The sequence below is a fragment of the Flagellimonas allohymeniacidonis genome (assembly GCF_004296335.1).
GTDB classification, from domain to species: domain Bacteria; phylum Bacteroidota; class Bacteroidia; order Flavobacteriales; family Flavobacteriaceae; genus Flagellimonas; species Flagellimonas allohymeniacidonis.
In genome coordinates, this window is the sequence record NZ_SGIU01000002.1 from 532,924 (window position 1) to 648,266 (window position 115,343).

Sequence of the window (115,343 nt, forward strand, 5' to 3'; positions counted from 1 at the left end):
GCTAACACACGCAACCAACGAAATGGACATGGCCAAAACCATTAAAATGGCTACTCTAGATTTTTTAAACATTAAGACAGGTTTAATATTTTTGTAAATATTATCTTACATTTTTGGAAAGAAAACTATTTGTTGTAAAGCATTGAAAACCTGTTGTCAATGCCCATTCTATTTGGATGAATCCCTTTTAAAACCTTGGGTGTGGCTTATTCAGGCTGCCTTGTGAACTAGATTCCACGATATGGCTTTCCAAAGGGCCTTAAAGTGTTCGAACTCTCGTCGAATCAAAAATTTCAAACTATTTTTTGGGATGGAAACACAGCACTGAAAGATCAAACTCACCAGAAGCTCCAATGCTTTAAAGTTTCGGCGCGCGAAAAGAATTCGATTTCGTGAGATATAATATGTTTTCAGGGGACTGAATTTTCCAGTGGATACAGATTCCTTGTGAAGTATAAATGACTTTGGTTGATAGTAAATTTTATACCCTGCCCTTTTGATCATTTCGGCCCAATCATGCTCTTCATAGTACAAGAAGTATATCTCCGTCATCATGCCAACCTCCTGCACCACTCTTGTTGGAACCATCATGGCCGCACCGTGTATGGATTGGGTTTCCTTTGGGGTATCGAAATCTCCATTATCCTTTTGATGATATCCAATGCTGTTGTTTCGTATGGTCCATTTGTTCATCGCCGTATAGCCCGCATATTGAATTAAAGTAGAGTCCCAATGAAATTTAATTTTAGGGCTTACCATGCCGATACTTTCATCCTTCTCCAAAGTTTTTACCAAGGGTTCAACAAAGTCTTTTGGTACAATTGTGTCGTTATTGATAAAAAGTAAGTACCCTCCTTTGGCTTGTTTGACCCCAAGGTTGTTTCCACCTGCAAAGCCCAGGTTCTTGGGGCTCTTGATTAGCTTGACCTCGGGAAATCTTTCTTTGATACAATCTGGATTATCATTAGGGGAGGCATTATCAACAACAATGACCTCAATATTAGGGTAGCTCAATTCACGAATTGATTCCAAAAGTTCCAAAGTGACTTGGGATTCGTTGTAGTTTACGGTGATAATGGACACCAACGGTTTTGCCATGGTATGATTTTTATGAGATCAGTTCCGTACTGAAATCTGCTTCAGTTTCTTGTCTTTCTTTCAGTATTTGTTTATCCAATTTTGGGGCAATGAACATAAAGACCATGCCCGCGTACATTAAAATGCAAGTGGGAAATTGCCCAAAAACTCCATTTCCGTAGGACGCGGCCATGATTCCGAACATACCACAGACCAAGGCAGTAATCTGTCCTTTTAGCCAACCATCCCTTATTTTGAACATCACATTGTACGCTCCTGTTATCAGCGTAAAAAACAAAATGAACAGATGGAGGTATAGACCCACAATTCCTGTATCGGCCCAAACGGCCACAAACCAACTATCCGTGGCGGTGTTTGCCAAAAAAGTATTGGGTGAAAACCGTTTGCCCCAATTTCCGGTGGAACCAATTCCCCCGCCAAAAGGTCTGGATGCCAAATAGCCCGATAATTTAGCTTGATTTTCCAAGCGAACTTGCAACGAAGCGTCATTGGGGTCGAATGCCGTTCGCATTCTACGAATTTGGTCGTTGTCATTCCCAATTGTAGTGTACTTGAAGAAGACGAATACGCCTATCCCAAGAAGTGCACCGAGTACGATACTTGGAATGTGTTTTCGAACAATAAGGAACATCACCCCGGCTGCTGCAGGTACAGCTATGGCACCGCGAGTTCCTGAGATCATCATACCCAATAGCCCGGCCACAGCAACTATGGCATACAAAACCTGCACCTTTCTATTCTTTGCAAAAAGGGCCAAAATTCCGAATACCACCCCAGCGTGACCTTGTGCTGCCCCAAATTGTCCCGCATCTGAATAAAATGAGAATATCCTCAACTTTCCAAAGAGTACGTGCGTAATGGCACCACCAGCATCCAACCAGGCTTGTTCGTATGAATCAACTCCGAAAATAAGTTGCTGCATGCCCTTAAGGGTGGCCAAAAAGGAAAGAGCTCCCCAGATCACAAAAAATAACTGTAAATCTTTGGGTTTGTTAAATAGGATAAAAACCAAAGGAATAAACATCCACATGTAAAGGGAAAGTCCGCGCATGGCGTAAAACCAGGCGGCAATACTAACCGCCTCAGGGTTTACAATTTGAAATATGGCATATCCAAACCAAACAGAAGCCAATAGGGTGAGCTGCGACTTCGCTAGATCCCACGGTACTTTTAGTCGAAAGGCCTTGAAAAAAAGGGCAAGATACATGAGCACCATAAGGCCATCCATAAGGAGGCCCCAGGTCATTGGTATATACCGCCCAATCCCCAAAACAAAAAAATTGAAAACAAGCACAGTCACCACCCCAATTCTCGGATTCACAAAGAGTGCTCCCAAATACAGAAAAATAAAGGGAAACATCATGATGGCCATACCAGCCACCAAACCACGGGTAGCAGTTAAATGCCCCGCTGTCAAAGCGACAGATAAAATAATGAGAATCGGTAAAGGTTTTCTCATATATTCAGCCCCATGTGTTGTTTCAAAAGGACTCATTAGCCTAAATGGATTTTGAGGTTTCTTAAAAACAACACGCTTTCTGAAAATATGTCCCGTCCCCTTATCTGAATTTCTCTTTTGAGGTAATAGAATCCCATAAAAATTCCCATCACGGTAAATAAAACTGTACCTACTGCGACGGCAACTAGGCTTTCAAAAACAAAAACCGCCAATACGTTAAGCACAATATTGGCTGAAGTCATTACCAAAACCTTGTATAAATTCAATTTTGGTTTATTGATGCTATCCAATAGAACCCCGGTAAAGCGATCAATCGGCAGAAGCATGATATAGAAAGTAAACACCCTAAAAATGAGCGTGAGAAGTGGGAGTGCGTCTTTGTATTCGTTGCCTCCCAAGAATAAGACCATAGGCTCAGCAAAAACAAAACCTGCAAAAGCCACTGGAAAGAACAACAAGGTGACTATCCCCACATAGGAATAAAATATTTTTTTAGTGCCCATGATATCCCCTTGGATGGATTTTTTGGACATTCTAGGATAGGCTGTCATAGCAAAACTATGGAGAGGAATGCCCAAAAGATCAGTCAATTTCAGTGGGATGGCGTACATGGCAATTCCTGCCGAGCCCAAGATGGGGCTCATTCCTATGATAAACGTATCTGAACTCTTCAGCAGGCTTGAGCTAATCAAGGTGCCCATAGAGTATTTACCAAAGTTTATCAGTTCCTTTTGGACGTTTCTTTTCGCTTGGGATATAAATAAAAGTCCGTCCCAGTTTTTCAAGGAACACCAAAGACCCGAAATAGCATTCACCACAATGTTCACCCAAATGATCTCAACCAAACCAAGACCTAGCAACGCATAATTGATTACTAAAAAAACGCAGAATAGGCCGACATTAGAAAGCCGAACGAACATCATTCTCTTGAAGTTTTGTTCAGCTTGAAAGAGGGACATCGCATTATTCCAACTCAAATTGGAAAGTGCCAGAAAGGGGTAATACATCAAAAAAAGAAGATACCCATTGTTGATTTCGAAACCACCTGCAACTACTAAGCCGTACAGCATCCAGCAAGCTAAGGTTAGAACAACAAGTAATACCAAATTGATGCGAAAGGAAGTACCCAAAACAACCTTTACATTTTCTTTGTCCGCACCGGACAAAAGCCTGACGGAAGAAGTCCTGGTCAATCCAAAACGCAAAAGGTCGACAAAGGTGGCCAAAGTGATAAACAGCACCCATTCTCCAAAAAGTTCTTTGCTCAATTGTCGGGTAAGCAACATAAAACTCACTAGGCCCAAAAAGGCCACACTCACGTTGGCCATCAATGACGAAAGATTCTTTTCCTTACCAATATTTTTGAGCTTTCCCAACATTAAGCAACAGAGGTTTTTGTGAAAAATCTGAACTGAACCGCTTTCTTTACCCATTTTCTTACTATGGATCGCTTTTTGGGAAGGTCTCCCACGACAGTTTCCATTTCAAGAACTTTCACCCCATTTAAAATGATGGTCGGTTCTGGACCTGTGGTGGCCTCTTTAAAAAGTTCCAGTGCATTTTTATCTGCTTCCCCCCAAGCCCTATTGGCCCTTGTGACCAAAAAGGTATAGTCCATGGTAGCAGCTAACTTAACTGGAAATGGATTCTTGATTATGCTGGGCATCTCCAAAATGACAAAATCGAAAAGCTTGAAATCTGAAATGGAATTGGCTTCATCAAACTCCTTAACGTTGGAAATCTTGTATAGTTTATCGCTTATCGGATAAACCAGTCTTTGATAACATTGGCTGGGGAGTTGCAAATCTTCCTCATCATAAGTGATGTGAAGTATGTTGTAATCCAGTTCACAAAGCTTTGCGATCAGGTGTTTGCATATAAAGGTTTTACCTTCAGTTTCCTGTGTGGAAAACAGCATGTTGACCAAAGGCTCTCTTTCTTTCTCTTTTTTGAATTGGTTGAGAATAATGTTTCTTGAGATCGCGTTCACCGCCTTGTTTTTTAGATACTCATAATCCATTTTTTTGCTGGATGAGCTAATCACCGGAAAGATTGACGATACTTTCAAACCAATTTTGTCCTCTGCCCTTTTTGCGGTATTGATATTTCCGTCCAAAAGTTCAAGAACCAAAATGGTGGCCGCAACCAAGACGAAACCTGCCATGAAGGCAACTATGACCACTAACATTCGCTTGCTGGGTTTCGGACTAATGGGGTAAAAGGGGACCTCTGTAAGTTTGATATTGGACTTCAGTTCTACGTTTTGTTGGCGCAACTTGGCCAAGCCCAAACTGTGCAATAGACTCAAATATTCTCTTTCAGCAATGTCGATTTTACGTTCCAAACGTTTCATGGTGGCTCCCAAAGGGGAAAATTCTTGATACAGTTCTTTGAACTCCTCCCGTTTTTGGTCCATCACTTTCAACTGGGCATCAAAACCTTCATATTCGATTGTTTTTTGCAACCAATCTGAAAGAATACTTGTTGATGCCACGCTTTTGGTATCATAATCTGTTGTGTAGAGCGTATCCACATGGGAAGCCAATTGTTCCTCAAGTTCTTTAATCCGCGACATCTTTTTTGATACTTCTTTTGCATCCTTTTCGATTTGGACCGAGTCTTTTTCAAGGCCCAAAGTTTTCATGGAAACCTCAAAGTTCAACCTTGAAAGTTCCTTCCGTAAACTCATAATACTTTGACTCGAAACGCGTTTTAACTGATGGCTTTCCAATTTGGATTCCAAGGTTTCCAATACCGCTTTCGCCGCATGAAACTTCCGTAACACCTCGAAATATTTGATTTCAAATTCCTCTTTTTCCGCAGCGATATGCTTGGTTTGCTCGTAATAGTTGATGATGTTATTGGTTCTATTAAAGTTCAATAACTCATCTTCAGCGCCTCTGAGATCAGTGGTGGATTCATTCAACTGTCCCTCAAAATATCGTACAACAGCATCAGATTGATTGGCCTTGATATCAGCATTTAACCTTACAAAGGTTTCACATATAATCAGCAAGGTATTTTGACAAATGGCGGGATCTTCGGATTCAAATTCGATATCCACAAAATCACTATTGGAAATTCTTCGCAACCCTACTCTTCCCAGAATCTTTTCAATACTGTAGTCGGGATGATCAAGATTGATGAGTTTGTAAATAAAGTTAGTGTGGTCCGATTCTTTTAGCCTTGAGAAATTCGCATAGGTCTTTTCCAAATCACCTTTGACCACCAGTTGCTTTACCTCCTCAGGGACAGCTTCCATCAACTCACGATATTTTTTATGTGAGATGATCTTAACATCAGCGCTGTCCAAAACCATGTGTTGGGCAAAAAGTTTTAGTCCCACAATTTCAATGGTGGTCCTTGCCTTAATGAGGTTCAGTAAGTTATCGTAAGCCGTATTTGTGGCTCTAAAATCTATTTTGGTATTCTCCAGTTCAATGTTCGACCCTGTTGCAATTCCCGTATAAATACGTGCCTTGGAATTGAATACCTTGGGTTCATTTCGGGTGAGGTAAAATACCATGGATGCCAAAATGATAGGGACAGCCACCAGAAGTCCAGCATGCCGCAGAAGGAGACGAACAAAATATAAGAGATTAAACTTCATTTATTAAATATTCAGATTAGCACCAATGATGTTCTGTAAAGCCATAACGGATGAAACAAACTCCGACCGTTGTAGTTCAAAATTCATGGTTGCTTGGTTCATCATTTGTTGCAATCGGGTATATTCCGTGACATTGATAACCCCATTGGAAAAATCTTTCTCCGCTCTTAAGGACTGGACCCTAAAATTATCCACTATGGATCCCGAGATGAAGAACATACGATGGTGTTTCAATACGTCGTTATACAGTTCTGCCACCTTTTGTTCGAGTTCCACTTCGGCCACTTCGGTTTCAAAACGGGCTTTTTCCGCTTCGCCTTTGGCACTTAATATTCTAGCTCTCCTGTTGATGATTGCAGAGAGAGGTAAACGGATAGAAACACCTACATTGTAACGGCTTTGTTCAGTGGAGAAAAGCTGCTGGCTTTGGGGATCACCTGCAATTTGAGAATTGCTCAGGTTATCAAAAATTCCATAGTTGTAGCCCGCCTCAAGGTTAATGTACTGCAACCAGGCTCGTTGCTCAAAAGAAACAACACCATCACGGTATTGCTGTTCAGAAATAGTTACTTTGATAAAGGGGGAATACTCTTTGGCCATCGCTACCAAAGTATCCAGCGGTGGTAGTTTTTTGCTAATATCGTTTTCCTGCAGTCCCTTTTCAATAAATGCATTGATAGACTGCGACCTTACGGTATTCAGCGATAAAAAAATCAATAAGATGCCCCAGTATTTTGTCATTACACGTTTTCTTTTTGAAAGACCGCTTTGAAGGTTCGAAGCACAATCCACATATCTATCAGAAATGCGTATTTGCTATTCGCGTATTTTACGTATTTGATGTCCAATTGTTTTCGTTCTTCGGGAGACATTTTGGAGGTTCTACCCCTTGCTTCCACTTGCCATAAACCTGTGATGCCCGCCGGCCCATTAAATCGGTCGGTCCATTCATCGGTGGTGAGCACCTCGGCTTCGTACAACGGCAATGGTCTATTCCCCACAATCGACATATCTCCTTTTAACACATTGATCAATTGAGGAAGTTCGTCGATGCTCAATTTTCGTATGATTTTGCCCACTTTGGTGATTCGAGGATCATTGTCAAACTTTACAAAAGCACTTTTTGCGCTTTCACGTCGCTTGGTGTTGTGCTGCAGTTCGTCCACTTGGGTATCGTCACCAATAAGCACAGTTCCGGAGGACATGGACTCTTCTTGATGCAAATCCTCCTCTCCTTTACCCTCATCAGCATCTGCATATTGATTGAGGTGTTGAAATTCCTTCAGCCGCTTGTCGGCATCGGGGTACATGGAGCGCAGCTTATAAAAATCAAAAATCTTATAACCTGTGCCGACCCTTTTTGAAATGTAATACACTTTTCCTTTGGATTCGAGCCGGATGGCCAATATGACCAAGAGCAAAAACGGAGAGGCCAATAGCAACGCCAAGCCCGACACCGCAATGTCGAAGCTGCGTTTCCAAAAGCCTATTTTATATTCTTTTAGTGCTCCCTTGGGAGGTGCGATTTTTTCCCTTTTCAGATTTGCCTTTAGTTCTTTCAAAAACTGAACTCTATCCAGAATATTGGAGATGGAAAGCGGTTGTACATAAAAATCGTCTATTCCACTTTTTACGGCATCCGACAGGTCTTCTTTGTTCCTTTCCTTAGCAATCAAAATGAAGGGAATGGCATGATCGTTGGCGAATCGTTTTCGCAAAACTCTATGGAACTCGATACCCGTTTGACCAGGAATTTGTTTTTCACACAGAATAGCGTCCACGCCTTTGTTTTCTTCCAACCATTTGATGGCCAAAACAGAATTTTTGACTTGATGAAAGTCAACTTTTTTGGAACAGTTTTGAAATTGCTCTTCAACACCCCTGTTCTCCCCTACATAAAGAAGACAGATTTTTTTGTCTGATAAAATTTCCATGGTTTCTATGTGCGGACCAACAGTTTTTCTACTCGAATCAATAGCTCCTCAGGATTGAACGGTTTGACCAAGTAGTCGTCCGCGCCAAGTTTTAAGCATTGAATACGGTCAGCGCTACTATCCCGACAGCTCAGAACAATAATTGGGACATTGGCAAAATATCCGCTTTCCTTGACCTTTTTAATCAACTCAAAGCCATCCATATTAGGCATTTCCAAATCGGTGATGATAAGGTCGGGAATGTTCCCATCCTGCATCCAAGACAAGGCTGAAAGGCCGTCTTCCATGGTGGTCACGTTATAGGATTGCCCTAAAAATTGACTTACCAATTCACTAAGTGACTGTTTGTCGTCAACAACTAAAATTTTCATGGTACTTACTATTTTGGGGTTGTAGTATTTAATACTTGTGAAAAGTAGGATTTATATTACTTTTTTGTAATTCTATGTTGTAAAACCAAGGCATCCTGTTGTAAGGCCAGAATTATCGGAGGTGTTGGTTTTTAAAGGTTGAACTCAGAGTTAGTGCAGAAAATCAGTCGGGCTATTGACCAATCTTCTCGATTTCCAAACTGTGATAGGTATCTTCCAAAGGAGTATTGGTATTTATGAACCTTTCATTGCAAAATGGGAAAGGTTTTCCTGGCTCTCTTTTAGGAGGAAGGGCGGTGTATACATCCACCGGAACATATTGAAATATGCCCTTAGTATGAAGATGCATGGCCAACATTCCATCATCACAACCTGACACGGCCCTCAAATCGGTTTCGTATCCAATAGGCAACAAGGCGTCTTTTTTGATGGCCATACAAACGGCCCGAATATGTTTTATCCTCGAGGTAAAACCTTTGGCCATCTTCATTCTGAAATACATTTCCTTCAGTTTATTTCTGAGCTTCATTTTCCTCGAAAGCTGAAAATCAGCATCATAACTTTTTGAAACGGAATACGTCAATACCAAATCCTCTTCTTCAAAAAAGGGAAGCACCATATGATCTATATAGTAGGGATCATAAATGGTATCGGGGTCCATCGAACAAATAATCTGGCCCCTTGCCACTTCAAGTCCTTTTTGGCGAGCATGGGTGATACCTTGCTCGGGTTGACTTACCACCTTGGCTCCAAGTTGCTGTAAAATGGAGAGGCTTTCTGTATCTGCATTGTTTTCAACAAAGATCACCTCATACGGAATTATGGTCTTCAAATTCGCCAGTGAACAGATATGGCCCACCAAGGTTTCTTTGGCCCGGTACACCGGGGTAACCAAGCTCACCACGGGCTTCTCCACAGAGTCCAAGAGCTGGAAATAGGTCGTTAGACGATTAAAATCCTCGTCGTTCAACTGTTTGGGTGATATCCCAAAGAAAGGCTGGTATGAGGTGATTTTCATATCTAAATTTTAATGGAAACTATACCCTATCTGCGCTTAGGATGTAGTTGGTCTTTGTAGTATTCATAGTTTCCAAAACAGTTTCGTTTTGGCGACCAATAAGGAAAACCGCTTTGTTGCGCTGTGCGGATTTTTGATATAATTTTTCAAAGAAATGTGCGGCAGCGGCGTCCAGCGAAGTGACCTTTTCCAGACTCACCACGAAGGTATCATGGCTCTCAAGAATCGAATCAAAATAAACCCCTAAAGAGTTGATATGCTGGGTTGATACTTTTCCCATAACCTCAAAGACTCCTCGATTTTCTCTTATTTCCAAAGACATATGTTAAAACAGTTTAGTTAATAATCCCAATTGTGCTTTAACATTTTCATATAGTGGTTAACTAACTAACGGATAAATCTGAGTTTATTGTAGTATTTTTCTTTCTTTATTATAATAAATTGAGCCGCTGCATTAACTCGGGCCTATTGGATCTGCTTATGGGGATAACATTTCGTTCGATGAGCACACTGTTGTCCTGAATATCTACAATTTGGGTAAAGTTGATAATGAACGATCGATGAATCTGAAAAAAGCTGGAGTCTGGCAATTTTTCCTTGATTTTCTTCAAAGTCGAATGAACACGGTACCGCTTTCCCAAAGTCTGTATTTCTATATAATCTCCCTTGGCCTCAATCAATAAAATATCGTTGAACTTCAACTTAATAAGTCGTCGGTCTATATTAATATATAGGTCTTCATCTTCGTCCTGAACGCTTTTGTTTGACTTGGAACCCAATCCATCCTGTCCGAAAGCATTCTCGAGTCTTCGCATGCACTTTTCAAACCGCTCTGTGGTGATCGGCTTTACCAAATAATCCACAATGAAAGGGTATTCATAAGCTTCAATGGCAAAATTCTTATCTGAAGTGGTAAGTACTATCTTGGGAGGATTCTGAACAGTCTCAATCAAATCGAAACCGGTTAATTTGGGCATATGGATATCCAAAAAAATCAAGTCAACTTGATTGTCCTTCAAAAATTTCATGGCTTCCAAGGCATTGGGAAATTCGGCTCGAACTTCCATCCCAGGAATTTTTTTGCAGAGCTCCTTTACGATGGCCCTGGCGCTTGCCTCATCGTCAACAATTATGCTTCTCATCTTATGCTATTTTTAAAATGAACTCCTCCACCGTATGCAAGACCTCGTGAAAATCTGATTTCAAGTTTGTGTTTCCATACTTTAGGTCCTCTTCATATTTAATGGCCAATCTGTAGCCCTGCTGCAACCCAAGAATGCCTAATTTATGTTTTATTTTATGAACAATCTTCGCAGATTCCTCCAGGTCTTCCCGTTCCAAATTTTCCAAATACTCGTTCTTTTCCTTGGGAAACTCGTTTTGGATGATAGAGAGGAATTTCTTTTCAAAATCTTCGTTTCCTCCCGAAATTTCTTTGATATAATCAAGATTTGGTAATTCCATTGCTTAAAGCTCTTTTTTGATGGTGAAAAAGAAAGTGGTTCCGCGTTCCTCTGAAGAGGAAAGCCAAATGTCTCCTTTGTAGTAGTTGATAATTTTTTTGACCAGAGCCAATCCAATCCCGGTGGCGCTAGAGTTATTTTCTAATTTTTTGAACATATCAAAGATTCCAACTTGAAGATGCTTTGGAATCCCTTTGCCATTGTCTGTGACGGTGAACAACCAACCATCTTTTTCCTTTTGCACATCAATCCCCACGCATCCATCAGTTTTATCACCACAGGCGGTAATGGCATTGGTGATCAAATTTTTGAAGAGTTGTTCCATCCGATATTTCCCCGTAAACAGTTTTGGCAGGTTCTTGCTTTTTTTGATGGTGATATTCTCTGGAACATATATGGTCTGTTCAATTTCATCCAACAAATCATACAAATCCAAAACAACAGGTTGTTCCTGTAGAGAATCGATACTGGAATGCCTTAATATTCCGTCAATCAAACTGTCCATTTTAGTAAGGTTTTGAAAAATGAGGTCAATATTTTGATTGCTCTGCTCGTTGAAATTTTCTTTGCCGTCCTCAAACACCCAACTCACCAAGGAGTGTACATTTCGAATGGGGGATTTCAGATCATGGGACACCATGTGGGCATAGTTGTTCAATGATTCATTCTGTTGTTCCAAATTTTTAAGGAGAATGTCTTTTTCCTCGGTAATTTCAACAAGGCGATGTGCCTGTTTCTCAATATCCTCGACCAATTTTTGATGATCCAATTTAAACTCCCCATTTTCCCGGTTCCCGCCTTCATGCTGCATAGATGCAACAGCTCTGCTGAGAGCCTTCAACACCTTGCGTTGGCTTTCCGTTTCTTGGTTCAACCTTAAATTGGCCTCGTAGAGTTCCTCTGAACTCAACACTGTGGCTCTTTGAATCATTTTCAGCTTCTCATCAAAATCAGAATATGATTTGCTAATGGCAGCAAAAAAAGATTCGAGAACCTGTCCGTTGACCAGTTCTTCGGGAAGGTGTTTTTTGATTTGTCGTTTAAGCAACGAATGCATTTATTCACTCAATAAGGTTAATGTCATGGTTTGATTGTGCAGTTGGCACTCGTTCTTTCCGGCAAATGGTGCCATTTCACCGTAGGAATAAAATCCTGTAATCGCGGCTTGGTCTCCAATGATATCAGCTACCTCCTCAATCTCATCTTCAGTTCTTTGATCTAAAACCAATTTCCTTCCCACACAACTGATCAAGATGGCCAGTTCTGGTTTGTTCTTTCTCCCCCTCATGGCGAGTTCTGCTGCTTTGGAGGCACCTTCGGCTATGTCGTCCACAGTGGACATCATTAACTGCACCTTAGAATCTACCGGTACATCCCCAGCAAGAATCATCGAACTGTTTTCTTCATCGATGGTAAGTATGGTGCGAACCAAAGGTTCTTTTTTATCGTGTTGTTGTACAGTAAGCGGATATAGCAAAGCCGCCTGGGGTAATTCTTCTGCCCTTTCGCCTAGGTATTTTTTGTATAGGTCGAGAGCAGGTTTGCCATCAATCTCAAAAAGGACATTGTTCTTGGACTTGGTGATAGTGCGCACCGGACCAAAAGCGGTCCAACCACCATAGTTGGCATAGGATACTTCCAATTCATCACCATAAAACCCGATGGCGATCACCTCACCTTGCTTTGGGTTTTCATTGTAAGAGGCCAATGTCTTTTCAAAACGGGCACCATCCCCACATAGCCCCCCGGTTATGGAGGCTTGAAAACTTGAATCGGATTCCAGACCTTGAATGAGACCGCTTCCGTTCACAAAACTCCCATCGGAAACAACAAAGAGATGATCTAAATTCTCTTTGTCAAAGCTTTTAGAGATTGCCTCGCCCATTTCTTCAATACTGGCATAGTCAGAGACATTTTTGTTTTCAATTTTGAAACGGGTCTTTTCAAACTCTATGGCGGTCAGGGTAATGCTTCCGTCATAGACATTGGTATCCATAATCTCCCCCGATGTAGATCCAAAAACAAGATGCCCGTCGGGATACATTTCTTGAATTTCCCCAAAAAGCTTGTTATCCTCCAGGAGGTATCTATCTCCAAATACCAATACCAGGGGTTCTTTTAAGGTTTCTTCTTGTTGGAATTCCCAATTTTCATTACCAATTCGTTTTGCCTGTACTATCTTCATTTTATTAATTTTTATGGTTTTTGATTAAGGTGAAGAAAAAGGTGGTTCCTTCGCCTATTTCACTTTCCAGCCATACTTTTCCTTTGTACCGATCAATGATTTTTTTCACGATGGAAAGCCCAATCCCCGTTGAGCGTTCGTTGTTGCCGATGGATTGAAATATTTCAAATATCTTTTTGTGGTATTCCTCAGGAATTCCAACACCATTGTCCTTTATACTGAATTCCCAGTGGGTGTCTTGGTCTTTATAATCAATTTCCACAAGGCCCTCAGGTTTTTCAATATTTACCACGGCATTGCTGAGGAAGTTCTGGAACAATTGGTGCACCATGGTTCTATCCGCCTTGATTACCGGTAGCTTCTGAATGATTTTAATGGCAACATTATCCGGTATGTAGATGATTTCCTTTATCTCTTTGATGACCTCATCAACATTGACCTCCTTGTTTTCCAAAGCATCACTGTTCACCGTGGAATACTTCAAAATGCCTGATATCAATTTGTCCATACCTTCAATCTTCTCTTGAATCATTTGAAGATTGTAGCGACCTGTTTCGTCCAATTGATCTTTGTAATCGTCATATAGCCATGAGGCTAGCGCACTAACACTACGCAAGGGTGATTTTAAATCATGCGATACGATATGTGCATATTCTTGAAGCCCCTTGTTACTGGCTTCCAATTCGATTAAAAGGTTTTCCTTTTGTAGCTCCAGATTTTTTTGTTCGGTTATGTCCAAGTGGATTCCGATAGAGCCAATAATGTTTCCAATTTCATCATACCGAGGTGCGCCACTAATCAACCAAAATCGCTGATCTCCTTTTCGGGTTTTTACGGCTACCTCATAAGAATCTGATATGCCCCGAAGTCTTTTTGTGGTATGTTTCCTGATTTTTTCTTTGTCCTTCTCCACAATTTGAATGACCTCTTTGGCATTATTGCCAATGAGCTCAATGGAAGAATAGCCAATCATGTCACAAAAGCTTTGATTGACCATTAAAATGTTTTCTTCCGTGTCCACCTCAACAAGACCGAGGTTCATATTGGCAATAATGCTGCCGTACTTTTCCTTTTGGATTTCAAGGTTCTTTCGGTAGTTCTTTTTTAAGGTCACATCGTTATAGCTCCAAAGATGACCTTGATATTCGCCGTTATTGAATAAAGGAATGTAGTCCCTTTCGAAGGTTCGTCCATCCACTAGCTCCATTTCATCGGCAGCAACAGCTTCCTTCTGTTCCAAAACGTGTTCCATTCTCCGCACTACGGAATCTTGTTCCAAAAACAGATGTTTGTACTTGTGAATGGATTGCGCGCTGTTCACACCTTTTAAAGTCTCTGGTGAAACAGGAATTCCAAAAAGATCACAGAACTTTTGATTGGCCAAAACAATCTTGCGGTCCTGGTCTTCCAGCAAAATTCCCATCTGTAGATTTTTGATGAGCGTACCCATTCGTTCTTCAGAAGCCTTTAGTTTTTCTTCGGAAATCTTTTCTTGGGTAATGTCCTCAATTAGGGCTACACTATAGGATACCTCTCCTTTTTCATCCAATGAAGAACTGATGGAAGTTTTTCCATGCAATGTTTCCCCACTCTTTTTAAAGAACTTGCGTACAATTGTGAAGCTTTTGTCCTCTTCGATACTCTTCCTTACCAAAGTTTCGTACAGATCATTGTCTTCCAAAGTGGAAATGTCATCAAGAGATAGTTTAGACAGTTCAACCTCCGTATATCCCAAAAGCTCAATGAACGATTTGTTGGCTCGAACAATCTTATCTTTTACAATCAAAAGAATACCCAAAGGGGAGTTCTCTACAATAATATCTTGCTGCTTTTTTTGATTTTCAAGGAGTTTCTTTATTTCAATTTCTTGGGTGATGTCGCGTATAACGCCTTGGGCCGCTATGGGAATCCCTTCTTTGTTATAAATAAGGCTTGCATTGATATTGACATGCTTTTCAACCTTGCCTTTGGTGAAAATTTTTGCGGAATAATTTTTTAGAATCCCAACTTGCAGTAAGCTCTGAAACGATTCTGCAGTATATTCAATATAGTCGGGATGTACCAAGCCAGAAAGATAGATGTCGTCTTGGGTGTGATCATATCCCAAAAACTCTTTCGCCGAAGTATTCATGTTGACCACTTTTGTATTGAGGTCCATGACCACATAAGGATCAATGATATTGATAAAGGCAGAGTCCAATGGAGTGCCCTGCTTAGTGAGCAGATTTTCCAAACGACCGTTTGCCTCTCTTAAATGCAAGCTAGCATCGTAGAGTTCTTTGGATTTATGCTCCAAAAGATTTTCTGCCACTTTTCTGGCCTTCTTCTCACGAAGCAAGGCCCGTTTTAGTATGGCAACTTCGCCGTTATCCATTTTGGACGAGCGTAAACTTGACTTCCGTTCCGTTTTCATTCAAGAGTTTATAATCTACTTTTACCATTTTTCCAAAGTGCTCAAACGTCTTCACGATCAACCCGTGGGCCAAAGCATAAAGTCCTCTTGAAGAGCTATAGATCATTTCAAGGGTTCGCTCTGTTTTGGATAGTATTTTAAATTCGGGCAGTTCGGCATCAGGATATAGTTTCTTCACATGCACGTGAATGTGATCCTCGATACAGTTGAGCAATGCTATGGGCGACTTATAACTGGCAACCACCTCAGGGTGTGCCTTGGTCAGACTTCCAAAAAGGAAATGCCCAAAAGAATAGAGTAAGTTTTCTTGGGTAATACCGGTCTCACTATTGAGCTCCGTTAGCAAACTTACCATCTCATTAAAATCATAAGTGCCCACGGAGGTATACACCCCTTCTGAAGGAAGGTTGGCGTTCTGGATTATGGTATCCACGGTTTGAAAACCAAAAGTAGCTTCGACCATTTCCAGAAACTCGGTAAATACAATTCCTTTCATAATAAGAATATTATGATTTAAAAGTAGGAATTGTACTACCTATGCTAAAAAGAATGTTGTGAAATGCCGTTTTTTGTTAGGCTTTGATCAATTCGCTGATTTCCCAGTAGTCAAAAACCTTTTTTAACTTGGATTCATAATCCTCATATTTCAGAGGTTTGATAATGTAACCTGCTATCCCTATTTCGAAACACCTTAGAAGGTCTACCCGATTTTCAGATGTGGTCAAAATAATGGTAGGGAGATATTTTAGCCTATCATCGGCCTTTAGCTTGGTCAAGAATTCCGTACCGCTCATTCTTGGCATATTCAAATCCAATAGAATGATATCGGGCAAATTGCCTTGCCTCAAAATTTCCAAGGCTTCTTCTCCATTTTTTGCCTCGGTAATTTTGTGTCTGCTGTCAAACTTTGAAATCGCTCGTTGCAATTTCATGGTTTCGATCATATCGTCCTCGATAAACAGAACATTCATGATAGTATATATTTAGGATACAAAAGTGAAAAATATCCTTCAGAAAAAGACTACAAGTTGGCTAAATCCTGAAAAACTGTCGGTGAGTGGTAGAGTTCGTTCGTTGAATTAGGAAGTGATCAAGGCAATAATTTGAGTTCTTCCCTGAGGGCTTTGGGCATTTTTGCCACTACCAAATCATAGGAATGGTCTACCAACTCCATGATGAGTTCTGGCGAAAGTCTTTCCAAATACATAGTATTCCAATGCTTTTTGCTCATGTGATAGCCTGGAATGATATCCCCATCGTATTCTTCCCGAAGCTCTAGAGCTCTATCGGGATCGCATTTTAGATTGCATTGAGAGGGAACGCGTTCCAAGGGAATGAGGGCGAACATTTTTCCCATCACCTTGAACACCAATGTTTCCTCATCAAACGGAAATTCTTCGGTTACTCCTTTTTTTTGCAGGCAATACTCCCGCAGTGCTTCTACGTTCATTCCTCTAGTCCTAAAGCATCATAAACCAAAACTTTTTCCCAGAGCTCCTTGCATTCCTCAATGAAAATCAGATGTGCCTCTTCTTTTTGATATCCATCTTGGGCTTCTGCGGATTCAAAGGTCACGATTAAGGAATAGGTATAGGAGTCGTCCACGACATCGCGCGTTGCTTTAGGAGGAACACCAATGAAGTTGGTCTTGGCAAACTTTGAATTCCTTAAAAACTTTTTGAGCGATGTTTCAAATTGTTCCCGAACATTTGGATTATTAGGTTCCTTCAACCATACATATACGGAATGGGAAAACGCTGGGTCGAAGTCCAATACTTCTTTTTCGGTTTGGGAAATACCTTTAATGGTCAATAGCCCAAAAATTAAGATGGCAATATGTTTTGTTTTCATTATATAGGGTGGAAATATATTTCTTAAAGATACTGTAACAAACAAAAATTACCCAACTCTATTAAATGCCATTGAATGGCATTTTATACTTAGCCATTGGCTTCCTAAAAAATTTAGACCAACCATGTATAAGTCTCTAGCCGTTTCGCTCATCTTGTTATTCTCCTTCGGGTGTTCCAATTCTCATACTAAACAACCTGATTCCAAAGACCAATTTTCAAACGAGTTATCGGAATTGAAAGAATACTTTCAAATACCAGGGTTAAGTGTATTGGTCACAAAAGGCGAGCAGATAATCTTTGAAGATTACCTTGGTTTTGCGGATATCGATTTAGAGATTCCCATGGATTCGGTCACGACCATTCAAATGGCATCGCTGACCAAGATGTTTTCGGCAATCGCTGTTATGCAGTTGGTAGAAGAGGGAAAGATAACATTGGATGAACCCGTCAATACTTATGTTAATGGCCGAGGTTTGGGTGATTCCATACAAATAAAGCATATCCTCTCACATACCTCCCAAGGTATTCCTGGAAAGCACTTTTACTATAACAATAACCGATTCATGATGCTTGGAGATATCATAGAAAAAGCGTCAGGAAAGGACTTTAAAACAAATATCTATGAAAGAATCATCACTCCTCTCAAGCTTCAAAACACCTACTTGTTGAAAGACTCAATGCAAGTAGTATTGGAGAAAAGAAAAATTGCGCAGCCATACTTTTTAGGTGGGCAGCCAATAAAGGGGTATATGGAACGGAAACCTCAACCGGGATTCATAGATTATGGATTTTCCGCTGCAGCCGGAGTTTCTTCAACAGTTCGCGATTTATCAAAATTAAGCACTGCCTTGGACAATAACACCTTACTTAATGATTCTTCCAAAAAAACGATGTTCACTTCATTTGACATTGGAATTCCCTACGGTCTTGGGGTTTTCACACAAGAGTTTATGAATGAGCAACTCGTATGGGGATATGGGCAATACGACTGCTATTCTAGTTTATTCCTAAAAGTGCCCAATAAAGATTTGACCTTTATAATAGCGGCCAACAACAATTTGATGAGTGATCCTGCCAGGTTGATAGCTGGTGATGTTACCTATTCATTGTTCGCACTTAGCTTTTTGAAGAATTATGTTTTTGAATTTGATGCTATTCCCCTTTTCGAAAATCAGATAACACTACCGACCTTAAAAGATAGGTTGACCGAAGACAACTTGGAATTTTACAGAAAAAAACTGTTGGCGCAGTCCTTGGCTGCAACTTTCATGTATCGCTACGCCGATGAAGAAGGCGGATTGAGCAAACAAATACTGAACCTAACATTTGATCAATTTTTGGATTATGAGGAATACGGCGACCTAATTCTTATGAGAAATTTATTCATGCTCAAGTCGATGGGTTCATTTCGCGGTGAAGAAGAATTCAAAGATTTTGATCAACAATTCGAGGCATTGGGACAAAAACTCCTGAATATTGATAAGGAAAATCCCTATGCCAATTATTATATGGCAAACTATTTTCATATGAAACAGCAGCAAGACAGTAGTTTGGTTCACTACAAAAAAATTGTAGAGGCGCAAAACTTCTCACCCTGGTGGTACACATGGGAGGCCCAAAAGTGGATTGATGAAAACTATACTGACCAATGATGTTCAATTGCCATAACTAAGAATCCAGAAATTTTTTATCAATATCAGAAATTTCCAATGCTGAATAATCAAGTGTCCATCCAATGGTTTCCACAATTTTTTCTACTAAAAGAACGGCTTGCAGGGCTTCCTTTTTTGCAGATTCCATCAATCCGCTTTCAGGAATTTTCTGTTTTATGTGTTCTTTGGCCTCCGCATTCAATTGGGTCATATCCTTTGGGGAAAAGCTATTGAACAATCCGTTTTTGATGTCGTAAAATTGCAGCTCTGGCTCAATGGACAGAATTTCAGGCTCTGGGAAATTCTTTAGTATAATTTTCTTCCTATCCTTATCCGCGCTTAAGTTTAAGCGCTTAAGATCATACCCTATTTGAGCCTTGGCTTTGATCACAATAAGAGCCTTCTTCTTACTACTGAACAAGCTCATGAAGCTCTCCTTGGTGTTTTCATAATGGTAAATTTCAGCAAAATCCCCTTCTACTGACACCAGCTTGGCGACGCTTCTAATCTTGTCCAACAATACCGTGGACTGTTGTTCGGTGAGTTCTTTTTTACGCTTTTTACGAAACAACGAAAAGAGCCAATACATGAGTATCGCCCCTAAAAGGAGTCCCAGAAGTACGTCCAATACATTATCCATCTTTTTTACCTATTTCCCCAAGATGGGTGAACTTAAATCCCTTTTCATACTTTAATCCATATCCCATAGCTCGGTCCATAGCCGAATGGGAAAATAAAATAATACCCCCGAGCTGCATCACTGGCAACTCAAAATAAATACCTAATAAATATAGTGCAATAGCCAAACCCTTGTGGTGGAATATATTGTATAGCACAGCGCCCACTTTGTTACCGAAAAGATATCCCAGCATCCCAATATCTGGTGTGAGTATCAAAATCAAAAACCAAAACCATCGATAGTCCAAGATGCTGAACAGATAGATTCCCAAAATGAACATCAACACTTCTTCAAGTTGAATTATGTTCTTCATGGGTCTTCAATTTTGTAAAGAACTGGACGACTTGGAGCAGCATCGTTTTCAAAAGGGGCAACCTGTAGGTTCAAAATATAGGTTCCATCCGCAATTGAATTAGGAACAAAGATTAATTCCGTGATGGTCGCATTCATCCTTGGATCTTTCTCCAGTCCCCAAAAAGCTTTGTGCCCTGCTAATCGTCCTTCATCCCGTTCCCTATCCACCGAAGGCAAATCCACCAAAAGATGCTCAATCCCATGCTCCACCAAAAAATCCATTGCCGTTTCCAGTAGGTATGGTGGATTCGTATTGGAATAGTCCATGGACTTTTTGCTTTGTACGTTCGGAAGGGTTCGAATCACCAAGGCCTCCGGCCTATGATTTCCCAATGCATAGTTTAGTTGCTTTTCAGATATGATGAAGTCCCCATTGCTCTCCTCTGGAGCGACAGTAATCAGCTCAGCCCAAAAGAAGAAGCTCCTTAACTGTTTATTTATGGAATAAAATCCCTCTGTGATATGCCCCAAACATTCGGTATGCGTCACATGGGAATGTGGGTTAAACTGAATGTCATTAAAGTTGACCGCACCACCTTGTGACACTTGCCCAACAAAGCCTTTTTCGCTATGCGGTTCGATTACCGGGGGTTTTAAATACCATGCGTTGACATTTTTTTCTCCACCGATGAGAGGCAGTGAAATATCAATAGGTTTCGAGAAATCTATTCGATAACTCTTAGATCCATGTTTAACCGCGGCGATCATTTTACCAAGTTAACCATAAAAAGGTCCGAAGCAATTCCGTCCACTAAAAACTTTCCCTTTTTTGTGGCCAAAAGACGGTCTTCATCCACAAATAATAAATGTTCTTTGATGTACTTTTCCGACTGCCCTTTTAAATAGGACTCATACGGTTCGCCAAATTCCGTCCGAACCTTTTTAAAGGACACACCCCAAATGGTACGCAGCCCGGTCATTACATATTCGTTGTACCTATCCCTAACAGACAAGGCCTCTCGTTCCAAGGGCAATTCTCCTAGTTCCAGTGCTTTGATGTATTTGATGTTGTTTCTGATATTCCAACTGCGCACCTCACCATCAAAAGAGTGGGCCGAAGGACCAATTCCCAGATATTTCTTTCCTTGCCAATACGAAGTATTGTTTTTCGAAAAAAAGCCTTCTTTTCCAAAATTTGATATCTCGTAATTCACAAAGCCTTCATTTTCTAGCATGTCCAATAGCATATGAAACTGCTCTTGGGCTTGTTCGTCGTCCATTTCTGGAACCAGACCTTTTTCAATGAATTTTTTCAATGCGGTTCGAGGTTCAACAGTCAATGCATAACTCGAAATGTGTGGCACCTGCAATGCAAGTGCCTTTTCAATGTTAGCTTTCCATCTATCGTTATCCGCTCCGGGAATACCATAAATCAAGTCGATGGAAATGTTCTCAAAATATTCTTGTGCCTTTTTAACGCATTCTTCAGCCTCTCGGGCATTGTGCGCCCGGTTCATCAGTTGTAAATCCGCATCAAAAAAAGATTGAATGCCAATACTTAGACGGTTGATTGGACTTTTTGATAACTCTATTATCCTGTTATTGGATAAGTCATCTGGATTGGCCTCCAAGGTAACCTCAGCATCCTGGATTACATGATAATGCCTTTGAACCGCTGCTATTAAGGCCTCAATTTCTGAAACTTCGAGAACCGAGGGAGTTCCTCCTCCAAAATAAATGGTCTCTATCGCCTCCCCTTCCAATTCATCTTTTCGAAGTTTCAGCTCTCTTTGCAGCGCCTTTAGCATAGCCTCTTTGGTTCGCATTTGGGTGGAGAAATGGAAATCGCAATAATGGCACGCTTGCTTGCAAAAAGGAATGTGAAGGTATATGCCAGCCATCAGCCCAGCTTTTGAGGATTCTTTTTCACAAAGGCCTCCCAACCTGTATAGCTGGTTCCTACATCGATTCTGCCCTCATTATAAAAATGACAGACCGCAGCGGCCAGTCCGTCGGTGCTGTCCAAATTATTGGGCAAGGTTTTTAATTGTAGCACACTTTGAAGCATTTTGGCTACTTGCTCCTTGCTGGCATTTCCATTCCCTGTAATGGCCATTTTAATTTTTTTGGGCATGTATTCCGTAATGGGTATCTGCCGAGACAACCCAGCTGCCATGGCCACACCTTGTGCTCTTCCCAATTTTAACATGGACTGTACATTTTTTCCATAAAAGGGAGCCTCGATCGCAATTTCATCGGGGTGATAAGTATCAATCAGTTCCAGGGTACGTTCAAAAATCAATTTAAGTTTGAGATAGTGGTCTGGGTATTTTTTGAGCAAGAGTTCATTCATTTGAACAAAGTGCATCTGCTTTTTCACCACCTTTATGATGCCAAAACCCATAACCGTAGTCCCTGGGTCAATACCTAAAATAATTTTCTCTTTCACCAGGGCTTCAATTTGTGTTCAAAATTATGGGAAGGCGAAATCGTATGCTCACCGGCACCCCCCTTTTTAAGGCCGGAGCCACCGTGGTCAGGTCATTTAAGCGCCGAGAAACCTCGGTGTTGAAGTTAGCGATTTCATTCAGCACGGACTCTTTTTCCTCCACATTCTGCACAGCAATGAATCCGTGCTCATCGATTAAAAAATCCACATAAATGGTGTCATTCATGTCCTTGTTCACTTGAAAACTCAATCCTTCCAAAGATTCGGAAAAATAGCCCAACATGGCACTTTCAAAACAACTGCGCTGCGCTATCTTATCAAGGTCTTCTTCACAACCCTCAAATAACGGATATTGGTCCACATCGTTCCAGTTGATTTCCAGTAATTCTTGGTTCACCATATTTTTGGTGGTTTCCTCTTGGGAAACAAACAAGTTACAGGAGGTTGATAAACCTAAAATCAATATCCCAAAAAGCTTCCGCATACCGCCTCTGTTATTCGGCTGAAATTACGACTTTTTGCACACATATTTTTTCATTCCCACAACACAGCTCTTGTAACAATTCGCCCTTATATTTGTCTAACACCATAAACCAATGCTAATGGATATCGCCTTACTTGTTATAGGATTTCTTTTGATGCTTGTGGGCATTTTAGGCAGTTTCCTCCCAGTATTGCCCGGACCGCCTATTAGCTGGGTGGGATTGTTGTTGTTGTATTTAACCAAAGCCGTACCCGATAATTGGTGGATTTTAGGGGGTACTTTAATTCTTGCTTTAGGCGTCACAGTATTGGACTACATTATCCCTGCAGCTGGCACAAAAAAGTTTGGAGGCAGTAAAGCCGGTATGTGGGGGACAATTGTGGGATTACTAGTAGCTATCCTTTTCCCTGTTTTTGGTCCTTTCGGGATAATTATATGGCCTTTTGTTGGTGCTTTAGTAGGAGAGCTCATCAATAAAGCAGACCAAAAAACCGCTATGAAAGCTGCTTTTGGTTCCTTTATTGGTTTTTTAACCGGAACCTTTATGAAGTTTGTACTTACGGCGGGCTACTTGGTTTTTTTCATAATAGTGACTGTAAAGTACGCCTCTGAACTTTTCTCATTCTAGCCACTCCACCTTTTCTGAAATGGGCCTCCTTGGTGATTCCGGGATTTCCTCATCATAATGCCCCATGTAGAAAAAACCAAGACATTTTTCCCCTTCCTTCAAATCAAGAAACTCATCCATATACTTGATAAGTCCCGGTGAACTCCAATAACATCCAATGTCCAACTCCGTACAGCAAAGCCACATATTTTGAACAGCCATGGCCGTGGCGGCCAATTCCTCCCATTCAGGAAGACTTTCATTGGGATCCCTTTGCATGCAAATAGCAATGACCGCTCCCGAACGTGCAGGGTTGTCCTGTAATTTTTTGATTTTGACTTGTTTGGGTTTTGAGTCTACTTCTTGATACTTTTGGGAAAGAAACACCCCAAGTTTTTCCTTCATTTCTCCCTGAAGCACCTTAAAACGCCAAGGCTCGGTCTTTTTATGGGTTGGCGCCCAATTGGCGGCTTCCAATATTTTTTCTATATCTGCTTTTTCAATAGGTTGTTCGGTATACTGGGCGGGAAACACCGAACGTCTCCGCTTAATAAGCTCAAAGATCATGGGCTATGTATATTTTCATTTGGATTTTGTACTCGTTTATATCAAACTTAATGAATACTTTTAGCTCTACGAAATCGATTTCATAATGCAACCTAAACCTGAAACTTTCTCGTACGGCGAAGGCTATTTGACCGCTGGATTGGCCCTTTCCATCTCTCGTGGATTTACAAAGGGATTTCTCTCCAAAGAGACCATTGAGCGGGTGAAAAAAAGTAGTTTGGTCGTAAAAAATATAGTAGAAAAGGAAAAACCTGTCTACGGTATCAATACCGGATTTGGTCCCCTTTGCACTACAAGTATTTCAAAAGAGGAGACCAAAATTCTGCAAACCAACATTTTGCAAAGCCACAGTGTTGGTGTTGGTGACCCCATTTCCAACACCTTGGCCAAACTGATGCTCATTTTAAAAGTGCATGCACTGGCCAAAGGCTTTTCCGGTATTCGAATAGAAACTTTGGAACGTATTATCTGGCATATTGAAAATAATGCCATCCCCGTGGTGCCAAGGCAAGGTTCTGTCGGTGCGTCCGGCGACTTGGCCCCACTTTCCCATTTGTTTTTACCTCTGATTGGTTTGGGGAAAGTTGATTATGAAGGAGAAACCATTTCTACGAAACAGCTCTTCTCAAAAACAGGAATGGACACACTTGAACTTGGTCCAAAAGAAGGCTTGGCTTTGATCAATGGAACCCAATTTATCGCAGCACATTCCGTAGTGATTTTGGAAAAGCTACAGCATTGCCTCAAACATGCCGATATTATTGGAGCAATGATGCTCGAGGGACTCCAAGGTTCCCTAAAACCTTTTTTTGAAGAATTGCATCAACTCCGTCCCTTTAAAGGAAATCAGCATGTGGCCAAACGCATAAGAACCTTGCTAAAAGGTTCTGAAATTCTTGAAGACCATATTGATTGCGAACGTGTACAGGATCCATATTCTTTGAGATGCATTCCACAAGTGCATGGTGCTTCCCGAAATGCCTGGCTCCATTTAAAGGAACTCTTGGAGGTAGAATTAAATTCAGTAACCGACAACCCGGTTATTATCGATGAGGAGCTTACGATCAGTGGTGGTAATTTTCACGGGCAACCCTTGGCCATGGCTTTGGATTATGCAGCTTTGGCCGCTTCCGAACTAGGCAATATTTCGGACCGAAGAATTTATTTGGCCCTTGAGGGCAATAGCACCGGAGTCCCCAAATTGTTGATGGAAGACACGGGAATCAACTCAGGTTATATGATTCTGCAATACACCTCAGCTGCTCTGGTCAGTGAAAACAAAAGTTTCTGTTTCCCAGCAAGTGCCGATAGCATACCCACCTCTTTGGGTCAAGAAGACCATGTGAGCATGGGGTCGATAAGTGGTCGAAAAGCACTTCATATCATAGAGAATGTAGAGAAAATTTTAGCCATTGAGCTCCTCACGGCAGCTCAGGCATTTGAGTACCGTAAACCGCTGAAATCAGGAGTGGTTTTGGATGAAATCCACAAGTTTATTAGAACCAAAGTTGCTTTCGCGGAAAAAGACCGGGTATTTGCGGAGGATATTGAAAAAGGAGTCGAAATCTTGCAAAATGCTGAAATTTTAAAGCTCGTTGAGCGTATCATGAAAGCCCACAATTTGGATTGGGAGACACCCCATTTTGAAGAATTTGAAACCTATTAAAATGAGTGACCATACACTTATTGGACCTTTTACGCAATTACTTCCCATGACGGACCTTCCGTTGAAGGGGGCGCTCAGGGATGAGCAATTGGTCATCATTGAAAATGGTGGGATATTGGTTTCAGAAGGCAACATAGTGGCAGTTGATGCCTTTGATGTATTAAAATCGAAGGCTACAATAATTCATAAAATTGAAGGGGAAGCAGTTTGCCTCCCTGGATTTATTGATGCCCATACCCATATTTGTTTTGGAGGTTCTCGCGCACGGGATTATGCCCTTCGCAATTCGGGAAAAACCTATTTGGAAATTGCGAAAGCAGGGGGAGGCATTTGGGACACGGTGACCCAAACTCGAATGGCTTCCTTGGAAGAGTTGGCTGAAGGAGTCGTTTCAAGAAGTCAAATCCATTTGATGAATGGAGTCACGACCCTTGAGGTCAAAAGCGGCTACGGCTTGTCCGTGGAGGAAGAGTTAAAAATGCTTCGGGCGATAAAAAAGGCCAACTCAAAAAGAGCTCTGGACTTGGTTTCTACCTGTTTGGCAGCACACATGCGTCCTAAGGATTGGGATAGTGACACCCCCTATCTAGAGGAAATGGCCAACACTTTGTTTCCCATTCTCAAGTCTGAAAAATTGGCAAATCGTATAGATGCCTTCATAGAGGAAAGTGCTTTTTCTTCTAAAGAAATAGCCCCCTACTTTCAGAAAGCAAAAGATTTAGGCTTTGACATCACTGTGCATGCGGACCAATTTACCACAGGTGGAAGCGAAGTTGCCGTGCAGTTTGGAGCGATAAGTGCCGACCATTTAGAGGCAAGTACCGAGAAGGAAATTCAACTTTTGGCACAAAGCGATACCATCGCGATGGCCTTACCTGGTGCTTCACTGGGGTTGGGATGTGATTTCACACCTGCCCGAAAAATATTGGATGCCGGAGGGGCTTTGGCCATCGCCAGCGACCATAATCCCGGTTCGGCACCCATGGGCGACTTGTTGACCCAAGCCAGTATCTTGGGCGCCTTTGAAAAACTGTCCAACGCGGAAGTTATTGCTGGAATTACCTCAAGGGCAGCAGCGGCCCTAAATGTATCCGATAGAGGAAGGCTTGCACCTAACACTATCGCAGATTTTGTGGTTTTTCCTGTCGATAACTATCAAGAAATCACCTATCATCAAGGACAAGTAAAGCCTATTTCCGTTTGGAAAAAGGGTGAAAGCATCTATCAAATGCATTGAAATGAACACAACTGCCAATCTTCACGCACAGATACTCCAAGGAATCCCTAAAAAGCTTCCTTCCAGGAGGGAATATCCCCAAGGTGGAAATCCAGCGCCAAAGCGAAAGGACATTCTTTCCGCATCTGAAAAAAAACTGAGCGTTCAAAATGCACTCAGATATTTTCCCAAGGATTGGCATCAAGAATTGGCCATAGAGTTTGCCGAAGAATTAAAAACCTATGGACGTATTTATATGCATCGGTTTAAGCCGGATTACGAAATGTACGCCCGTCCGGTTTCAGAATATCCGGCCAAGACCCAACATGCCGCAGCCATTATGTTGATGATTCAAAACAATCTCGATCCGGCCGTTGCACAGCATCCTGAAGAACTCATTACTTACGGAGGCAATGGTGCGGTATTTCAAAACTGGGCGCAATACCTATTGACGATGAAGTATTTGGCCGAAATGACAGACGAACAAACCCTGCATATGTATTCGGGCCATCCCATGGGATTGTTCCCTTCATCAAAAGATGCTCCGAGAGTGGTAGTCACCAACGGGATGATGATACCCAATTATTCCAAACCGGACGATTGGGAAAAATACAATGCATTGGGCGTGACCCAATACGGGCAGATGACGGCAGGTTCCTATATGTATATTGGTCCACAAGGCATTGTACACGGAACAGCTATTACCGTAATGAACGCCTTCCGAAAGGTTTTGAAAGAAGGGGGTTCCCCAAAGGGGAAAGTGTTCTTGACAGCAGGTTTGGGGGGTATGAGCGGTGCACAACCAAAGGCCGGGAATATTGCCAGTTGTATCACGGTATGTGCCGAGGTTAATCCCGAAGCAGCAAAAAAAAGACACGATCAGGGTTGGGTCGATGAGCTTTACACCCATTTGGATGATTTAGTTCAACGAACCCAAAAGGCCATCAATGATAATGAGGTTGTTTCCCTAGCATATATCGGTAATGTAGTGGATGTTTGGGAACGGTTTTATACAGAAAATATCTTTGTGCATCTGGGCTCTGACCAAACTTCTTTGCACAATCCATGGGCAGGTGGTTATTATCCGGTTGGATTGAGTTTTGAAGAGTCCAACCTGCTTATGGTTGAAAATCCTTCGGCCTTTAAGGAAAAAGTACAAGAATCCCTTCGGAGACAAATCAATACTATCAACGAACATGCTGCAAGAGGCACTTATTTTTTCGATTATGGAAATGCCTTCTTGCTCGAAGTGTCTCGTGCGGGTGGAGAGGTTTTTGCTGAAGATGGCATACGTTTCCGCTATCCTTCCTACGTTCAAGATATTTTGGGACCTATGTGCTTCGACTACGGATTTGGTCCTTTTCGATGGGTTTGCACTTCCGGAAATCCCAAGGATTTGCAGAAAACCGATGCCCTGGCTTTGGAGGTGATGCAAGACATCAAGTCTAAGGCCCCGTCGGAAATTCAGCAACAGATGCAGGACAATATTAAATGGATTCAAGAAGCCGAGCAAAACCAATTGGTTGTGGGTTCCCAGGCCAGAATTCTTTATGCCGATGCGGAAGGGCGCACAAAGATTGCAGAAGCCTTTAACCAAGCCATTGCAAGTGGTGAAATTGGGGCACCTATTGTTTTGGGAAGGGACCATCACGATGTCAGTGGTACCGACTCTCCCTTTAGGGAGACCAGCAACATTTATGATGGAAGCCAATTTACGGCCGACATGGCCATTCACAATGTGATAGGGGATAGTTTTCGAGGGGCGACCTGGGTCTCCATTCACAATGGTGGTGGTGTAGGTTGGGGAGAAGTCATCAATGGCGGGTTTGGCATGGTACTCGATGGTTCTGATGAGGCATCCGCCCGATTAAAGAATATGCTCTTCTATGATGTCAACAATGGCATATCTCGAAGAAGTTGGGCTCGAAACGAAGAGGCCTTGTTTGCCATTAAACGTGAAATGGAACGAACCCCCAATCTAAATGTAACTTTACCCCATCTTGTGGATAGTGAAATTCTTGATAATCTTTTTGACTCAGAATGAAAAATTACGCTTCTCCCAATGCAAAAATTTGGACCGGAAGAACCTCCGATGAACAACTCTACCTGCATGAAAAAATACAATGCATCCCGCTTGATGAGATTACGTGGACCCCGCAAAAGTCCATTGCCCTTTTAGGATATGCCTGTGACGAAGGGGTACGCCGCAATCAGGGTCGGGTCGGAACTGTAAATGGCCCCAAAAGCATTAAAAGCTCTTTTGGTAAACTCCCCAATCATCTTTCGGAAAATGTGCTTTTATATGATATTGGCGATATTGTTTGTGTCGATGGGGACATGGAATCAGCACAAGATACCCTAGCCCAAGCCATTACTTCGCTCTTACAGAAAAAACAGTTTCCCATAATTTTGGGAGGAAGTCATGATGTAGCTTATGGCCATTATCAGGGCATACATAATTATGTAAGCTCAAAAAATAAAAAGCATACCATTGGCATCATAAATTTTGATGCTCACTTCGACCTTCGAAAAAACATGGGCAAAGGAAATTCTGGGACACCTTTTTATCAAATTGCCATGCAGTGCAAGGAGGAAAATAGAAGATTTGAATATCTGTGTCTCGGTATCCGGAAAGATGCCAATGACCGCCTTCTTTTTCAAGCCGCAAAGGATTTGGAGGCCAACTATGTACTCTCTGAAACCTTTCAAATGCCATTTTTGAATGAAATCAATACCTGGATCAATGCATTCATTCAAAATGTGGACCATGTATATGTTACTATTGATTTAGATGGCTTCTCCTCTGCCTATGCTCCTGGGGTAAGTGCTCCCTCGCCCGTGGGCTTTACTCCCTATATCGTGCAAGAATGTTTGAAAACTATCATCAATTCTAGAAAATTGATCAGCATGGACGTTGCGGAAATGAATCCGAAGTACGATATCGACAACCAAACCTCAAAATTAGCAGCTTCACTGGTCCATCACGTGATTCATACCATGTTTCAAGTGTAGTCCAACAAAAAAAGCCTTCCAAATGGAAAGCCTTTCATTGGTTCGCACCTTTGGTGCTCAACCTGATTTCAATTCATCATAAATTGAAATCCAACACAACGGTTCAAAGATATAAAGGTTTTTTTGATAAATAACAGATAACTCTCATTGTGTTTCTTTTTATGGATTTAATCCATTTTTTAGGAATTATTCCATAAATTAGCCTTCCCTCTCAACTAAACAATGAAAAAGACCATTCTACATCTAGATTTGGATACATTTTATGTTTCTGTGGAACGGATCATCAACACAGAACTTAAGAGCAAACCCCTATTGGTTGGGGGCACGAGCGATCGTGGCGTAGTAGCTGCTTGTAGTTATGAAACCCGTGGTTTTGGGGTACATTCGGGCATGCCCATGAAAATGGCCAAGGAACTTTGCCCTGAGGCAGTAGTGATTCGGGGCAATGCAGGGACATATAGCAAATATTCCGATGTGGTCACCGAAATCATCAAAGAACATGTACCTCTGTTCGAAAAATCAAGTATTGATGAATTCTATGCCGATCTATCGGGAATGGACCGCTTTTTTGGCTGCTATCGGTATGCCTCCGAAATGCGGCGAAAGATTATCCGGGAGACAGGGCTACCCATTTCTTTTGGGCTATCAGTCAACAAGGTAGTATCCAAAGTGGCCACAAATGAGGCCAAACCCAACAATCAGCTCAAAATAGATTTCGGACAGGAAAAACCTTTTTTGGCTCCATTGTCCATCAAAAAAATTCCCATGGTGGGCGATAAAACCTATCAAATCCTTAGAAATCTGGGTATACGAAAAGTACAGACCATACAGGAAATGCCCATCGACATCATGCAGCGGGTATTGGGGGCCAATGGCACAATGATTTGGAAACGGGCCAATGGCATTGACAATACCCCGGTAATCCCCTTCCATGACCGAAAATCGATATCAACGGAACGCACCTTTGACCGCGATACCATAGATGTGAACAAACTCAAAGGCATCCTCATCGCCATGACCGAAAATCTGGCATACCAACTGCGGCGGGGTGATAAACTTACAGCCTGTATTGCAGTAAAAATTCGGTACTCCGATTTCAATACCTATTCCAAACAATTGCGGATTCCCTACACTAGTGCCGACCATATATTGATTCCCAAAATTTTGGAGCTCTTCCGGGGGTTGTACAGCAAACGGATGCTGGTGCGATTAGTGGGCATTCGTTTCAGTCATTTGGTGTCGGGCAATTATCAGATAAATCTATTTGAAGATACCGAGGAGACCTTGAACCTTTACAGTGCCATGGACAGGGTTCGCAACCGTTTTGGAGACCGTAGTATTTTTCGAGCTTCGGCCATGGGAGCCAAGACGATTGGCAGAATGCACAACCCCTTCAACCGGCAGCCTCCTGTGGTTTTGGCACATCGAAAACAATAAATAGATATGAGACCGCTATACTGCCAGATATCCGACGAACGTGAAATACGGTTAGTATACAATTGACAAACACCTTAAACCAATGACATCTAACCTCTAACATCTAGCTTCTACTATCTATCTGAATTGTCACACATATTATAGCATGCGCTTCGGAACCTTTTCCGAAAAGGAGCTGTTGCAATTGGCCCAGCAGAACCATGTGACCCAATTGGTCTTGACGGACATCAACAACACCTCGGCCTGTCTCAATTTTGTTCGGAAAGCTCCCGAATACAATGTTCGGCCCATACTTGGCATTGATTTCCGAAATGGAGTCCAACCTCGATTTTTAAGCATTGCAAAAAACAACGAAGGGTATTTGGAACTCAATGATTTTTTATCACACCATCTCCACCAAGAACTTGAAATTCCCAAACAAGCCCCTCATTTTCAAAATGCTTTTGTGGTCTATCCCTTCGAACAAGTCCTCTTAAACGAGCACCAAGCTTTTCAGGAAAATGAATTCATTGGCATTTCCATAAACGAGCTCCGGAGACTTCCTTTTTCGGGATTGATGAAATTGCGCGACAAATTGGTGGTACAACAACCGGTCACTTTTAGGAACAAACAAGATTTTAACGCACATCGATTGCTCAGGGCAATCGACAACAATGTACTCTTGAGCAAACTTCCCAACGAAGAGGAAGCCAACGAGGATGAAAAAATGTATCCCGTACATAATTTGGCAGCCGCTTTTTCAGAATACCCCTTTATTCTGGAAAACACAGAGAGGCTCCTGAACCAATGTAGTATCCATTTTGATTTTTCAAGGGGCAGAAAGCCCCAAAACCTGAAAAGCTATTTGGGAAGTGTTGAAGAAGATGAAAAATTAATTGAAAAATTGTGCTATGAAGGGCTTCCATACCGCTATGAAAAAATTGATGCTTCCATCAAAAATCGATTGGACAAAGAGTTAAAGCTCATTAAAAAGATGGGGTTTGTTTCCTATTTTTTAATCAATTGGGACATTGTTTCCGAAGCACACCGAAGAGGTTTTTATTATGTAGGTCGAGGTAGTGGCGCCAATAGCATTGTGGCCTATCTGCTTCGTATCACCGATGTAGACCCCATGGAACTAGACCTCTATTTTGAACGTTTCATTAATCTGTATCGGGCCAACCCTCCTGACTTTGATATTGATTTTTCATGGAAGGATCGCCCTGCCATGACCCAGTATATTTTTGAGCGCTTTGAGCATGTAGCGCTTTTGGGAACTTATGTGACCTTTAAAGAGCGTGGCGTGATTCGGGAATTGGGCAAAGTTTTTGGACTTCCTCCCCAAGAAATTGACTTTCTGACCAAAGGCCGATACCATCCCGATCAATTGGACGGTATGTCGAAACTTGTCCTTAAATATGGGAAGCTCCTTAAGGACAAACCCAATTACTTGAGCATTCATGCGGGGGGTATTTTGATCAGTGAAAAACCGCTGCATTGGTTTTCTGCCACCCACCTTCCCCCAAAGGGATTCCCCACCACGCAATATGACATGGTGATTGCCGAGGATGTCGGGCTATACAAGTTTGACATTCTAGGTCAACGAGGATTGGGAAAAATAAAAGAGGCCTTGGAAATTCTTGCCTACAATCAACCTGAAAGGTTTAAAGAGGTTGATATTCATGACATCAAAGGTTTTAAAGAGGATATCACCATCAACAACCTCATCAAAACCGCACAATGTATGGGGTGTTTTTATGTGGAGTCACCTGCCATGCGAATGTTGCTCAAAAAATTGGAGGTCGACACTTATTTGGGGTTGGTCGCTGCAAGTTCTATCATTCGTCCAGGCGTGGCCAAAAGCGGCATGATGCGAGAATATATTTTAAGACATAGGAACCAAGGTCGTGCAGAGGAAAAAGCACATCCTGTTATGTTGGACATTATGCCCGACACCTATGGGGTGATGGTGTATCAGGAAGATGTAATCAAAGTAGCCCACCATTTTGCCGATCTTGATTTAGGTGAAGCCGATGTACTTCGAAGAGGAATGAGTGGTAAATTCAGGTCGCGGGAAGAATTTCAGAAGGTAAAGGACAAGTTTATTTCCAATTGCCGAAAAAAGGGGTATGCCGATGTCTTGATTTTTGAAATTTGGAACCAAGTAGCCAGTTTTGCTGGTTATGCCTTTGCCAAGGGACACTCTGCCTCTTACGCTGTGGAGAGCTATCAAAGTTTGTTTTTGCGAGCCTATTTCCCGTTGGAATATATGGTGGCCGTGCTCAATAACGGGGGTGGTTTTTACCGTTCAGAATTTTATATTCATGATGCCCGAATGATGGGAGCCACCATACACCCTCCCTGCATCAACAATAGCGTTATTGTCAACTGCATCCGAGGCAAACACATTTTTTTAGGAATGATGTACCTACGAGATCTTGAAAACAGGGTCATGGAACGGATTGTAACGGAGCGGTTGAAGAATGGCGATTTCATTTCCTTAGAAGATTTTTTGGACCGTGTTCTTATTTCAGTGGAGCAACTTTCCATTTTGATCCGTATCGATGCATTTCGATTTACGGGCATCAATAAGCACGAACTACTTTGGAAAACCCATTTAATGCTATCTAAAAATGACCGCTTGGAACATCCGAAGCTATTTCCGCCGAGATATCGAAAATTCCAGATTCCCGAATTGCATACCACAGCTTTGGAAACTGCTTTTGAAGAATTGGAGCTTTTGGGGTTTTGTTTGTACAGTCCTTTTGAACTGCTGGCCGAAGCTCCTAAAAATTCCAATGGCCAACGGGATCTACAGCGTTATCTGAACAAACACATTGATATTTACGGTTATCTGGTAACTGTAAAAAATACAAGTACACATACTGGTAAGCGTATGCACTTTGCCACATTGGTCGACCAACATGGAGAGGTTTTCGATACGGTATTGTTTCCTCCCGTGGCTGCCAAATACTACTTCCGTGGCAAAGGCATTTATCGATTTTATGGAAAGGTGGTGGAAGAATTTGGTTTTTTGAGTATTGAGGTCATAAAAATGCAGAAGGAAGACTATATCCCAGACCCCCGGTACGCTGATATGAAAACAAGCAAAAGACTTTTGAAGGTGAAGGAAAGCAAAAAATCAAACGCAGACGTCCAAAATTAAAAAGAGCCCTATCTGTGAGGAAAGGACCCTTTTACGAGAACACTATATGAAAATGAAAAAAATTACTTTCTGATTTATTACATAGTAAAAGTACCTGTTTGACCTTCCGCACGAAAAGAAATGATGTGTAAGCAGAAAAAACTGTGGTCAACTTCCCTAATCTTGTTTTTCATTGTAACTTATATGCTCATTATCCCCAAGACATGAAAATACGCATCAAAGATAATTTTGTTCGATACCGACTTACGCAATCTGAAGTAAAGCAGTTTTGCGAAACCGGAAAGGTAGTGGCCCATACGCGTTTTCCCGAAAACGAATTGCTGTATCAGGTTATCCAACATGATGACATTAAGGCCCTGTCTGCCGGTTTTGAAAATGGCAATATCACCTTGAAGGTTCCCTCCCATCTTGCTAGAGACTGGTATACCAACGAGCTTGTGGGCTTCCAGAATGAAATAACACTTGAAGACGGCACCGTACTTTCTCTTTTGTTGGAAAAAGATTTTGTGTGTCTTGATGACACTATGGAAGACCAATCTGATAATTACCCCAATCCGAAAGCAGCAATTTAATCAAGAATAGAAGTAAAATGTCAAAAGCAGTAAAACGAAACATATCCATCACTGGGCCGCAGACATTTTCTGAAAATGTGGAGATCAAAGAACCTATGGCTTACGCCGGAGGTTCTCCCTCCGTACAACAAGCCCTAAGACATACTTTTAAAGAAATGGGGGCTGTAAAAGGCTTAAAGGGGCTGTTAAAAATGAACCAAAAGAATGGATTTGATTGCCCAAGCTGTGCATGGCCAGACCCAGAAAAACCAAAACCTGGAGCAGAATATTGTGAGAATGGGGCCAAAGCATTGGCCGATGAAGCTACCACCGAAAATGTTGGCGCTGATTTTTTTAAGAAACATTCTGTGGAGGAACTCTCCCTTCTTTCCGATTACGAGCTAAATAAACATGGCAGGCTGACGGAACCTCTTGTGCTGAATGTGGAAAGCAAGCACTATGAGACTATTTCGTGGGACAACGCCTATCAACTGATTGCCTCCGAGCTCAGAAAAATAAATTCGCCTGATGAAGCTATCTTTTATACATCAGGCCGGTCCAGCAATGAAGCAGCTTTTCTGTATGGCATGTTTGCAAGGGCATTGGGCACCAACAATATGCCCGATTGCTCAAATATGTGCCATGAAAGTAGTGGTGTAGCCCTAAGCGAAACTCTGGGAATTGGTAAAGGTTCTGTGAAATTGGAGGACTTCTATGATGCCGAAGTAGTGATTATTGCTGGGCAGAACCCTGGGACCAACCATCCCAGGATGCTATCCGCTTTAGAGAAATGTAAAAAGAATGGGGGAAAGATCATTAGCATTAATCCCTTAAAGGAAGCAGGTCTTGTTTCCTTTAAAAACCCCCAAAAGGTAAAGGGCTGGTTGGGTAATGCAGTAGCCCTTGCTGACATTCATTTACAAGTGAATATCAATCAAGATATTGCCTTGGTGAAGCTGTTGTTAAAAAAATTATTGCGCTTAGACGAAGAAAGTAATGGAGGTGTTTTTGATCATCGTTTTATAGAGCAATATACCGAAGGCTACCAAAAGCTTGCGGCCGATTTGGAACAATATGATGAAGAACAATTGCTCGAACAAAGCGGGGTCGATGAAAGTCTTGTCAAAACTACCACCGCCTTATTGGCCAAAAAATCCAAAATCATTATTTGTTGGGCCATGGGGCTTACCCAACATAAAAACGGTGTGGAGAATATCCGCGAATTTGTAAACCTACTCTTGTTAAAGGGTGCTATTGGAAAACCCAATGCAGGCACCTGCCCTGTTCGCGGACACAGCAATGTTCAAGGGGACCGTAGTGTGGGCATACACCACTATGTGAACAACACCTTAAATGAGAAGATTGAAGCGCATTTTGGTTTTAAGGCTCCCACAAAACAAGGTTACGATACTGTGGAATCCATCCATGCCATGCATGAGGGCAATGCCAAAGTTTTTATTTGTTTGGGCGGTAATTTCTTAATGGCAGCCTCTGATACTGAATATACCGCCGAAGCGATTCAAAATTGTGAATTGACCGTTCAAATAAGCACGAAGTTGAACCGGTCCCATCTGGTCACAGGAAAAACTGCATTGATTCTTCCGACCCTTGGTCGGTCGGAAAAAGACCAACAAAATGGAAAGGAACAGTTTATTACTACTGAAAACAGTATGGGAAAGGTGCGATGGTCCAAAGGATTTCTGAAGCCAACTTATGGAAACTTGAAAAGTGAACCTGAAATTATCGCTGAAATTGCCAATACCTATTTTAATGGCAATCATTCTGTACCCTGGGAAAAACTGGGTTCGGATTATTCAATGATTCGAGAATACATCGATAAGATTGCCAAAGGTTTCGATGAGACCGAAAAACGGTCAAAAGGAACGGGCTACTACCTTCCCAACAATGCAAGGGAACTGGATTTTAGCAACTTGCCCAATGGAAAGGCCCAGATTACCATTAATCAACTTCCCGAGCACGATTTAAAGTCGGATGAACTCATGTTGATGACGATTCGCTCCCATGATCAATTCAATACCACAATTTATGGAATGGACGACCGGTATCGCGGTGTTTATAACGAGCGAAGAGTACTATTTATGAATGAGATGGACATGAAGTCCAAGGGGTTGGATAAAATGGACGTGGTACATATTCGAAGTAACTATGACAATATAGAACGGAAAGCATTTAATTTTTTGGTCATTCCCTATGACATTCCAAAAGGCAATATGGCTGCTTATTATCCGGAAACCAATGTGTTGGTGCCTTACAATCACTTTGCGGACCGAAGCCAAACTCCTATCAGCAAATCAATAAAGGTCAGTATTGAAAAGGTTGAAGTCTAATTCTTTTTCTATTTAAAAGCTGGATGCCCAGTAATATCGGCCCCGGTAATCAGCAGGTGGATGTCATGGGTGCCCTCGTAGGTAATCACACTTTCCAGATTCATCATGTGGCGCATGATGCTGTAATCTCCAGTAATTCCCATTCCACCCAATATCTGACGTGCTTCGCGGGCAATTTTGATTGCAATTTCCACATTGTTTCGTTTAGCCATGGAGATTTGAGCGGTGGTAGCCTTACCTTCATTTTTTAACTGCCCCAAACGGAAAGCCAACAATTGGGCCTTGGTGATTTCGGTAATCATTTCGGCCAATTTCTTTTGTTGTAATTGAAAAGCAGCAATGGGTTTGCCAAACTGAATACGCTCCTTGGCATAACGCAGTGCGGTGTCATAGCAATCCATGGCAGCACCAACGGCACCCCAAGCTATCCCATAGCGGGCAGAATCCAAACAACCTAATGGTGCTCCTAACCCAGATTTATTCGGCAACAAATTATCCTTTGGCACTTTTACATTGTCAAAGATCAGTTCTCCCGTCGCAGAAGCACGAAGAGACCATTTGTTGTGGGTCTCCGGGGTAGAAAAACCTTCCATTCCCCTTTCCACAATCAGTCCATGGATGCGACCTTCCTCATTTTTTGCCCAGACCACGGCAACATCTGCAAAGGGCGAGTTTGAAATCCAGAGTTTGGCTCCATTCAACAAGTAGTGGTCCCCCATATCCTTGTATTTGGTTTCCATTCCCCCAGGATTGGAACCATGATTGGGCTCGGTCAATCCAAAGCAGCCCATCCATTCGCCAGTGGCTAATTTGGGCAAGTATTTTTTTCGTTGTTCTTCTGTGCCGTAGGCGAAAATGGGATACATCACTAAGGAAGATTGGACAGAGGCTGTGGAACGTACACCACTATCCCCTCGTTCAATTTCCTGCATGATCAAACCATAGCTGATCTGATCTAGTCCAGCTCCACCATATTCTTCAGGAATATAGGGTCCAAAAGCCCCAATCTCTGCCAAACCACCGATGATTTGCTTTGGAAATTCCGCTTTTTGGGCGTATTCCTCAATTATGGGAGAAATGTCACGCTTCACCCATTGTCGGGCAGCATCTCTTACCAATTTATGTTCCTCGGAAAGTAAATCATCCAAATTGTAATAATCGGGGGCTTCAAACAAATCGGGCTTCATCGGGCAAACTGTTTTGACCAAAGGTAGCAAGGAAATATAACAATACAAGAAGCCATTGTTACATTTTTAAATAGAAATCTCGGGTAAGTGCTACGTATTGTTCCGTGTATTGATGTCGCTCCTTTTCTATGGTCAATTTATCTTCCTTTACTGTGGATTTTTCAAAGCAGAATTCCATTAAAACTCGTTTGATCTCACTTTTTGAATTCCCCTTTACTCGGGTTATCCTTTTCAAATGGAGCATATGTTCCTGAGCCGATATAACAAATCCCTCCTCTTCCTTAAAAGGAATAATAACCGTGAACCTGCCATTGGGAGAAAGTAAGTTCGAAACCCCTTCTAAAAGTTCATCAAAAGGCAAGGCACTGCTTTGACGAGCTTTATCCCTTGAAACATCTCCACTCGATACTTCTTCGCTATAGAAGGGCGGGTTGGATACAATCAAATCGTATTTTTCTTCCAGCTCCTCCACAAATTCGTCGAGACCAGCATGGTAGCAAAAAAGCCTATCGGACCAAAGTGAAGCTTCAAAATTTTCAACGCATTGCTCGTAAGCATCTTCCTCAATTTCAATGGCATCTATAACCTCAGCACCTGATCTTTGCGCCATTTGCAAAGCAATCAACCCGGTACCAGCTCCTATATCCAAAATGCTGTTGGGGTTGTGCTCCAAAGAGGTCCATGCACCCAACAAAACCCCGTCAGTGCCAATCTTCATGGCACATCGGTCTTGGTGAATGGTAAATTGTTTGAAATGAAATGGTTTTGACATCAGTCCCTAAGGTATAGGTCCACAAGACCTTCAGGGGTCTGTACATGGATTTCCTTCTTTTTGCGATCCACAGTTTTGATAATATCATCCGAAATGGGAATCAAAAGTTGTTTGCCCTCTTTTTCCACTTCGAAAAGTTCTTGGGAAGTATGGTCGTTCACAGACTGGATTACCCCGATATTTCCGTGGACCACATCTATCATAGTAAAGCCGATGACCTCATGAAAATAGAATCTATCCCCTGATAAGGCTGGAAGTAAGTCAAGCGGCAGGTAAAGTTCCGCGCCAATCAGTTTATCCGCGGAGGCTTCATCTTTTACTTCTTCAAAATCAATTCGGAGCAATGCAGATTTATGAAGGCGGCATTTATCAATAAAAAAAGGAATCAGATTGTTTCCAATTGAAACAAATACTGATTCCATATTCTCGTAAATCTCAGGCTCATCAGTGTCGAGCTTTACCAACACCTCACCCTTAAAACTATATTTTGAAACTACTTTGCCCAGGTAGAAACATTCTTCCTTGCGCATAGTGTCGTATTTATTCTTCTTCAGCGGAAGCTTCCGTCGCAGGAGCCTCCTCTGCTGGGGCAGCTTCTTCCACAGCAGTTTCCTCGGTCGTTACTTCTGCTGTTTCTTCAGCTTCAGCGGTTGCTTCTGTAGCTTCCTCAACAGCCTCCTCCTCTACTTCTGGAAGTGCAGCTGCGGCACGCTTGTCACTGATTTCCTTTTCAGCTTCCAACGCTTTTGCTTTGGCATCTGCCTTGGCTTTGTCCAAACCGTCAACTTTTGCTTGGATGCCTTTTTCTTTGTCAGCCAACCATGTGCTGAACTTTTTTTCCACCTGCTCTTCGGTCAAAGCTCCTTTTCTTACTCCTCCCAACAAGTGGTGCTTGAGCATTACTCCTTTGTACGAAAGGATAGCTCTGGCGGTATCGGTAGGCTGTGCTCCGTTTTGCAACCATTTTACAGAACCATCCACATCAAGATTGATAGTAGCTGGATTGGTATTGGGATTGTAGGTTCCCAACTTTTCCAAAAATTTCCCGTCTCTTTTTGATCTTGAATCGGCGGCAACAACCCAATAGAAAGGTTTACCTTTTTTACCGTGTCTTTGAAGTCTAATCTTTACTGGCATATCACATTAATTTGTAGGGTGCCCGACCCTGATTATTAATTCTTTCAGAAAACGCTTTTGTTCAAAGCGGGTGCAAATATAATTCAATTCCATCAATACCCAATGTTTATGGCATTTTTTATTCGTTAATAAATCGTGACAACTCCTTTTTTTCAGAAAGTTGGTTTTGGGTATTTTTATCCATTACATTTTCTGATAGAAAACAACTCATGTACCTAATCTTTGATACCGAAACCACCGGACTTCCCAAACGCTGGGATGCTCCAATAACAGATACCGACAACTGGCCCAGATGTGTTCAGATTGCTTGGCAGCTGCATGATGATCTGGGTAATTTGGTGGAGCATCAAGATTTTCTGGTGCAGCCTGAAGGCTTTAACATTCCTTACGAGTCAGAACAGGTACATGGCATTTCCACTGCATTGGCAGAAGAAAAAGGGGTGCCGCTAAAAAATGTTTTGGAAGACTTTGAACAAGCCCTGGCCAAGGCAAAATTTGTTGTTGGGCAAAATGTTGATTTTGATATCAACATTATGGGATGCGAATTCCACCGGATGACCATGGAAAGTCAGTTGACTGAACTTCCTATTTTGGACACCTGTACCGAGGCCACGGCCGAACTTTGCAAAATACCTGGAGGAAGGGGCGGAAAGTTCAAATTGCCCACATTGACCGAACTCCACGAATTTTTGTTTGGAGAACCCTTTGCAGAAGCCCATAACGCCACGGCCGATGTTGAGGCCACCACCCGATGTTTCTTGGAATTGGTGAGGAAAAAACATTTTTCCTTCGATGAACTGGACGTACAGCCAGACTATTTTGAGCATTTTTCTGAGGCCAATCCCAAAGAAATTCAGCTCATTGGGCTTAAACACATCAATCTTAAAAAAGCTTCCAAAGAAATTGCCGATGCCCTTTGGGATGAGGCTACTTCCGAAATTTCCGAAGAGGAGATCAACAGCAATGTCGAGAGCCTCTCCGATGCACCATTTGCCCACCTGCACAACCATTCCCAATTTTCTGTCCTACAGTCGACCATCAACATCAAAGATTTGGTCAAAGCAACCGCCAAACATGGCATGCCAGCTGTGGCGTTGACGGATCATGCCAATATGATGGGGGCCTTTCACTTTGTGAAAGAGGTGACGAACCATAACAAAAATGTCAAAGAGGAGAACAAACAGCTCGAGGAACAGGGCGAGCAGCCTACAAAAAAGGAAATAACCCCTATCGTCGGTTGCGAATTCTACGTTTGCGAAAATCATACGGATAAAAACAGAAAGGATTATGGCTACCAGATAGTGCTTTTGGCCAAGAACAAGCGTGGTTACCTCAATTTGGCCAAAATGTCATCCATTGCCTATACGGATGGATTTTATTATGTCCCTAGAATTGACAAAAAGATCATAGAGCAATATAAAGAGGATGTTATTGCATTGACCGGTAACCTGTATGGGGAAGTTCCGAACAAGATTCTGAATATTGGCGAAAAACAGGCAGAAGAATCTCTGCTATGGTGGAAATCCCAGTTTGGTGATGATCTTTACGTTGAAATCATGAGGCACGGCCAGGAGGATGAAGATCGTGTCAACCAGGTTTTGGTGCAATTGGCCCAAAAGCATCAGGTAAAAATGGTGGCCACCAACAATACCTATTATTGTGATCAGAAGGATGCCGAGGCACATGACATTTTGTTGTGCGTAAAGGATGGTGAAAAACAAGCTACCCCTATTGGTCGGGGACGTGGTTATCGATATGGTCTACCCAATCAGGAATACTACTTCAAGTCCACATCGGATATGAAGGAATTGTTCAAAGATCTGCCCAGTGCCATTTTGAACATTCAAGAAATCATTGATAAAGTTGAGCCGTATGAACTGGCCCGAGATGTTCTTTTGCCAAAATTTGAAATTCCTGAAGATTTCAAAGAGCAAGAAGATAGTGAAGATGGTGGCAAGCGTGGGGAGAATGCCTATTTAAAACATATCACCTATGAAGGTGCCCAGAAAAGATATGCGGAAATCACTGAAGAAATCACGGAGCGTATCGACTTTGAGTTGAAGACCATTGAAAATTCAGGGTATCCCGGATATTTTCTTATTGTGGAAGATTTTATTCGTGAGGCACGAAACATGGGGGTTTCCGTTGGTCCGGGTCGGGGTTCCGCTGCAGGGTCTGTAGTGGCCTATTGTTTGGGTATCACCAATATCGACCCCCTTAAGTATGATTTGCTTTTTGAGCGATTCCTAAACCCCGATAGGGTTTCCATGCCCGATATCGATATTGATTTTGATGATGAGGGCCGGGGAAAGGTCATGGATTATGTGATTAACAAGTATGGTTCCAATCAGGTAGCCCAGATTATTACGTATGGCACCATGGCCGCCAAATCTTCCATTAGGGACACAGCTCGGGTTTTGGACTTGCCCTTAAATGACGCCGACCGAATCGCCAAGTTGATTCCGAATATGTCTAAACTGAACAAGATTTTTGGTACGGAAGAAGCCGAGTTGAAGAAAAAATTCCGTTCTGATGATCTTGAGAAAGTTCATGAGCTCTTAAATATTTCCGAAGGGGACGATTTGGAAGGGCAAACCGTAAAAATGGCCCGTGTTCTTGAAGGTTCCCTGCGCAACACGGGAATACATGCCTGCGGGGTCATCATTACCCCTGACGATATTACAAACTTTGTACCCGTCGCCACGGCCAAAGACTCTGATCTTTATGTGACCCAATTCGACAACTCGGTCGTTGAGAGTGCAGGGCTACTAAAAATGGATTTTCTTGGGCTAAAGACCCTAACTCTTATCAAGGACACCGTTAAAATTGTGAAGGCCAGAACCGGTGTTGAACTGGTGCCTGATGAATTTCCGCTGGATGATGAAAAGACCTATGAGCTTTTTCAGCGCGGTGATACGGTGGGAATATTCCAATACGAATCCCCTGGGATGCAAAAGCACATGAAAAACCTCAAGCCCACGGTTTTTGATGACCTCATTGCCATGAATGCACTCTATCGTCCAGGTCCGATGGAGTATATTCCTAGTTTTATTGGCCGTAAACATGGGGAGGAAGAGATTACCTACGACCTTCCGGAAATGGAAGAATACCTCAAGGAAACCTATGGGATTACGGTATATCAAGAGCAGGTGATGTTGCTCTCCCAAAAATTGGCCGGTTTCTCAAAGGGTGAAGCGGATGTGCTTCGAAAGGCCATGGGGAAAAAGATATTTGCCTTACTTCAAAAATTGAAGCCCCAATTTCTTAACGGGGGTGAAAAAAATGGACATCCCCGCGACATTCTTGAAAAAATCTGGAAAGATTGGGAAGCTTTTGCTTCCTACGCCTTTAACAAAAGTCATTCTACCTGTTATGCTTACATCGCATACCAGACCGCCTATTTAAAGGCTCATTATCCCGCAGAATACATGGCCGCGGTATTATCGAACAATATGAACGATATTAAGCAGGTCACTTTTTTTATGGAGGAATGCCGACGTATGGGATTGGAGGTTTTGGGACCAGACGTTAACGAATCCTATTACAAATTTGCGGTAAACAAAAACAATGCGGTTCGTTTTGGTATGGGCGCTATTAAAGGTGTGGGGCGCTCTGCTGTGGAGACCATTGTGGAAAACAGGAAACAAGACGGTCCTTATAAATCAGTCTTTGACTTGGCCAAACGTGTAGATTTGCGTTCGGCCAACAAAAAATCTTTTGAGAATCTTGCCCTGGCGGGCGGATTCGATTCTTTTTCGGAAACCCATCGAGCCCAATACTTTCATGATGATGGCGATAGCATTACCTTTTTGGAAAAGGCCATTAAGTACGGGGCGAAGTTTCAGGAAAATGAGAATTCATCACAAGTAAGTCTGTTTGGTGAGTCCAGCGAGGTACAGATTCCAGAACCCGTTGTCCCTCCCTGCGAGGATTGGGGTACCATGGAAAAGTTACGTCGTGAGAAAGAAGTAGTGGGCATCTATATTTCAGGACATCCTTTGGACGATTTCAAAAAGGAAATCAATGCGTTTTGTAATTGCAATGTTTCTGTTTTCAACGAACTTGAAGATTATGTCAATAGAGAATTGACCGTTGCCGGAGTCATCACCGACGTGCAACACCGTATTTCAAAAAATGGAAAGGGATGGGGAGCTTTTACATTGGAGGACTACACCGATTCACATGAGTTCAGGATTTTTGGAGAGGATTATCTCAAATTCCGACATTTTTTGATGATCAATTCCTTTGTTCATATAAAGACCTTTGTCCGGGAAGGCTGGGTAAATCGCGAAACCGGAAAAAAAGGAGAACCACGACTCCAATTCAATGATTTTAAACTGCTTCAGGATGTTATGGCTGCTTATGCCAAAAAGTTGACCATTAAATTGGATATTGATCGATTACAAGAAAAGCGCATTTTGGCCCTTAAAGACACTTTGCGTTCACACAAGGGAGATCACCCTCTAAATTTTGTGGTTTACGAAATGCAGGATGAAATCAAACTGAACCTATCAAGTAGAAAACAAAAGGTGAAGATCGACAGCGAATTGTTAAACCTTCTTGAGGAGGATGAAATATATTACAAACTGAACTGATTATCCATAACTTGCGCTGATGGTACGATAATGAAAACGAATACCCATCCCGTAAGGTACATGGGCATTATTTGACTAACTTTGCGAACAATAAATAAGATATAATGGCACTAGAAATAACAGATGCAACTTTTGAAGACGTAGTTCTAAAAAGTGATAAACCTGTAGTCGTGGATTTTTGGGCAGCATGGTGCGGTCCTTGTCGAATGGTTGGTCCGATCATTGACGAAGTAAGTAGCGAATACGAAGGAAAAGCGGTTGTTGGTAAGGTTGATGTTGATGCCAACCAACAATTTGCAGCAAAGTACGGAGTTCGTAACATTCCTACGGTTTTGGTCTTTAAAGATGGGGAAATCGTCAACAGACAAGTCGGTGTTTCTCCAAAAAAGGTATACACCGACGCTATTGAAGCGGTATTGTAATTCGTATTACAAAAACGACAATCTTTAAGAAAGGTTTGGCGATGGCCAAACCTTTTTTGTTTTATATTGAAACCGTATCAAGCTATGGACGTACGGTCAGAATTATCGAAATCTCAACTTTTCCAAAACTTGGAATTGTTGGCCAAGCAGATTGTGGAAGGTTTTATCAGTGGTATTCACAAAAGCCCGTTCCATGGATTTTCGGCGGAGTTTGCCGAACACAAAATTTACAACCCAGGCGAAAGCACCAAGCATATTGATTGGAAGCTATTTGCAAAGACCGATAGACTCTATACCAAGCGTTACGAGGATGAGACCAACCTACGGTGCCATATGATTCTGGACAACTCCGCTTCGATGTATTATCCGGAGGTGTCCAAATTGACCCTGCAGAATTTAAATAAAATAGGCTTTGGGGTCTTGGCCATTGCCGCTTTGATGCAAATACTGAAACAACAACGTGATGCTGTCGGATTGAGCATTTATTCTGACACCTATGATTTTTATTCTACCGAAAAAAGTAGCGAGCGTCATTTTCAAATGCTATACTCCAAATTGAACCAAGTTGCTTCTGTAGTTAAAAAATCCAGCACAACTCGAACCTATACTTTCTTGCATCAAATCGCGGAAAAAATACATAGACGTAGTCTTATCTTTTTGTTTTCAGATATGTTTCAAACCGAAACGGAAGAAGCTCAACTTTTTGAAGCCCTGAGACATCTAAAATATAATAAGCACGAAGTGGTCCTCTTTCATTTGTTGGATGAAAAACTGGAGAGGGCGTTTGACTTTGAAAATACACCGAAACGTTTTGTTGATGTAGAGACCGGCGAGCATATTGATTTATACGCCGACAATATCAAGGATGCCTATCAACAAAAAGTCACCCAATATCAGAATGAGCTTAAGCTTAGATGCGCACAGTATAAAATAAAGTATGTAGGAGCTGATGTGGGTTCCGATTTTTCGCAGGTATTGAACACCTTTATGATCGAGCGGCAGAAGTTCGCGTAGGGTTCTGGTTTATTTTCAAGAAAATGTTTTGTTCAATACGAAGGAGAATGTATATTTGCAGGCGCTTTGTAAAAGCAATCTAACAAGATTTGAACCTAGCTGTAGCTAGGGTCTTTTTAAAAAGATAAAATCATTGGTCTGGTAGTTCAGTTGGTTAGAATACCTGCCTGTCACGCAGGGGGTCGCGGGTTCGAGTCCCGTCCAGACCGCAGAATAATGCCCCTCATGAAAGTGAGGGGTTTTTTATTTCCCAAGACTCTTATCGAATAATTACTGTTGCGTCTGTCAGCTTAAACAAAATTGTTTCTATCTGACACTTCCTAAAAGTGTTACAATTTGAAACATTTCTGTTAGTGGTAATCTGTGCTATTATTAATATTTGCACCCGCCATTCTACTTAAAATTAAATACCTTTAAGAGCATAACCTTTTGAAGATGAAATATTTATATCTTCTTCTTTTTTTCTTATCCGTATCCTCGGTGCATTCACAATCTAAAACCGATAGTCTGCAACAAGAATATGCCAAGGCCCGCGAGGATACAATCAAAATAAAGATTCTTCATCAGCTTTTCAGTGAATATTCTGGTAACTCTTCAAACATGGCCCAAGAAGCCATTTTGGAAGCAATGTTACTTTCCGAAAAAACCGATGTCAATCGTCTTAAAGTAACAACCTATAACCACTACGCAGATTATTTAAGGTCTCAATCACTGGAAGATTCGGCGTTGGCGATGTCCAAGAATGGTTTCTCGCTTGCCAAAAAGATAAATTATCGAGAGGGAGTTTCCGAGGCTTTAATCGGACTGGGAGCAAGTTATTGGAGAAAAGGAAATTTCGAAAAAGCAAGTGAATACCTCGAAGAGAATATTGAACTGGCGAAGCAATTGAAGGATTCATCTCGTTTGGCAAAAACATATAATGGTCTTGCTTCCATTTATACCCAAAAAATTGAGTATTCAAAAGCGATGCAATACTTCACATTGGCCTCAACCCTACACAAAGCAACTGGGAATTTGAGAGAATACTCAAAGTCGCTAGGCAATATTGGTTTTGTTCAGAGAAGTATAGGAAACTATGAAAATGCGAAAAATTACTTGAATGCATCGGACCAGATAGCTGAACAAACCAACTTTTTGCAACAAAGGGCCTTTAGCGCCTATAACCTATCCATTGTTTATAGAAAGATGGGGGAATTGGATAGTGCCATATTATTGAACAAAAGGGCAATTTCAATATATAGTGAGCTAGGCAATAAAAAACGGGTGGGTTTTGGTGAATTTACTATGGGAAAAATTTACTGGGAGAAAAAGGATTTCGGGCAAGCGCTGAATTATTATAAAAAATCCCTGGAAATTTCGAGGCAGGTTGACGATTCGGTCAATATTGGCCACTCGTACGAAGAAATTGCAAAATGTTATCGCCAGCTTAAAAACAACAATGAAGCGAAACGCTATTCACTAGAGGCTATTAAGGTAGCGGAAGGCATTAAACTTAAGGTTTTGGCCATGAATGCCCATGAGATACTTACAGCTGTTTTTGCTGAAGAAGGTAATTATGAAAAAGCGTATGAATCTTTAAACCAGTATACTTTGCTTCGGGAAAGTATTTATACCAAGGAAAAAGTAGACCTAGCATCCGAAATTGAGGCCAAATATCAGAACGAGCAGAAAACCCAGGAAATTGAGCTGCTGGAATCTGAAAAAGAGCTACAGAACCTACAACTAAGCAAGCGCGAGAACGAACGCAACGCCATTGTAGCTTTTGCTATTATTTTGTTATTACTGGGAAGCTTGCTGTACAATCAGTACCGGTTAAAGAAAAAAACAAATAACGAGCTACGGGAATTGGATAAAATAAAATCCAATTTTTTTGCCAATATCTCCCACGAGTTTCGAACACCACTTACCCTAATAAAAGGACCCATTGAGCAATTGGAACAAAACCCCGATGAAGGTTTGCCCAAGGAGAGTATTAAAATGGTCAGACGAAATACCAATCGGGTACTTCAACTGGTCAACCAATTATTGGATTTATCAAAGATTGATCAAGGTAAACTTCAGCTTGAACAATCGGAGGGGGAGGTATATAAATGCTTAAGGGGAGCGGCGTCTTCTTTTAATTCGCATGCAGCCCAAAGAAAAATAGATTATAGAGTTCAAATTCCACATGAAGCGTATTGGGCCTCCTTCGACCGAGACAAATTGGAAAAAATCCTATATAATCTTTTGGGCAATGCCTTTAAATTCTGTGATGATGGAGCAATAATATCTATTGTTGCTACTGCTGAACAAGATGGATTGCGAATTACCATATCAGATACAGGCCCAGGGATCTCCGAAGAAAAACTTCCTTTCATTTTTGATCGATTTTACCAAGTTCAACAAGAGTCCACCAGAGAACATGAGGGTTCTGGAATTGGGCTTTCACTTTCCAAAGAATTAGTAGAACTAATGGACGGGACAATTACCGCATCAAGTGAAGTGGGCAAAGGCACAATTTTTACGGTTGTGATTCCGATTCAAAAAATTAAAACGGGAATCCAAACACCTGAAAAAGTATTGGTGCCAGATAACAAAGAGGTCCAAAAAACGAGACCTTATTCCTTTGAAACCCCAGATTCCAGAAACTTACCTGTTGTGCTATTGGTCGAGGACAATCCGGACATGTCGCATTTCATTAAAGAACAGCTCCAAAAGCTTTATAGGATACACGAAGCAAAAAATGGGAAAATAGGATTGGAGATGGCCAGAAGCAAATCTCCAAATTTAATAGTAACGGATGTTATGATGCCAGAAATGGATGGTGTGGAATTGTGCAAACGTCTAAAATCCAATCTCGAAACCAGTCATATTCCCATTGTTATGCTCACTGCCAAAGCTGGCATTCAAAACAAAATTGAAGGTTTGGAAACCGGGGCGGATGATTATCTTACCAAACCCTTTGAATCTCAAGAATTGTTGGCAAGAGTCAAGAACCTTATCGAACAAAGAAAAAGACTCAGAGAACGTTACTCGAAAAAACAATCCTTGATTGATCCCAAAGAGATCACCGTAAACTCCCTTGATCAAAATTTCTTGGAACAACTATTGGACGTATTGGAAAAATCATTCTCCGATCCCGATTTTGGAACTCATCAGATGCAAGAGGCGCTCGCAATGAGCAAGACGCAACTGCACCGAAAGACGAAAGCCTTGACCAATGAGACCCCGGGAGAATTACTTCGCAATTTCCGATTAAAGCGAGCAGCCCAATTGCTTGCAAAAAAAGCCGATACAGTAACACAAATTGCATATGCTGTGGGATTTAACAACCTCTCGTATTTTGCAAAGTGCTTTAAAGAGCTCTACGGGGTCACTCCTTCTTCCTATTAATTGACACTCCTTTCATCAGCGACCTCCCAATAATCCACGTTTGGAACCCCCATATCAGTATTTGGAACTGTGCTTATAGCGCATTCCTATAGGGTCAAATAGCTTTGTTTTAAAAGTTCCCAATGCATTTCAGGAGAAATTAATTTAAAAAATGACTGTATGAATTTTGTAAAAACAAACAGGGAACCGTATCGATTCCCAATGTTGAGAACCATCGAAATTGGACTAATCCTTTTCTTACTTACTGTGGGTTGCAGCAATAGCGATAGTGACTCCACTGATGATATTCCGGATCAACAAATTCCCGGCACAATTGTAGGTGTCGTTTCAGATCCGGATGGTAACGTTTATCCCGGAGCAAGTATAACTGCTTCCAAAGGAAAGGAAGAATCTACCAGGGTCACCAATCCCTTGGGTGAGTTTAAGATAACCACAAAATCCATTGGACCGCATAATGTTGTGCTTGAACTACCCCTGTCCACTGAGGCCCTTTCGAGCACTGAAATTTCAATAAATGTGAAAGAAGATCAAGATGCAAGGGTAGATTTTGTAATTCAACCAAAATCGGTAAAAGCACATTTGAATTTTGGGGACGTTCAGATTTTGGAGGAAATAGTGGATAAAGACGGGAATACCCCTACCTCGCCCAGTGAACCTCTTTATGCTGCCAATATTTTTGACCCTCCACTGGGGCTTCTTACCGCAATTAAAGCACCCGATGGGCATCAGATTACCTTGGAGGAGTTTGAAAAAGCGGAAGGCAAGCTCGATGTTCACTGCAATGGGGATAAATCCTATATCAACGTTGCCCTTGAAGGCATGATTCCAAATGGCACCTATACTTTCTGGTTGGCTTATCTGAACAAGACAAGAAAAGTAGGGGAAGCCATAGATTTTGCGAATGATTTTGTATTTCGAACAAACCCGCCTGTAGGAGCCTCAAATGGAACAGAAAACATAGCTGTTGCGGATGAAAATGGCACAATTAGCCTCGTTTTTGAGCATGCTTCCTGTATCCTAACCGATGAAGTGGCCTTGGTCATCCCCATTTTGTATCACATCAATGGAAAGACTTTTGGTGGCGGACATGTACCTGATACGGAAGAAATGGTACATATGCTCGCTTATTTTCAGTAGTTAATTTACGTACAATCCCTTAAGATTTTAAAAATGAGAACATCAATAAATATTTACTTTTTAATGGGCATCCTACTTCTTGCAGTAGGTTGTAGCAAAGATGATGATGGGTCTGAATCATCCATAAATGCAAGTAGCCAGACCTTCGAGTTGAATGGAGTCAATAATTGCAATACCTCCCTAGGTACCGGTAGTACCTTTGTAATGACCATTCCCTATAGTTCTTCGGACGGTATCTCCATTCAAAGATTGCGAATAAGCACTAAAGTTTCTGATGGTGGTTCAGAAAGTAGCACAAACTCCCAGTTTACCGACAATGGTACTAGCATCGTATGGGCCTCTTGTTTTCGGTTTGGCACACAAGATTGGGTAGAGTATGAGGTAAGGTTGGAAGGTGACAATGGTATCACCAGCAATCCATCCATTGTTCGCATAAACAAACCCACTGGCGCGGAATGATGGTCCCTCGAAGATTCGCCCAACGCCCAAGACAGGGATAGAAGTGATGAAAACGGGTCAGATTAAGGGTAGCGCCTTTTCATGGGCCCGTTTCTCTTTTGTTTTCTGTTCATAAAACAACCCCTTCATATAAAGAAGACCTCCAATCAGTCCTATTCTGCATGTGATACATATGAGAAAACATCACATTCTTTTCCGCATCTGATTCCTCATTTTAGGCTGTACCTCCTCTTTGTATTTTTTCATTTGTTCTGCGGTGAGCACAAGTTCAAGTTCGGCGTTCTTTTCCTTGGCAATTTTTTTCATATCGCCCATCTTACTGAACATAGATCCTTTTTGATTTAACAAGATTGCCTGCCTTTCAGAGTATTTAAGATTCAGCTCTGCCACTTGCTCCTCTTGTTCTTCACTCAGAATCAAAGCTTCTGTCATCATCTGAGTTTGATTGTCTGCCATTTTTTTGGGGTCCATTTGCTGTGCTGCAGCCCATTGTCCCATAAATAGCACAATTAGTGTGGTACCCAGTTTTGCTAAATTTATCATTGCACTTGTATTTTATATTGTTAGACGCTCTAATTAATTTTTCGTTTAATGAACCATATGTCCTTTAGGCTCAAGTTGATGTTTATTGAACTTATCCGTTCTTCTACCAAAATTCCGCCTGTGTTACCACGGTTATTGCTCGAAAAGGACAGGTTAAGCATGGATTTCGAGCGTCTCCCCAGTGGCAGTCCAAGGCCTAGTGTGTACCCTGTCGTTTCGATGCGCTCACCTGCAATGGTGAGGTAGCCAGAATCATGAAAAAAACCGGCCCTCATTTCTATATGCTGCCAATATTTCAACCCGTTTTTGTCAAAAAAATATTCCCCACCCAAGGAGAAAACATTTTGATCCACAAAGTCTCCAACATTGTCTTGCTGTGATGTCGACTCCCAAAGTTTCCAGCTGTAATCAACGTTAAGAAAGAGGTTATTCCAAGGATTGAAAACCAGACCGCCATTGAACTCAAATGGAAAGTCAAAAGAATCAAGCTCAATGTTGGTTTCATTTTCCACTGGACTGAGTGTGAAATCCAAAGTCTTATCCACGATTCGGTCTTGGGTACCCGACAATGTTGTTGGGAAATTTACACTGGCACCAACGGAAAACTTTTTGTAGAGGTCATATTGAAGTCCAAGGCCAAAACGGATACCACGGTAGCTGCTGGTTTCCTGGACAGTCAATCCACTGAGGTCAGCTTGAATGACCTCGGTTTCTTCAATGCTTCCAAACAGATAGGACACGTTTCCGCCCAGTCGAAGGTTTTTGAACAGGGTACGCCCATAACTCAGATTGAAATTGTTGAGCGCACCTGTGCCAAAAATATTGCTGGTGAATTGATCAAAAGATCCTTCAATCGTACTTTGAATGCCGATAAGTGAGTAGCCCACATCCGTCAATGGGGTCACTGAAACCCCAAATGTAGACTTGGGGTCAATGCTCGTTGCAAAACCTAAGCTCGAAAAGTTGCTGGCAAAACGTTCCTCTTGCGTAAAATTGTTTTCCAAAGAACTTAGTTCCCCCAAAAAACCAACATCAAGAATAAAGCTATTAGTGGTTTCGGTCCCATAAGAAGCTGGATTGTAATTGTTAATGAAGTTCGCCCCATGTAGAGCATAACCTCCCCTGCCCAACCCATTGTTCTTCCCCATATTGGAACTTGTACTTACCCCCAAACCAAAGAGCGAGTATGGCGATCCGGTGAGTCGATTGGTCTGCGCCCTCATACCTTCTGCGCTGATTAAAAGCAATACAAGCACCCATAGTTCCCGTTTACTCCTCATATATGGCATAGGTTAGAATTAAAGTGGCGCTAAATTCTTCGCTTTTCTCACCCTCTATGACGATACGATCCACACTTTGGCCATAATCGGGTGGAAAGACGACAAAGGCGTCGTCCACAATATTGGTTTCATTCAATTCTCGGTCTATGTATACTCCAATAGGGATTTCATAGACCAGTTCGTCAAACTCCCTTCTTTCACGGTCAATAATTCCAAAAACAGGCTGCCCGCCAAAGAATAATTGCTCGGTTATCACATTGTTTTGATCAATTAGGTTAATGGACAAAGAATCTCGAATGGGAACATTATCATCGTAGGTATTTGGGGGCGGCTTTATTTGTAAGGTTGCATTCAATATGGTTCCGGTCCCAGGTATGTCAAAGAGTTTTTTGATGGTTGGGAATTGAATGCGAGTCGCATAGCCGGTTCCCGATTGTATAAAACTCCGATTGTTTGATCGGGTAGACGGCAAGTTGATTTCTTGATCCGTAAGCGTATCCAAAACTGTCCCTGAAATATCACTTTGAATATTATTGAACACCTTGGGGCCTTCAAATTCTTGAATGAAAAGGTCAAAAGTTTCCTCTACATCATCAAACTCATCAGGAATTCGATAGAAAAATCGCAGGTAGGTGCTTTCTAAATTGGAGGAGAAACCAATGACGCTTGAATTGTCATCCCGACCTGGTTGAATGGTGAAGCCTTCAAATATCTCCCTCAGGTCTTCAGTAGAATTGATGGTATTATCAAGAATGCCATCAAATATAACTTCACCAAAATCAAAAGGGAGTGGAATATACAAGGAATCCTCATCTATTGGCTCTGGGGTAAAAGTTATGGTCTGAAGAGGAATGCTATCAAAAGCAATAGTACTGGTGTTATAAAAAAAATCATCCCTGATTCGTACTTCATCATTCAATAGGTGAACGTTGATTTCAGACAATGCCAGCGTATCGTTGTAGAAATAGGTATTGTAGCCCAACACAAGTCCAATACTATCCAATTCTGCATCGTCGGGGAGGTTGTAATCACTGGTCGACAGCTCAAAAAAGCTTGATGAGCGCACCTTTCCAAAAAAACTATCCTGGTATTGCCCCACAAGAACCCTGTCGGTACCGGAGGTGATTATGCTATCAAATCGGAAGGTAGATACTTCCACCGTGAAGGTATCAATTGACACCAATCTTACATTTGAATCGGCAAAATCTTGTCCTACCTCCAAGGTAGGGATGTCTGAAGTATCTGTAGAACACGCCAAAACAAAAACAAACAGCAGTATTGCCCAAAATATCGATCGCATACCGTCTTTTTCGTCAAAATAAATGGCTCATCCGCGATAGGTAAATTATTTTATACAAATCCTTCTAATTAACACATATACAGATATATAAACCTAACAAATCCACCATTTCGATTTCATCGGAACAATTGCAGGTTTGGTATAAGAATATTTTACGTCGGTCTATTTTTTTTTCCTTAGCAGCTCCTTGAAAATAGTTTTGGACAAAAATTGATTTGACTTCAAGAATCTATTTGGTTTTTTCGTTTATGATAAGTTCTACTCTGCAGGCACAAATACCAAGGGAAATTGCATCGTTTGACTATTCCTTGTTACCAAACATCAACAACACGGATATCTCGGAAACAAGTATACGGTTGAACCATCAATTCAATTGGGCAAACACCACTTTGCAATTACATGGAACCTACCTTCAAAGACAGTATCAATTTTATGGGAATACGGCTCTTATCAATTTTGGGAATTTTGAAACCACACATTTTCTTCAATTCAAAGGGACGGTAAACCGGTCTTTGGGGAAAAACTGGAAGCTACAATCCGAAATTGCTCCTAGCCTTGCCTCCAATTTGGAAAATGGTCTTAGCACCAGGGATTGGGTTTTAAATCAATCCGTTGGTCTGGTAAAAGAATGGAATGGCCCAAATAGAAAGGTCTCCTTAAAATTTGGTGCTGGCCGGGGCACTTTTTTTGGAAAACCACAGTTTGTTCCCATATTGAAATATGGGATATCGCATGGAAACAAATGGTCCCTGAATTTAGGTTTCCCCAAAAGTGATTACATCCAAGTAATTAATGAACGAAATAGTATTGCGTCGTTCATTGCAGTTAATGGGACCTATACCAATCTGTCCGGTAACATATCCATAGATGATCTAGGGACCTTTGAACATGCTAAACTGGTTCAAAACGGAATCGATTTTGGACTCGAATACCTGTTTAGAATCCAACCGAATTTCACAACCTCCCTTAAATCGGGATATTCCATGGTCAATTCCTTGGAGATACAAGATGAAAATGAAAACATCCTTTACGACTTTGACCCCAATGGGTCAGTGTACATTTCTATTGGATTAAAATATAACATAAAATAATGTGTATGAAAACTTTAGGCTTTGCTAGATTCATTTGGAGACCTTTATCTATTATGCTGTTCCCCTCCCTTTTAATACTGGTTTCCTGTTCATCGGATGACGAGGTGGATGAATTGGGCAATTGGGTCGAACGATCTGTGCTGGATGGTACACCAAGGAGTAGTGCCGCGGCTTTCACCTTGGGCGATAGAGGTTTTATGGGCACAGGCTATGATGGTGATGACTACCTGAATGATTTTTGGATTTACGATATAGAAGGTAATTTTTGGTCTCAAGGAGCATCATTTCCCGGTATAGCCCGCAGCGCTGCCACTAGTTTTACCATCAACGGTGTCGGTTATGTGGGCTTGGGATTTGATGGAGATAACGAGTTGGGGGATTTCTACAGCTACAATGCTGATAACAATACCTGGACACAAATTGCCGATTTTGGGGGATCTTCCCGTAGAGGGGCCGTAGGCTTTGGGTCTTCCACCAACGGTTATGTGGGCACTGGCTTTGACGGCGATAATGACCGTAAAGATTTTTGGAAATACGACCCTGTCACCGATCAATGGTCGGAGCTTATTGGTTTTGGAGGAACTAAAAGGCGCGATGCCGCCGCTTTTACCATAAATGGCCTTGTTTACTTTGGCACCGGAACTTCAAATGGGAGAAACCAGACCGATTTTTGGGTTTTCGATTCCAATTCCGAAACATGGACCCCACTACTCGATATAGATGACGACGATGATTACACCATTGTACGAAGCAATGCCGTTGGTTTTTCTATTGGGGACAAGGGGTATTTTGCCTGCGGAAATGGTGGGGCCGGCCCGATAGTCAGCGTTTGGGAATATGATCCCACCACCGATCTGTGGGAAGAAAAAACAGCCTACGAAGGTATTGCACGTGAGGGTTCAATTGCTTTCTATAATGGTACTCGTGCTTTTTTGGCATTGGGTAGAAGTGGCAACCTCTATTTAGATGATAATCGCGAATTCTTCCCGTTTGAGGAAGAAGACGAGGATGATTGATCTCAAAGAGAAATATAAGATGGAAAAGACGCAAAAAGTTATACTTTCAATGGGGATTGCATTATGCCTTACCGTCGGTATTCTACTGTTTTTGCACATGACTCGCCATGCTCCTTATGAGGACGGCCTGCGTTTGGAGGTAAAGGGCAGTTACAACACCGGATGGCAGTATGTGATTTATCATCATAAAAAAGTTCTTATCTATCAAAAAAGTATTCCTGTAGTTGCGGGAAGTGGTGCATTTGTCACTAAAGAAGATGCACAAAACATTGGCAACTTGGTATTGGCTAAAATTCGAAAAAACGAACTTCCGGTCATTCAAAAAACTGACTTGGAACGTTTTAATGTCCAGATTCCAGAAAAGGATTCTGTATTTTTAAGAGCCAAAGCTCAATTATAAGTGGTGCGCGTAAAGGAAGTTTGGATTCATATTTTTGTTTGGCTATGCCTTTTTGCGTTCCCAATTGCTATAAGTCTTACGCAAATAGGAACAATTCCCAAGAATTTTGTGCCTCGCATGTTGCTAAATCCGGTTTTGGCATATTTGAATTATTTGGTTTTGGTCCCATTTTTTCTCTTAAAGAAAAAGGTGTGGCAGTATGTGGTTTTATCTCTGGCAGTCTTGGTTTCGTTCAACTACATTGCCAACCATCTATTTTTTCCCACACCTCCCGAAAGACTTCAACAGCTAATTGGTTCTCAAAATATGGAGCCGTTTAAGAACATCACTTATGCCATGGGAGGAATTGTTTCCTTCTCTTTCTTCTTACTAGGTGGTTTATTACGGCTTACCAAGGATGTTTACAAAAGGGAAAAAATGCACAGCGTAAAGGAGGTCCGAAGACAGGAAACCGAGCTTCAATTTCTACGTGCGCAATTGAATCCGCATTTTTTATTCAATTCCTTGAACAGTATTTATTCTCTGGTCAGGGACAAATCGAGTGAAGCTCCAGAAGCTGTAATAACTCTTGCCGAGCTCATGCGCTATATGATCTATGAAGCAAAGAAGGAATTGGTTCCCTTATCAAAAGAAATAGATTACATAAAGAACTTTGTACAGCTTCAGGTCTTACGACTTTCCCATAGCGAAAATGTTAAACTCAAAATAACTGGGGATTACAATGATAAGTTGATTGCTCCTTTATTACTGATTCCCTTTGTGGAGAATGCTTTCAAATATGGGACAGATTTTAAGGGAAATACACATGTGGAAATTTTGATGAAAGTGGTGTCCGATGATTTGTTCTTCTCAATAAACAACAAAATAGGAGGTTACAAAAGAGATCAGGAAAATTCAGGAATAGGTCTTGAGAACATAAAAAACAGATTGGAGCTGCTCTACCCGGACCAACACTCACTTCTTATTAGGAAGAAGAATGGAAACTATCTTGTAAATCTAGAATTGCATCTTTCATGATGAACTGTATAATAATCGATGACGAACCCTTGGCCATTGGGGTACTGACTTCCTACTGCGAGGATTTGGGTGGAATCAATATCAAAGGAACTTTTACAAATCCATTTGATGCCCTTGGCATATTGTCCAAAGAGAACATCAATCTTGTTTTTTTAGATATTGAGATGCCTCAAATCAATGGCATAGATTTCCTTAAGACCATTGACCATAAACCTCTTTTTGTTTTTACCACGGCATACCCGCAATACGCCATTGAGGGATTTGAACTGAATGCTGTGGATTATTTGGTAAAGCCCATTCCGTTCATGCGCTTTGTAAAGGCCATCAACAGGGCAAAGGAAATCTTGGAATTGAGAACCCAGAATTCTAAGTCGGCGGATAACCTAACTTCCTCATCGGGAGGTTCTGGCAGTATCGACCAATTTATTTTTGTGAAATCTGACTACGACAACGTCAAAGTTAAACTTGAGGCAATTAAATACATACAAGGCTTGAAGGATTACTTAAAAATTCACACCAATTCCAGCAAGCCAGTAATTACCTTGATGAGCTTCAAAAATATGCAAGCCAAGTTGCCCAGCAGCATGTTTATAAGGGTGCACCGATCATTTATTGTAAACATAAATCAGATAAACTCCATTCAACGCAGTAGAATTGTTATTGACGATATGCGAATACCCATTGGGGACATCTATCGTGATGAATTTATGCGAAGAATTGGGCTCGGGTAGATTCTCAACAAGTTAGAAATTCCAATGCCCAATTCAACATAGGCATTGGTTAAACGAAAAGGGCCATCCGTAAAACAACATCCGATTTCTCTACAAATCCTACATACCTTGGTAACGCAGTTAGTCTGATTCTTTGCTTAATTGTTAAGCACGGATGAAAACTAGTAGTTAGTATGCACTTTTGATTGTTCGGTCAAAAAGTGTTTAGTTTAGTTGAGGTTTCTATTACTCCAAGGGATTTTTGAATCCCTTGGTAGTAATGGTTTTTTTGGCAGCCAATATTACCTCTTTTGTTTTGCATAATTCTTGAAATACACCCAACCCTTTCCATATGAATTTTAATACAACCCAAATTGATAATCCTTTGCCCGAAACTGACATTCTGTTCAATTTCCTATGGTTATATTGAATTCCGTATTTGGTAGCCTGAATTCTAGTTGAATGGAGATTGCGAAACCACTAAGAATAATTTCTTGGTGGTTTTTTTGTTGTTCGGATGCCTACGTGTTAACAAGATTTTTCTTCCAATTTCAAAAAACTTATTTGCCCATTTGGGGCTTTTATCAATTGTAATTGCCCATCGATGAATTACTGATAAAAGTATCAACCATTTATCCCTTATTTTATTGTTGCACCTATTCCATTATGTTCTAAAACAAAGGCCTAACCTGCTTCAAAATGATATCATTTTTACTCCCAAATCCGATGGTCTCTTCACTTGTAAAAAAGAAGCGATTTCTATTTTTTTTTAAAACAACTTCCATCTCATATATAAGATTCATTCCATTGGTGTTATTCATTTGTTTTCTGAATCCTGTCCAGAGTCAAACGCAATTGGATACATGGTTTAGGGCCGGAAAAGCAGTTAACGCACCTACAGCCGGCATATCATTATATCTACCAAATCCGGGCGTACCTGGCACCTTTGGAAATCCAGGTGGAGATGGAACTCTTGTGGACACTTGGTACGACATAGTCTACTTTGTGGAACAAAATGCGCTTCCCCACCCTCTACCATTTAACTATCCCGTTGAATTTAACCATCCTTTTGGCTTTCCAGCCTTTTTAACACCTGTGGGTATAACACCCGGGCAACCAGTTTTTCGAAGAAACAATACCAGTAATATCAACTTTAACCCGGTCATTGAGTTTGATGGAAGCGGTAGTGGACAAGCTCTCTATTTCGATTCCGATACAACGGAAGATGTGACCATTTTTGTTGTATTCAGAGCTACAGGAGCCGGTAATTCACAAGAAACACAACGATTACTTTATGGGGGAGATGTTGACACGCACCATACCTCATTTAACCCTAATAGTATCCGAACCAATCTTTCTTTAGGCGTATCTGATGGCAATCGTTTTTCAATAGGGCGTTCGTGGGATGGTGATGGAGGCGGGTATTTTCAAAGTGGTGGAATCGACTTGTTGGGTGAACCCTCTATTGGGGTTTTTACACGTCAAAGAGGTATAGATTTAGAAACCTTGAATACTTATGTAAATGGCTTAGACGATGTTATTGCTGTTAGAAATCACCCTTTAGCAGACAATCAATTATACTGGTACAACAGTATTGGGAAACATTTCAACAGCAATGACCCCAATCGTAATTTAACCGGTGAAGTTGCAGAATTACTACTTGTTGACAATGTTCTTTCCAACAACCACAGGCAGCGTATCGAGAGCTATTTGGCCCTTAAATATGGAATAACTTTAAGTAGCAACATGGCAGGGCAATTAGGAAGTGTCGTTGGCAACGGATCTTATGATTATTTAGCTGCAGATGGAACCGTAATATGGCAAACCGATCCCACCTATAAATTTGATATTGCCGGAATTGGTGTTGACAGATTTCGTGCCGCCGGGGGAATCAGCCTTCGTTACAACATCGATCAACGAATCTCGAAAAGTGTGAACTCCAATTCTATGGTAACAGTTTCCACAAATTCTGATTTCAGTACTGACAATTTGGATTTGACAAGGCCTCCCGTCGATGGTTCTCCGTTTTCATATGACCATAATTACCTAATATGGAGTAATGACCGAGGCAACATCAACGGAACCAATGTTGAACTCCCAACTAGTATCGTATCACGCATAGAACGTGAATGGAAAGTGCAAACCACCCGTTCTGGAGGAGTCAACCCAATTTCTGGAGTCAGTATCCGTGTGGATCTTTCAAGTTCAGATCTTCTCAATAATGGTAATTGTGGCATCAAATTATTAATTGATACAGATGGCGATGGCGATTTCACTACAGGAGCGATTACCCAAATAGATGCGACTCTCATTGATGGTACCGATCACGCCTTCTTTGATGGAATCGATTTTCAAGATGGTGAAGTTTTCACTGTTGGATATGGTGACAATGTTGATCCAACAGGAAGTAATCCAGCTCCTATAATAGTTTGCGATACCGTTCCCTTGCCAGACATTAATGTCGTAAATGATGAAGCTGATAATTGTGGAGTTCCAACAGTATCTTTTATCAGTGATATAAGCAATGGGAGTACAAATCCTGAAACCATTACACGTACCTACAGAATTATGGACGCTGTAGGTAACTCTATTGATGTTCAGCAAACGATAACTCTATACATATCCCCAAATGTGAATGCTGGAAGTGATGGAGAAGTCTGTGAAGGAAATGACTATGATTTATCAACTTCGACAATAACACCATCTGCTAATGATTTCAGTTCCTTGACGTGGAGCGGAGGTGATGGGTCTTTCAATGACATATCGCTACTTTTACCTACTTACACTCCTGGTCCCAACGACATATTAACCGGTAATGTTGTGCTCACCTTAACTGCACATAGCTATGGGTCATGCATTGATTTCATAGATTCTATGACTTTGACCATAAACAACACCCCGATCGCAGACGCCCCCGCGGACGTGGAGAGCTGTGACTCCTACATCCTGCCCGCACTGGCCAACGGCAACTATTTCGACGCCCCCAACGGAGGGGGCAACGCCCACTTCGCCAACGATGCCATAACCGCCACGACCACACTCTACGTCTTCAGCCCCGGAACCGGGTCGTGCCCCGACGTGGAGAACTCCTTCACCGTGACCATAAACAACACCCCGATCGCAGACGCCCCCGCGGACGTGGAGAGCTGTGACTCCTACATCCTGCCCGCACTGGCCAACGGCAACTATTTCGACGCCCCCAACGGAGGGGGCAACGCCCACTTCGCCAACGATGCCATAACCGCCACGACCACACTCTACGTCTTCAGCCCCGGAACCGGGTCGTGCCCCGACGTGGAGAACTCCTTCACCGTGACGGTCAACAAATTGGGAATTTCCAATACCATAGAGAATGAATCCTGTCAAGGAGCTGAGGATGGTCTAATTCGAATAGCAATTAGCGGAGGTGAAGGACCCTATAGACTATCAATAAACTCGATGTCCGAAATGATTTTTACCGATAGCTCATTCACCATTGACGAGCTGGCCCCTGGAGATTATTCCATAACCATAACAGATCAAAACCAATGTCAAGTAAATGATTTCGTTGAAGTATTTAGTGATGGCGTTAACTTAAATGCCACAATAGAACCCATTTATGACTGCGATTTGGGTGCTCCGGCCAATCGATTGAATGTTACTCTAGAAAATGCTTCAATATCATCCGAGGTATTGTACGCTTTGGATTCGACGAATCCCAACGATTTTACGACTGATTCAAATTTTACCAATATTGCCCCAGGAAATCACTTTCTATCAATCCTACATAATAATGGATGTCTTGAAACCATTCCTTTTGTAATTGAAGATTTTGCTCCGCTTACCCTTGATTTAGTCAATACAAACATCAATGAAATTACATCATCTGTATCCGGTGGGTCACCACCTTACACCTATTTCTTTGAAAATCAAACTGGAACCTCTAACAACGTTTTCTTGATTGAAGGTACTGGAACTTATTTTATAAAAGTAGTAGATAGCAAGGGCTGTGAAATTATAGACTCTATCACGCTCAACTTTCTGGATATTGAAATCCCCAACTTCTTTACTCCAAATAATGACGGACAAAATGACTTATGGATGCCAAAAAACATTGAAAAGTATTCAAACGTTACAACATTCATTTTTGATAGATATGGAAGGAAAATAAAAACCATGGGAAATATGGACTATGGTTGGGACGGTTATTATGAATCCAACCCACTGCCGTCAGGTGATTATTGGTATGTAATAAAACTAAATGATGAAAGCGGACGAGAGTATATGGGGCACTTTACATTATACAGATAAAACGAAATAGAATTCCTGTGAAACGCTTATTGAACATATTATTTCTCATCGTGGCACTTCAAATAAATAGTCAAGAACTAACAGCGCCCCAATTGTCTCAATATTTATCAGACAATCCATTCTTAATGTCTTCTTCCTATGCTGGGATTGGCAATTTTGTAAAGGTTAGAATGAATGGTCTTACCCAGTGGGTAGGTGTTAAAGATGCTCCAGGAACCCAATCGCTTTCCGCGGATGTACGATTGGGAAATCGTTCTGGGATTGGTATGGTTCTATACAACGATTCTAATGGGGAAACCAAGCAAAAGGGAGGCAAAATTTCCTTTGCACACCATTTGACCATAGATAAATATGACAATCATTTTTTTTCATTTGCCCTTGCCTTTAATCTAAACCAGTTTCGAATAGATATTGAAAATTTTGATGCCAATAATGATATGGGGATAACCAACGATAGAGCTTCAAGCAATCCCAATTTTGACATCAGCGTACTGTATAGAAAGGAAGGGTTTTACCTAAGTCTCACTACCAACAATCTATTGAATAAAGATTTCAAAAAATTCAATCCCATATATGAACCCAACACCTTGCGCAGTTACCATTTTTATTCGGGTTATAAAATGAGAAGAAGCCGTAGGGCAGAGTTCGAAATAGAACCTTCGATCTATATACAATATTTTGAGAATGACGGTCGATCGGTGACAGATCTAAATACCAAATTTAGATGGTATGATTTTATAGATTATTACTACGCAGGCATTACCTATCGCTTTCTAAACGACCAACTGGGGCAACCTATGTACATAGCTCCAATTTTAGGTATGAAAAAGGGCAATTTTTACTTCGGTTACTCCTATCAAATCGTAATGAACGAAATATTGGGATACTCTTCTGGAACCCATGTTGTAACGGTTGGAATAGATCTCTTTCAGGGAATTTCCAATTGTACTTGTACCTATTAAAACCATAAACACATTTCCAATGAATTTGCTACAAAGTGATTTTTATTTCAGAATTATGTTATTGTTTAGTACCATAGGTCTTTTCATTTCTTGTGACAATGACTTTGAAGTCCCTTTGCTAAAAACTTCTCAGTCTGAAGTTGTTATTTCCTTGGCCACTTCCGATACCATCGTATATGTTCGGGTAAATGAGGAAACCATTCCTGTTTACCTGTCCATACCTAAAGACTGTACTTCGGAGTCTCTACCTGCAGTTGTACTGCTCCATGGTTCTGATGGTATGTGGAAGAACCATGACCCCGAAACAGGAACAATGGCCGGACAAAATTCTGAATGGAGAGATTTATTTGACAGCACCTGTATGGTTGGTGCCTATGTGGATAGTTATACCACAAGAGATTGCACAACAAGGACAGGCAAATGGAAAACCCCACCCGAGAATTTTAAGATAAGTTCGCAGTTCATCCGACCAAAAGACGCTTATGCCACCTTGGCCCTATTGCGAAATTTGAAGTATGAAAATGGCACCAAAGTAATTCGTCCAAACGATATTGGCCTACTCGGGTTTTCAGATGGCGCAAGTGCCGTTGCATCCACATTATTTGACACTAATGCTGTCCCTTCAGGTTGGGCATGGGCCCAAACCTTTGATGATAAAAACTACAACACTTCTTCGGGTGTACTTCCACCAGTAAGTCCTCCCAAGGAAGGAGGATTCTCAGGAGGTGTTTTTTATTATGGAGGCTCCGGAGGGTATAATTATTGGGGTACCTCCCCTTGTGGGAATAACGCCCAAAATGGCAATATATATGCTCCTTACGCTCCTTTGCTCTACCAAATACCAGAAAATGGATATCTAACAGAAAATACGATATGCCTATATGAATTGTTAAAAAGTAAAGGCCTGCCAGTTGAGCTAAATCTCTACAAAGATGTTGGTCATGGGTTCGATTTTGATGGGGTGGAGCAAAGTTCAGCAGCGCGAAAAAATACGATCAACTGGTTAAAAAAAATACTAAATGCCAATTGAAGACAGGACTAGACGGCAATTATACCAACCTTTGACTGCCAATCCAAGATTTGAAATCTCAACCTCTTAAAAATACAGTTCCTAAGAACCATCGTGGTGTTCATAGTTTTAAAAGACGGTTCAACAAAAATCCGAAAAGTCACTCAAAAAATTGAGCATTGCGCCAGGAACAACTACAGCCTCAAAAATTTATTAGAACCATTTGTATGTCCCTAACCGGATAAAAATCAGAACACCTAAATATTAGTTAAATGAGAATGAATTTTTTGGAAAAATGGATACTGGATCTTGTAAAATCCGAATATGAGTTAGGAAGCATTCCGAAAGCTGCGACCTATAAGTTCAAAGAACAGATGGATAATTTTGTAGAGGTCACCGTAGAGTGGACCGACAATCAAAAATCAGAATATAAAATTATCTATTGTGCCCGCGCTTACGGCAGACCCAGCATTGGTAAATATGCCAAGGTCGAAAATGATTCGATTTTTGAATTGGAAAACTACTACACTCTTGAAATTCACACCTATGTGGATAATGTAAAAAGAAGCTACAGTACTCGAAAAATAGCGGATTACGACGTAATGAACGTAGTTGGCGAGCTTGATATCTGGAAGACCTCCAAGGATGTTAAAACCTAGTTTTGACCCTCTTTTTACGGCAAACAGCTGTAAGCAAAAATATCATAAACCACCCGTTCACCCATGTTATAATACTCTTTATCCGGTGCTCTTTATCCGTCAATTAAAATAGCCCATTGATATATTAGCCCCCTAAATAACTATTGTTTCTTTGTTTCTTGCTGCTTGAAAATTTAGTTCCCAAGTTATTTATACAAAATCGAAAACATATGCATTTAATAACCATCATTTGGGCATTGATCTGTGCACTGATCATCATCAGTTACCCCATTTATATCTATAATAAATCCAAGATTGTTCCAAGCGAAAAACCAAAACCTCTCCACTTGGTCCACCAACATACCGTTGATTTGATTTCCGTCGATTTGACCACTTCCAAAACCGGCTGGTCCTTCACGGTAGATTTACCACAAATCACTCAAGAGGTTCTTCGCCAATGTACGATCTTATTTTATTTGGAAACCGATGAAACCTGTCTAAAGCTACCACTAAACAATGCGAGTAAAGGGTATGTCGCGGAAATCTTCAAAAATGTAGGAAAGATTTACCTCACTTTTAAGTGTTTGGCCGATGGGGTGTCCAATTATCATGTTCCAATGGAACATCTTCAAAAACTAAAGGTCTTGGTTATCAAAAACAATACTGGCAACAGCAGATTAAAGGTGAGCTTGAAAAAATCAATTCTTTATCAGAAAATAAAAGATGCCGGGGTCAACATCAATATGTATGAAGATACATTGATTTACCTGAGCAATATGGCAGACATTGATTTTAAGGGGTACAAAACCAACGTAGTTAAACTCTCCGAACTTCAAGAGCTCTCTTCTGCGGTCTAAACATGGCTTAAACCATCCTAAACCAAGGTATGTTGTACGTAAACCCTTATACAAAACCCTCAATTTCAAACTATTCCATGAATTCTCATGGTTGTATAAGCTTTGTTTTTATGTATCCCCATTTGGCATTGGTGAACAGTTTTCCTGTATCCATCAAACGATATAAGACACACATCAACTAGCCCCAGAAAACCCTGCAACACTAAGGTAATTTTGCCCTGTTTAACCTTTAAATCAAAAATATTATGAAATTATCAAAAGTATTGGCCCTGCTTTGCATGGCATTGACCGCAACCTTATTCTCTTGTTCTGGAGAGGATGGGGAAAGAGGAGTCGCTGGTTCCGATGGAGCTCCAGGAACTCCAGGGCAACCAGGAGCTGCTGGCGTAAATTGCTGGGACCTAAACGGAAACGGACAAGAGGATGAAGATGAAGACCTTAACAAAGACGGAGAGTTTAATGCACTGGATTGCCAAGGCGCAGATGGTGACGACGGACAGCCAGGTGATCCTGGTGCCGATGGCAACGCAGAGGTCTACACAGTTACCTTTAAAGGTATTGCCAATGGATTTAACTCATATTCTCAAGACATGAATGAGTTAGATGGTATTGTAGAGAACTTTTCGGAATGGGCTTTTTTGGGTTATGTATCAAAAGGCTCGCAACTATTCCCTGTTCCAGGTGCCATTGAAAAAGGTCCGAATACAGATACCTTCTTTTATACTCTATTTTTTGTTACTGATTCAGAAGATCCTAAACTAGGTCCTAGAGCAACACTGAACCACTATGAATTGGATTTTCAGTCTGGCTACAATCCGACATCCGATGATGTTGATGATTTTATTGTTGTTGCTATAAAATCAAACGTTGTTAACAGTAGCAAATCGGCACAAGTCGGTATAGAAGCTGAACTTAAAGCCGCCGGTGTCGATACAAGCGACTACTATGCGGTAATGGACTATTTTGGTCTGTAAAAACGCTTTTACTACGTGAATTGCATGGCGACCGCTTCCTAGGTGTCCATATTTTTAAAGGTTGGATCTAGGAAAGCGGTTTTCATAATTCTATGAAATACATAAATCAAAAGGGGGCATCATGCTTTTTCTTCCAGTTTCTTGGTGTGGTGTCAGTGAAAAGCGATGTCCCCTATTTTTTTGCGTTTGGAGACCCATATTCTTTCCCTCCAAAAATCATAAAGGGTATACAACGGAATCACTTTTAGATATCGTCTTAGGGAAAAACCTACATGGAATTGTTGTTATCCCGTGTTTTATTGATGTTTTTCTTTGGTGCCATTAATTCAATCCCTTAATCCGTCAACTGAAAAGGGCACTTCATCAAACCAACCCAATTCCTGTAAAACCCTCGCTTATTTTTGAACAAACGGCCCCAAGGCATACAATCTAGATTGCCATGTTTGTTGTATTCTAAGTAAACCTGCCGCCAGTAGTTCTTTTGGGAAAGTGTCAAAACGAGTATGGGGTTATGCTGCGTAACTACCCAGCAAAAAGAAGGAAAACGGCGGGTTTTTTGATTATGTAAATTCAATCATGAATTAGAGACAAGATTACTCGAATTAAAAATTAAACCTCATGTAAATATCTATTCTTTTGTTGGCTTTTTGTTTGATTCTCTTTCCCCCTAAAACCTAACAGAACCCTAACATAAAACCAAGAATATTCGTTTGAGCAACCTCATTACCATAGCAGAAAAAAGAAAACGACTTTCTATGAAATCGTGTTTGGTTCATTTGAGACCACTAAGTTGCTATTTATTCTTCCCCCAAAAATCATACGTTAAATCAGCAAAGATTTCAGGCATTTTTATAGTTCTGATTATTAATGACTTACCATATCCGCAATTGTTTAATACAAATCGCTTAAATACCTCACGAACATTGTAAAACTTTTATATCAATCAGAAAAAATAGTCCTATGAAAGCAACTTGAAACCGAACTCAATTTGTAATTTAGAAGAAAGCCCATACCCCATTTATAAGGTATTGGGGATAACACCATGAGGGTTTTTATTGAAAAGAACCTTCTGTACGCTTTTGTTCTGAAAGCCCCATACCGCATTTCTGCGGATTGAAAAGCTATTTTCACCCCACAGTAGCTATGATAGGTAAAAATAAGAAATAATTTGAAATTTCCTACAATACTAGAGAAATATATTACAATTTCTAATTGACGTTGTTTGAGCCATTGAACCATTTCTTCCATTGAGAAAAACTTAATCTACCTATCTGTTGAACCATGTTTTAACAGATTTAGCCATGAGTTGGAATAAGCGCAAAATGATTTTGAAATGATACTGGCATACCAATACTATAGATGAAATTTCGCAAGCGAACATATCAATATGCCCGCATCTATATGAGCTTGCTTCTTTTTTGGACCACCGGCCATAATTTGGCGCAATCCACTATTCCAGAAAGAAAGACCCAGCCTATTCCTTTCACAATCTTTGAAACCGACAATCATGAACTTTCCATTGAGGACATTCTGAACTCCCAACAAGATTTTGTTCCCATAAATGCTATATCAAAGCATAGTAAACCTAGCAAAATCTATTGGATTAAACTGGACCTTGGTCAAGAATTGGATACCCTGCAAACGCAAGAAAACTGGTTTTTAAAGACTAACCTCCCCTTTACCCATTCCAAATTGTTTCATTCAGAAACTTCAGGAATACATTATGCCTCTTTTGGAATCTTCGACCCATCTGCCACCAAAATGAATGGGCTTTACTTTCAAGGAGCAAAATTTAGATCAACAGACCTTATCCATGGGCGCTACCTTTATGTGCGAATTCATGAGATTAGAACAACATATACCATTTCAAAATGGAAATTTGGTTATATGTCTGCCCATAATTATAGGTTCTATACCGACTTTTATGATGCATGGGACATTAAAAAGTTCTTCACCATATATCTGTTTTTGGGCACCTGTATAATCCTATTTTTGATGTTGCTTGTTATCCATTTGAATACGAGAAGGGTTGAATTCCTTTTTTATTCCCTTTACATTTTTTCTGCTGCCATTTACCTCACCGGACCCATGATTCCATCAGAAGCGTTTCGAGGGGTTTTCTATTCACACGGAGGGTATTGGATAGGGAGTATCATGCAAGTGTTCATCAACTTGTTTTATGTACTTTTCATCTCCCACTACCTTAATGCCCAAACGGCCTACCCTAAACTGTACAAAGTAATCCGAGTGACCGTATGGGTCCTATTGGCCATTGTTGTTTTTGACGCATTTACTTATTTCACCAAAAACTATATGACCCATCTGCGCATTTTGAACTTTCAGCGAATATATATGACCTTGTTTGCGCTTTTCGGAATAGTCTTTCTACTTCGTAAGACTAGAGACCGTTTAGCGCTTTTCATCATAGCCGGCTCTTTCTTATATCTCAGCGGGGCACTTTTGTTTATGGTTCTTCAAAACCGAGGTTTTATGATTGCAGGTACCAGCTTGGAAATATTGATTTTTTCTTTGGGTCTTGCCTATAAAATAAAGCTGGAATATGAAGCCAAGCTTCAACTTCAGGAAGAGGTTTCCTTAAAGGAAATAAGTGCCCTGAGGGCACAGATGAATCCGCATTTCATTTTCAACTCCTTGAGTTCTATTCAACATCTTATCTTGAACAACAATAAAATAGCGGCTCTGCAATACCTATCCAAATTCGGGAAGCTTACTCGAAAGGTTCTGGAGAATTCTGTTGAGGCCAAAGTTTCGCTTTCGGATGAGATTCGCCTTCTAAATTCTTATCTTGAGTTGGAATCCCTACGCTTTGATGGTAGTTTTAAATATCATATTGAAGTAGAAGAAAATCTGGACACGGAGGACGTTGAAGTGCCCTTGCTATTGATACAGCCCTTTGTTGAAAATGCAATCATACATGGTTTACTTCCCAAAAAACAAGGCGAAAAGACGCTTTATGTAAGTTTCAAAAAAGATACGGAGCAAGTAATATGTGAGATTGATGACACAGGAATCGGCAGAACAGCCTCCCAAAAAAACAACACCTTAGCAAAAAAGGGGAGAAAGTCCCATGGCATGAACATTTCAGAAAAAAGGCTGGAATTGTTGTCCAAAGAAACCTCCGGAAAAAAGAAAATTGAAATCATTGATAAATATGACCCAGAAGGAAATCCTGCTGGGACCAAGGTAATCATCATAATACAGGCAGCTTAAATAAACAACCATTATGACTTTAAAAGTAGTAATCGTAGAAGACGAAAAACGCAGTAGGGAAACACTAAAGGCCCTGCTGGAAGAGTTTTGCGCAGACGTAAAGGTAATAGCAACGGCAGAATCGGTCCAGGAAGCGGTAAAAGTGTTATCGGTATACAGTCCCGATGTTGTATTTCTAGATATCGAATTACAATCTGGGGAAGGTTTTGATATCCTCAACCAAATTCAGGACCCCAGTTTCGAGATAATCTTTACCACAGCTTTTGAAAAATATGCCATCAAGGCCATTAAATTCAGTTCTCTTGACTATTTACTGAAACCCATTGATCTTGAAGAGCTCAAGCAGGCCATTGAAAAAGCACGGTCGCGAATGGACACCAATGTGTATCGCCAACAGATTGAAACTTTGATGCAAAATTTGGGGAGGTCCCAGTACAAACAAGAGAAAATATGCCTAGCGACTACAGCAGGTATGGAGTTCATACCCATTGAAAACATCATTTTGTGCAAAGCAGATGGCTCTTACACTTCGTTTATCTTAAAAAACAATAACTCCCTTCTGGTCAGTAAACATCTTAAAGAGTATGAGAATCTTTTATCGGACCATCAATTTATGAGGGTGCACAACAGCTATCTCATCAATTTAAAAGAGGTGAAAAAATACATCAAATCTGACGGAGGTTATATCATCATGAGCAATGACATGCATGTTAGTATTTCTCCCCGTAAAAAAGAAGACCTGCTTGATTCCATGAGACGGCTGTAGTTTTAATCCAAAAAGACACCTCTATTGGCAACGTCCTTGTTTCGGTGCGAAAACATAAGTAACATTACCCTGTTTCCATTTGCCTGCTATCAGATTTTGAATATTGATGGGATAATACGTTTTCTGTCCATAGGCGTCAACCACTTCCAAAAAAAACGCATTTTGATGCTCCAAAATCTGCCATTGTCCTGAATTTTCGGCGACCCCAGCTCCATAGGCTCTATTGTTTCTGTTGCTTGTGTTCTGGGTTCCCTTAACGGTATATGAACCATCATAACTGTAGTAATAGGTGCCATCCGCACAGAAATCCACATAGGTAATTGCACTGGAGCTCGAATCCATCACAATGGAAGATTCTGAGTAAATGACCAATTGTCCGTCATCCACATATTCCTTTAATTTTGAAAGATTGTCTTGGGACTGGGCACTTATGAAAAACGGAAGAATTAAAATCCCCAAACAAAAATTTCGAATATCAACTCGCATAGTGATACTAATTTTAGTTATACCATCAATTTTAGGGGGAAGATTTTTAGATACCTCAAAGGTATTTGTTTTTCAAAAAAGGTGAAGCAAACTGAATACCACTTTATACCAACTTTAACGTGTCGGTGGGTCTAATCCTCTTGATTTGGTTTTTTTTCGACCAATCCCTTAGTGAATTCGTTCAACGCCTCAACCTTTTCCTCAAAATCTCCTTTAAGGGTTTTTCGGTACTCGTTCAGGTTTTGAACCAAATCATCAATTTCTTCAGGTAGCACGTCCTCAAAAAACTGCCTCAAGCGCTTCGCTGTGGTAGGGGATTTGCCATTGGTAGAAATGGCCACTTTTACATTGCCTTTGGTTACAATACCTCCCATATAGAAATCGCAGAAGGGTGGATTGTCGGCCACGTTCACTAAAATGCTTTTTTCTCGGCAATCCTGATAGACCTGTACGTTCACGTCTTCCTTATCTGTGCAGGCCACCACCATATGTTTTCCTTCGAGATATCTTTTATCATAAACATCTTTGGTTATTTTGACATCGTGACCCGAAGCCAATTCAAGAGTTTCCTTCAAATAGTTGGGAGCGACCATCTGCACTTTAGCATTTGGGCTCGACTTGAGTAAGAAACTTAATTTTTCCAAACCGACATTCCCGCCGCCAACGATGAGAATGTTAAGGTTGGAAACCTTCAAAAAAACAGGATAAAGCTCGTTTCGTTCCATGCCTTTCACCCCATTAAAATATACGGGGCTTTTCATGGCAAGATAAGAAGAATAGACGGGTTGGAGCGCTGCTACTCCATCTTCACGATGATGAACTCTGATCTTCGATTCACATCATGCTCCTCTTTGGAGCATTTTATACCATTGCTGCATTGGTTCAACAGTTGTTTTTCCCCATAACCTATGGCACTTTCGATTCGATTGGCTTCAATCCCCTGGGAGATGATGTAATATCCGGTGGCCTTTGCTCTTTTATCAGATAAGGTTTCATTGTAGCGATCACTTCCTCTTGAATCGGTATGGGCTTCAATTTTAATGACCATTTTGGGATATTCCTTCATCACTTCAACAATTTTGTTCAACTCTTGGGCCGCATCAGGACGAATATCGGCTTTGTTGACATCGAAGTAGATGTTGTCAATCTTGATTTTGAGCACCCCATTTTCCCTTACAATCAATTTATTGAGTTCCTTAGTGATTTCCATGGGAACCTTGTTCACATAATCCTTTTCATCTGAGGTTGAAAATCTCGTTGCATTGGGGACGAATCCTTCCTTTCCGATTTTGAGATCGTACTTGGTTTCACAATCCAAAATCACATCAAAGCTGAAGGCTCCGTAGGGGTCGGTACTGGTTTTTCCCAAAGAGGTCCCCTCCTGAGAATGGAGCTCCACACTTACATTTACCATGGGTTGCCCATTCGATTTGCGAACCACGCTGCCCTGTACGGTTTGTGAGCAAGTTTCTTCCAACCTTTGAAACGAATAAATATCGTCGTCACCCTTGCCCCCGGGTCTGTTGGAAGAAAAATACCCACGGTTGGTAGTTTCACGAACGATATATCCGAAATCGTCACGATTGCTATTGATAGGTTTTCCCAAATTGTGGGGCTCTTCAAATCCATCTTGGGCCAATTCACTTTCAAATACGTCCAGACCTCCCAACCCCAAGTGCCCATCTGAGGCGAAATAAAGCTTCTCCTCGGTTACAAAAGGAAACATTTCCCTCCCACTGGTATTGATGGTCGGACCAAGATTTTTAGGCTGTGAAAAACTTCCATCATCAGAGATTTCAACTACAAAAATATCGGTGCCTCCTATGCTCCCAGGCATATCGGAAACAAAATAAAGGTGTTTTCCATCTGGGCTCAAGGCAGGTTGACCCACCGAGTAAGCTTCGTTGTTAAAGGGAACTTCCTCAGCTTCGGTCCATTCACCTCCACGCAATTCTGAAGTATACATGTTAAGGTGGTTGGTTCCTTCTCCATCTCTTCCCAGTGCTTGATTGGAGTAGTTATTTCTTGTAAAATATATTTTATTTCCCTCTGGAATGAAACTGGCAACCGCTTCGTGATATCGGGTATTCAGAATTTCAGAGAATGGCAATACCTCCGCAAGATCGGAACCCAAATCTATGGTATCTGCCATAAAGAAATCCAGATACGGTTGTTGGTTCCATTCGTACAAACGAGTTTCGAACCGCAAACTGTCCCTACTTGAAGAGAATACGATTTTATCCTTATAATAGATTGGACCAAAATCGGCTACGGGTGTATTTATGGCCAAATTTGAAATATAAAATTGGGGTTGTCGGTTCAACAACTCATCAAGTTTTTCATCATTGTCCCCTAATTGTTCCACAGTAAATTGGGAGGCATCCAATTTTTGGGTATAGATTTTCATAATCGCCTTCGCCAACCGATAATTGCCCACCCCTTTAAGGGCATGCACATAACGAAAGGTGTATTCAGGCGTTAGTACGTTTTCATATTTGGAAAAGAGAAGTCCATACCATTTAACGGCATTTTCCATATCCGTATTAAAGAAATAACAGTCTCCCAAACGTTGTAGCACATGCTGCGAATCATCCCCTTTTTTCGTCAGGGATTCATATTGCTTCGCTGCTCTTTTATAGAGCAGATTATCAAAATTGGTATCTGCATCATTATATTTTAACTGGGCCTCCAACCCATTGAGGTTAAAAGCACAAATCACAAAGAGTACTATTTTAACTACTTTCATTCTAATAAAATCTAGGTGATTTAAGTCTTTTTTCAACGGTCTTGAACTCGTATCGCAAGAAGATTTCATGCGTCCCACTTGTATAGTCTGTAAGGTCCGATGTGGTAAGGTCATAGGCATATCCCACACTCAAATCTGGAGAAATCTGTACTCCCAATAGGGCCGAAAAAGAATCATCCCAGCGATAGGCAATCCCCGCTGAGAAGGTTTCCCTCAGCATGGCGTTGGCCGAAATATCAGCAATCACAGGTGCCCCAGGTACCCATTTTACAAAAAAGGCAGGCTTAAACTTGATGTCGGGGGTCAAATCAATAATCTTTCCCCCTATCAAAAAATAATGCAGCCTTTCCGCGGCAATTTCTTGTTCAGCACCGTCATAATGATCTTCCGAAAAGAAATTGGGAACCGCCAATCCAAGGTAAGAGGAATTTGTATGATAATAAACTCCAGCCCCTATCGTTGGAAAGAATTTGTTTTCGATATTATTTTGGAAAGCGACATCTGGATTTTGGATAGTCCCTTTGTTGAAATCAACATTGAAAAGCCTTCCTCCCGCTTTAAGGCCGAATGAAAGTCTTCTATTTGCATCATCCAACTGTAGGGTATATGAGAAATTACCATCAACAAAAACCTCGGAGGATGGGCCTAAGGCATCATGAGCCAACACCAACCCCAACCCCACATTATTGCCCATCGGGCCATCTACTGCCAATACTTGGGTATTGGGAGCTCCATTGATGCCCACCCACTGTGACCGATGCATCAAAAGCGCAGTTAAATGACCTCGTGATCCAGCATAGGCCGGGTTTACGCTCAACGTATTGTACATATATTGGGTAAACTGGGGATCTTGCTGTGCTGTTGCAAATAAGGTCACCATGGACGTAATAGCGAAACAGATATATTGAATTTTTTGCTTCATTGATGTTTTATTGTTGTCTATTCCCTTACCCATTATGCTATCTGTTTATATACAGCCAATCTGTTTTTGGTGTTGAGCCATCTCCCAGGTCCAGTACATAATAATATGTACCGACTGGTAGTTGTTCCCCTTTTTGTACTGTGGCACGTCCGTTTGATGTGCCATCCCAGTCATTGTTGTAGGAGCGTTGTTCAAAAACGATGTTTCCCCATCGGTTATAAACCTGAAGAACATTATTTGGGTATTGGGAAATACAATCAATGGTAAAAGTTTCATTTACCCCGTCCCCATTGGGTGAGAATTCGTTGTATACCGTCAAACAAGTCGGTTCTATAAAAGCTTCATCAGCGTTGTTCGCTTCGTCAACATCAAATTGGTCCACAAAGGCCAGTGAAGCGACATTCAAATAATCGTTGATGTCCAAAACTTCAACTGTCAATTGTAAGTTTGCTGTCCCAAGAGATGAAAGACTGCCTATTTCCCAGAAACCTGCATCTACATCGAAGTCACCTTTGCTGCTTTGGAAGGAAACCAGGCGATATCCTGAAGGAAGGGCTTCCTCTATTCCAATGTTCGTAGCCGCATCGTTCCCTTGATTGGTCACTGTTACCGTAAAAGTAACCTCATCACCAATCTGTGGGCTAGTATTGTCCACGGTTTTGGAAATCGCAATATCCACGGTTTGTGGGATGACCAAGGCAATAGCCTCGTCATCATCTGATTGTCCATCTCCCAAATCATCTTGATCTAGGCTCGAATTGGGGTCACTGTCCGGATCATTAAAATCACTTGCGGTTATTTCAGCCACATTGCGATATTCGTCGGAATTTCCGGTCGGTGCATTCACCGTGGCCAATAAAATCAGGGTCTCGGTGGTTCCGTTCGATATAGTTCCATTTATGTTCCATAGACCGGTTGAAGCTTGATAGATACCTGCCGTAGTTACACTTGATTGGTAGGTAAATCCTTCGGGCAATAAGTCCGTCACGACTACTCCAGATGCGTCGCTATTGCCACTATTGGTCACATTGAGGGTAAACTCCACAACATCTCCAACATTTGGTGTGGCATTGTCCACAGTTTTGGTCAAGGACAAATCAGCCTGTCCTTCGGGAACGGGCACTATGGTATCCTGATCGTCTTCCGAGCTAAGATTATTGTCGGGTGTAGAATCAGGGTCGGTGGTATCCATGGCAATTAACTCCGCTGTGTTTCGGTAGTCTCCACTAGCCAATACCTCTACCACAATTTGCAAGGTTTCGGTCGAACCGTTGGCAAGGTTGGCCAAAGCCCATGAACCTGTTAGATTGTCGTAGGTGCCAACTGAAGGTGTAGCAGAAACAAAAGCATATCCTGATGCCAAAACATCTTCAATGACAAGATTTATGGCATCGTTGGGTCCGGAGTTGTTCACTGCAATGGTAAATGTTATCTGATCTCCTACAGAAGGAGTTAAGTTGTTTACTGTTTTGCTCAAGGATACATCGGCTATTCTGCGCGGTGTAGTCGACTGCTCGTCTTGATCATCCTCGGAAAGGATATTATTTCCAGGTGTGGAATCGGGGTCCAGTTGAATCATGGCAATCACCTCGGCTATGTTGGTGTAGTTTCCTAAAGGATTGACCTGTGCGACAATATTCAAAATGGCATTTGTTCCATTAGGGATATTAGGTATAGTCCACAAACCTGTTGTTGCGGAATATGCCCCTCCTGAATCATCTGAAACATAGGCATATCCTGAAGGAAGAGCATCCGAAACCACAACACCGGTGGCATCACTAAGGCCATCATTGGTAACCGTGATAGTGAAAATAACATTATCCGACACATCGGGAAATTCATTGTCCACGGTCTTGGTCAAACTCAAATCGGCAGCAGGAAGCGGAGTGGTTCCGGCAATATCCTGGTCATTTTCCAACAAAATATTATTGTTTGGTGTGGAGTTTGGATCAAAATTATTGGATGAAAACACCTCTGTAACATTGAAATAATCGCCTGATGGATTCACCCTAGCCACAATATTCAAGGTCTCTGTAGTTCCGTTTGGAATAATCCCATTAAGCTGCCAGATTCCTGTTGTTGAATCGTAAACTCCGGCAGTTCTATTGTTCGAAACATAGGTGTATCCCGTTGGTAATAAATCCAATACCTGAACTCCAATTACATCACTAGGGCCGTCGTTGGTGATACTAATATTGAATATGACCTCTTCCCCTACCAAGGGTGAAAGTATATTCACGGATTTGCGTAGAACCAGATCAGAAACAGGAACTGGCACTGGATCAATGGTTTGCTGATCATCTTCGGTATCGTCATTGTTCGCTGGTTGAGAGTCCACATCTGTTTCCGCCAAATCGGTCAGCTCAGCAACGTTAGTGTAGTCGCCGTTGGTTAAAACTGTTGCCGTAATATCAATGGTTTCAGTGGTGCCATTGGGCAGATTTCCAACAGTCCAAGATCCATTGAGCGGTTCGTAGACCCCTGTTGAAGGTACCGCACTCACAAAGGCATATCCGGAAGCCAAGAAATCTGTAACAACCACATTGGTGGCATCACTTGGACCGTCATTTGTTACGGTGACAGTAAATATGATAGGGTCTCCCACAAGCGGGGTTAGGTTATCTGCTGTTTTTGCCACTGAAATATCAACCAATGGGTTGGGATTTACCACAACTTCATCTTGATCATCTTCGGTCAAAATGCCATTGTTAGGTGTGGAATCTGCATCGGCTTGATCTTGCCCCGTGATTTCCGCAACATTGGTATAAACTCCTGTGGTGTTAACTGATGCCGTAATATTTAAAGTTGCTGATGCTCCATTGGCAAGGTTTCCAACTGTCCAAACTCCAGTAGTATTGATATAAGCACCACCAGCATCGTCAGAAACAAAGGTGAATCCTGTCGGTAATTGGTCCGTAACCACGACATTTGTCGCATCACTGGGGCCAGCATTGTTAACTGTAATGGTAAAGACCACATTGGTATTCACGTCCGGGGTTATGTCATCTATCGTTTTTGTCAAGGAAAGGTCAACCACAGAAACCGGATTGATGACGACATCATCTTGATCATCTTCCAAAGCATCTCCATTACTGGGAGTTGAATCGATATCAAATGCATCAGAAGCAACAACCTGGGCTGTATTCGTATAAAGTCCGGAAGGATTCACCTGCACATCAATAATCAATGTTTCTGAGGCTCCATCGCCTACGGTCCCTACTTGCCAAATACCTGTGGTTTCGTCATAAATTCCAGAGGTGGCGCTGTAAAGAACAAAGTCAAATCCAGTAGGCAACTGGTCACTTACCTGCACATTGGTAGCATCGTTGGGCCCACTGTTTGAAACCGTTATCTCAAAGCTAATCTCCTCACCAACATTGGGAGTCACGTTATTTCCTACAACAACCTTAGTGAGTGAAAGGTCAGCCTGCTCAGGAACTGCTGTAACAGTATCCTCATCATCTTCACTTTGATCACCGTCATCGTTGTTGGGAGAACTATCTCCATCGAACTGGTCAGCGGCCGTAACTTGAGATACATGGGTAAACTCTCCTGTAGTTCCAGTAGGGCTTAAAACGGTGGCGTTAAAGGTGAGCACCGTGGTGTTCGCTCCCACGGGGACCGATAATCCCGTCCATGATATTGTGTTGCTTATAAAATTAAAGGTGCCCCCATTGCTTATGGCAGTGATAGAACCGTATCCAGGAGGCACTAAATCGCTTACCGAAACACCAGTTGCTGCATCAGGACCCAGATTGCTTAAGTTAACCGTGAAGGTTACCACATCACCGACATCAGGATTGACAGCACTGGCAAGGATCTCAAGTTCCAAATCCACCACCTGTGGGTTTACAACAAAGACATCTTCATCATCCTCATCTTGATCTCCATCGTCATTTCCAGGATTACTATTGGGATCAGGTTGATCCACAGCGACGATCTGTGCAATATTTTGATATTCGTTGATCGCTCCCGTTGGTACGTTCACCGTAACTTCATATGAAACTGTGGTTGAACCAACAGGTAATGATGCAATGTCCCAACGTATGTTATTTCCGGAAGCCGTGCCACCATCATTGATTACGCCAATTGTAAAACCAGATGGAACAACATCTTCAATGGTAATATTCGTAGCGGTATCTGGACCACCATTCGTCAAGGTGAGTTCAAAAGTCAAGTTATCACCCACATTAGGAGTTGCACTGGAGCCCGCAGCAAGGGCTTTTGACAAACTAAGATCAGAAGAGTTAATGGTAACTATGGCAGAATCTTGGTCATCCTCCGCTTCCAATCCATTATTTACCGTTGAATCGATATCGAAGACATCGTTGGCGGTAATTTCTGCTGTGTTGTTATAATCTCCTGTGGCGTTCACAGTGGCATCGAACGTCAAACTCAGGGTTGTTCCATTATTTATGGAAAGGTTGGACCAAGTAAGTGACAAATCTCCCAAATTAAAGATACCCCCATTGCTAACCGTACCGGGTACCAAACTAAATCCGGAGGGTATAACATCCCTTACAGCAACACCTGTTGCATCAGAAGCGGAAGAAGCGTTATTGTTAAAAATATCAATGGTGAAAGTCACCGTATCTCCTGGATTGGCAGTAACCGGAGAGACTGTTTTTGTCAGTTCTAAATCTACCCCAATCAATGAAATTTCAACTATATCAGAATCGGCAGGACAAGTTCCATTGGAAACCGTCCATTGAAATTCATAAGTGCCAGGCGCGGTGCCAAATACGTCTGTATTGGGGTCATTTTCATTTACAAAACCTACTGAAGTAGGACCCGATATCTGTGTCCAGGTTCCAATTCCGGCTGCTGGACTCACCGCATTGAGAACTACGGATGAAAATTGATCCAAGGACTGATCTGGACCGGCGTCCGCAGTTCCAGGATCTTGATGATTGATTACCTCTACAGTATCCTCCAAGGTGCAACCTCCATTGACCACCGTCCAAGTAAACTCGTAAGTACCCGGTTCCAGGGTGTCGATAACCGAAGTTTCACTATTGGGGGCAACAATATTGGCAGGAGTTCCTGGGGTCCCTCCCACACCCGGACCTGCAGTTTGGGTCCAAGTTCCAGTTCCAACTGCTACTGCTACCGCATTCATGTTAACTTGTGTAGCAGCACATAACTCTTGGTCGGGCCCTGCATCTGAAACAGAAGGAGGATCGACCGTAAATGTCAATTGAACTGTATCGGAGCTTGGGTCACAAGCCGAGGGAATGTCCACAAAGCTTACTCCGTTATGAGCCACTGTCCAAGTAAGCTCGTACGTTCCGGTTGTTGTAATATTGGATATTGTCGATGTCGGGGAATTGGGATTGTCAATCACAGCTGCCCCTCCTGATGGGTCGATAGAAAATGTCCACGTTCCCGTCCCAACTGTTGGTGGAACCGCATTAAGTTGTGCATCCAACTGACAGGCATTGACCTGATCAGGGCCTGCATCTGCGGTTGAAGGTGCCTCGTAAACCTCAATGCGCATTACATCGGAGGTATTAAAGCAAAATCCTGATTCAAAATTCCATTCCAAAATATAGATTCCCGGCACCGTCAATCCGGTTACGGTGGAAAGAGGGTCCAAATCGTTAGTGATGACTGCTGTACTTCCAGCAGGTTGTTGCGTAAATCTCCACACAGCCTCGTCCACATCATCGGGAGGTGTATTTCCTGCTAAAGTCGTCTGGTTGGGTATCGCCAAATCTCCTAAGCACAATAGTTGATCAGGACCTGCATCTGGCAAAACAGAAGGTAATGCACTCGATTCAACCCTAACTTGATCGGATGTATTTCCACAACCCGTGGAACCAGGATAGTTTGTAGTGAACTCAAAAATATAAAAGCTGCCAAGCACAATATCGCTTACCTCTGCCACATTGCTTCCTGCAGGATTCTGCGTAATGGTAGCCGGAGTTCCAGGTGCACCTCCGACACCAGGTCCAAATACCTGGGTCCAGGTTCCCGTAGATCCAAAAGTGGCCTCGAGAAGAAAATTTTGAACTTGACACAACTCCAAATCAGGGCCTGCATTGGCAGGAACAAATACATCTACTGTTTTATCCACAAAAGTGACAGGGCAATTGATGTCTCCCGCGATTGTCCAACGAAAAGTGTAGGAGCCAGAAACCAATCCGGTAACGGTTGCATTGGGATCATTTACATTTGAAAAAGATGGTGTATTGGGCGCTCCTGAAAGTAAAGTCCAATACCCATTCTCCACATTGTTGTTGAAAGCATTTCCATCGAGTATAATTGTAGTTGCCGAACATATGGTTTCAGTTGGATTGGTGACCGTTGCCACAGTTGGTGGAATACCAACGTCCAAAGTAACAGTATCCGTATCCAAGGAACACGAGCCATTGGTCGCCGTCCATTCGAAAATATATTGTCCTGAAAATGTAAACGTAATCGAAGTTGTAGTACTTGTTGCATCGGCGAATGTCACACCACCAGGGCCAGAAACTTGAGTCCAAAACCCTCCACTACCCACAGAGCCTGTGGCATCCATCGTAAAAGTATCACTACAATCTGCTTGGTCTGGTCCAGCATTGGAAACCGCGGCAGCTCCCACGGTAATTTCAACCTCATCCGTCGTCACCTGACACCCCGGCGCAATTTTTTGAATGGTCCAAGTAAGTATGTAACTCTGCTCAATGCTAATGGTAGCATCGGTATCAAACTGGTTTGCATTGGCAAACGTTATTCCAGCCGCAGGAACAGACGTCCAAGTACCAATTTCATCACCTGCAGGTTGGTTTCCGGCCAATGTTACCGTTCCTGTTCCAGAAGGTAAGCATTGATCTGGTCCGGCTACGGCCAATGTAGGTCCTGCTGTGGCATTAGTCGATATGGTTACGGTATCAAAACCCGGTGCAGGGCAGGTAATATCTGCCGGATTTTCGACCGTCCATCGAAAAACATAAGTTTCATTGGGGTCATCCAATCCAGAAACAAGCGTTTTGGGATCATTCTCATCTTCAAAAACAATAGTTGAACCAACTGGCGTGGTATCCACTGTCCAAGTTCCCATCAAATTCGAAGATGGTGGAGCATCCGCATCCAAAACAGTTGGAGCACCAAAACAAATGGTTTGGTCTGTTCCTGCATTGGTCGCTATGGGTGCATTGGAAGAGACCGCAATTTCGACCGTGGCCTCTGCGGCAGGTGCACAAGCATTGCCTCCGGCAATGGCATATTGAAAGATATAGGTTCCAGGAACCAAATTCGAGATATTCGTTGTTTGAGCATAAGGGTCAGCCACTGTGGCTTGATTTGGACCGCTTATTTGAGACCATAATGAGCTTCCAATGGAAACCGCATTGCCTGTTATGTCTGTAGAGGTTACATTACAGGCCAAAGTTTGATTGGTCCCTGCATTTGCTGCCGTTGGAGTTAACGAAACGGTTACATTGATGGCATCCGTTGCTACACTACATCCTGTTTGTATGGTTCCACCCAATGCCCTTCTAAATAGGACCGTATATGTTCCTTCAACATCAAAATCAATATTCAAGGGAGAGCTTCCCGTATTGGTGAATGTACCTGGTTCTACCAAAGTGGAACCGGCAGGTCCACTGATAATACTGAACGTATTTGTGCCATTTCCGGTTGTGGTAAATGGAATATCGACGCTTGTTAAGCCACATGTTGCCACCAAATCACTCCCACCGTTGGCAAGAATGGAAACGGGGTTGGTGGAGTACCGGATAGTAGCCGTGGCGGAGTCATCACAGAGCGTGGTTGTATTTTGTATGGTATAGGTAAATTCATAGGTGCTACTGCCATCCAGACCTGTAATCTGAGTAGTACTAGAGTTTGGGCTAAGGATGTTGATTCCTGTAGTTGGTCCGCTGGTTTGTGTCCATGTTACGGTCTCTCCCGTAAATTGTGGAAGTGAACCTGTCAAGGTTACTGTTGTGATTCCAGAATCACAAAATCTAATATTGTTATCTTGAATAGAAGCTGTTGAGATGTCTTGTGTGGCAGGAGCGACATTGATGGTAACCGTATCTGCTCCGTTAACACAAGGTCCGGCGACTGACCATCTAAAAACGTATGTACCTTCAATTAGGTTGGATACATTGGTGTTATTATCATTGATATCGGCGATTGTAGGCGAATTAGGGCCGCTTACAAAAGACCACGTACCTACCTGTCCATTACTATTATTCCCTCCAAAACTTCCAGCCAAGTTAGTGGCCTGGGTTACGGTATAGCAGTTATCCAGATTTTGATCAGTTCCTGCATCCACTGCAGTTTCTCCCCCATAGTTGGTTACAGTAATGGTGTCTGAAGATTCGCAGAATTGTCCTGGAGCGTAGTCCGGTCCAGTTATTGTCCATTGCAAGGTGGTAACTCCAGCATTGGCTTCAGCGAGTGTCAATGTAGTATTGGGGTCATTCGGGGTATTAATTGTTACACCAGCATTGTTGGCTCCGACAATACTCCAAATGCCAGTTTCGCCTCCATTTAAAGGCGTGTTTGCATTGGCACTAACGGCACCTGTATTGTCTGGGCATGATTCAATATCATTCCCTGCATTAGCAACGGTGATCGGTTGAACGGTTATATCCACATCTTGAAACTGGGTGGAGCCATCTGTACAAACAGCGCTTAATCTAAAAGTATAGGTATTACCCCCTACCAAGCCCGTAATTGAAGTGGTAACATCAGATGGATCAGTGATAATGACCGACGGGCCTCCAACTTGGGACCATATAGGACCACTTTGAACCAGCCCGGCTGATGATCCGGAGAGATTGAACGTGCCGACATTTTCACAAATTATTTCTGGAATACCTGCATTGACCGAACAATTTTGAGCATAACTGCATTGAATGGCAGCAAAAAAGAAAAGCCACAGAATGCCACTTTTTTTGAGGTTGGTCGGCAATACTTTCATGTTCAACGAGATGAGGTTACCTTAATGTAAGAATATTCAAACGTATCCATTACCGCCCATTCTTGGGAATATATGTTGTATTTCACCGATCATTTGTTGTGAATGGTCGATTAATCGATGAGTAACCTCCGAAAATTCAAACGTCTTGCAGTCGTTGTGTGTGGGTCTTTGCTTACCAAAATTTCCCTCGAACCAATGTAGCCAGTCGATCTGAGGAAATGTGAGTTTATTCACTAACTAGTTCCAGATAAAGTTTGAAGAAGAAAGGAGACAAAAAAAGGCCCGGTTTTAAAACCGGGCCTTTAAAGAAGTACCTTGGGTGGGAATCGAACCCACACTCCCGAAAGAACTGGATTTTGAATCCAGCGCGTCTACCAATTCCGCCACCAAGGCATTTCAATAGATCCTTTTTTCAAAGGGACTGCAAAGCTAAAAAATAATTTCATTTACAACCAAAAATACCTCCATTAATCCTTTAGCAACCCGAATTAATTTTTAAATTTGCACCTCGTTTAAAAAAAAGCGATTTAAAACGCTATCTAACAAGAGATTGCAATGCCATATCAAGTTCCAGAACCAAAAATTTTCGCCTGTACCCAGAGCACTACCTTGGGTGAGAAGATTGCTGAGTCGTATGGGGCCGATTTGGGCAAAGTGCACTTTTCTAAATATAGTGATGGTGAATTCCAACCCTCTTTTGAGGAGTCCATTCGGGGAGCGCGCATTTTCATTATAGGTTCTTCACATCCCGGACCTGAAAATCTTATGGAAATGTTGCTTATGCTGGATGCTGCCAAAAGAGCTTCGGCCAGACACATAACAGCTGTAATGCCCTACTTCGGTTGGGCCAGACAAGACCGAAAGGATAAACCACGGGTGCCCATTGCCGCCAAATTGGTGGCCAAAATGCTTGAGACAGCAGGGGCCACTCGAATTATCACTATGGATTTGCACGCCGATCAAATTCAAGGATTTTTCGAAAAGCCTGTTGACCATTTGTTCGCGTCTACTCTCTTTTTACCTTATTTGAGAGCCCTAAATTTGGAGAATCTTTGTATAGCATCCCCAGATATGGGTGGTTCAAAAAGAGCCTATGCCTACTCGAAGGCGTTGGAAAGTGATGTGGTGATTTGCTACAAACAACGCGCCAAAGCGAATGTAATCTCGCATATGGAGCTCATTGGCGACGTAAAGGGAAAAAATGTGGTATTGGTGGATGACATGGTGGATACAGCAGGAACTCTCACCAAAGCGGCAGATTTGATGATGGAGAGAGGCGCTGTGAGTGTTCGAGCCATCACCACCCATGGATTACTTTCCGGTGATGCATATGAAAAAATAGGAAGTTCAAAATTGGCCGAGCTTATCGTTACCGATTCAATTCCGGTAGCACAAAAACACGATAAGGTAAAGGTTTTAAGTTGTGCAGAGCTCTTTTCGGATGTGATGCACCGAGTGCACCATAACACGTCAATTTCGTCAAAGTTTTTAATGTAAATTTTAATTATAAATAATGAAGTCAATTACAATCAAAGGATCCCAAAGAGAAAGCGTGGGCAAGGTATCGACCAAAGCCTTACGTAATGCTGGAAAGGTCCCTTGCGTGATATACGGAGGGGAAAAACCATTGCATTTTTCAGCAGATGAACTTGCGTTCAAAAACTTGGTTTACACCTCAAACGCATACACAGCCGTAATTGAGCTGGAAGATGGCCAGAAAATCGAAGCGGTATTACAGGATATCCAATTCCATCCTGTTACCGATAAGATACTGCACATCGATTTCTACCAATTGTTCAAAGATCGTGCAGTTACCGTGAATATACCCGTCCGATTGGAAGGTAATTCTCCAGGTGTTCGAAATGGTGGACGATTGCTTTTCAGAAAGCGTAAACTATCCATTAAGGCATTGCCCGATTTGTTGCCTGATTTTATCACTATTGATATTTCAAAGCTTCGAATTGGTGGTACCATTGCTGTGGAAACCTTATTGAATGATGATTACACCATTCTTCACCCAGATAGCACTGCTGTTGTTCAGGTTAAAGCCTCCAGAACTTCAGTTGAAGATGAGGAAGAGGAAGAAGAAGAAATTGAAGGTGCAGAAGGTGCAGAAGGAACCGAAGCTACTGCTGAAGGCGCTGAGGCTCCAGCTGCAGAGGCCGCAGAATAGTTTCTTATACTTCAAAACATATCAAGAGCATCCCTATCAACTTGAAAAAGTATATGGGATGCTTTTGTATTTTTGATCAAATGAGAAAGCATACATGCTCAAATTCATTAAAGCACTCTTTGGTGTTCCTAAACAGGTATTGAACGAAACCGACAACATGAAGAAATTTCTTATCGTAGGTCTTGGGAATATCGGTTCGGAGTATGAGGAAACAAGGCACAATATTGGTTTCAAAATAATGGATTTTCTTTCCGATCAGGAAGATTTCACCTTTACCACCGCCAAATTGGGTGATATTGCGTCCTTTAAGTACAAAGGCAGAAGTATTCTGTGCCTCAAACCATCTACCTACATGAACCTCAGTGGGAAATCTGTAAAATACTGGTTGGAAAAGGAGAAAATACCCATGGAAAACCTATTGATCATTACTGATGACATCAACCTCCCTTTTGGAACCATTCGATTAAAGACCAAAGGGAGCGACGGGGGACACAATGGCCTGAAAAACATTCAGAATATTATGCAGACCATACAATACAATCGGTTTCGTTTCGGCGTGGGGTCAGATTTCAGCAAAGGAAAGCAAGTGGACTATGTACTTGGAAAGTGGGGTCCTGAAGAAGAAAAGGCACTGCCAGAACGGCTGAAAAAATCAACGGACCTCATCCGCTCTTTCATATTTGCTGGTGTAAAGAACACCATGAACCTGTATAACAATACCTGATCAGAATACCTTGAATTCGAAAACTCCAGAATTCGAAGTGTTTCCTTCGCTGTCGGTTGTAATCACCCTCCAATAATACACTATCCCTGACTCAACACTGACATCTAAATCTGTTGTGATGGCATCAGGTGTAGCAATGGAAGTTGTGGGCGGGTTCTGATCGGAAAAGAACACCTCAAAAGAAGTAATATCATTTTCAACGTCGGCTCCAATCCATTCCAATGTGACCTCATTGGACATGTTTCTCTGCACTGTGGAACCCGAAACCGGCCGGACCAATTGCGCAGGAAAAGGAGGATAGGTGGTTTGTGACCCAGCGTTGTAAAACAACCAGGTTTCACTTACAGCGGTCTGATCTGAACTTGAACTAAGTGAGGTGACCGACCAAGAATAAGGGGCTCCCTTATTGATGGAGAGACTTGCCGATGTAGACGCGGTAGAGATGGTTTGGGGCACATTGGTATCCAGATTTACAACAATCAGCGTATAACTATCGGTATTGGAAGAGGCTTGCCATTGAAAAGTAACTTGGCTCAAATCTTCATTAATACTTACCCCAGTGGTACATTCTGAACTTTCCTCAGGAAACACCAATTGGGCTCCTTCAGGAGAAGGTGGCGGGTCGTCATTTCCCCCACAAGACGTCAACAATGCCAATATCAATAAACAAAACCAACAGTGTCTCATCTCTTTATCATTTTAAATTCTTTGTTCAACTGGGCTCCTTGCAGTCTTAGATAATAAACCCCTGTTGGAAGGGCTGAAAAGTCCATTTCGAGTTCACTGCCGTCCACTCTTCTTGAATCCGTCATTACAAGTCTCCCTTCTGCAGAAAATACCTGAATGAAGACATCCCCAATTTCTCTGCTGATAAAAACTTTAGTACTTGCACCAATTGGATTTGGATATAGAATTCCACTAAAAGAAACCCTGAAAGTACCTTCGAAAGAACCCTGACAAGGAAGATTGGTAAATACCTTAAGAGTATTCAAACCTTCTTTAAGCTCAATTTCAAGTTCAGAATTTTCCGTTTGCTGCACCAATCCATTGAGTTCCACATTGTACAAACTGCCCCCCTCCAAATTGAGAGAAACAACACCATCTTGTTGAACCGCAGAAACGCTAAGAATATCAGGTTCTGAAACCACAATATCGAAACAAACTTCTTGGTAGTTGATTGTACCATCAGTGCCGTTAATACAAAGCGAATAATTTCCCGCAGTTAAGTTTTCGAACGTCTGCGAGGTGGTGAAATCAGCATTTAACGTCGTACCTGACCCATCCAAGGTTGCCGTGTAGGTCAAAGCTGTGTTGGTCGTACTAATGGCGACAGAGCCATCATTATTGTTTCTGCAGGACTCACTTTGGATCTCAACCAAAAAGTTATCCGCAGGAAGTCGATTTACCGGACATCCACTTGTATCCACTTCAACTCCTTTTGGGGTACCTAAACAAAGATCGTCCCCATCGTCAAAAACCCCATCTTCGTCCTCATCGGGTCTAAAGGTGCCTTCCACGCATACTTCAAGGGTAAAACCAATCAGTGAACCGCCGTCCCCTGGTGCGGTATCTTGAATTTCCAAGGTCCATTCACCCAAGGTGGACTCTCCCACAAAAGATGACAAGGCTCCAATAGGACGGATAGTACCCGATATCGCGGGATTTCCGGAGCAGGAAATATCCGTGCCATCATCATCAAAAACAGCATTAATGTTATTTAGATCACCGCAAGTATTTGAAATAAGAGCTACCCTTGTGCCTGCCGGAGAAATCAAGTGAATAACCAAATCCTCAAGATAAGTATGATTCAGCTCGAGGTCAATATTCACATCGGAGACCGAAAGATCTTCAAAAATGGAAACCGAGGTGGAAATTGTGGATGTGCCCGCAGGTGAAATCGAAATCGGTAAATTATTAGCTTCAAGAGTTTTGCAATCCACTGTAACCGTCGTAAATGTAAAAGGTGTACCGAAGGTTCCAGTGCCACAACCGTTGCTTGGACGTACCCTCCAAAAATAAGAAGTCTCCGAATCCAAATTGGATGAGGTGTAAGACGTAAACGGAATTGATGCTGACTCCACAATGTTGCTAAAACCAATATCCGTAGCAATTTCTATATCATAATTCGTAAAGGCTGGGTTGGCCTGCCACGTAAACTCAGCATTAACGGGAACATCGGATTCGGAATCAGCTGGGGACACCAAAACCACATCGCCGAAAGTTCCATCTTGGACCACAAGGCTCAATTCTACATTTTTGGTAACCGTAGCTGAAGTGGATGTAACAGTGATTGTATAAACACCTGGCGTCACACTCCCAGTATTGGACAAGGTCAGGTTCACTGCTGTATCATTGGCATCGGCCTGGATAGGAGCAAATGCGCTCGTCATTCCTGCCGGAACATTTGCAGAGAAAGTAGATGTTTCACTAAACCCACCAAAAGTCTGATAGGTAAACGGGATAATAATATCATTGGGCTGACATACCTCATAGGACAATTCCTGGAAATTAAGAACCACATCGGTTTCTTGAATGGTAAAATTGGAAGAATTGACTGCGAAAAAGACATTATCGCTCGCTTTTACCATGATGCGAGCATTGGTTGAGGCATTGCCCGGCATTTGCACATCCTCCGTGCCATCGTTCAAGGTTCCTTGTAAAACGGTTATAGGGAAGGTAATGCCTCCGTCGATACTCATGAAAATATCAACGGTTTGTGCATTGATAGGAGCAATATCAGTATTGGCAACGTCCCATGTTATGGTCTGAACCGAACCTGCCTCATAAATCTCGTTGGTACTTTGGGAAGTAATGGTAAAAGGCCCCGCAGAACCAATGACATTGACATCCAAGAGATCTGAGACCACTTGCCCGCCTCCAACCGCGTTGTCTCTCACTGTAAGGGCAAAGCTCAAATCGCGTTGAATGTTAGAAACCGTTTCCCACGCCCCATTTAATGGTGGATTGGTTTGCGTAAGACTTCCTTGTATGACCCTTGATAGCCTAGGAAAATAACGTTGGGGGCTAATACTCGGAGGTAATGACCTAAAGTTTGCCCCAACTGGACTCTCAGGTCCAAAAGTACTTGTGGTGACCACCCCGTCATCAATTTGTTCCCAAGTATAGGTAAGCACATCTCCCACATCACTGTCGGAGGCTACTCCCTCTAGAACAAAAGCTGTCCCCTGGGGAATGATAAAGTCCCCAATTGGTGTGACCGTGGGAGGGTTGTTCGTTAATGCCGTATTCTCGCCACAACTCACCGTGGCCAGGTAATTGCGTATTTGAAATATGCTGTTGTAGTGAAAATAATCGTCTCCATTGGGTTGTACATTATTTCCGGGAACAATGCCTGCATACCCCATAATGGTAGTCCCACTTGCCGGTTCTGCTTGAACTCCAGTACCTTCTGACTCAAAGGACCATGTATGGTTTGCTCCAAATTGATGTCCCAGCTCATGTGCTACAAAATCCAAATCGAATACATCCCCCTGAGGCGTAAATGCTGAGGCAAATGCACTTCCCTTGCGATTATCCTCGCACACAGCACCAATAAATCCTGCATTACCATTGTCTTGTCCCTGTCCTACCCGATTGAACAAATGGCCCACATCGTAGTTGGCTTCACCAATGGTCGTGGTAAGCGTACTTTGTACTTGTGCATTCAAATTTCCATTATACGGATCAGTGGCTGCGTTGGTGAATATGACCAAATCGTTGTTGGGAATCAACTCTAACGTCACGCCCAAATCCGTTTCAAAAACCTCATTGACCCTGGTAAGGGTAGCATTTATTGCGGCAAGGGCATCTGCAACAGTGCCCCCATGAAAGCTAGTATATTCTCCTGTCGTAGAGACGGCGATTCTAAATTTGCGCAACACCTGATCGTCTACAAGGGGTGATAAGGTTTTTTGAACCAGTTGTTGCATCTTCTCTGTTTCACATACAAAATCTTGTTTTGAGGTAAGGGAAGATTCCTTATCGTAAACAACGTACACATCGCTTGCATTCGCCACTGGTTCCATAAAACTGGTGCTGTTTCCTTCAACGGAAACCATCATCCCCTGAAAACCTTTATGTGATTGACTTAATTTGATGCGGTATTGGTTGTCCAAACTTTGCCCACTGTAAGACTTGATTCCTGGGTATTTCTTCGAAAGTTCCGGATGGAGGACCGAAGTTTCTTTTATCTGAAAAGCAATGAGTTCACCTTTTGAATTGGGCAAATGGATAACGTTGCCCGAAGTTTTGGAACTGGAAGCCGCAGGCAGTTTCGACTTGAAAGTCTCTTTGCTTAAGCCAAAGACCTTGCCTTGTTTCCGCACATCCTGAAGGGAAGCACTCTTATATTCTTCCTTCGCTGAAATAGACTTCCAATAGTCCTGTTGGGAGAAAGTACAAAAGGAGCTAAAAAATATGGTTATTGAAAAAACAAGATGTAATTTAGCTTTCATGCATAAGTAGCGTAAGGAGATTTCAAAAATAAGCCTTTTTTTATTTTCTCATTTGTGGAGACAATCCAAGGTATTTCTCAATTTAAAAGCTCGTTCCAAACCGCAGTGACCATAGGCACCTTTGATGGGGTACATATCGGACACCGCAGAATACTGGAACGCCTCATAAATGATGCCAAAACTGCTGGCCTAAAGTCTACTGTCCTTACTTTTTTTCCGCATCCCAGGATGGTTTTGCAAAAGGATACCGACATCAAACTCCTGAATACCTTAGATGAAAAGAAGCAAATCATGGAAGGACTTGGGCTTGATTATTTGATTGTTCATCCGTTTACCAAAGCATTTTCAAGACTTTCTGCTACGGAATTCGTTCGAGACATTTTAGTCAATTCCCTTAAAACCAAAAAGATAGTAATTGGCTACGACCATCGATTTGGTAGAAACCGTAATGCCAACATTCAAGATTTAATGACCTTCGGCAACACGCTCGATTTTGAAGTAGAGGAAATCCCCGTGCAAGAAATAGATGATGTGTCCGTGAGTTCCACCAAAATTAGAAATGCTCTGCATGAAGGTGATATTGAAACGGCCAATAATTATTTGAACTACCCCTACATGTTGACTGGCGCTATTAAAAAAGGTAGAGGACTGGGGAAACAATTTGGATTTCCTACGGCAAACCTGCATATAGAGGAATCCTATAAGTTAATTCCGAAAAATGGCGTTTACGTGATTAAGGGAATATTGGGCGCTAAAGAGCATCATGGGATGATGAACATTGGTTATAACCCCACGGTTTCTGGAGGCAAGAAAAGTATCGAAATACATTTCTTTGATTACGATGGTGACCTTTACGACCAGAAAATCCAGGTTCGACTTCTGCATCGCATTCGCGATGAACACAAATTTGATTCTGTGCAGGATTTACAGAATCAATTGAAAAAAGATAGGCAACAATCCCTGCAATTAATCTCCAAATAAGGTGCAGAACCAATTCCTATTTCGAAAAATTGACAATGCGCAACTAGTGACTTTCCGTATTTTCTACGGTTTATTGATAAGTGCAGAGTGTTACGGAGCCATTGCCACTGGATGGGTACGCAGAACTTTAGTGGAACCCAAATTCACTTTTTCCTTCATTGGTTTTGAATGGTTGCAGCCCCTGCCGGGAAACGGTATGTATATCTATTTTGCCATCATGGGCACCTTGGGCATCTTGATAACTCTGGGATACAAATATCGATTCAACGCCTTTCTTTTCGCCTTTATGTGGGCAGGGGTGTATTTAATGCAAAAAACCTCATACAACAATCACTACTATTTGTTAATGTTATTGGCTTTTATCATGGCCATGCTTCCAGCAAGCCGTGATGTTTCTTTGGACAGTAAACTGAATCCCGGCTTCCGTTCAAAAACCATGTACAACTACATCCGCTGGTTGATTATCCTGCAATTGTTCATTGTGTATACCTATGCCTCGGTGGCCAAACTTTATGGGGATTGGTTGGATTTTAGTATCATCGAAATCCTGATGCGAGGGAAACAAGATTATTGGCTTATTGGCGATTTCTTACAGCTCGAATGGGTGCACAAGATAGTGGCCGTTTTTGGAATTTTGTTCGATTTGCTTGTGGTTCCTGCCCTACTTTGGAAGCCTACGAGAAACATTTTCTTGGGACTTTCCATATTCTTTCATTTGTTCAACAGTATTGTTTTCCAAATTGGAATCTTTCCCTACCTCTCGTTAGCTTTTATTGTATTCTTTTATGACCCAAAGACGATTCGAAAAATCTTCTTGAGAAATAAAGGTGCAGAAATCACAAACGAAGTGGTTTATCCCAAAAATCACAAATTGCTTATCGGTGCCTTATCCATCTATTTCGTGGTGCAATTAATATTGCCCCTACGTCATCACACCTTTTCCGATGATGTTCTTTGGACCGAAGAAGGACATAGGATGAGTTGGCGGATGATGTTGCGAAGTCGCTCTGGAAACATTCGTGTTAAGGTAGTCATTAAAAAGACAGGGCAAACCAATTTTGTAAAACTTGACGATCATCTCACCAAAAAGCAAAGGCGCAAAGTAGCCTGTTACCCAGATTTTACCTGGCAGTTCGCACAATACCTTAAAAAGGAGTATGCCAGAAATGGTGAAGATATCGAGGTGTATGTCGTGAATCATGTTAAAGTGAATGGTAGCAAGTATGCCGAGTTTATCGACCCCGATGTGGATTTGGCCAGTGTTCCTTGGAAACACTTTTCCCATAACGAATGGATAAGGTCTTCTCCGGGCAAAGAATAGTTGCCCTACTTAACGGTTTCGTTTAAATTTGCCCTTCAAAAATAGGCCATGCTGCAATTGCAAATCATTCGGGAAAATAAGGACTCCATTCTGAAAGCCTTGAAAAAGAGGAATATCGATGCTGAACCCGTCGTGAACGCCGTTTTGGACTTGGATGAAAAAAGACGTTCCATTCAAGCTAAATTGGATGCTACCTTGGCTGAATCAAATAAGCTTTCCAAAGAAATCGGTTCTCTGTTTAAATCTGGCAAGGCTGAGGAAGCCAACGCATTAAAAAGCAAAACAGCAGATTTAAAAGAAGCTTCCAAACAAATGGGGGAAGACCTGAACCTCGCCATTGAGGCCTTGCAGAACCAACTGTACCAGATTCCGAATATTCCGCACGAATCTGTTCCTTCTGGAAATACTGATGAAGACAATGAAGAGGTCTCTCGTGAAGGAGACGTTCCTGTATTGGATGACAAAGCCCTACCCCATTGGGAGTTAGCTAAAAAATACGATATCATCGATTTTGAGTTGGGTGCAAAAATCACAGGCGCAGGATTTCCTGTGTATAAAGGCAAGGGTGCAAAATTGCAACGCGCCCTAATTTCCTATTTCCTAGATAAAAATACAGAGGCAGGCTACGCAGAGGTTCAACCACCTTTAATGATCAATGAGGCTTCTGGTTATGGTACAGGGCAATTACCCGACAAAGAAGGTCAAATGTACCATGTGCAAGCCGACGACCTTTACCTCATCCCCACGGCAGAGGTACCCATTACCAATCTACACCGAGGCGATTTGCTCTCCATGAAAGATTTTCCCATTACCTATACGGGTTATACCCCATGCTTCAGAAGAGAGGCAGGTAGTTATGGGGCCCATGTTCGTGGCCTAAACCGTCTGCACCAGTTTGACAAAGTGGAAATTGTTCGCATTGAACATCCAAACAATTCCTATCAAGCTTTGGACGACATGGTGGAGCATGTCAAGACCATCCTTCGTGAATTGAAATTGCCCTACCGTATTTTACGATTATGTGGTGGAGACTTAGGTTTCACCTCAGCCTTGACCTACGACTTTGAGGTGTTCTCCACAGCACAAGACCGATGGCTGGAAATTAGTTCTGTATCCAATTTTGAAACCTATCAAGCCAATCGGTTAAAACTCCGTTTTAAAGATGAAAATGGGAAAAGCCAACTGGCCCATACGCTAAATGGAAGTTCACTGGCCTTGCCAAGGGTTTTAGCTGGGATTCTTGAGAACTACCAAACCCCAGACGGTATAAAAATTCCTGAAGTATTGGTACCCTACTGCGGTTTTGAGGAGATCAATTAGGCAACAATTGCATTAAATTTGGATTCGCTTAACAGATTCCATGGGCAATCTGCGTTATATTTGAAATAAAACACCGTATTGCGCCACCTACTAGTTTTCTTTACTTTTTTCTTGTTATTAAGTTCTTCCCACGGTCAAGAAGACTTTTTGGCCAAACAGTACTTTAAGGATGGGGATTATAAAAAAGCCGTAGTCTTCTTTGAAAAATTAGTTCAAAAAAATCCCAGGCGTACCGATTATGCCGAAGGCCTTGTAGCCTGCTACCAACAATTGGAACGCTACCAGGATGCGGAGAAATTTCTTTTGCAAAAACTGGAGGAATCCTATGCGTTTCCCACATTTTATATTGAGTTGGGATACAATTATACCCTTCAACGACAACCCGAAAAAGCTACAGCGTTCTATGACCAAGCGCTTCAAAAAATAGATGAAAATCCCAATTTCGGTTATAGTATCGGCTACCGTTTTCAAAAATATGCGCTTCTGGACCAAGCTATCAAAGCCTATACAAGGGCGATGGCCTTAAAGCCAGACTTGAACTATGATTTTCAACTGGCAAGAATCTATGGGGAACAAGGAGATGTAGAAAAAATGTTTCGTTCTTACCTCAATATTATTGCCCAAGGGAAAACCTCTCGCTCCAACATACTTCGAAACATTGACGAATTCATTTCCGAAGATCCTTCCAACCAAAACAATGTCATTTTAAGAAAAGTATTGCTGAAAAATGCCCAGCAGAATCCTGATGTGCTTTGGAATGAGCTTTTAAGTTGGCTTTTTGTTCAGCAGAAACAGTATGAAAGAGCTTTTGGGCAGGAAAAAGCGATATACAAACGTACCAACGAATCTTCTTTACAACGAATTGAAGACTTAGGGCACATTGCTTTGGAAGACAAGGCCAATGAATCGGCTACTTCTATTTTTGAATTTGTGGTTGAAAGCAGCAATGATCCCATTACCCGCCTCAACGCCAACCTTAACCTAATTGATATTGAATTGGAAGCGTCAGATAAAAAGGGATTGGAAGCCATTGAAAAGAAGTATTTGAAGCTCGTTGCAGAATACGGCAATGAAAGCCAAACGCAGCAGTTACAAATAGCATATGCCAACTTTTTGACCTTTAAAAAGAACACCCCAGCACCGGCCATCGGCATGCTAAAGGAAAGTTTGGAGCTCCCATTAGGCAGAATGGTCGAAGCCTACTTGAAAATGGCACTTGGGGATATTCTGGTGTATGATCGAAAATTCAATCAGGCACTCATCTATTTTACCCAAATCCAGAAGCGATTAAAGAATGATGTATTGGGACAAGATGCCCGCTACAAAGTGGCCCAAACCAGTTTTTATAAAGGAGATTTCGATTGGGCACTTACCCAGTTAAAGGTATTGCGAGGGTCAACCTCCCAGCTTATCGCCAATGATGCCATGCAATTGAGCCTGCTGATTTCCGATAATTCTTTGGAGGATTCTACCCAAACCGCCCTTAAAAAATATGCCAGGGCCGATCTATTAGCCTATCAAAACAAAACCGAGAAGGCCATTTCGGCTTTGGAGGACATTTTGCAAAACCACAAGGGTGAGAAAATTGAGGATGAAGCACTCTTAAGACAGGGACAATTGCTTGAAGGACAGAAGAGATATCAAGACGCCGAATTCAATTATCAAAAGATTGTGGAGTTTTATTCGGATGGGATTTTGGCAGATGATGCCCACTACGCCCTTGGAGAATTATACCGAAACATTCTAGCTGAACCTGAAAAAGCAAAGTATCATTACGAAAAAATCATCTACAACTATCAGGATAGCTATTATTTCCCCAAAGCCCGGAAGCACTTTAGAAGGCTTCGTGGTGATGCCATTAACTGATTCTTCTCTACTTTTGGCATATCAAACCAAGAGCGATGCTGATTTACAACGTTACCATAAACATTGACGAAAGCGTTCATGATGAATGGCTTCATTGGATGCGCGATAAGCACATTCCCGATATGCTGTCCACTGGCAAATTTTCACATGCCAAAATGATGAAAGTATTGGTTGAGGAAGATATGGGAGGGGTAACCTATTCCGTTCAGTATACCACGAAGGACCGAAGCACTTTGGAAGCGTACTACAAGGAGGATGCTGAGAAAATGAGAGGGGATGGTCTTCAACGCTTTGCCGATAAATTTGTGGCCTTCCGAACCGAACTGGAGGTGGTAAGCCAGCAAATACCCTAAATCTTGGATTATCTTTTTACCTACGGCACGCTTCAAGATGCGCAAGTTCAAATTTATGTTTTTGGCAAGCCCTTAATCGGCTCAATTGATGTTCTAACAGGTTTTCAAAAAACCGATGCCGCGGTTTACCAAAGGTATCCTCTGGTCATAAAAACAAATCAACAAGAACATGAAGTAGAAGGCGTCGCTTACGAGGTTTCCGAGATAGATCTAAAGAAAGCCGACATTTACGAAACCAGCGCCTACAAACGGGAAAAGTTCCAACTCAAATCGGGGAAATGGGCGTGGGTTTATGTCGAAAATTCCAACTAACTTGCAGAAAAACGTCCCGTGTCCAAGAAAAACTACAAAAAGCTTGCGAAAAGCAAGTCCAAAAGGCCTACAAACGGGAAAGACCCCGCCGCTGTTACTGCAAAAAAGCATTTAGGGCAGCACTTTTTAACCGACGAAAATATAGCCAAGCAAATTGCGGACACCTTGTCCCTTCAAGGTTATAACAATGTTCTGGAAATAGGGCCTGGCATGGGTATTCTGACAAAGTTTTTGCTCCTTCGTGGAGTTGATTTGGTGGCTATGGATTTGGATGAGGAGTCCATCGTCTATTTAAACCATAGTTTTCGATTGGAACATCCGGAGGTGTTCAAAAGAAATAACAAGCTCAATATCATTGAAGCAGATTTTTTGAAATTTGATCTTAAACAGCTCTATGGCGAGGAACAGTTTGCTATTACAGGCAACTTTCCCTACAACATATCAAGTCAAATTGTTTTCAAGCTACTGGAAATGCGCAATCAGATTCCCGAATTCTCAGGCATGTTTCAAAAGGAAGTGGCCCAACGCATTTGTGAAAAACCAGGAACAAAAACCTACGGTATCCTTTCTGTTTTGGTGCAGGCCTTTTATGAAGCCGAATATCTTTTCACCGTGCATCCCCAAGTATTCGACCCTCCGCCAAAGGTACAATCGGGAGTTCTCCGATTGGCCAGAAAAAAGGAGTTCAAACTTGATTGTGACGAACATTTATTTTTCAAAGTAGTGAAGACTGCTTTCAATCAAAGAAGGAAGACTTTGCGCAATAGTCTTAAAACCTTCGATCTTTCCGATAATCTAAAAGAAGATACTATATTTGACCAGCGCCCGGAACAGCTGGGAGTATCAGACTTTGTGGCGCTCACTCAGCAAATTGCCAATGACCCCGTTTAAACTCACAGATGAGCTATTAGTTGATATTCGGCAGTTGATCGCGGATAAAAAGAATACTACCCTGCGGTCAATGATGAAGGAATTCCACTATGCGGATATCGCTGAGATTGCCGATGAGCTTAGCGTTGAGGAAGCTACCTATCTCATTAAGTTGCTGGATAGCGAAAAAACCTCTGATATTCTTGCAGAGATGCATGAGGATGTGCGGGAATCGGTTTTGAACAACCTTTCCGCAAAGGAAATTGCGGGCGAGCTTGAAGCCCTCGATACCGATGATGCCGCAGATATTGTGGGTGAGCTCCCCAAGGAAATCATCCAGGAGGTCATTTCAGAAATTGAAGATCGAGAACATGCCAAAGACATCGTTGATCTTTTGCGATACGATGAAGACACGGCAGGTGGACTCATGGCAAAGGAGTTGGTCAAGGTGAATGAAAATTGGAACGTTCTTACCTGCGTAAAGGAAATGCGTGCCCAGGCAGAAAATGTTACCCGCGTCCATTCCATTTATGTAGTGGATGATGAAGGCAAACTTAAAGGAAGGTTGTCCCTGAAAGATTTATTGACCACCTCGACCACAACCCATATCAAAGATGTATACATTTCAAAGGTAGACTCCGTTACCGTTAATGAAAAAGGAGAGGAAGTGGCCAAAATTATGTCCAAATATGACCTTGAAGCCATTCCTGTAGTGGATGAAATAGGTCGGTTGGTAGGACGCATCACCATCGATGATATTGTGGATGTCATCCGAGAGGAAGCTGATAAGGATTATCAATTGGCTGCCGGTATTTCACAAGATGTGGAAGCTGATGACAGCATTTGGGAACTTACCCGGGCACGACTTCCCTGGTTGATATTGGGGCTTTTTGGTGGCCTTGGGGCTGCTGCCATAATGGGTGGTTTTGAGGAAATGATAGCCAAACATGCCATTTTATTTTTCTTTACACCCTTGATAGCGGCAATGGCCGGAAATGTAGGAGTGCAGTCCAGTGCCATTATAGTGCAAGGTTTGGCCAATGATGACTTAAAGGGGAGTATTGGTAATCGGCTCATCAAAGAGATGTTGCTCGCCCTTTTAAACGGATTGATATTAGCCGTTTTATTGATGGTCTTTACCTGGTTGTGGAAAGGTGATTTCAATATGGCTTTGGCAATTTCCGTATCGTTGGTTGCCGTAATTGTCGTCGCCGGTATTATTGGAACGTTCATTCCCTTGTTTTTAAATCAAAGAGGAATTGATCCTGCCATTGCCACTGGACCGTTCATTACCACAAGCAATGATATTTTCGGAATTCTAATTTATTTCATGATAGCCAAAGTCATTCTTGGCATTTAATTCTTGAATATGAAACCCATTAATCTTAAAAAGAAACACGCCGAGTTTGCCCAAAAATGGCATCCACATCAAATTGCTGTAGTTGATGATATGCAGGTGTTGCTCGCTAAACTTCAAGGTCAATTTGTTTGGCATGCCCATGAAAACGAGGATGAGCTGTTTCAAGTGGTAAAAGGCACCCTTTATATGCAATTTCGGGATAGAACCGAAGTGGTCAACGAGGGTGAGATTATTGTTGTCCCCAAAGGAGTGGAACACAATCCTATGACCAAAAATGGTGAGGAAGTCCACGTACTGCTGTTTGAAAAACTAAGTACCGCACATACTGGGGCGGTGCAACATGAAATGACCCAAACGGAGTATCCGAAAATATGAAAGTACTCCATTTAGACATTAACCATCCATTAATCATTGATCAGTTCAAGGAATTGGGATTTGAAAATGATGAAGACTACACCTCGACCAAAGAAGAAGTTGAGAAGAAAATCCACTTATATGACGGTGTCATCATTCGAAGTCGATTTACCATTGATCGCCAGTTTTTGGATCGGGCTACCCAGTTAAAATTTATTGGTCGACTGGGGGCCGGTTTGGAAAACATGGATGTCGAATACGCCAAAGAAAAAGATGTTTTCCTTGCTTCGGCACCTGAAGGAAATAGAAACGCGGTTGGCGAACATACGCTGGGGATGCTCTTGGCCTTAATGAACAAGATGACCAAAGCCAATCGAGAAGTAAAAAAAGGAAAATGGGACCGAGAAGGCAATCGCGGCGTCGAACTTGAAGGAAAAACTGTTGGCATAATCGGCTACGGAAACATGGGAAAGGCCTTTGCCAAAAAACTGATAGGTTTTGACGTGGAAGTCATTTGTTATGATATTGTTGGTGGTGTTGGTGATGACAATGCAAGACAGGTGGGCATCATGGAGTTTCAGCAGAAATCTGATGTGATAAGTCTGCATGTGCCCCAAACCGAAAGTACCGTTGGTATGATGAATTCTGAATTTATCAATGAATTTCATAAACCTTTTTGGCTCTTGAACACGGCACGCGGAAAATGTGTTGTGACCAAAGATTTGGTGGCAGGGCTCAAATCTGGAAAAATCTTGGGCGCTGGATTGGACGTTTTGGAATATGAGAAAAAATCTTTCGAAAACATGTTTGCCCAAAAGCCCAAGGCCTTCAAATATTTAAAAAAGGCCAAAAACGTGTTGCTTACGCCTCATGTGGCTGGATGGACGGTGGAGAGCAAGGAAAAACTCGCACAGACCATTGTGGACAAAGTCAAAGAGAGATTTTGTTAAATTTAATGGGTGAAAAAGACCATTTTCGTTTTTTCGGCACTTATTGTCGCTTTACTTGTTCTCTTCAAGTTAAGTGAATACTCCTATATCTCCGGAGACCTGGGGATAGAAACGGTTATTTCCGTGGTTGCCATTCTTTTTTTTGCAATCGGTGTCTACATCAATAAGAGAACTTCAAAAAGACAAGGGACCAGTGTTGATGAAATTGATAAAGAAAAAGTACAGTATCTCGGAATCAGCAAGCGAGAATATGAGGTTTTGGTTCATATCTCAAAAGGGCTTTCAAATAGAGAGATTGGTGATACGCTGCATGTATCGGAAAGCACTGTCAAAACCCATGTTTCCAATCTGCTGGTAAAATTGGATGCGAAGCGAAGAACGCAGGCCATACAAAAGGCCAAAGAGTTGAAAATCATAGCTGCTTAGATCAAATCCGACCAAGTACCGTGAATTTGGTACTTTAGTATGAACTGCATTGGCTGCCCCCACCTTACTTTTGAACCAACCGTAAAACACAAACATTATGAAAAAAACAGTCATCCGCTACGGTACGTACGGTGCCATTTGTATCTCCGTTCTTTTCCTTCTAAGTTGGACGCTATTATCCGAATTTCCCCTTGCTACCCAAGAGGTTTTGGGGTATGCCGCCATGATTGTATCCCTAGGCTTTGTATTCTTCGGTATAAAGCATTTTAGGGATCATGAAAACGACGGAAAGGTCAGTTTCAAAAAAGCATTGACCATTGGTGTTCTGATCAGTTTGATCACTGCCTTGGTCTTTGGAGTATTGGATATCTTCTATACAGAGGTTCTCAATCCAGAGTTTATGGACTCTTATTACGAACAAACGGCAAAAAAAATGGAGGAAACTTTATCCGCGGAAGAGTTTAAAGTGAAGCTGACCGAATTGGAGGCTCAAAAAGAGATGTTTGGAAATCCTTTATTTTCTTTCTTGCTTATGGCAATGACCGTTTTTGTCATCGGATTTATCATATCCTTGATTTCTTCACTCATTTTGCAACGTAAATAGAACAACCATGACCATAGATGCCAAAACTCCTGATGAATACATTGAGAAAATTCCAGAAGAACGAAAAGCGGCCGTATCTAAACTACGGGAGACCATAAAAAGCAATTTGCCCAAAGGTTTCGAGGAATGTATCAGTTATAAAATGATTGGTTACGTGGTGCCGCATTCCCTTTACCCTGATGGCTATCACTGCGATACAAAACTCCCGCTCCCCTTCATCAACATTGCATCACAAAAGAACTTTGTTGCCCTTTATCATTCTGGGATCTATGCGGATAAGGACTTGTTGGATTGGTTTGTTCAGGAGTATCCAAAATATGTGAAAACCAAATTGGATATGGGTAAAAGTTGTGTTCGATTTAAGAAAATCGACAACATTCCCTACGATTTGATTGCTAGCTTATGTCAAAAAATGACACCTCAGCAATGGATTGCATTGTATGAAAAAAATGTAAAAACAAAGAGATGAAAAACAGAGTAACCGGCTTGGGCGGATTTTTCTTTAAAGCCCAGAATCCAGATCATATCAAGGAATGGTATAAAAATCACCTGGGAATTCCAACAGACAATTATGGTTGGAGTTTCTGGTGGAAAGATGCCGAAGGTAACGATTGCATGACGCAGTGGAGTCCGATGAAGGATGACACCACCTATTTTGCACCCAGCGAAAAACAGTTTATGATGAACTTCAGGGTCGAAAATTTGGTAGAGCTTTTAGCTGCTTTGGAAAAGGAAGGGGTCACCATCGTGGGAGAAATACAGGAATTTGACTACGGTAAATTTGGCTGGATTCTGGATCCAGAAGGCAACAAATTAGAACTTTGGGAACCTGTTGATAAAGCATTCCTCTAGCTATTGAAATAATCCTTATTTTTAGAGGATTACAACCAACAAATTAATAGCACTATGTCTGACGAAAAAAAAGATTTAGGAGATAAAGCGGAAGAAGCTTTCGACAAAGCCAAAGAAACAGCGAAGGAAGCTGCCGAAGATGCCAAGGAAGCCGCCAAGGATTTTACCGAGGAAGCCAAGGAGGCAGCCCAAGAATTTAAGGAGGATGTCAAGGAAGCTTTTGATCCTGCAAACCCTGAGAGTGGCAAGACTGTGGCCATCATTGCCCATCTTACCTTGATTGGATGGATCATTGCCATCATTATGAACAGTAGCAACAAAACAGAGCTGGGTTCTTTTTATATTAGACAGGTTCTCGGTATAATGCTGGTAGGTTTTGTTCTGGGAATCATTCCTGTAGTAAATCTTATCGGATGGATTTTCCCTCTGATCTTATGGATAGTCAGTTTAATAGGTTCCATCAATGGACATCAGAAACCCGTTTTTCTGGTTGGAGAGTATTTCCAAAACTGGTTTAAAGGGTTATAATTCATATACAAAAAGTCAGAAAATATACTTCTGGCTTTTTTATTTATTAGCTTTATCGTAATATTGCAATATAAGAATTAAATGGGAGTTACCAAGACACATATCTTTTCCGTCCAACAGAATGATTTGGCCCAAGCTGCCAAGGTGTTGGCTCATCCTGCGCGCATTGCGATATTGGAACATATCAGTAAACAAGAAGCCTGTATATGCAATGACCTTGTGGATGTTATCGGATTGGCACAGCCTACCATTTCCCAACATTTAAATGAAATCAAAAAAATAGGACTGCTCAAAGGGACCTTTGAGGGAAAAAACCTTTGTTATTGTATCGACCAAGACCGATGGATGGAACTACAACAGGCCTTCCATGACTTCTTTTCAAATATTAACCGTAATTGTTGTTGAAACCATGAATACGCAAGAATTTTTACAACTGCTCAAATCAAACCAAGGCAAGGAATTAATGTTCGAATACCAAACAGACAAATATGTTGGGGCGAATTATCATATCACTGAGGTAAAAAACATTAGTGTGGATTCTGTCGACTGTGGGGCGCGAACCGACCACTGGAAAGAAACCGTGGTTCAACTATGGGAGAGCCCAAAGGAAATTGGAAAAACCGAATACATGACAGGCTACAAGGCTTTGGGAATTCTGAACAAAGTAGATCGAATGCGTCCCATGGTGCAAGATGCCGAGATAAAATTCGAATACAGCAATAACGACTTCAATACGGCACAACTCTTTGTTCAAGGATATGGCATAACGGAAAAAGCGTTGGTTCTTAATCTTTCCATAGAAAAAACGGACTGTAAGGCCAAGGACACTTGCGGTGTTCCAGTTAAAACACAGGAAAATCCCAAAGAAATGGCAAATTGTTGCACTCCAGAAAGCGGTTGTTGCTAAATTTGTGGTGCCATGGTAATCCGTGAAATGAAACCTGAAGATTGGGTACAGGTCTCCCAAATCTACCAAGAGGGGATCAATACGGGCTTGGCCACGTTTGAACAACAAATCCCCAGCTACAAAAGTTGGGACCAAGCTCATGTAAAATCTTGCCGCATTGTAGCGGAAGAGGGTAATCAGCTCCTAGGATGGGCAGCCCTCTCACCGGTTTCCAGCCGATGTGTGTATGGAGGTGTAGGGGAAGTTAGCGTCTATGTTGGTGCACTTAGTCGTGGAAAAGGAGTGGGCAAGGCACTTCTGAAAAAACTTGTTGAAGAAAGTGAAAAGGCTGGTTTTTGGACCATTCAATCAGGGATTTTCCCTGAAAACGGGGCTAGTATAGAGCTTCATGAAAAGGTGGGTTTTCGATTCATCGGAAAACGAGAACGGGTTGGAAAAATAAATGGTATGTGGAAAGACAACCTACTTTTTGAAAAACGAAGTAACACTATAGGAATAGATTAATCATCAAATCAAAAAAAATGAAAAACGTATTGGTTCTTTGCACCGGAAACTCATGCCGTAGCCAAATGGCCCATGGCTATCTCAATCACTATCAAGATGCTCTGGCCAAAGTGTACAGTGCTGGCATCGAAACCCATGGGCTCAACCCTGGGGCTGTCTCCATTATGAAGGAGGACGGTATTGACATCTCGCAGCATACCTCCAACCATGTTGACGAGTACGAGGGCATCGAATGGGATTATATTATCACCGTATGTGACCATGCCAAGGAAAACTGTCCCTTTATTCCGGCCAAAAACGCAGAGCGCATCCATCACAATTTTTCGGACCCTTCAAAAGTTGCAGGAACCCAAGATGAAATATACCTGGCCTTTCGTAAAACCAGGGAAGAAATCAAAGAATTCTGTTATGATTTCATCAAAGAGGAATTGATGAATTAGAATCTTTCCTCTACTCGAGGTCAACAGGTGTTGGGGAATGGCCTTCCGCCATTTTTCGTTCCAATTCAGCTTGGAATTCTTCCATTACAGGCTTAACCGTACTCTCCGGCAGGTCAGCAATCTTAATATACATCAAGCCATCCACAGAATTATTGAACAAGGGATCCACGTTAAAAGCGACAACCTTTGCATTCTGTTTGATGTATTTTTTTATCAATACGGGCAACCGAAGACTGCCGGGCTCCACCTCACCGATGAGCTTATCAAATTTGTTCAAGTCCGCTTGAGTCTCATCAAAAACAAACTCCTTGTCCGCATCCTTCAACTGAACCTTGAATTCTTTTTTAGGCCGAATGTATTGCGCCACGTAGGGATCCCAATAATTGGATTTCATGAATTCAATCATCAAGGATTTTGAAAAGTTGGAAAACTGATTGCTGATACTTACTCCACCAATTAAATATTTATGTTCGGGGTGGCGCAAGGTGGTGTGAACAATACCCTTCCACAACAAGAACAAAGGCATGGGCTTTTGCTGGTATTCCTTAACGATATAGGCCCTTCCCATTTCTATGGATTTGCGCATCATCCCATAGAGTTCAGGCTCAAATCGAAAAAGATCTTGAAGATAAAAACCGTCAATGCCATATTTTTCAAAAATCTCCGAACCCAATCCCATTCGGTAAGCTCCAACAATAACCTTTTCTTCGTTGTCCCAGAGAAATAGATGATGGTAATAGGAATCGAATTTATCAAGATCAATGGCATTGTTTGTGCCTTCCCCCACTTCGCGGAATGTGATTTCGCGCTGTCTACCAATCTCTTTTAGTATAAAGGGCATATCCTTCTCTTGGGCCAGATACACTTCGTAGTTTTTGCTTTGCAGCAAACGGCAGTCTTTTTCACGAAGCTTTTCTATCTCCCCCTCAACCACTTTTACACTTACCGCTGATGCAATTTTTTTAGGCGCCTTTGGAATTTTAAGTGTCGTTGGGACCTTATCGATCAATCGTTCTGTCTCAAAAGCATTGGCCAATAAATAGGTTTTTTTTCGAAGCAATTCGGTAAAGTCTTCCAAGGTTTCTTCTTCCTTTTGGGAGGCAACTGAAATGGGCTGTCCCACTCGAACCTTTATAGGTCTTCTTCTTTGAGTAGTAAGCTCCGAAGGTAGTTTGGCCGTTCTAAAAACATCATTCATTTTAGAAAGTCTATAAAAAAGTCTGCTGTTTTTGGCATGAAAGTAAATAGGTACAACAGGGACTTCCGCTTTTCGAATCAGTTTAAGAGCAGCTTCCTCCCAAGGTCGGTCCACTACCAATTTTCCATCTTTGTAAGTCGACACTTCCCCGGCGGGAAAAATTCCTAGAGGATGCCCCTCCCTCAAATGGGACAAGGCATTTTTGAATCCCATAATGCTGCTCTTTGCATCCTTGTGGTTCTCAAAAGGATTCACCGGCATAATGAACGGTTTCAGGGGCTCGATGCGCTGTAGCAAAAAGTTGGCAATGATTTTGAAATCTTCTCGCTCATGCAGCATCAATTTCAAAAGCAAAACACCATCAATTCCACCAAGTGGGTGATTACTGATTGTGATGAATGGACCCGATTTTGGCAATCGCTTCAAATCTTCTTCCGGAATTTCAAAATCTATCTCATAGTTTTCCAAGATAGCATCTAGAAAATCAGATCCTTTGAGCTCTTTGTTTTTGTTGTAAAAACGATTAATTGTCGTCATTTTGGTAGCCACCATCAAGAGCCAACCAATAAATGTTCCCAAAAAACCATAGCGATTCAGATGAATCACCTTAGCTACCTCTTTCGCCGAAACCAACCCCATGTTTTATCAATTAGGTAAAGGTAAATATAGGAAATAACCCAAACAGGGGAACAAACAATTGAGGGGCTAGGCCAAATTTATTTTACTACTAGCTGAACCGTCTCACGGCCACGCTGTTCCACGAGTACGGTTCGTCCGTTTTGAAGCGATTTCACGGCGTCATCATTAAAATGACGAATGGTGTACAAGGAAACATCTTCGTGACAGACCACTTTAAATTTCCGTTTTAACTCTTGGAGCATGGCATCCAACCCTCCAAACTTGTTATCCAAACAAACAGAAAAACTGATGGCAGAGTTTTGGATCAAATCCACCTTCATCCTGTGGTCGTGGAAAAGCTTAAAGATTTCACTGATGTTGTTTTCAACAATAAAGGAGAAATCCAAAGAGGAAAGCTTTATGAGCACTTGATCCTTTTTAACGATAAAACAAGGTACCAATGGTGCAATTCCGTTTCCCTTGCCTACCGTTGTACCCTCACCAACTGGATTGATAAATGATTTTACATGCAGAGGGATATCCTTGCGCTGTAAAGGTTGCAAGGTTTTGGGGTGAATCACCGAAGCACCATAAAACGCAAGCTCGATAGCTTCTCGATAGGAAATGTAGTCCAATAGTTGCGTCTCATCAAAATTTCTTGGGTCTGCATTCAGAACTCCTGGCACGTCTTTCCAAATGGTGACGGATTTGGCGTTGAGACAAAAGGCTAAGATTGCGGCCGAATAATCCGATCCTTCCCTTCCTAAAGTAGTGGTAAAATTATTGTCATCACTCCCTAAAAAACCTTGGGAAATATTGAGCTTGGTAACATCGACATTATCGGTCACAGCTTGTTGGGTACGTTCCCAATTGACCTTGGCATCCCTATACGAATTATCGGTTTTGATCAAATCGCGTATATCTTTCCAGATATTGGGTATTCCCATTTCGCTGAGATAAGCGCTCACAATTGTTGTCGATACCAATTCTCCATAGCCCACTACCTGATCATAGACAAAAGCATATTTTGGGGATTTGTTCCATGCTAGAAACCCTTTTACTTCATCAAAAAGTGTTTTTACTTGGGAATAAACAGGATGATTCTTGTTCTCGAACAAATCGAACAGAATTGCCTCATGGTAACCGATTACCTCTTGTAGTGCGGAAGCTATTTTACTCTTATTCTCAAAATAGGCCTCCACCACGTTCTCCATGGCGTTGGTTGTCTTGCCCATGGCAGAAACCACTAGAAAAGTATCGTTGTATCCTGTTTCCTTAAGAACGCGAACTAAATTTTTAACACCATCCGCGTCCTTCACGGACGCACCTCCAAACTTAAATACCTTCATGTAATCTTTCCTCTGAATTTATTTTGTCAATGTATTTTTCAATTCCTTTTTCATCCAACTGTACCACATCCCAATCCCGCATCACCCGGGCTCCTTTACTTTCATAAAAACTGATAGCCGGGTCGTTCCAATCCAAGACCTCCCAACAAATTCGCTTTACGCCCAAGGCATATCCATATCGCACCACTTCATTCAATAGTGCGGTTCCCAGACCTTCACCTCTTGCCTTTTCAGTAATGATCAAGTCTTCCAAATGGATTACTGGTCCTTTCCAAGTCGAGTAGCGAGGATACACCAAGGCTATTCCCATGACTTGGTTAGCGTATTCGGCCACAAAACAATGAAAAAGTGGGTTCTTACCAAAGCCATCCCTAACCAAATCTTCAGAAGTGACCTCAACTTCATGAGGCTCTTTTTCATAATCGGCCAGTTCACGGACCAACCCAATTACCTGTTCCATGTCCTCTTTACGGGCATCTCGAATAGTAAAATCCATATTGTTACAAATAAAACTCAAAGTTATAAATTTACATAATTTAAGTTTTACGAAATCGATGTAGTATCACAAAATACCCGATATTTGTCAGCAAATAAAACAGCCTTAAATGTTCGACAAACAGCATAGCACGCTTGGGGAATTTATCATTGCCAATCAGAATTCATTTCAATATACCTCAGGGGAGCTTTCCCGTCTACTCAATGGTATTCGATTGGCTGCAAAAGTGGTGAACCACGAGGTGAACAAGGCAGGTCTTGTCGACATCATAGGGACAGCAGGGGACACCAATATTCAGGGGGAAAATCAACAGAAACTGGACGTTTTGGCCAATGAAAAATTCATTCAAACCCTGAAGAACCGAGAAATTGTTTGCGGAATCGCTTCCGAAGAGGAAGATGATTTTATTAGCATCAATAGTTTTGACGAGAAACACCAAAACAAATACATTGTGCTTATCGATCCCTTGGATGGTTCTTCGAATATCGATGTAAATGTGTCGGTCGGAACTATTTTTTCCATCTATCGAAGGGTTACCCCCGTGGGGACCCCAGTGACTTTGGAAGACTTTCTGCAACCTGGAAGAAACCAAATTGCCGCTGGTTATATCATTTATGGCACTTCGACCATGCTGGTCTATACCACCGGAGATGGTGTAAACGGGTTTACCCTTAACCCAGCTTTGGGCACTTTCTATTTATCCCATCCGGATATGCAATTCCCCAAAACAGGGAAAATTTATTCAGTAAACGAGGGGAATTATATCCATTTTCCCCAAGGCGTGAAGGATTACATCAAGTACTGTCAGATGGAGGAAGGTGATAGACCCTACACCTCTAGGTATATTGGTTCTTTGGTCTCCGATTTTCACAGAAACATGATTAAAGGAGGCATCTACCTCTATCCAAAGAGCAGCAAAGCTTCAAACGGAAAGCTGCGATTGCTATACGAATGTAATCCCATGGCCTTCTTGGCCGAGCAAGCCAATGGAAAAGCAAGTGATGGTTTTAATCCCATCATGGACATTCAACCTACGGAACTGCACCAAAGGGTTCCTTTTTTCTGTGGCAGCAAAAAAATGGTGGAAAAAGCCGAGGAATTTATGGCGGCTAGATCTTAGTGATCTAGAAGATATTGATACGCCTCAAAGTTGATTTTGCCGGAGAAGATATCAAATGACTTTTTGATAAGTTCTTTTGCCCCTTCGGGAGAGTACCCCAGTCCGATGGCGTACTTCTCAATAAGAATCATTTGTTCCTCCTCAATTTGATTGTCGGCGAATACCATTCTGAAAAAATCAAACAGGCGTTTTAGTCTTTGTTCTGAACTATGCGGTGTTTCAATGGGGTATTTGTTCTCCTTTTTCATCACCTCTTTATATTCTTTTTCGGTAATGTTCAATTGAAAAGCAAACTTTTCCAAAATGGCCTTCTCCTTTTCATTCACTACTCCATCTACGGCAGCCAAACTGGCCAAGGTGGCAAAATGGGCCAAATTGCTTCGTTGTTCTCCGTGCTCGTATAAATCTAAAATCGGCATGTGCTAAAATTTGTTCGGCAAATATAATTTTTACGGAAGAAAAGCAGGGCATTTATCCCCAAAAGAAATTCGTAATTTACCAAAGCTATGAAAACCCCTCTACTCCAATTTACGAATAAAGGAATTTATTGCCAAGCCGCAGATGTGTATTTAGACCCTTGGAAACCGGTGGACCGGGCCATTATCTCACATGGCCATGCCGATCATAGTCGTTGGGGGCATAAGCAATACATTACCCATCACCGAAACGTTCCCATTGTGAAGCATCGTTTGGGAGAAGTCAATATTTCAGGGAAGAAATGGGGAGAAACCTTTTCGATAAACGGAGTGAAATTCAGCTTGCATCCGGCCGGACACATTATTGGATCTTCCCAAATACGTGTCGAACATAAAGGAGAAATTTGGGTTTTTACAGGAGACTATAAAACAGAAAATGATGGCTTGGCTACCCAATACGAAACTGTGAAATGCCATACCTTCATTACCGAATGCACCTTTGGCCTACCCGCATTTAAATGGGTGCCACAAGAAAAGGTCTTCAAAGAAATCAATGAATGGTGGGCCCAAAATAGAGCTGAAGGAAAAACCTCGGTTTTGTTTGGGTACACCCTAGGGAAGGCGCAACGCTTATTGAAACATTTGGATACCTCCATTGGAGCGATCTATACCCATGGAGCTGTCGAAAATATGACCCAAGTGCTTCGTGCCATAGTTGACTTACCACCTACTACCCTTATCACCGGGGAAACGAAAAAGGAGGGGCTTTTGGGCAATATGGTCATTGCGCCACCAAGTGCCCACGGCAGTACGTGGATTCGGAAAATGGTTCCTTACGTCACTGCATCCGCAAGTGGGTGGATGACCTTTCGTGGTGCACGCAGAAGACGAGCCATCGACAAGGGCTTTGTGCTAAGCGATCATTGTGATTGGGATGACTTGTTGGACAGCATAAAGTCTACCGGCGCCGAAAAAATAATTTGCACCCATGGCTATACAGAAATTTTTTCACGGTATTTAAGGGAACTGGGTTACGACGCTCGAACCGAAGATACGCAGTACGAAGGGGAATTGGCCGAGATAAATACTTCAGAACCAGAAAAGGCAGCTGCACCATGAAACAGTTCGCTGATCTTATCAAAACTCTGGATAGCACAAACAAAACCAATCGTAAAGTAGAAGCCTTGGCGGCTTATTTCAATGCTGCGAACGATGCCGATAAAGTTTGGACCATTGCCATTTTATCGCATCGAAGGCCTCCGCGACCTGTCAATACCACCCTACTACGACAATGGGCGGCAGAACTTTCGAAAATTCCACAATGGTTGTTTGAAGAAAGCTATCACATCGTTGGGGATTTGGCCGAAACCATCGCTTTGGTGGTCCCCTCTTCAACACAAAGTACTAAAAAGACCCTCACCCAGTTTTTGGAAGAAATGATTGCGCTTAAGTCCAAAAGCGATGAAGAAAAGAAGAATTACCTTGTTCAGAATTGGGAATGTTTGAACTACTATGAACGCTTTGTGTTCACGAAACTGATTACCGGAGGATTTCGAATCGGTGTTAGTCAAAAACTGATGACCAGGTCCTTGGCCAAGGCAACCAATTTAGACGAAGATGTTCTGGCCTATAAACTGATGGGTAACTGGGACCCTAGGACTATATCCTTTCAGGATTTGGTTCTAGAAGAAAAGGAAAGTGATTATCTATCAAAACCTTATCCCTTTTATTTGGCTTATGCATTGGAAGACGATGTTTCCCAATTGGGTGACGTAAAGGCTTGGTCCGCGGAGCATAAATGGGACGGCATACGATCCCAAGTGATTTTGAGGAATGATGAAATCTTCATTTGGAGTAGAGGCGAAGAATTGGTCACGGACAAATATCCCGAGTTTCAATCCTTCATCGGGAGCATCCCCAATGGAACGGTATTAGATGGGGAACTGTTGCCATTTCCCAAAGGCGAAATAGGCACCTTCAATGACCTTCAAACCCGAATCGGTAGAAAAACAGTGTCCAAATCTTTGTTGGAACAGACTCCTGTCATTTTAAAAGCCTATGATCTTTTGGAATGGGAAGGAAAGGACATTCGCGGTAAACCCTATTTGGAACGTAGGCAACTTTTGGAAAACTTGTTTCGTCAGCTGGATTCCAATGTGCTTGGGAAGTCTTTCTATCTATCAGAGCGATTACAGTTCGATACGTGGGAGAGGGTAGCCAAAGAACGGGAACGCTCTAGGGAAGTTCGCAGTGAAGGTCTGATGCTCAAACACAATCATTCTCCTTACCAGGTTGGACGGAAAAAGGGGGATTGGTGGAAATGGAAGGTAGAACCTTTGACCATTGATGCCGTATTGACCTATGCCATGCGGGGCCATGGAAGGCGAAGTAATCTGTTTACCGATTACACTTTTGCTTTGTGGGAAACCAAAGAAAATGGGGATAAGGAGTTGGTTACCTTCGCCAAGGCGTATTCCGGGTTGACCGATGCCGAATTTCGAGAGGTAGACGCCTGGATCAAGAAAAACACTTTAGAACGTTTTGGGCCGGTACGCAGTGTTACTCCACATCACGTGTTCGAAATTGCCTTCGAGGGCATCGCCCTTTCCAAACGGCACAAGAGCGGGGTAGCTACCCGTTTCCCACGAATTTTAAGATGGCGAAAAGATAAGAAGATTGAGGAAGCAAATACTTTGGATGACCTTAGGGGGTTAATTCCGAGCATGGCGAAGGAATCCCATAAAGAAACTGCAAAATGACCAAAGGCTATTGCTATATTCTCACCAATAAAAATAAAACAGTACTGTACATTGGAGCAACCAGTAACATGGAACGAAGAATCAATGAACATAAACAAGGTATTTTTCCAAAATCGTTTACAAAAAGATACAATTGTACCTTACTGGTATATTTTGAGGAATTCGATTGTGTGACAGATGCATTTGAAAGAGAAAAACAATTGAAGGCCGGTAACCGCAAAAGAAAAATCGATTTAATCAACTCCATAAATCCAGAATGGTATGATTTGTCCCTAAACTGGATTGATGAAAACCTTGAATTGAGGAAGCTGAACAAGAATTAATTGGATTGCTTCGTTTTACTCGCAATTAATGACCCAAAAAGAGCTTTTCCATATCGCTAAAGATTGGTTTCATCAACAAAGTTGGAAGCCCTTTCCTTTTCAGAAAGAGACCTGGAAAGCTTTTCTGCAAGGAAAACATGGCCTGCTCAATGCCCCAACGGGTAGTGGAAAAACCTACGCCCTTTGGTTTCCGATAGTACTCGATTACATCAAAAGACATCCCAACTACAAAACCAAGCACAAAAAAGGCTTAAAGGCCATTTGGATTACTCCTTTGCGCGCCCTATCGCAAGAAATCAAACAATCTGCAGAACGGGTTACCCAAGATCTGGAAACGCAAATGACGGTGGGTATCCGAACAGGGGATACTTCGACAAAGGAAAGGGCTCGACAAAAAACCACTATGCCCGATTTGCTTATCACAACACCTGAAAGTCTTCAGCTCTTGCTTTCTTCAAAAGGTTATGCCAAGGTTTTTCAAGATTGTTCGGCCATTGTTGTGGACGAATGGCATGAGTTATTGGGTACCAAACGTGGAGTGCAAATGGAACTGGGTCTTTCGCGATTGAAAACGGTGTGCGAAAACTTACGTATTTGGGGTATTTCGGCTACCATAGGAAATTTGGAACAAGCACGAGAAGTATTGTTGGGACCCACTTCCGAGGCGCTACAAAATTCCATTTTGGTCAGGGCCAATCTCAACAAAAAAATCACGGTGCGAAGTATTATCCCAGAAAAAATGGAAACCTTCCCATGGCGAGGGCATTTGGGATTGCATTTGTTGGAAGAAGTAGTCCCTATCATCAATAAAAGTAAGACCACCTTACTATTTACCAATACCCGAAGTCAATGCGAAATTTGGTTTCAAAAAATCTTGGAAAAGCATCCCGAATATGCAGGTGAAATTGCCATGCATCACGGGAGTATCAACAAGGAAACGCGAATTTGGGTTGAAGAGGCAATTCGAAATGAGAGCCTAAAAGCCGTCGTATGTACTTCAAGTCTTG

The 115,343-nt window shown here is 41.9% G+C and carries 100 protein-coding genes and 2 tRNA genes (2 of these 102 only partly in view); 57 read left to right on the forward strand and 45 right to left on the reverse strand.

Annotation, left to right across the window (positions count from 1 at the left end; all coding sequences use genetic code 11):
• The 19 genes from EW142_RS10725 to EW142_RS10815 form a co-directional block, all read right to left on the reverse strand.
• A protein-coding gene (locus EW142_RS10725; protein WP_130613708.1) for an LruC domain-containing protein crosses the window boundary here: on the reverse strand, window positions 1-72 show its 5' end (the start). It extends 1,890 nt beyond the left edge of the window; the window shows 72 of its 1,962 coding nt (coding positions 1-72); it begins with the start codon at window positions 70-72; the stop codon falls past the left edge of the window.
• 138 nt (window positions 73-210) lie between these two features.
• Window positions 211-1,098, reverse strand: coding sequence for a glycosyltransferase family 2 protein (locus EW142_RS10730; protein WP_130613710.1), 888 nt, complete (start codon window positions 1,096-1,098; stop codon window positions 211-213).
• Between the two features lie 10 nt (window positions 1,099-1,108).
• Window positions 1,109-2,557 carry an O-antigen ligase family protein gene (locus EW142_RS10735; RefSeq protein ID WP_130613712.1) on the reverse strand — a complete coding sequence of 483 codons (1,449 nt, stop codon included), beginning with the start codon at window positions 2,555-2,557 and terminating at the stop codon, window positions 1,109-1,111.
• A gap of 35 nt (window positions 2,558-2,592) precedes the next feature.
• On the reverse strand, window positions 2,593-3,936 hold the full coding sequence (locus EW142_RS10740) for an oligosaccharide flippase family protein (RefSeq protein ID WP_165395260.1): 1,344 nt from the start codon (window positions 3,934-3,936) through the stop codon (window positions 2,593-2,595).
• Window positions 3,936-6,167 (reverse strand): GumC family protein, encoded by a 2,232-nt coding sequence (locus tag EW142_RS10745; RefSeq protein ID WP_130613715.1) that lies wholly within the window; start codon window positions 6,165-6,167, stop codon window positions 3,936-3,938. The genes EW142_RS10740 and EW142_RS10745 overlap by 1 nt, the downstream gene beginning before the upstream one ends.
• Window positions 6,168-6,170: 3 nt before the next feature.
• Window positions 6,171-6,908: a TolC family protein gene (locus EW142_RS10750; RefSeq protein ID WP_130613717.1), complete on the reverse strand. Its 738-nt coding sequence runs from the start codon at window positions 6,906-6,908 to the stop codon at window positions 6,171-6,173.
• Entirely contained in the window at window positions 6,908-8,101 is a 1,194-nt protein-coding gene (locus EW142_RS16905) for a sugar transferase (RefSeq protein ID WP_130613719.1), read from the reverse strand. Before EW142_RS16905 ends, EW142_RS10750 begins: the two co-directional genes overlap by 1 nt.
• Before the next feature lie 5 nt (window positions 8,102-8,106).
• Complete coding sequence (locus EW142_RS10760; protein WP_130613721.1) at window positions 8,107-8,472, reverse strand: response regulator transcription factor; 366 nt, start codon at window positions 8,470-8,472, stop codon at window positions 8,107-8,109.
• A 172-nt stretch (window positions 8,473-8,644) separates the two neighbouring features.
• Entirely contained in the window at window positions 8,645-9,490 is an 846-nt protein-coding gene (locus EW142_RS10765; RefSeq protein WP_130613723.1) for a glycosyltransferase family 2 protein, read from the reverse strand.
• Window positions 9,491-9,509: 19 nt separating this feature from the next.
• A complete protein-coding gene (locus EW142_RS10770) occupies window positions 9,510-9,812 on the reverse strand; it encodes an STAS domain-containing protein (protein WP_130613725.1) in 303 nt (100 codons plus the stop codon).
• A gap of 109 nt (window positions 9,813-9,921) precedes the next feature.
• Window positions 9,922-10,632 (reverse strand): LytR/AlgR family response regulator transcription factor, encoded by a 711-nt coding sequence (locus tag EW142_RS10775; protein WP_130613726.1) that lies wholly within the window; start codon window positions 10,630-10,632, stop codon window positions 9,922-9,924.
• A 1-nt stretch (window position 10,633) separates the two neighbouring features.
• On the reverse strand, window positions 10,634-10,954 hold the full coding sequence (locus EW142_RS10780; protein ID WP_130613728.1) for an Hpt domain-containing protein: 321 nt from the start codon (window positions 10,952-10,954) through the stop codon (window positions 10,634-10,636).
• 3 nt (window positions 10,955-10,957) lie between these two features.
• Window positions 10,958-12,010: a sensor histidine kinase gene (locus EW142_RS10785; protein WP_130613730.1), complete on the reverse strand. Its 1,053-nt coding sequence runs from the start codon at window positions 12,008-12,010 to the stop codon at window positions 10,958-10,960.
• On the reverse strand, window positions 12,011-13,138 hold the full coding sequence (locus EW142_RS10790; protein WP_130613732.1) for an FIST signal transduction protein: 1,128 nt from the start codon (window positions 13,136-13,138) through the stop codon (window positions 12,011-12,013).
• Window positions 13,139-13,142: 4 nt separating this feature from the next.
• Window positions 13,143-15,551 (reverse strand): PAS domain-containing sensor histidine kinase, encoded by a 2,409-nt coding sequence (locus EW142_RS10795; RefSeq protein WP_240740200.1) that lies wholly within the window; start codon window positions 15,549-15,551, stop codon window positions 13,143-13,145.
• Window positions 15,505-16,047 carry a heme NO-binding domain-containing protein gene (locus EW142_RS10800; protein WP_130613734.1) on the reverse strand — a complete coding sequence of 181 codons (543 nt, stop codon included), beginning with the start codon at window positions 16,045-16,047 and terminating at the stop codon, window positions 15,505-15,507. Before EW142_RS10800 ends, EW142_RS10795 begins: the two co-directional genes overlap by 47 nt.
• Window positions 16,048-16,123: 76 nt before the next feature.
• A complete protein-coding gene (locus tag EW142_RS10805) occupies window positions 16,124-16,522 on the reverse strand; it encodes a response regulator (protein WP_130613736.1) in 399 nt (132 codons plus the stop codon).
• A gap of 119 nt (window positions 16,523-16,641) precedes the next feature.
• Window positions 16,642-17,001: an MmcQ/YjbR family DNA-binding protein gene (locus EW142_RS10810; protein WP_130613738.1), complete on the reverse strand. Its 360-nt coding sequence runs from the start codon at window positions 16,999-17,001 to the stop codon at window positions 16,642-16,644.
• The gene (locus tag EW142_RS10815; protein ID WP_130613740.1) at window positions 16,998-17,402 is read right to left on the reverse strand and encodes a Dabb family protein; all 405 of its coding nucleotides are present in this window, start codon (window positions 17,400-17,402) and stop codon (window positions 16,998-17,000) included. Before EW142_RS10815 ends, EW142_RS10810 begins: the two co-directional genes overlap by 4 nt.
• A gap of 124 nt (window positions 17,403-17,526) precedes the next feature.
• On the opposite strand from EW142_RS10815, the gene EW142_RS10820 reads away from it, so the two are divergent.
• On the forward strand, window positions 17,527-19,056 hold the full coding sequence (locus EW142_RS10820) for a serine hydrolase domain-containing protein (protein WP_130613741.1): 1,530 nt from the start codon (window positions 17,527-17,529) through the stop codon (window positions 19,054-19,056).
• 16 nt (window positions 19,057-19,072) lie between these two features.
• Here the strand turns inward: EW142_RS10820 and EW142_RS10825 are convergent, their stop codons facing one another.
• The 6 genes from EW142_RS10825 to EW142_RS10850 are packed head-to-tail and all read right to left on the reverse strand — an operon-like array spanning window position 19,073 to window position 22,962.
• Window positions 19,073-19,696 (reverse strand): DUF4230 domain-containing protein, encoded by a 624-nt coding sequence (locus EW142_RS10825; protein ID WP_130613743.1) that lies wholly within the window; start codon window positions 19,694-19,696, stop codon window positions 19,073-19,075.
• Window positions 19,689-20,048, reverse strand: a complete 360-nt coding sequence (locus tag EW142_RS10830) for a DUF4260 domain-containing protein (protein ID WP_130613745.1) — start codon at window positions 20,046-20,048, stop codon at window positions 19,689-19,691. The genes EW142_RS10825 and EW142_RS10830 overlap by 8 nt, the downstream gene beginning before the upstream one ends.
• Window positions 20,045-20,797, reverse strand: a complete 753-nt coding sequence (locus EW142_RS10835; protein WP_130613747.1) for a cyclase family protein — start codon at window positions 20,795-20,797, stop codon at window positions 20,045-20,047. The genes EW142_RS10830 and EW142_RS10835 overlap by 4 nt, the downstream gene beginning before the upstream one ends.
• A complete protein-coding gene (hemW, locus tag EW142_RS10840; protein WP_130613749.1) occupies window positions 20,794-21,930 on the reverse strand; it encodes a radical SAM family heme chaperone HemW in 1,137 nt (378 codons plus the stop codon). Before hemW ends, EW142_RS10835 begins: the two co-directional genes overlap by 4 nt.
• The gene (gene ruvC / locus EW142_RS10845) at window positions 21,930-22,481 is read right to left on the reverse strand and encodes a crossover junction endodeoxyribonuclease RuvC (protein WP_130613751.1); all 552 of its coding nucleotides are present in this window, start codon (window positions 22,479-22,481) and stop codon (window positions 21,930-21,932) included. The genes hemW and ruvC overlap by 1 nt, the downstream gene beginning before the upstream one ends.
• A 4-nt stretch (window positions 22,482-22,485) precedes the next feature.
• Window positions 22,486-22,962 (reverse strand): hypothetical protein, encoded by a 477-nt coding sequence (locus EW142_RS10850; RefSeq protein WP_130613753.1) that lies wholly within the window; start codon window positions 22,960-22,962, stop codon window positions 22,486-22,488.
• A 118-nt stretch (window positions 22,963-23,080) separates the two neighbouring features.
• Between EW142_RS10850 and EW142_RS10855 the strand changes: the two genes are divergently transcribed.
• Entirely contained in the window at window positions 23,081-23,590 is a 510-nt protein-coding gene (locus tag EW142_RS10855; protein ID WP_130613754.1) for a DUF456 domain-containing protein, read from the forward strand.
• Here EW142_RS10855 and EW142_RS10860 read toward each other — a convergent pair.
• Window positions 23,582-24,136: a nitroreductase family protein gene (locus EW142_RS10860; RefSeq protein WP_130613756.1), complete on the reverse strand. Its 555-nt coding sequence runs from the start codon at window positions 24,134-24,136 to the stop codon at window positions 23,582-23,584. The genes EW142_RS10855 and EW142_RS10860 overlap by 9 nt on opposite strands.
• Before the next feature lie 85 nt (window positions 24,137-24,221).
• On the opposite strand from EW142_RS10860, the gene hutH reads away from it, so the two are divergent.
• The 8 genes from hutH (at window position 24,222) to EW142_RS10900 (ending at window position 37,511) form a co-directional block, all read left to right on the forward strand.
• Entirely contained in the window at window positions 24,222-25,802 is a 1,581-nt protein-coding gene (gene hutH / locus EW142_RS10865; protein WP_130613758.1) for a histidine ammonia-lyase, read from the forward strand.
• A 1-nt stretch (window position 25,803) separates the two neighbouring features.
• The gene (hutI, locus tag EW142_RS10870) at window positions 25,804-27,039 is read left to right on the forward strand and encodes an imidazolonepropionase (protein WP_130613759.1); all 1,236 of its coding nucleotides are present in this window, start codon (window positions 25,804-25,806) and stop codon (window positions 27,037-27,039) included.
• A 1-nt stretch (window position 27,040) separates the two neighbouring features.
• Window positions 27,041-29,062 carry a urocanate hydratase gene (locus EW142_RS10875; protein WP_130613761.1) on the forward strand — a complete coding sequence of 674 codons (2,022 nt, stop codon included), beginning with the start codon at window positions 27,041-27,043 and terminating at the stop codon, window positions 29,060-29,062.
• Window positions 29,059-30,030: a formimidoylglutamase gene (gene hutG, locus EW142_RS10880; protein ID WP_130613762.1), complete on the forward strand. Its 972-nt coding sequence runs from the start codon at window positions 29,059-29,061 to the stop codon at window positions 30,028-30,030. Before EW142_RS10875 ends, hutG begins: the two co-directional genes overlap by 4 nt.
• Before the next feature lie 222 nt (window positions 30,031-30,252).
• On the forward strand, window positions 30,253-31,467 hold the full coding sequence (gene dinB, locus EW142_RS10885) for a DNA polymerase IV (RefSeq protein WP_130613764.1): 1,215 nt from the start codon (window positions 30,253-30,255) through the stop codon (window positions 31,465-31,467).
• 115 nt (window positions 31,468-31,582) lie between these two features.
• On the forward strand, window positions 31,583-34,612 hold the full coding sequence (locus EW142_RS10890) for a DNA polymerase III subunit alpha (protein WP_130613766.1): 3,030 nt from the start codon (window positions 31,583-31,585) through the stop codon (window positions 34,610-34,612).
• 203 nt (window positions 34,613-34,815) lie between these two features.
• A complete protein-coding gene (locus EW142_RS10895) occupies window positions 34,816-35,184 on the forward strand; it encodes a DUF7009 family protein (RefSeq protein WP_130613768.1) in 369 nt (122 codons plus the stop codon).
• Between the two features lie 17 nt (window positions 35,185-35,201).
• The gene (locus EW142_RS10900; RefSeq protein WP_130613770.1) at window positions 35,202-37,511 is read left to right on the forward strand and encodes an FdhF/YdeP family oxidoreductase; all 2,310 of its coding nucleotides are present in this window, start codon (window positions 35,202-35,204) and stop codon (window positions 37,509-37,511) included.
• 8 nt (window positions 37,512-37,519) lie between these two features.
• Here the strand turns inward: EW142_RS10900 and EW142_RS10905 are convergent, their stop codons facing one another.
• Genes EW142_RS10905 through EW142_RS10920 form a run of 4 tightly spaced genes read right to left on the reverse strand, consistent with a single transcriptional unit; the run spans window position 37,520 to window position 40,607 of the window.
• Window positions 37,520-38,698 carry an acyl-CoA dehydrogenase family protein gene (locus EW142_RS10905; protein ID WP_130613772.1) on the reverse strand — a complete coding sequence of 393 codons (1,179 nt, stop codon included), beginning with the start codon at window positions 38,696-38,698 and terminating at the stop codon, window positions 37,520-37,522.
• Between the two features lie 58 nt (window positions 38,699-38,756).
• Window positions 38,757-39,470 (reverse strand): tRNA1(Val) (adenine(37)-N6)-methyltransferase, encoded by a 714-nt coding sequence (locus tag EW142_RS10910; RefSeq protein ID WP_130613774.1) that lies wholly within the window; start codon window positions 39,468-39,470, stop codon window positions 38,757-38,759.
• Entirely contained in the window at window positions 39,470-40,000 is a 531-nt protein-coding gene (rimM, locus tag EW142_RS10915) for a ribosome maturation factor RimM (protein WP_130613776.1), read from the reverse strand. Before rimM ends, EW142_RS10910 begins: the two co-directional genes overlap by 1 nt.
• 10 nt (window positions 40,001-40,010) lie before the next feature.
• Entirely contained in the window at window positions 40,011-40,607 is a 597-nt protein-coding gene (locus EW142_RS10920) for a 30S ribosomal protein S16 (RefSeq protein WP_130613778.1), read from the reverse strand.
• A 209-nt stretch (window positions 40,608-40,816) separates the two neighbouring features.
• Here EW142_RS10920 and dnaE point away from each other — a divergent pair, with 209 nt between their 5' ends.
• The 7 genes from dnaE (at window position 40,817) to EW142_RS10955 (ending at window position 51,606) form a co-directional block, all read left to right on the forward strand.
• Entirely contained in the window at window positions 40,817-45,202 is a 4,386-nt protein-coding gene (gene dnaE / locus EW142_RS10925) for a DNA polymerase III subunit alpha (RefSeq protein ID WP_130613779.1), read from the forward strand.
• Between the two features lie 104 nt (window positions 45,203-45,306).
• Window positions 45,307-45,624 (forward strand): thioredoxin, encoded by a 318-nt coding sequence (gene trxA / locus EW142_RS10930; protein ID WP_130613781.1) that lies wholly within the window; start codon window positions 45,307-45,309, stop codon window positions 45,622-45,624.
• Window positions 45,625-45,708: 84 nt separating this feature from the next.
• The gene (locus tag EW142_RS10935; RefSeq protein ID WP_130613783.1) at window positions 45,709-46,638 is read left to right on the forward strand and encodes a DUF58 domain-containing protein; all 930 of its coding nucleotides are present in this window, start codon (window positions 45,709-45,711) and stop codon (window positions 46,636-46,638) included.
• 135 nt (window positions 46,639-46,773) lie between these two features.
• Window positions 46,774-46,847, forward strand: a tRNA-Asp gene (locus tag EW142_RS10940).
• Window positions 46,848-47,073: 226 nt separating this feature from the next.
• Window positions 47,074-50,010, forward strand: a complete 2,937-nt coding sequence (locus EW142_RS10945) for a hybrid sensor histidine kinase/response regulator transcription factor (protein WP_130613785.1) — start codon at window positions 47,074-47,076, stop codon at window positions 50,008-50,010.
• Window positions 50,011-50,169: 159 nt separating this feature from the next.
• Window positions 50,170-51,147, forward strand: a complete 978-nt coding sequence (locus EW142_RS10950) for a carboxypeptidase-like regulatory domain-containing protein (RefSeq protein WP_130613787.1) — start codon at window positions 50,170-50,172, stop codon at window positions 51,145-51,147.
• 33 nt (window positions 51,148-51,180) lie between these two features.
• Window positions 51,181-51,606, forward strand: a complete 426-nt coding sequence (locus EW142_RS10955; RefSeq protein WP_130613789.1) for a hypothetical protein — start codon at window positions 51,181-51,183, stop codon at window positions 51,604-51,606.
• Window positions 51,607-51,789: 183 nt separating this feature from the next.
• Here EW142_RS10955 and EW142_RS10960 read toward each other — a convergent pair whose 3' ends face one another.
• From EW142_RS10960 to EW142_RS10970, 3 genes are read right to left on the reverse strand one after another with little or no spacing between them, the layout of a single operon-like run.
• Window positions 51,790-52,149 carry a hypothetical protein gene (locus EW142_RS10960; RefSeq protein ID WP_130613791.1) on the reverse strand — a complete coding sequence of 120 codons (360 nt, stop codon included), beginning with the start codon at window positions 52,147-52,149 and terminating at the stop codon, window positions 51,790-51,792.
• Window positions 52,150-52,178: 29 nt separating this feature from the next.
• Window positions 52,179-53,429: a BamG family beta-barrel-assembly machinery protein gene (locus EW142_RS10965; RefSeq protein ID WP_130613793.1), complete on the reverse strand. Its 1,251-nt coding sequence runs from the start codon at window positions 53,427-53,429 to the stop codon at window positions 52,179-52,181.
• On the reverse strand, window positions 53,419-54,729 hold the full coding sequence (locus tag EW142_RS10970) for a DUF4270 family protein (protein ID WP_130613795.1): 1,311 nt from the start codon (window positions 54,727-54,729) through the stop codon (window positions 53,419-53,421). Before EW142_RS10970 ends, EW142_RS10965 begins: the two co-directional genes overlap by 11 nt.
• Window positions 54,730-54,944: 215 nt before the next feature.
• Here EW142_RS10970 and EW142_RS10975 point away from each other — a divergent pair, with 215 nt between their 5' ends.
• From EW142_RS10975 to EW142_RS11035, 13 genes are all read left to right on the forward strand, one after another.
• Entirely contained in the window at window positions 54,945-55,820 is an 876-nt protein-coding gene (locus EW142_RS10975) for a DUF6268 family outer membrane beta-barrel protein (RefSeq protein ID WP_205783256.1), read from the forward strand.
• 5 nt (window positions 55,821-55,825) lie between these two features.
• Window positions 55,826-56,836, forward strand: coding sequence for a Kelch repeat-containing protein (locus EW142_RS10980; protein ID WP_240740202.1), 1,011 nt, complete (start codon window positions 55,826-55,828; stop codon window positions 56,834-56,836).
• Complete coding sequence (locus tag EW142_RS10985; protein ID WP_205783258.1) at window positions 56,829-57,236, forward strand: DUF4907 domain-containing protein; 408 nt, start codon at window positions 56,829-56,831, stop codon at window positions 57,234-57,236. Before EW142_RS10980 ends, EW142_RS10985 begins: the two co-directional genes overlap by 8 nt.
• Before the next feature lie 3 nt (window positions 57,237-57,239).
• Window positions 57,240-58,253 (forward strand): sensor histidine kinase, encoded by a 1,014-nt coding sequence (locus EW142_RS10990; protein WP_130613800.1) that lies wholly within the window; start codon window positions 57,240-57,242, stop codon window positions 58,251-58,253.
• Window positions 58,250-58,984, forward strand: coding sequence for a LytR/AlgR family response regulator transcription factor (locus EW142_RS10995; protein ID WP_240740203.1), 735 nt, complete (start codon window positions 58,250-58,252; stop codon window positions 58,982-58,984). The genes EW142_RS10990 and EW142_RS10995 overlap by 4 nt, the downstream gene beginning before the upstream one ends.
• 834 nt (window positions 58,985-59,818) lie before the next feature.
• Window positions 59,819-63,253 carry a T9SS type B sorting domain-containing protein gene (locus EW142_RS11000; RefSeq protein ID WP_165395262.1) on the forward strand — a complete coding sequence of 1,145 codons (3,435 nt, stop codon included), beginning with the start codon at window positions 59,819-59,821 and terminating at the stop codon, window positions 63,251-63,253.
• A gap of 17 nt (window positions 63,254-63,270) precedes the next feature.
• Complete coding sequence (locus EW142_RS11005; RefSeq protein ID WP_130613804.1) at window positions 63,271-64,215, forward strand: PorP/SprF family type IX secretion system membrane protein; 945 nt, start codon at window positions 63,271-63,273, stop codon at window positions 64,213-64,215.
• Between the two features lie 19 nt (window positions 64,216-64,234).
• The gene (locus tag EW142_RS11010) at window positions 64,235-65,245 is read left to right on the forward strand and encodes an alpha/beta hydrolase family protein (protein WP_130613806.1); all 1,011 of its coding nucleotides are present in this window, start codon (window positions 64,235-64,237) and stop codon (window positions 65,243-65,245) included.
• Between the two features lie 251 nt (window positions 65,246-65,496).
• Window positions 65,497-65,883, forward strand: coding sequence for a hypothetical protein (locus EW142_RS11015; RefSeq protein WP_130613808.1), 387 nt, complete (start codon window positions 65,497-65,499; stop codon window positions 65,881-65,883).
• Window positions 65,884-66,092: 209 nt separating this feature from the next.
• Window positions 66,093-66,719 carry a hypothetical protein gene (locus EW142_RS11020; protein WP_130613810.1) on the forward strand — a complete coding sequence of 209 codons (627 nt, stop codon included), beginning with the start codon at window positions 66,093-66,095 and terminating at the stop codon, window positions 66,717-66,719.
• 245 nt (window positions 66,720-66,964) lie between these two features.
• Entirely contained in the window at window positions 66,965-67,693 is a 729-nt protein-coding gene (locus EW142_RS11025) for a collagen-like protein (RefSeq protein ID WP_130613812.1), read from the forward strand.
• Window positions 67,694-69,052: 1,359 nt separating this feature from the next.
• Entirely contained in the window at window positions 69,053-70,924 is a 1,872-nt protein-coding gene (locus EW142_RS11030; protein ID WP_130613814.1) for a sensor histidine kinase, read from the forward strand.
• Window positions 70,925-70,937: 13 nt separating this feature from the next.
• On the forward strand, window positions 70,938-71,690 hold the full coding sequence (locus EW142_RS11035) for a LytR/AlgR family response regulator transcription factor (protein WP_130613815.1): 753 nt from the start codon (window positions 70,938-70,940) through the stop codon (window positions 71,688-71,690).
• 21 nt (window positions 71,691-71,711) lie between these two features.
• Here the strand turns inward: EW142_RS11035 and EW142_RS11040 are convergent, their stop codons facing one another.
• The 6 genes from EW142_RS11040 to EW142_RS11065 all read right to left on the reverse strand — a co-directional run bounded on the left by EW142_RS11040 (window position 71,712) and on the right by EW142_RS11065 (window position 85,151).
• A complete protein-coding gene (locus EW142_RS11040; RefSeq protein WP_130613817.1) occupies window positions 71,712-72,176 on the reverse strand; it encodes a hypothetical protein in 465 nt (154 codons plus the stop codon).
• A gap of 131 nt (window positions 72,177-72,307) precedes the next feature.
• Window positions 72,308-72,901 carry a precorrin-2 dehydrogenase/sirohydrochlorin ferrochelatase family protein gene (locus EW142_RS11045; protein WP_130615682.1) on the reverse strand — a complete coding sequence of 198 codons (594 nt, stop codon included), beginning with the start codon at window positions 72,899-72,901 and terminating at the stop codon, window positions 72,308-72,310.
• 71 nt (window positions 72,902-72,972) lie between these two features.
• Window positions 72,973-74,922, reverse strand: coding sequence for an OmpA family protein (locus EW142_RS11050; RefSeq protein WP_165395263.1), 1,950 nt, complete (start codon window positions 74,920-74,922; stop codon window positions 72,973-72,975).
• 1 nt (window position 74,923) lies between these two features.
• Entirely contained in the window at window positions 74,924-75,844 is a 921-nt protein-coding gene (locus EW142_RS11055; protein ID WP_130613821.1) for a PorP/SprF family type IX secretion system membrane protein, read from the reverse strand.
• A 37-nt stretch (window positions 75,845-75,881) separates the two neighbouring features.
• Window positions 75,882-84,758, reverse strand: coding sequence for a PKD domain-containing protein (locus EW142_RS11060; RefSeq protein WP_130613823.1), 8,877 nt, complete (start codon window positions 84,756-84,758; stop codon window positions 75,882-75,884).
• Between the two features lie 311 nt (window positions 84,759-85,069).
• Window positions 85,070-85,151, reverse strand: a tRNA-Leu gene (locus EW142_RS11065).
• A 162-nt stretch (window positions 85,152-85,313) separates the two neighbouring features.
• Here EW142_RS11065 and EW142_RS11070 point away from each other — a divergent pair.
• The 3 genes from EW142_RS11070 to pth all read left to right on the forward strand — a co-directional run bounded on the left by EW142_RS11070 (window position 85,314) and on the right by pth (window position 87,655).
• Window positions 85,314-86,255, forward strand: a complete 942-nt coding sequence (locus EW142_RS11070) for a ribose-phosphate pyrophosphokinase (RefSeq protein WP_130613825.1) — start codon at window positions 85,314-85,316, stop codon at window positions 86,253-86,255.
• Window positions 86,256-86,271: 16 nt separating this feature from the next.
• Window positions 86,272-86,931, forward strand: coding sequence for a 50S ribosomal protein L25/general stress protein Ctc (locus EW142_RS11075; RefSeq protein WP_130613827.1), 660 nt, complete (start codon window positions 86,272-86,274; stop codon window positions 86,929-86,931).
• Window positions 86,932-87,025: 94 nt separating this feature from the next.
• Window positions 87,026-87,655 carry an aminoacyl-tRNA hydrolase gene (pth, locus tag EW142_RS11080; RefSeq protein WP_130613829.1) on the forward strand — a complete coding sequence of 210 codons (630 nt, stop codon included), beginning with the start codon at window positions 87,026-87,028 and terminating at the stop codon, window positions 87,653-87,655.
• Here pth and EW142_RS11085 read toward each other — a convergent pair whose 3' ends face one another.
• The gene (locus EW142_RS11085; protein WP_130613831.1) at window positions 87,656-88,342 is read right to left on the reverse strand and encodes a hypothetical protein; all 687 of its coding nucleotides are present in this window, start codon (window positions 88,340-88,342) and stop codon (window positions 87,656-87,658) included.
• Window positions 88,339-92,109 carry a reprolysin-like metallopeptidase gene (locus EW142_RS11090; protein WP_130613833.1) on the reverse strand — a complete coding sequence of 1,257 codons (3,771 nt, stop codon included), beginning with the start codon at window positions 92,107-92,109 and terminating at the stop codon, window positions 88,339-88,341. The genes EW142_RS11085 and EW142_RS11090 overlap by 4 nt, the downstream gene beginning before the upstream one ends.
• Window positions 92,110-92,163: 54 nt before the next feature.
• Between EW142_RS11090 and EW142_RS11095 the strand changes: the two genes are divergently transcribed.
• The 19 genes from EW142_RS11095 to EW142_RS11185 all read left to right on the forward strand — a co-directional run bounded on the left by EW142_RS11095 (window position 92,164) and on the right by EW142_RS11185 (window position 106,057).
• The gene (locus EW142_RS11095) at window positions 92,164-93,090 is read left to right on the forward strand and encodes a bifunctional riboflavin kinase/FAD synthetase (RefSeq protein WP_130613835.1); all 927 of its coding nucleotides are present in this window, start codon (window positions 92,164-92,166) and stop codon (window positions 93,088-93,090) included.
• Between the two features lies 1 nt (window position 93,091).
• Window positions 93,092-94,411, forward strand: a complete 1,320-nt coding sequence (locus EW142_RS11100) for an HTTM domain-containing protein (protein WP_130613837.1) — start codon at window positions 93,092-93,094, stop codon at window positions 94,409-94,411.
• A 48-nt stretch (window positions 94,412-94,459) separates the two neighbouring features.
• On the forward strand, window positions 94,460-95,731 hold the full coding sequence (serS, locus tag EW142_RS11105; RefSeq protein ID WP_130613838.1) for a serine--tRNA ligase: 1,272 nt from the start codon (window positions 94,460-94,462) through the stop codon (window positions 95,729-95,731).
• 78 nt (window positions 95,732-95,809) lie between these two features.
• Window positions 95,810-97,597 (forward strand): tetratricopeptide repeat protein, encoded by a 1,788-nt coding sequence (locus EW142_RS11110; protein ID WP_130613840.1) that lies wholly within the window; start codon window positions 95,810-95,812, stop codon window positions 97,595-97,597.
• Window positions 97,598-97,632: 35 nt separating this feature from the next.
• Complete coding sequence (locus tag EW142_RS11115) at window positions 97,633-97,950, forward strand: DUF4286 family protein (RefSeq protein WP_130613841.1); 318 nt, start codon at window positions 97,633-97,635, stop codon at window positions 97,948-97,950.
• 3 nt (window positions 97,951-97,953) lie between these two features.
• Entirely contained in the window at window positions 97,954-98,262 is a 309-nt protein-coding gene (locus tag EW142_RS11120; RefSeq protein ID WP_165395264.1) for a gamma-glutamylcyclotransferase family protein, read from the forward strand.
• Window positions 98,263-98,280: 18 nt separating this feature from the next.
• Window positions 98,281-99,153, forward strand: coding sequence for a 16S rRNA (adenine(1518)-N(6)/adenine(1519)-N(6))-dimethyltransferase RsmA (rsmA, locus tag EW142_RS11125; RefSeq protein ID WP_130613844.1), 873 nt, complete (start codon window positions 98,281-98,283; stop codon window positions 99,151-99,153).
• On the forward strand, window positions 99,140-100,492 hold the full coding sequence (gene mgtE / locus EW142_RS11130; RefSeq protein WP_130613846.1) for a magnesium transporter: 1,353 nt from the start codon (window positions 99,140-99,142) through the stop codon (window positions 100,490-100,492). The genes rsmA and mgtE overlap by 14 nt, the downstream gene beginning before the upstream one ends.
• A 9-nt stretch (window positions 100,493-100,501) precedes the next feature.
• Window positions 100,502-100,867 carry a cupin domain-containing protein gene (locus EW142_RS11135; protein ID WP_130613848.1) on the forward strand — a complete coding sequence of 122 codons (366 nt, stop codon included), beginning with the start codon at window positions 100,502-100,504 and terminating at the stop codon, window positions 100,865-100,867.
• A complete protein-coding gene (locus tag EW142_RS11140; RefSeq protein WP_130613850.1) occupies window positions 100,864-101,796 on the forward strand; it encodes a 2-hydroxyacid dehydrogenase in 933 nt (310 codons plus the stop codon). Before EW142_RS11135 ends, EW142_RS11140 begins: the two co-directional genes overlap by 4 nt.
• A gap of 9 nt (window positions 101,797-101,805) precedes the next feature.
• Window positions 101,806-102,222 carry a response regulator transcription factor gene (locus EW142_RS16965; RefSeq protein WP_130613852.1) on the forward strand — a complete coding sequence of 139 codons (417 nt, stop codon included), beginning with the start codon at window positions 101,806-101,808 and terminating at the stop codon, window positions 102,220-102,222.
• Between the two features lie 97 nt (window positions 102,223-102,319).
• Window positions 102,320-102,826, forward strand: coding sequence for a DUF4199 domain-containing protein (locus EW142_RS11150; RefSeq protein WP_130613854.1), 507 nt, complete (start codon window positions 102,320-102,322; stop codon window positions 102,824-102,826).
• Window positions 102,827-102,833: 7 nt separating this feature from the next.
• Complete coding sequence (locus tag EW142_RS11155) at window positions 102,834-103,295, forward strand: DUF1801 domain-containing protein (protein WP_130613856.1); 462 nt, start codon at window positions 102,834-102,836, stop codon at window positions 103,293-103,295.
• The gene (locus EW142_RS11160; protein ID WP_130613857.1) at window positions 103,292-103,678 is read left to right on the forward strand and encodes a VOC family protein; all 387 of its coding nucleotides are present in this window, start codon (window positions 103,292-103,294) and stop codon (window positions 103,676-103,678) included. The genes EW142_RS11155 and EW142_RS11160 overlap by 4 nt, the downstream gene beginning before the upstream one ends.
• A gap of 54 nt (window positions 103,679-103,732) precedes the next feature.
• The gene (locus tag EW142_RS11165) at window positions 103,733-104,206 is read left to right on the forward strand and encodes a YtxH domain-containing protein (RefSeq protein ID WP_130613859.1); all 474 of its coding nucleotides are present in this window, start codon (window positions 103,733-103,735) and stop codon (window positions 104,204-104,206) included.
• Between the two features lie 81 nt (window positions 104,207-104,287).
• Window positions 104,288-104,611, forward strand: coding sequence for an ArsR/SmtB family transcription factor (locus tag EW142_RS11170; RefSeq protein WP_130613861.1), 324 nt, complete (start codon window positions 104,288-104,290; stop codon window positions 104,609-104,611).
• A 4-nt stretch (window positions 104,612-104,615) separates the two neighbouring features.
• Entirely contained in the window at window positions 104,616-105,113 is a 498-nt protein-coding gene (locus tag EW142_RS11175) for a DUF6428 family protein (protein WP_130613863.1), read from the forward strand.
• Between the two features lie 12 nt (window positions 105,114-105,125).
• Entirely contained in the window at window positions 105,126-105,617 is a 492-nt protein-coding gene (locus tag EW142_RS11180; RefSeq protein WP_130613864.1) for a GNAT family N-acetyltransferase, read from the forward strand.
• Between the two features lie 17 nt (window positions 105,618-105,634).
• Entirely contained in the window at window positions 105,635-106,057 is a 423-nt protein-coding gene (locus tag EW142_RS11185; RefSeq protein ID WP_130613866.1) for an arsenate reductase ArsC, read from the forward strand.
• 10 nt (window positions 106,058-106,067) lie between these two features.
• Here EW142_RS11185 and EW142_RS11190 read toward each other — a convergent pair whose 3' ends face one another.
• The 3 genes from EW142_RS11190 to EW142_RS11200 all read right to left on the reverse strand — a co-directional run bounded on the left by EW142_RS11190 (window position 106,068) and on the right by EW142_RS11200 (window position 109,718).
• Entirely contained in the window at window positions 106,068-107,894 is a 1,827-nt protein-coding gene (locus EW142_RS11190; RefSeq protein ID WP_130613868.1) for a GNAT family N-acyltransferase, read from the reverse strand.
• A 77-nt stretch (window positions 107,895-107,971) separates the two neighbouring features.
• On the reverse strand, window positions 107,972-109,222 hold the full coding sequence (locus EW142_RS11195; protein ID WP_130613870.1) for an aspartate kinase: 1,251 nt from the start codon (window positions 109,220-109,222) through the stop codon (window positions 107,972-107,974).
• Window positions 109,209-109,718 carry a GNAT family N-acetyltransferase gene (locus tag EW142_RS11200; protein ID WP_130613872.1) on the reverse strand — a complete coding sequence of 170 codons (510 nt, stop codon included), beginning with the start codon at window positions 109,716-109,718 and terminating at the stop codon, window positions 109,209-109,211. The genes EW142_RS11195 and EW142_RS11200 overlap by 14 nt, the downstream gene beginning before the upstream one ends.
• 109 nt (window positions 109,719-109,827) lie before the next feature.
• Here EW142_RS11200 and fbp point away from each other — a divergent pair, with 109 nt between their 5' ends.
• Window positions 109,828-110,838: a class 1 fructose-bisphosphatase gene (gene fbp, locus EW142_RS11205; protein WP_130613874.1), complete on the forward strand. Its 1,011-nt coding sequence runs from the start codon at window positions 109,828-109,830 to the stop codon at window positions 110,836-110,838.
• Here the strand turns inward: fbp and EW142_RS11210 are convergent.
• Complete coding sequence (locus tag EW142_RS11210) at window positions 110,835-111,257, reverse strand: TerB family tellurite resistance protein (protein ID WP_130613876.1); 423 nt, start codon at window positions 111,255-111,257, stop codon at window positions 110,835-110,837. The two genes, fbp and EW142_RS11210, sit on opposite strands and share 4 nt — an antisense overlap.
• 87 nt (window positions 111,258-111,344) lie before the next feature.
• Here EW142_RS11210 and EW142_RS11215 point away from each other — a divergent pair, with 87 nt between their 5' ends.
• The 4 genes in view from EW142_RS11215 to EW142_RS11230 are tightly spaced (at most 28 nt apart) and all read left to right on the forward strand, a layout consistent with a single transcriptional unit that may run on beyond the window.
• Complete coding sequence (locus EW142_RS11215; RefSeq protein ID WP_130613878.1) at window positions 111,345-112,373, forward strand: ligase-associated DNA damage response exonuclease; 1,029 nt, start codon at window positions 111,345-111,347, stop codon at window positions 112,371-112,373.
• Window positions 112,370-114,013 carry an ATP-dependent DNA ligase gene (locus EW142_RS11220; protein WP_130613880.1) on the forward strand — a complete coding sequence of 548 codons (1,644 nt, stop codon included), beginning with the start codon at window positions 112,370-112,372 and terminating at the stop codon, window positions 114,011-114,013. The genes EW142_RS11215 and EW142_RS11220 overlap by 4 nt, the downstream gene beginning before the upstream one ends.
• Window positions 114,010-114,336, forward strand: a complete 327-nt coding sequence (locus EW142_RS11225) for a GIY-YIG nuclease family protein (RefSeq protein WP_130613881.1) — start codon at window positions 114,010-114,012, stop codon at window positions 114,334-114,336. The genes EW142_RS11220 and EW142_RS11225 overlap by 4 nt, the downstream gene beginning before the upstream one ends.
• A gap of 28 nt (window positions 114,337-114,364) precedes the next feature.
• A protein-coding gene (locus tag EW142_RS11230) for a ligase-associated DNA damage response DEXH box helicase (protein WP_130613883.1) crosses the window boundary here: on the forward strand, window positions 114,365-115,343 show its 5' end (the start). 1,484 nt of this gene lie beyond the right edge of the window; only the first 979 of its 2,463 coding nucleotides appear in the window; its start codon is at window positions 114,365-114,367; the stop codon falls past the right edge of the window.

Bases quoted from the DNA above. Each gene is read 5' to 3' on its own strand.
- EW142_RS10730 (WP_130613710.1), bottom strand. From the start codon at position 1,098: ATGGCAAAACCGTTGGTGTCCATTATCACCGTAAACTACAACGAATCC.
- EW142_RS10735 (WP_130613712.1), bottom strand. From the start codon at position 2,557: ATGAGAAAACCTTTACCGATTCTCATTATTTTATCTGTCGCTTTGACA.
- EW142_RS10740 (WP_165395260.1), bottom strand. From the start codon at position 3,936: ATGTTGGGAAAGCTCAAAAATATTGGTAAGGAAAAGAATCTTTCGTCA.
- EW142_RS10745 (WP_130613715.1), bottom strand. From the start codon at position 6,167: ATGAAGTTTAATCTCTTATATTTTGTTCGTCTCCTTCTGCGGCATGCT.
- EW142_RS10750 (WP_130613717.1), bottom strand. From the start codon at position 6,908: ATGACAAAATACTGGGGCATCTTATTGATTTTTTTATCGCTGAATACC.
- EW142_RS16905 (WP_130613719.1), bottom strand. From the start codon at position 8,101: ATGGAAATTTTATCAGACAAAAAAATCTGTCTTCTTTATGTAGGGGAG.
- EW142_RS10760 (WP_130613721.1), bottom strand. From the start codon at position 8,472: ATGAAAATTTTAGTTGTTGACGACAAACAGTCACTTAGTGAATTGGTA.
- EW142_RS10765 (WP_130613723.1), bottom strand. From the start codon at position 9,490: ATGAAAATCACCTCATACCAGCCTTTCTTTGGGATATCACCCAAACAG.
- EW142_RS10770 (WP_130613725.1), bottom strand. From the start codon at position 9,812: ATGTCTTTGGAAATAAGAGAAAATCGAGGAGTCTTTGAGGTTATGGGA.
- EW142_RS10775 (WP_130613726.1), bottom strand. From the start codon at position 10,632: ATGAGAAGCATAATTGTTGACGATGAGGCAAGCGCCAGGGCCATCGTA.
- EW142_RS10780 (WP_130613728.1), bottom strand. From the start codon at position 10,954: ATGGAATTACCAAATCTTGATTATATCAAAGAAATTTCGGGAGGAAAC.
- EW142_RS10785 (WP_130613730.1), bottom strand. From the start codon at position 12,010: ATGCATTCGTTGCTTAAACGACAAATCAAAAAACACCTTCCCGAAGAA.
- EW142_RS10790 (WP_130613732.1), bottom strand. From the start codon at position 13,138: ATGAAGATAGTACAGGCAAAACGAATTGGTAATGAAAATTGGGAATTC.
- EW142_RS10795 (WP_240740200.1), bottom strand. From the start codon at position 15,551: ATGAAAACGGAACGGAAGTCAAGTTTACGCTCGTCCAAAATGGATAAC.
- EW142_RS10800 (WP_130613734.1), bottom strand. From the start codon at position 16,047: ATGAAAGGAATTGTATTTACCGAGTTTCTGGAAATGGTCGAAGCTACT.
- EW142_RS10805 (WP_130613736.1), bottom strand. From the start codon at position 16,522: ATGAATGTTCTGTTTATCGAGGACGATATGATCGAAACCATGAAATTG.
- EW142_RS10810 (WP_130613738.1), bottom strand. From the start codon at position 17,001: ATGAACGTAGAAGCACTGCGGGAGTATTGCCTGCAAAAAAAAGGAGTA.
- EW142_RS10815 (WP_130613740.1), bottom strand. From the start codon at position 17,402: ATGAAAACAAAACATATTGCCATCTTAATTTTTGGGCTATTGACCATT.
- EW142_RS10820 (WP_130613741.1), top strand. From the start codon at position 17,527: ATGTATAAGTCTCTAGCCGTTTCGCTCATCTTGTTATTCTCCTTCGGG.
- EW142_RS10825 (WP_130613743.1), bottom strand. From the start codon at position 19,696: ATGGATAATGTATTGGACGTACTTCTGGGACTCCTTTTAGGGGCGATA.
- EW142_RS10830 (WP_130613745.1), bottom strand. From the start codon at position 20,048: ATGAAGAACATAATTCAACTTGAAGAAGTGTTGATGTTCATTTTGGGA.
- EW142_RS10835 (WP_130613747.1), bottom strand. From the start codon at position 20,797: ATGATCGCCGCGGTTAAACATGGATCTAAGAGTTATCGAATAGATTTC.
- hemW (WP_130613749.1), bottom strand. From the start codon at position 21,930: ATGGCTGGCATATACCTTCACATTCCTTTTTGCAAGCAAGCGTGCCAT.
- EW142_RS10850 (WP_130613753.1), bottom strand. From the start codon at position 22,962: ATGCGGAAGCTTTTTGGGATATTGATTTTAGGTTTATCAACCTCCTGT.
- EW142_RS10855 (WP_130613754.1), top strand. From the start codon at position 23,081: ATGGATATCGCCTTACTTGTTATAGGATTTCTTTTGATGCTTGTGGGC.
- EW142_RS10860 (WP_130613756.1), bottom strand. From the start codon at position 24,136: ATGATCTTTGAGCTTATTAAGCGGAGACGTTCGGTGTTTCCCGCCCAG.
- hutH (WP_130613758.1), top strand. From the start codon at position 24,222: ATGCAACCTAAACCTGAAACTTTCTCGTACGGCGAAGGCTATTTGACC.
- hutI (WP_130613759.1), top strand. From the start codon at position 25,804: ATGAGTGACCATACACTTATTGGACCTTTTACGCAATTACTTCCCATG.
- EW142_RS10875 (WP_130613761.1), top strand. From the start codon at position 27,041: ATGAACACAACTGCCAATCTTCACGCACAGATACTCCAAGGAATCCCT.
- hutG (WP_130613762.1), top strand. From the start codon at position 29,059: ATGAAAAATTACGCTTCTCCCAATGCAAAAATTTGGACCGGAAGAACC.
- dinB (WP_130613764.1), top strand. From the start codon at position 30,253: ATGAAAAAGACCATTCTACATCTAGATTTGGATACATTTTATGTTTCT.
- EW142_RS10895 (WP_130613768.1), top strand. From the start codon at position 34,816: ATGAAAATACGCATCAAAGATAATTTTGTTCGATACCGACTTACGCAA.
- EW142_RS10900 (WP_130613770.1), top strand. From the start codon at position 35,202: ATGTCAAAAGCAGTAAAACGAAACATATCCATCACTGGGCCGCAGACA.
- EW142_RS10905 (WP_130613772.1), bottom strand. From the start codon at position 38,698: ATGAAGCCCGATTTGTTTGAAGCCCCCGATTATTACAATTTGGATGAT.
- EW142_RS10910 (WP_130613774.1), bottom strand. From the start codon at position 39,470: ATGTCAAAACCATTTCATTTCAAACAATTTACCATTCACCAAGACCGA.
- rimM (WP_130613776.1), bottom strand. From the start codon at position 40,000: ATGCGCAAGGAAGAATGTTTCTACCTGGGCAAAGTAGTTTCAAAATAT.
- EW142_RS10920 (WP_130613778.1), bottom strand. From the start codon at position 40,607: ATGCCAGTAAAGATTAGACTTCAAAGACACGGTAAAAAAGGTAAACCT.
- dnaE (WP_130613779.1), top strand. From the start codon at position 40,817: ATGTACCTAATCTTTGATACCGAAACCACCGGACTTCCCAAACGCTGG.
- trxA (WP_130613781.1), top strand. From the start codon at position 45,307: ATGGCACTAGAAATAACAGATGCAACTTTTGAAGACGTAGTTCTAAAA.
- EW142_RS10935 (WP_130613783.1), top strand. From the start codon at position 45,709: ATGGACGTACGGTCAGAATTATCGAAATCTCAACTTTTCCAAAACTTG.
- EW142_RS10945 (WP_130613785.1), top strand. From the start codon at position 47,074: ATGAAATATTTATATCTTCTTCTTTTTTTCTTATCCGTATCCTCGGTG.
- EW142_RS10950 (WP_130613787.1), top strand. From the start codon at position 50,170: ATGAATTTTGTAAAAACAAACAGGGAACCGTATCGATTCCCAATGTTG.
- EW142_RS10955 (WP_130613789.1), top strand. From the start codon at position 51,181: ATGAGAACATCAATAAATATTTACTTTTTAATGGGCATCCTACTTCTT.
- EW142_RS10960 (WP_130613791.1), bottom strand. From the start codon at position 52,149: ATGATAAATTTAGCAAAACTGGGTACCACACTAATTGTGCTATTTATG.
- EW142_RS10965 (WP_130613793.1), bottom strand. From the start codon at position 53,429: ATGAGGAGTAAACGGGAACTATGGGTGCTTGTATTGCTTTTAATCAGC.
- EW142_RS10970 (WP_130613795.1), bottom strand. From the start codon at position 54,729: ATGCGATCGATATTTTGGGCAATACTGCTGTTTGTTTTTGTTTTGGCG.
- EW142_RS10980 (WP_240740202.1), top strand. From the start codon at position 55,826: ATGAAAACTTTAGGCTTTGCTAGATTCATTTGGAGACCTTTATCTATT.
- EW142_RS10985 (WP_205783258.1), top strand. From the start codon at position 56,829: ATGATTGATCTCAAAGAGAAATATAAGATGGAAAAGACGCAAAAAGTT.
- EW142_RS10995 (WP_240740203.1), top strand. From the start codon at position 58,250: ATGATGAACTGTATAATAATCGATGACGAACCCTTGGCCATTGGGGTA.
- EW142_RS11010 (WP_130613806.1), top strand. From the start codon at position 64,235: ATGAATTTGCTACAAAGTGATTTTTATTTCAGAATTATGTTATTGTTT.
- EW142_RS11015 (WP_130613808.1), top strand. From the start codon at position 65,497: ATGAGAATGAATTTTTTGGAAAAATGGATACTGGATCTTGTAAAATCC.
- EW142_RS11020 (WP_130613810.1), top strand. From the start codon at position 66,093: ATGCATTTAATAACCATCATTTGGGCATTGATCTGTGCACTGATCATC.
- EW142_RS11025 (WP_130613812.1), top strand. From the start codon at position 66,965: ATGAAATTATCAAAAGTATTGGCCCTGCTTTGCATGGCATTGACCGCA.
- EW142_RS11030 (WP_130613814.1), top strand. From the start codon at position 69,053: ATGAAATTTCGCAAGCGAACATATCAATATGCCCGCATCTATATGAGC.
- EW142_RS11035 (WP_130613815.1), top strand. From the start codon at position 70,938: ATGACTTTAAAAGTAGTAATCGTAGAAGACGAAAAACGCAGTAGGGAA.
- EW142_RS11040 (WP_130613817.1), bottom strand. From the start codon at position 72,176: ATGCGAGTTGATATTCGAAATTTTTGTTTGGGGATTTTAATTCTTCCG.
- EW142_RS11045 (WP_130615682.1), bottom strand. From the start codon at position 72,901: ATGGAACGAAACGAGCTTTATCCTGTTTTTTTGAAGGTTTCCAACCTT.
- EW142_RS11050 (WP_165395263.1), bottom strand. From the start codon at position 74,922: ATGAAAGTAGTTAAAATAGTACTCTTTGTGATTTGTGCTTTTAACCTC.
- EW142_RS11055 (WP_130613821.1), bottom strand. From the start codon at position 75,844: ATGAAGCAAAAAATTCAATATATCTGTTTCGCTATTACGTCCATGGTG.
- EW142_RS11060 (WP_130613823.1), bottom strand. From the start codon at position 84,758: ATGAAAGTATTGCCGACCAACCTCAAAAAAAGTGGCATTCTGTGGCTT.
- EW142_RS11070 (WP_130613825.1), top strand. From the start codon at position 85,314: ATGCCATATCAAGTTCCAGAACCAAAAATTTTCGCCTGTACCCAGAGC.
- EW142_RS11075 (WP_130613827.1), top strand. From the start codon at position 86,272: ATGAAGTCAATTACAATCAAAGGATCCCAAAGAGAAAGCGTGGGCAAG.
- pth (WP_130613829.1), top strand. From the start codon at position 87,026: ATGCTCAAATTCATTAAAGCACTCTTTGGTGTTCCTAAACAGGTATTG.
- EW142_RS11085 (WP_130613831.1), bottom strand. From the start codon at position 88,342: ATGAGACACTGTTGGTTTTGTTTATTGATATTGGCATTGTTGACGTCT.
- EW142_RS11090 (WP_130613833.1), bottom strand. From the start codon at position 92,109: ATGAAAGCTAAATTACATCTTGTTTTTTCAATAACCATATTTTTTAGC.
- serS (WP_130613838.1), top strand. From the start codon at position 94,460: ATGCTGCAATTGCAAATCATTCGGGAAAATAAGGACTCCATTCTGAAA.
- EW142_RS11115 (WP_130613841.1), top strand. From the start codon at position 97,633: ATGCTGATTTACAACGTTACCATAAACATTGACGAAAGCGTTCATGAT.
- mgtE (WP_130613846.1), top strand. From the start codon at position 99,140: ATGACCCCGTTTAAACTCACAGATGAGCTATTAGTTGATATTCGGCAG.
- EW142_RS11135 (WP_130613848.1), top strand. From the start codon at position 100,502: ATGAAACCCATTAATCTTAAAAAGAAACACGCCGAGTTTGCCCAAAAA.
- EW142_RS11140 (WP_130613850.1), top strand. From the start codon at position 100,864: ATGAAAGTACTCCATTTAGACATTAACCATCCATTAATCATTGATCAG.
- EW142_RS11150 (WP_130613854.1), top strand. From the start codon at position 102,320: ATGAAAAAAACAGTCATCCGCTACGGTACGTACGGTGCCATTTGTATC.
- EW142_RS11155 (WP_130613856.1), top strand. From the start codon at position 102,834: ATGACCATAGATGCCAAAACTCCTGATGAATACATTGAGAAAATTCCA.
- EW142_RS11160 (WP_130613857.1), top strand. From the start codon at position 103,292: ATGAAAAACAGAGTAACCGGCTTGGGCGGATTTTTCTTTAAAGCCCAG.
- EW142_RS11165 (WP_130613859.1), top strand. From the start codon at position 103,733: ATGTCTGACGAAAAAAAAGATTTAGGAGATAAAGCGGAAGAAGCTTTC.
- EW142_RS11170 (WP_130613861.1), top strand. From the start codon at position 104,288: ATGGGAGTTACCAAGACACATATCTTTTCCGTCCAACAGAATGATTTG.
- EW142_RS11175 (WP_130613863.1), top strand. From the start codon at position 104,616: ATGAATACGCAAGAATTTTTACAACTGCTCAAATCAAACCAAGGCAAG.
- EW142_RS11180 (WP_130613864.1), top strand. From the start codon at position 105,126: ATGGTAATCCGTGAAATGAAACCTGAAGATTGGGTACAGGTCTCCCAA.
- EW142_RS11185 (WP_130613866.1), top strand. From the start codon at position 105,635: ATGAAAAACGTATTGGTTCTTTGCACCGGAAACTCATGCCGTAGCCAA.
- EW142_RS11190 (WP_130613868.1), bottom strand. From the start codon at position 107,894: ATGGGGTTGGTTTCGGCGAAAGAGGTAGCTAAGGTGATTCATCTGAAT.
- EW142_RS11195 (WP_130613870.1), bottom strand. From the start codon at position 109,222: ATGAAGGTATTTAAGTTTGGAGGTGCGTCCGTGAAGGACGCGGATGGT.
- EW142_RS11200 (WP_130613872.1), bottom strand. From the start codon at position 109,718: ATGGATTTTACTATTCGAGATGCCCGTAAAGAGGACATGGAACAGGTA.
- fbp (WP_130613874.1), top strand. From the start codon at position 109,828: ATGTTCGACAAACAGCATAGCACGCTTGGGGAATTTATCATTGCCAAT.
- EW142_RS11210 (WP_130613876.1), bottom strand. From the start codon at position 111,257: ATGCCGATTTTAGATTTATACGAGCACGGAGAACAACGAAGCAATTTG.
- EW142_RS11215 (WP_130613878.1), top strand. From the start codon at position 111,345: ATGAAAACCCCTCTACTCCAATTTACGAATAAAGGAATTTATTGCCAA.
- EW142_RS11220 (WP_130613880.1), top strand. From the start codon at position 112,370: ATGAAACAGTTCGCTGATCTTATCAAAACTCTGGATAGCACAAACAAA.
- EW142_RS11225 (WP_130613881.1), top strand. From the start codon at position 114,010: ATGACCAAAGGCTATTGCTATATTCTCACCAATAAAAATAAAACAGTA.